Source organism: Neofamilia massiliensis (assembly GCF_001299475.1).
Classification (GTDB): domain Bacteria; phylum Bacillota; class Clostridia; order Tissierellales; family Peptoniphilaceae; genus Neofamilia; species Neofamilia massiliensis.
The window spans coordinates 575,621-690,963 of the sequence record NZ_CYUJ01000002.1; the positions used below are offsets into that span (position 1 = coordinate 575,621).

Here is a 115,343-nt window from a genome sequence, read left to right on the forward strand (position 1 = left end):
TAAGATAATACTTATAAAGAAATTTGTTGGCCAGAGGTTTTTCCTCTGGCTATTTGTTGAATAAAAAGAGGTGACTTACTTTGCAATACAAAGACTATTATAAAATACTTGGAGTAGAAAAAACTGCGACCACCAATGAAATAAAATCCAAATATAGAAAACTTGCAAAAAAGTACCATCCAGATTTAAATCCTAATGACGACCAAGCTCAAGAAAAATTTAAAGAAATTTCTGAAGCCTATGAGGTTTTATCTGATGAGAAAAAGAGGAAGAAATACGACACCTTTGGATCAGGTTATAATTTCCAAGGCGGCCAAGACTTTAATCCAAATGACTTTGGCTACACTTATACAACTTCCTCAATGGGAGACTTTTCTGACTTCTTTGAAACAATTTTTGGCGGAGGCGGAGGTAGAAAGACAACAACTAGGTCAGGCTTTTCTTTTGAAGACCTATTTTCACCAAGGTCTAAGAAAAAATCTAGACCCCAATACAACTCTAGCTTAGATATTAGCCTTAAGGAAGCCTATGAAGGAGTCAATAAAACCGTTAGAGTAAGTTTTAACGGCCAAAGTGTATCTTTGGATGTAAAGGTGCCAAAGGGAATTACTCCAGGGAAAAAACTTAGAGTAAAAGGAGAAAAATGGGGCCTTGATGGAGATGTATTATTTGAAATAAATATTAGGAATTCAGAAAGAGAATATTTAGAAGACAATAATATAATTTATCGAGCAGACATTAATCCTTGGGATGCCTACTTTGGTGGAGAAGTTTTAATATCTCCACTAACAGGTAAGCTAAAAATAAAAATCCCAGAAAAAACAGAATCAGGTCAAAGGCTAAAAATTAAAGGAAGGGGCTTTGAAAATCTAAAAGGATCTAAGGGAGACCTTTTAGTTGAATTTCAAATTAAAAACCCAAAGACCTTGACCAAGGACCAAGAAGACCTTTATAGAAAACTTAAAGACCTAAATAAATAAAAGTAAATAATAAGGAGGAAGACATTATGGACTTTAACAAATTTACACAAAAATCAATTCAAGCAATAAATAATGCAAACTCAGCTGCCATAAGTAATGGAAATCCTCAAATAGAAGACCTTCATCTCCACTACGCCCTAGTAGATGACAGGGAAGGTCTAATAGGAAGAATCGCTTCTTTAATGGGCATCGATATAAATGCCTATAGAAAGAGACTAGCAGATGAAATTTCCAAACTTCCTAAACAATCTGGCGGCCAAAGTTATCCATCAGCTGACTTTAACAAGCTTTTAAACGACGCTGTCAAAGAAGCAAACGACTTTCAAGACGACTATGTAAGTGTTGAGCACTTGTATCTAGCTTTGCTAAAGGTTAAGGGAACAAAGTCAGCAGAAATTTTTAGAGAATTTGCCATAGATAGAAACAAATTTTTACAAAGCCTACAAAAAGTTCGTGGAAATCAAAATGTAACAACAGACAATCCAGAGGGAACTTATGAGGCCCTAGAAAAATATGGCACAGACCTTTGCCAATTAGTTAGAGATGGAAAATTAGACCCAGTAATTGGCAGAGACGAAGAAATTAGAAACTCAATTAGAATTTTGTCTAGGAGAACAAAAAACAACCCAGTACTAATTGGTGAACCAGGTGTTGGTAAAACTGCAATTGTAGAAGGCCTAGCCCAAAGAATAGTGAACAAGGACGTACCTTCATCACTTCAAGATAAGACAATAATTTCTCTAGACATGGGAGCCTTAGTTGCTGGTGCCAAGTATCGTGGAGACTTTGAAGAAAGACTTAAGGCTGTTTTAAATGAAGTAAAAGAATCTGACGGCCAAATAATTTTATTCATAGATGAAATCCACAACATAGTTGGAGCTGGCAAGGCAGAAGGATCAATGGACGCATCTAACTTATTAAAACCAATGCTAGCCAGGGGAGAGCTTCATGTAATTGGAGCCACAACCTTAGATGAATTTAGGGAAAACATTGAAAAGGACAAGGCTCTTGAAAGACGTTTCCAAAAAGTTCTAGTAGAAGAACCGACTGTTGAAGATACAATTTCCATCCTTCGTGGCATTAAAGAAAAATATGAAATCCACCATGGAATAAGAATTTCTGACGGGGCAGTAATAGCTGCAGCAGTTTATTCAGATAGGTATATTACAGACAGGTTCCTACCAGACAAGGCAATTGACCTAATGGACGAAGCTTCATCAATGTTAAGAACTGAAATGGAATCAATGCCAGAATCAATGGACGAAATTCGTAGAAAACTTCTTACCCTAGAAATTGAAAAAGCAGCTTTGAAAAAAGAAGATGACGAAGCTTCTAAAGTAAGACTTGAAAAACTTGAAAAAGAAATCCAAGCTGACCAAGAAGTCTTTGACAAACTTTCAGCCAAATGGGAAGAAGAAAAACAATCCATGCACAAGGTCAAAGAACTTAAGGAAAAAATCGACGGCGTAAAACAAAAAATCGCCGAAGCCGAAAGAGTTTACGACCTTGAAAGTCTATCACAACTTAGGTATGGAGAACTTCCTCAACTTGAAAAAGAATTAGCCCAAGCAACAGTAGCTGAAGAAGAAGCTGGAGCTGACAAGATAATCAAAGAAGAAGTTACTGAAGATGAAATCGCCGAAGTAGTTTCTAGGTGGACAAAGATTCCAATAACAAAACTTCAAGAATCAGAAAGAGAAAGGCTATTAAAACTTGACCAAATTCTTCACCAAAGAGTTATTGGCCAAGATGAGGCAGTTCAAGCAGTAACTGATGCAGTAATTAGATCAAGATCAGGATTAAAAGCTGCCAACAGACCAATTGGGTCTTTTATCTTCCTAGGCCCAACAGGTGTAGGAAAGACAGAATTATCCAAGGCCCTAGCAGAGTCCTTATTTGATGACGAAAAATCTATGATTCGTATAGACATGTCAGAGTATATGGAAAAGCATACAGTGTCAAGACTAGTTGGAGCTCCTCCAGGATATGTTGGCTACGAAGAAGGCGGCCAACTAACTGAAGCAGTAAGGAGAAAACCATATTCAATAGTCCTCTTTGATGAAATTGAAAAGGCCCATCCAGATGTCTTTAATATACTCCTACAAGTTCTAGACGACGGCAGACTTACTGACAACCAAGGCAGAACTGTAGACTTTAAAAACACAGTTATAATTATGACTTCAAACATTGGATCATTAGACCTTCTTGATGGCATTCAAGAAGACGGATCCATATCAGAAGAAGCCAGGGCCTCAGTCCAAGATCAATTGAGACATGCCTTTAAGCCAGAGTTTTTAAATAGGGTAGACGAAATTGTTTTATTTAAACCACTAAGAAAAGAAGAAATCTTCTCAATTATCGACCTACAAATAGACGATTTGAAAAAGAGATTAAAAGAAATGAACATTGGCCTAGAAATTGACGACTCAGGCAAAAATTTAATTCTCGACAAGTCCTACTCACTCCAATACGGAGCCAGACCAGTTAAGAGATATATACAAAAAGAAATTGAAACCAAAATTTCTAGAATGTTAATCAGCCAAGAAATAAAACCAGGCCACAAGATAATCCTAACAAGTGAAAACGACGAGTTAGTAGGAAAAGTTCAGTAAAAACAAAAAGACAAGCTCAGAATCAAAAATGATTTGAAGCTTGTCTTTTTTATATCCAATGGTGCGAGTAGGGGGATTCGAACCCCCACAGGCTTAGCCCACCACCCCCTCAAGATGGCGCGTCTGCCAGTTCCGCCACACTCGCCTAGGATATTATTATATAGCATATAAAAAATCCTGCAAGTTATTTTTTATTTTTATTCATCTTCAAGAATTTTATTCATCTCCTGAACTAAGTCTTCGTATGAATGTCTCTGTTCTCTTATACAATCTTTTGCTGGCCTATTGCAAAGTAGACATTTTCTTGGATTTTCTCCTAGAGACTTTCTGCTAATTTGTTTTTTATTTTGGTCAAAGACGTCAATGTCATAAAGTCTGCCAGAAAGACAGTCTTCTAGGGTCATCATTTGTTTTTTTAAAAATTTGGCATCTTCATTAACAAGGGCCATATAATAAGAGCCAGTTACTTCTTCTTTAAATTCTGCATAGAGAATTTTTTCTCCTAAAAGATTTTCTATTTTTTCTATGCCAAGTTTTTGAAAGGCGACAAGTTTTTCAGAATATTTTTCTCTGCCTGGAGTATTTAGCATAAAAGAAATAAGAGGCTTATTAAATTTATCAATAAGCCTTCTTTGTTTTTCATATCTTTCTTCTCTAGCATCTAAGAGCCTTAAAATAAAGTCGTCCATTAGTTTAGCCTCCAAGTTTCAGAATAAAATAAAACTAAAAGGGGCATTAGCTCAAGTCTTCCCATAATCATAATCAAAGATAAAATTATTTTGTTAAAGTTAGGGAAGAAGGCATAAGAACCAATTGGTCCAACAATTTCGAGTCCTGGGCCGACATTATTAAAGGTAGCTATTACTGCAGTAAATGAAGTCATTAGGTCCTTCACATTAATAGATACAATTAAGACGCAAAGGCCAAAGATTAAAAAGTAAAGGACCAGGTACCTTAGGATATTTCTTTCAGTAGACTTGTCTAGAGACTTGCCGTCGTATCTTATACTTAGTTTTCTAGTTGGGTTAATAGATTTTTTAATTTCATTAAGGCCAGCTTTTCCTGCAACAATTATTCTAGTTACCTTTAGGCCACCGGCAGTTGAGCCTGCACAGCCACCAATAAACATTAAAAGAAGCAAGATCCACTTTGAAAAAGCAGGCCAGGCATTAAAGTCTGCAGTTGCAAAACCTGTTGTGGTGATTATTGATGATACTGCAAAAAATCCATCTCTCAAAGCATTTAAGTAACTGGTGTAATGTTTATAAATATTTAAACTAATTAGCAGGGTTGAAAGAGCAACTATGGAAAGATAAACTCTCAATTCTTCAGACTTAAAGGCATCTTTAGCCCTGCCAATTAAAATCATATAGTAAATATTAAAGTTAACACCAAAGACCAACATGCCTATTGATAAAATCAACTCTATTGTTGGAGACTGATAGTAGGCAACTGATCCGTTTTTCATACCAAAACCACCTGTTCCAGCTGTTGCAAAGGCGTGGTTAATAGATTCAAAAACTGGCATACCTGCAAGGACTAGGGCAATAATTAATATCAAGGTTAAAACAATATAAATTATATAAAGGGTCCTAGCTGAAGACTTTATCTTAGGTAAAATCTTCCCAAATTGGGGACCTGGTACTTCTGCCTTCATAGCTTGGACTGAAGTTGGTGTAATTTCTGGAAGGACTGCCAAGGCCAAAACTAAAACTCCCATACCTCCAATAAAGTGAGAAAAAGACCTCCAAAACAAAACTGAGTTTGAAATCTTGTCTAAGTCTGTAATTATTGAAGCTCCAGTTGTTGTTAGGCCTGATGCCATTTCAAAAAAAGCATCAACTAAAGATGGAATTTGTCTAGAAAAATACATAGGCAAGGATCCGAAAAACGCCATTAAGAGCCAGCTAACTGAAGTAATAATAAATCCTTCTTTAATATAGATAAAAGTTGATTTTACTTTAATTAGGGAAAAAGGTAAAAATACTAAGAAGGTAAGAATCATAGCCTTTAAAAAAGCAAAAAATGTAATAGATCCTTCTCCATAGTAGAGACCAACGCCAATTGGTATTAGCATTAAACTGGCAAAAAATATCATTATCCTTGATACAGTTGCTAAAATCATTTGTCTATTCATTTACAACACCAACACGTCTTCAAATTCATTTAAAAACTTTAGCTTAGAAACTACTACAACATTGTCGCCAGCTATAAAGAAATCATTACCAGTAGGAAATATAATCTCTCCATTTCTTTGGATGCAGGCAAATAGTACTCCAGGTTTAACTTTTAGGTCCTTAAAGGCAATGCCTAGGGCCTGGTTACTTTCACCAATGGAAAATTGAATGGCCTCAACTTCTTTATTTAAAAGTCTGTGTAAGTTTTCAACTTTTGAGCTAGAAATTTTTGCCTTGGACCTGACATACCTAGTAATATTGTCAGCAATTATTGCCTTTGGAGTAATAATTGTATTTATTCCTAAATTTTTTGCTAGAGGTGTTAGCCTGTCTCTAGAAATTTTGACAATGTTTTTTGCATCAGTCATTGACTCAGCATACATAGAAAGCATTATGTTTTCTTCGTCAATTGGTGTAGAAGAAACAATGGCGTCGTAGTTTTCAAATCTCTGTTCAAAAAGAGTGTCGTGGTCAGTTCCATCGCCATGAATTATTAGTGCCTCAGGCAGAGCCTCTGCCAAATACTCGGCTCTCTTTTCGTCAATTTCTATAATCTTTACTTTAAGTTTTCTCCTTATACTTTCTAAGGCCAAGTAGTAGGAAAGTTCGCCTCCGCCTATAATCAAAAGAGACTTAATTAGTTTGTTAGGGTAATTGCACTTTAAAATAAATTCTTTTAAGGCAGCCATGTCTCCAGTAACTTGGATTCTATCATCTTTTTCAAGGACAAAATTCCCATCTGGGATAAAGGCCTCTCCGTCTCTATCAACTGCACAAATTAAAATATGGCCCTTGGTCATTTTTATATCTTTTAAAGCCTTGTTTTCAATTGGCGATTCTTCTTTGACAGAAAATTCTAGTATATTTACTTTGCCATGCATAAAGGAGTCAACTGAAATTGCACCAGGGAATTTTATTGAATCCATAATGGTCTTTGCAGACTGTTTTTCTGGATTTATCATAAAAGAAATCCCCAGTTCCTTTTGGGCAAATTCTACATTTTGGTTATATTCTGGAGACCTAACTCTGGCAACTGTGTCCTTGGCTCCTAATTTTTTTGCAATAATTGAAGCTATAATATTTATTTCGTCTTTTTCTGATACTGCAATAAAAATATCTGCAGTATCAACGCCAGCTTCCATTTGGACATCAATGCTGGCGCCATTGCCTACAAAGCCAGTTACATCTGTTGTGTCAATAATGGCTTCGAGTTTTTCTTTATTTTGTTCTATTAAAATAATATCGTAACCTTCAAGGGATAGGTCCTTACAAAGAACTTCTCCAACTTTTCCGGCACCGACAATAACTATTTTCATAAGTACCTCCTGAAAATAAATTATATAACATTTATCTTAAAAAAAGTAGGCAAAATCCAAGAAAAATCAAATGTTAGGGGAAAATATTTTACAAATAACAAAAATAATTTTAAAATTATACTTGACATTAAAATAAAAGCCATATATAATCATAAAAAATGACATTGCATTGAAGAGGAGAGTACAGAGGATTCGATTCATACAGAGACATTTCGTATGGTGAGAGAAATGGATGAGAACTTTGGAAGATGGCCTTGGAGCATTTGCACCGAGACTTTTAGTTTAGGCTGCAACAGGTGCGCCTGTTATAGCGTTAGAAGTATGATTGTACTTTGTGAGGTCTTTTTAGTGATAAGAAGATAAATTAAGGTGGTAACACGTAAGCTATGCTTTCGTCCTTTTATTAGGATGAAAGCTTTTTTTGTGGGTTTACCACAATAAATACCCCCAGCTATGCTGGGGGAATAATTAGCTTTAGCTTCAAGTAAAAAAACTCCAATCATGTTAAAATAGATTTGTCTATCAATCTAATTAAATGAAAGGAGTTACCCACGTGGATAATAATAGTTTATCACATACAAAATGGAATTGTAAATATCATATAGTATTTGCACCAAAATACAGAAGACAAATAATTTATGGAAGAATAAAAACAGATATAGGAAAAATTTTAAGAGATTTGCTGACTAGAAAAGGAATAAAAATAATAGAAGCAGAGTTATGCATAGACCACGTTCATATGTTACTAGAGATACCACCAAAATATAGCGTGTCAGAAATAATGGGATACTTAAAAGGAAAAAGTAGCTTAATGATATTTGACCGCCATGCCCATTTAAAATATAAGTATGGAAATAGAAACTTTTGGTGTAGAGGTTATTATGTAGATACAGCAGGAAAGAACACGAAGAAAATTCAAGAATATATCCAAAATCAGTTAAAAGAAGATTTTACAAAAGACCAAATAAGTATAAAGGAATATATGGATCCATTTACTGGAGAAAAAACAAAAATGTAAAAAATGGAATGAGGCGCTTTAGCGCTAGTTGAGAAAGTAGTGCGATTGATAGACATTCAGTGTGCACAAGGTGCACAGCAGGTAAAAGCCCCTTATAGGGGCAGAGCAAACCACCGGCTACGCCGGTGGTTATGATTATTTTAAGGAGAACTTATGATTAAGGTAGAGAATTTAACTAAAGAATTTAAAACAAATGGCCACAGCTTCAAGGCCATAGACGATGTTTCCTTTCAAGTAGACAAGGGACAAGTCTTTGGGATAATTGGCCTATCAGGAGCTGGTAAGTCAACACTTGTCAGATGTTTAAACAGACTTGAAGAGCCAACAAGTGGCAAAATTGAAATAGATGGACTGAGAATTGATAGCCTAAATGAAAAAGAGCTTTTAGAAGCTAGAAAAGACATTGGCATGATCTTCCAAAGCTTTAATCTTTTTAACCAAAGAACAGTTTTTGAAAACATTGCCTTTCCATTAAAGTTAGCAGGGGAAACTAAAGAAGACATAGAAAAAAAGGTAAGCGAACTTTTAGACTTTGTCGACTTAAGGGAAAAGAGAAATTCTTATCCTAGCCAGCTATCAGGTGGACAAAAGCAAAGGGTGGCAATAGCCAGGGCCTTAGCAACAAAACCTAAGGTTCTTTTATCAGACGAATCAACTTCAGCCCTAGACCCACAAAACACTGACCAGGTTTTAAAACTTTTAAAAGACGCAGTAGACAAGTATCAAATGACCATTATAATTATCACCCACCAAATGGAAGTGGCCAAAGATATTTGTGACCAAATTGCAGTTATGGAAAATGGAAAGATTATAGAAAGAGGAAGTGTAGAAGAGATATTTTCAAATCCAAAGACTGCTAGGACCAAGTCCTTTATTAAAAATCTACCTGACCAGGCAGAAGAAATTGTCTTAGACAAAAATGAATTTAAAGGCGACCTTTATAGACTTAACTTTGGCAAACAAACAGTTAAGCAGCCAATAATAAACCAACTCCTTAAAAATTCCAAGTGCACAATAAATATTTTATCAGGAAATATTTCTACTATAGGAAGGGATTCTACTTCAGGATATTTAACAGTGGAAATCCAAGGAGAGAAAAATGATATTAGAGCTGCCTTAGATTTTTTAGAAGAGTCTAAGGTAAATGTGGAGGTTATATAATGGAAAGAATAATTAAAATCGTACTGCCAGCTCTACCTGAAACCCTGCTTATGGTTTTAGTAGCAAGTGCTTTTGGTATTCTTTTAGGCCTACCACTTGCAGTTTTACTTTATACCAGCCAAAAAAATGGTCTAAGAGAAAATCAAAAACTTTATAGGTTTTTAGATGGCCTAATAAATATATTTAGGTCATTGCCTTTTATAGTTTTAATTTTCATCTTGACGCCAATAACAATATTAATAGCAAAAAAGAGAATAGGCCTTGGGGCAGCAATGGTTCCCCTAACATTTTCAGCCATTCCATTTTTAGCTAGACTTATAGAAGGCAACTTAAATGATGTTGACCCTGGAATAATTGAGGCAGCCCAAGCAATGGGAGCAGACAATAAGACTATAGAAAAAGTAGTCCTAAGAGAAGCCCTAAGCCCAATAATTGCCTCAGTGACAATGACAATAATAGCCTTAATTGGCCAATCAGCAATAGTAGGAACGATAGGAGGTGGAGGACTTGGCGATGTAGCCCTTAGATATGGCTACCAGAGAAATGAAACAGATATACTTTGGGCAGCTTGTATATTAATTATATTAATAGTGCAAATTGTTCAACTATTAGGAAACTATTTAACAAAAAAACTAGACAAGAAAAACAAATAATAAAAAAGAGGAGAAAATTATGAAAAAGAAATTATTAGTATTAGTTTTAGCATTGGGCTTAGTATTAACAGCCTGTAACAAAGAAGAAAATAAAGCAAGTGAACAAGTAAGCGCAGACGGTTTAGAAAAAGTTGTAATAGGAGCATCACCTAGCCCTCACGAAGAAATTTTAGAAGCCCTAGCAGATGAGTTTAAAAATGAAGGAGTAGAAGTAGAAGTTGTAGCTTTTGACGACTATGTTCAACCAAACCTAGCCCTAGCAGATGGTGATCTTGACCTAAACTACTTCCAACATTTACCATATTTAGAAGAATTTGCTAAAGACCACAATCTAGACCTAGCATCTGTAGGTCCAGTTCACGTAGAAGCAATGGCCCTTTATTCAACTAAGTACAATTCTGTAGATGAAATTCCAGATGGAGCAGAAATTTTAATTCCAAACGACCCATCAAACGGTGCCAGAGCTTTACTCCTACTTGCAGAAGAAGGCTTAATTGAATTAAAAGATCCAACAGATGTAAAGGCAACAGAAGAAGATATAATTTCAAATCCAAAAAATTTAAAATTCACAGCCTTAGATGCTGTTAACATAGCCAGGTCTTACCAAGACGTTGACGGCGGAATTATAAATGCCAACTACGCCATTGATGTAGGCCTGGACCCATCATCTGATTCATTAATTAAAGAAGGCCAAAACTCTCTTTATGCAAACCTATTAGTAGCCAGAGCAGGTGAAGAAAACAAAGAAGCCTACCAAAAAGTCTACAAGGTTTTAACTTCAGAAGCAGCAAGAAAGTTTATTGAAGAAAAATACCAAGGAAATATTAGCCCAGCCTTCTAAGCCGTAAATATATTTGTATATAATAGAAGGAAGATGAAAGATTATTTTAATTGACAGGCTTAAAAAGATGTGATAATCTAAACTAAGCGTTGAAAAGATCAAAGGTAAAAATAGATTTACAGCGAGAGACGATTGGTGAAAGGTCTCAATAACTAATTTACTGGCCAAATCTTTGAGCAAAATGGGTGATTCCTATATCGATCAATAAGAAAAAATTAGAGTGGTACCACGGCATTTCGTCTCTTGTAGATGAAGTGCCTTTTTTTATAAAGAAAACCACAAGAGGAGGAAAACTTTGCGCTTATCAAAACTTTATATGCCAACTTTAAGAGAAGTTCCATCAGATGCTGAAATTGCCAGCCACCAACTTCTTTTAAGGGCGGGAATGATTAGACTAAATGTAAGTGGAATTTATTCTTACTTGCCATTAGGCTATCGAGTAATTAGAAAAATTGAAGAAATAAACAGGGAAGAAATGGACAGGGCAGGGTCCCAAGAATGTCATCTTTCAGCAGTTCAATCAAGAGAAATGTGGGAAGAATCTGGCAGATGGGCAACTTTTGGACCAGAAATGTTTAAACTTAAAGACAGAAACTCTAGAGAATTTTGTCTAGGACCAACCCACGAAGAATATTTCACAACCCTAGTTAGAGACGAAATCAGATCTTACAAACAACTACCTCTATCTCTTTACCAAATTCAAACTAAGTACAGAGACGAAAAGAGACCAAGGTTCGGTGTAATTAGGGCCAGAGAATTTATAATGAAAGATGCCTATTCTTTTGACAAGGACAAAGAAGGAATGGAAGAATCTTATAAAAACATGTGGCAGGCCTATGAAAAAATCTTTGAAAGAATGAATTTAGACTACACAATTGTTCAAGGAGATTCTGGAGCCATGGGTGGCAACAACTCCCATGAATTTATTGCCTTATCTGAATATGGCGAAGGAGTAATAGCCTACTCAAGAGATTCAAACTATGCAGCAACAGATGAAAAGGCCCAAGTTATTTTAGACGTAGATGAATCTGGAGAGGAAGAAGAACTAGAAGAAGTTCACACACCAGGCATAACAACCATTGACGACCTAGCAGACTTTTTAAAAATAGAAAAATCAAAGCTAGCAAAAATGGTCATATATGAAACCTTTGTCGATGGAAAGAAAGAAGCTCTTATAGCTTTAATTCCAGGTCATAGACAACTTAACGAAACAAAGTTCTTTAATGCTTGTAAAGTAAATGACTTTGATGTTCAAGTAGCATCAGATGAAACTATAAAAGAAATAACTGGAGCAGAGCCAGGATTTTCTGGACCTCTAGGCTTAAAAGGCGAATTCAAACTTTTTATAGATGAAAGATTAACTAGAATGAAAAACCTAGTAGTTGGAGCCAACAAGACTGATTATCACATTAAAAACGCCAACTACGGAAGAGACTTTGATGGCGTAGTTGTAGATGACTTATTATTAGTTGAAGAAGGAGACAAGGACCCGCTATCAGATGGAATTCTTCACCTAGACAGGGGAATCGAAGTGGGAAACATTTTCCAACTTGGGACTAAGTACTCAAAGGCCTTAGGTTTCACCTATTTAGATGAAGATGGCAAGGACCAAGATGTCTACATGGGATCCTATGGAGTTGGTGTTTCTAGGTGTCTTGCAGCCATAGTTGAACAACACCACGACGAAGATGGAATAATTTGGCCAATGAGTGTAGCTGCTTATGAGTTAATTATTACTATTGTAAATCCAAAAGATGAGACTCAAAAAAATCTTGGAGAAAAATTATACAAGGAATTTTCTGACCTTGGAGTAGAAACTCTTCTTGACGATAGGAAGGAAAGACCAGGTGTAAAATTTAAAGACAGAGACCTAATAGGAATTCCTTTAAGGATAACTGTTGGAAAAAATGCAGGAGAAAATATAGTAGAATTTTCAACTAGAAGAGAAAAAGCAAACGAAAACGTCAATACAGCTGAAATAATTGAAAAAATATTAAATAAGATAAAAGCTTGCTAAGACTGAAAAAATAGCGAATTACAAAGAAAAAGAAAAATGAAAATTGAAAAAAATTTAAGATATTTGCGTTTTGCTATGGATTTTTTCGCAAAAAACGTTTACAATATCAACAGATGCAATTAATAATGTTTAAAACATCTTTTGGTGTTTTAAAGGATAGGAGGAAAAATAATGAATAAAAAACGCATCGCATTATTGCTAGCTTTAGTGCTACTAACAACAGGAATTTTAGTAGCATGTGGTGGCGACAAAAAACCTGTAGAAGAAGCAGCTCCAACTGAAACTGAAACTTCAACAGAAACAGCCACTGAACCTGCAGAAGAAGCAGCTCCAGCTGAAGAAGGAGTTGACGCAGTAGAAAAGTTTGCTGACGCTGACACTTTAGTAGTAGCAGCTCCAACACTTAACGGATCATATATCAACGGATTTGGAAACTCTGTATATGACGTATGGGGTAAAAAATTAATTGGTAACTATGGCTATGACCTTGGTTACTCAACAGTATTCTCTGACAGAAATGGTGAATTTGTTGTAAACCCAACAGTTGTTGATGGAGATATCACATCAGTTGAAAATGCAGATGGATCAAAAACTTTCACAACTAAAATTAAAGACGGTCTAGTATGGAATGACGGAACTCCAATTACAGCAAAAGATTTTGTATTTGGATGGATGTTCACTACTACTCCAGAATGGATGTTAACAGGTGCTAACAACTCAGCAAGTGCTGAACAAATTGTTGGATTTGAAGAATTCCACGATGGAACTACTAGAGTATTTGAAGGTGTAAAACTTATTGATGACAACACTTTCGAACTTACTGTAAAATCTGAAAAACTTCCATACTTCTTTGAATTATCATATGTAGCTTCATCACCTACACCACTACACAGATACGCTCCAAACCTAGACGTTGTTGGAAACGAACTTGTAGTTAAAGAAGGTTATGAAATTACTGAAGAAGATAAGAATGAACTTATCAAAGCTCAACAATATAAAGTTGATGACCTTCAAAAAGAATATGATACTGAATTAAAATCTTATACAGATGATGAATCATACGAACAATTCAACGAAGCTAACATTGCTAACTACGAAGCTCTACTAGCCGACTATGAAGCAGCTTTAGCAGACGAAAACACTGACCCAGACTATGCTTATATGTTAGGTATTTATAAAGACCTAGAAGAAGCAAAAGCTAGACTAGCTGGTTACGAAGATGGATCAGTTGCTCTTGAACCACTTGAACTTCTTATGACTGCTGCAGCAAATGACATTGCTTACAGCTATAGATTTGCTCCAGACGTAACTTGTGGACCTTACAACTTTGTATCTTTTGGAAACAACATGGCTAAGTTCACTATTAACGACAAATTCGTTGGTGACTTTGAAGGTAAAAAACCTACAATTAAAAATGTTATTATCCAAACAGTTAATGAAAAAATCGACGTTGACCTAGCTTTAGCAGGAACAGTTGACTTTGTACAAGGTACTGCAAATGGTGCAAAAATCGACAAGGCTTTAGCATCTACTGATAAGGTTTCAACAACTTCTTACTCAAGAAATGGTTATGGATTATTCCACATCTTAAACCACATGGGTGCTACTCAATATAAGGGAGTTAGACAAGCTATTGCATACTCACTAGATAGAAATGAATTCGTTCAAACTATTGCTGGTGGATATGGTAGAGTAATTAATGGTGCTTTCGGTATTAACGAATTCGAATACGTTGAAAGAGGAGACGAATTTGAAGAACAAGCTATTAACTACACTTTAAACACTGATATGGCTAATGCATCTCTAGACACAACTCCATATATTTATGAAGCTGATGGAACTACTCCTTGGGATCCAGCAAAAGCTATTGACATGTACAATAGTGACAAAGAAAACTTCGACTATTGGAGATATGATGACAAGGGCAACAAACTAATGGTTGTTCACGAATCAGGTAACCAAGAAATTGGTGAAATCATTGCAGCTCAAATACCAGATAATGGTAAGAAAATTGGTATGCAATATATCTACAAACCAGTTGACTTTGCAACACTTCTAAACCACTTTGATAATCCAAATGAATCAGACCCTAATGCCCCAACAGTATTTAACATGGGTGTTGGATTTGGAGCACCACATGACAACTATTACCAATACCACTCTTCACAAATTGGTGTAGGTGATAACAGTGAACATGTAAACGACCCAGAAGTAGATAAGATCACTGAAGAAGCAAGATTTGTATCTAGTGATAATAAAGAAGCATGGTTAGATGGATGGTTAAAATTCAACCTATGGTACAACGAAAACCTACCAAATATTCCACTATATGCTAACGAATATTATGACATTTACACTAACAGAGTTAAGAATGTTAACACTACTCCAATGTGGGATTGGGCTAACATTATAACTGAAATGGAACTTGCTAACTAAGAACAAGATATTGATTGAAATTTAAAGAAAAACTTTAGAGGGAGAGACGTAAAAAAGCCTAGGAGGTTGGTCTTCCAACTTCCTAGACTTTCCAACAACCTCTCTCTCTTTCTTTGAATTTATAATATCTAAACCATCATTTTGGAAAGGAGAAATATTCTAAGACTTAGATTTTAGAATATAGAAAAAAATGCTTAGATATATAATAAAAAGATTAATTCACTTAATACCTGTTCTAATTGTTATATCTATGGTTTTATTTGCTTTTAATGAGGCCATGCCAGGTAACCCTGTAGACCTTTTAATGCCAAAAAACCTAACTTCTGAATCACAAAAAGCTGAACTTAGAGCTGTATTAGAAGAAAGATATAACTTAAACGGATCTCTACCTGAAAGATATATTGGTTGGATAGGCAGAGTATTAAAAGGTGAGTTAGGTGAATCCACTAAGTACCAAAGACCTGTAAAAGACGTTTTAGGTACTCCACTTAGAAATACATTTATACTAAATTTACCTATAACTATTATTTCACTATTTTTGTCAATAGTAGTAGGTATAAAATCAGCAGTCAGACAGGGAAGTTTTTATGACAAATTCTGGCAAGTATTTTCACTTGCAGGTATTTCTCTACCAACATTCTTCTCTGGTATGATTTTAATTTTCGTTTTTGCGCTAAATTTAGGATGGCTACCTCCTGGAAATATGCCAGTAAATAACACAGTAGGAGAATGGGCCAAACATTTAGTTCTTCCTAGTATAACTTTACTTATTGGTTCACTGGCTACAACATCAAGATACGTTAGAAACTCAATGATTGACGCTCTAAGTCAAGACTATGTTAGAACTGCTAGAGCAAAAGGCTTAAACGAAAGAAAAGTTATTTATTCTCATGCCTTTAGAAACGCACTTATTCCAGTAGTAACTGTAGTAGCTTGGAACATAGTTGGTATGTTCTCTGGTGCTGCTGTAACTGAAACATTATTTGCCTACCAAGGAATTGGAAAGTACTTTATAGACTCAATTATTTCTCAAGACTATAACGTAATCATGGCACTAAATATGATGTATGCAATACTAAATGTACTAGGTAACCTACTAATGGATATTGGTTATTCATTAGCTGACCCTAGAGTTCGTCTAGAATAGGAGGTATATTTACATGTCAAAAGATAATAAAAAAGATATTAAAACTGAACAAGTAAATAAAGACGGCCAACATGTAAACAAAGCTTTACAAGAAGAGGCTGTAACATCTCCTAGTAAGATGGCTTTTAAGAACTTTACGTCTAATAGACTGGGTATGGTTGGATTAATAGGATTTTTAATAATCGTATTAATTGTGTTTATTGGTTCAAGGTTTTTACCATACGACCCTTACTATTCTCAAGGTATTATGAAAAATATTTCTCCAGGCTCTGGATACATGAAAGTTCCTGGCGAATTAACTAGTGAAGGTATAAAAGATATTTCAGTAGGAACTACTTTCTCAGTAGGTCTTTCTGAAGCAGGAAATGTCTACGTTTGGGGCCATGAACCTGCTGACAAAGTTCCAATGCCTCAAGAAGTTAAAGACAAACAAGGTAACTTTAAACTTGTAGCTGCTGGAGACAAACATATTATTGTAGCTACAAATGATAATGAAATCTTAGGTTGGGGACTAAACAACTTTAAACAAACTGAACTACCTCAAAAAATTGCAGACTTAATAAAAGAAGAAGGCGTACAAAAACTAGGCGGATCAGATATGTATTCAGTTGTACTAACTGAAAAGGGAACTATTAGAGCTTGGGGTTCAACTCTACCAAGTGGACTTGATAGGATTCCTTCAAAATACGATCAAAACATCCAAGACTTTGCTACAGGGTCAACTAACATGTTAGCTCTTACAAAAGATGGCAAGGTTGCTGTACTTGGACAAAAGGGTACAGAACTAGACACTGCAATGCCAAAAGAAATTGGCCTAGAAGGCGACAAGACTATTGTTGCTATGGGTAGAATGAGATACGCTGGTTTTGCAGTTGACAAAGATGGCAATACTTATGCTTGGGGTAGTAGATCTGACAACGCCCACAATGTACCAGAAATGGAAGGAACAGTTGTAAAAGTTGTTTCTGCCAAGGAACACATTGCTGCACTAACTGATGCAGGAAAAGTTTATGCATGGGGTAACAACAACTACGGAGCAACTGAATATTCAGAAAAAGATGGTTATACTGATCTATTTGCCGGATACTTTAACAACTATGCAGTTAGAGACGAAGGAAAAGCTTATGATTCATGGGGCTTAGACGGTTTTAGAATTGGATCTGACGACCAAGGTAGAGATATGTTTACTAGAACTGTTCACGGCGGTAAACTTACCTTAATTATCGCCCTAGTATCAGTAGCTATCCAAGTAGTTATTGGTGTAATTGTTGGTATAGTAGCAGGATTCTATGGCGGTTGGGTTGACAATGTTCTAATTAGATTTTCAGAAATTGTTTCTGCCTTCCCATTTTATCCTATGATTATTACCTTATCTGCTTTACTTCCAGTTGACGTTACTCAAAACCAAAGACTTGCCATGATCATGGTTATTCTAGGTTTCTTAAACTGGCCAGGTATTGCAATACTAGTAAGAGGGGAAATTCTTTCTGTAAGAGAAAAAGACTACATTACAGCTGCTAAGGCCCTAGGTCTTAAAGAAGGAAAAATTATGTTCTCACATATGCTTCCAAACATTTTATCTATAATCATAGTTAGAGCAACTATTGGTTATGCTGGTGGTCTACTAACAGAATCAGCTTTATCCTTCCTAGGATTTGGTGTTCAAGAACCATTCCCATCTTGGGGTAATATTTTAAATGCTGCTCAAGACGTAACAGTACTTGAAGAGTACTGGTGGAGATGGATTTTCCCAGGTTTAATGGTATTCTTAACTGCATTAACAGTTAACTTAATTGGGGATGCTATGAGAGATGCCCTTGATCCAAAGTCACAAGAGAGGTAGAGTGAAATGAATTTATTAGAAATTAAAAACTTACACACTTACTTTGAAACTAAAAGAGGCCTTATTAAGGCTGTATATGGGGTAAATCTAGCTATTGAAAAAGGAAAAACTCTTGGTGTAGTAGGAGAATCTGGATCTGGAAAGAGCCAAACTGCTATGTCAATTTTAAAGCTTTTTGAAAAGAACCAAAAAATCTACGAAGGTGAAATTATCTTCGATGGCGAGCACGTAGAAAATATGAACAATAAGCAAATGGAACACATTAGAGGTAATGAAATCTCAATGATTTTCCAAGAGCCTATGACCTCATTAAACCCTGTATTTACTGTTGAAAGACAACTTAACGAAGCCTTTATGCTTCATCAAGATATGACTAAGGCTGAAGCTACAGCTGAGTCACTAAAAATGTTAGAGCTTGTTAAAATTCCTAACCCAGAAGTTGTTATAAAGCAATATCCTTTTGAACTTTCTGGTGGTATGAACCAAAGGGTTATGATTGCTATGGCCCTAGCTTGTAAGCCAAAGCTATTAATAGCTGACGAACCTACAACAGCCCTAGACGTAACTATTCAAGCTCAAATTCTTAAACTAATGAATGACCTTAAGAGAGACTTAGGTACTTCAATTATGTTTATTACTCACGACTTAGGAGTAATTAACCAAATGGCAGACGATGTTGCTGTTATGTATTGTGGCCAAGTAGTAGAGATTGCACCTGTTTCTTATATCTTTAAAGAAGGTACAACTAAATACTCTCACCCATATACTGAAGGACTATTAAAATCTATTCCTTCTGTAACATCAGATAAAAACCAGAGACTGGAAACCATTCCAGGATCAGTTCCACATCCACTTGATATCCCACCTGGATGTAGGTTTGCTGCTCGTTGCCCATATGCAACACAAAAATGTATTGATGAAATGCCAGAGATCAAAAAGGTTTCTGACGTTCAAGAAATTAGATGTCATTATCCAGAAAAGGGGGTAAGATCTAATGGAAGATAGAAAAGTACTATTTAAGATTCAAAACTTAAAAAAATACTTCCCAATTAAGAAAAAATGGTTTACTGATAGACAACAATACGTTCATGCCAACGAAAATATTTCCTTAAACATTTATGAAGGTGAAACTCTTGGCCTAGTAGGAGAGTCTGGATCAGGTAAATCAACATTTGGAAGAACCATTATCCAACTTCACTCCCAAACTGAAGGTAATACCCTTTATTATGGAAACACAGTTGAAAACTTTGCTCCAGAATATATAGGAAAAATGATCGATAAGATTCCAAGTCTTTATCCAGCCTATAAAGATGCTCTTAAAGAACTTGATGACCTATATGCAGCTAGGGACAAAGAAGAAGACGATGACAAGAGATATGAAATTGAAGATAAGTTAATGTACAAGAGAAGAGAAATCCAAAACAAATACCTAGCCATGGTTAGACATGCAGGTGGACTTCTTCTTCACAAAGACTTAAATAAAGTTTCTAAAGTCTTAAAAGAACAATTTTCAGTAAACAAAAAATACGCAGAAACTCTAGAAGACATTAATCTATTAGACTTAAAACTTAATGATTCAGAATATGCAAAGAAAAAAGATAAACTTCAAAGCGAAAGAGATGCCCTTGCTAATAAGTTAGTTGAAATAGAAAAACAATTAGCTGAAGAAAACAAAAAGGTTGCAGCTGTTAAAGCAGAAGTTGAAAAATCTGAAGAATTTGATAGACTAGAAAGCCAACTTGATGATGGTATTGACTTATCAAACCTAACAGAAAAGGAAATGAGAAGACTTAGAAAAGACCTTCAAATTATTTTCCAAGACCCATATTCTTCATTAGACACTAAATTTACTGTAGGTAATATTATCGGTGAAGGAGTTATGGCCCATGATATGTTTAAGTCTCATAACTCAGAAGGCTATGACGAATATATTAAGTCAGTAATGAACCAATGTGGTCTTTCTGACTACTTTATTCACAGGTATCCTCACCAATTCTCAGGTGGACAAAGACAAAGAATCGGTATTGCTAGAGCCTTGGCCCTACAACCTAAATTTATAGTTTGTGACGAGTCAGTTTCTGCTCTAGACGTATCTATTCAATCTCAAGTAATAAACTTGTTACAAGACCTAAGAGTAAAGAACAACTTAACTTACTTGTTTATTACTCACGACTTATCTGTAGTAAAATATATTTCAGATAGAATTGCAGTAATGTATTTAGGAAATGTAGTAGAACTTGCTGATACTGAAAAGATTTTCGATGAACCACTTCATCCATATACTTCAGCCCTACTAAATGCTATTCCTAGAACTGACGTTGATTCTAACCAAACTCTTTCTATCCTAGAAGGTGACGTTCCATCAGCTGTTAATCCACCTGAAGGATGTAGGTTCCACACTAGATGCAAGTACTGCTTCGATAGGTGTGAACAATTTGAACCACCTCTACACGAATGGGAAAAAGATCACTTTGTTGCTTGTCACTTAATGGACATGGAAGAAAGTGAAAGAGAAAAATATATGACAAAGATTGACCAAGAAGAAGAAAAGAGACTAAGAGAACAAGAAGAAGCTCTAAGCCATGTTGCTAAAGACTTTCAAGTATAAGACTTATATTAGTTAGGAGGAAGGCAGATGTTTAAAAAACCCATGGACAATCTTGAAGGTCTTTCAGAAGATGAAATTCAAGAAAAACTAGATAAGATTAGAGAACATGAGTTTACAAAAAAAGAAGAAAGAGAATTAATTCTCGCTGCTCTTAAGACCTTCCTACCTGCAGCTCTAGGAGTAGTCTTAATATTCGTTCTTATATTAAAACTCTTACTCTTATGGTTATCATAAAAATATAACTGGAGGCTAGATGCGGCCTCCAGTTTTTTACATAAAAATCCAAGGAGGAAAAATGAAAAATATAGCAGCATTTTTTGATATAGATGGAACAATTTTTAGAGACTCACTAATGACCAGAAACTTTAAAAAACTTTTACAGTATGAAATTATTTCTAATAAAACCTATTATAGCAAGGTTTATGACATAGAAAAAAATTGGGCCAAGAGATATGGAGAGTATGATGACTATATAACAACTATATCCACTATATATGCAGAAAACTTAAAGGGCATTAACATGGACTTTTTAAATTTTATTGCCGACCAGACAATTGAATCATCTTATGAAGATATTTACAAATATTCAAGAGATAGACTTGCCTACCACAAGGACCAAGGACATTTAATATTTTTTATTTCAGGTTCCCCTGACTTTTTAGTTTCAAGGATGGCGAAAAAATATTATGCAACTGACTACAGGGGCACAGTTTATATTCCAGATGAAAACAATAACTTTTCTGGAGAAATTTCAAAAATGTGGAATTCAGAAAACAAATATCTGGCCATGCAAGAACTATTAGAAAAATATGACATTGATTTAGACAAGTCCTATGCCTATGGAGATACAATTGGCGACCTATCAATGCTAAGTCTAGTTGGAAATCCAATTGCAATAAATCCAACAAAGGAACTGTTAAAGGCAATAAATTCTGAAGATGATTTAAGAAAAAAAGCTCAAATTGCAGTTGAAAGAAAAAATATAGTCTACAGCCTAAGGGCAGATGTAGAAATTTTAGATTTATAAACATTTCATACAAGGAGGATTCTTATGATAAAAATATCTTATGAAGAAAATAATAAAAGATCAGTAGCCTATGATGGGGACTTAGAAGTTGGAGAATGTACCTACAAGGAAGAAGATGGACTTTGGATAGTTGATCACACTTTTGTTAAAGAAAGCCATAGGGGCCAAGGTCTTGCACAAAAGTTATTTAAAGAATTAATTGACCAAGCAAGAAAGAAAAATATTAAAATTATGCCCCTTTGTTCTTTTGCGGTAAAGGAATTTGAGAGAAATGAATCTTACGCAGATGTTTTAAAAAAATAAAAAAGCTTCTTGAAATATTATTTATTCGTGTTATAATAAGTATATCTCATTGAGAGCGATGGAGGGAATGGGCCCTATGAAATCCGGCAACCTATTTAAGGTGCTAAATCCCACAGACGATAGTCTGAAAGATGAGTTATAAAGTTGTTTTGAAACTGCTCTTCTTTCAGGGCAGTTTTTTTAATTTTAAGGAGGAAATTATGACTAAATGGTTATTTTCATCTGAATCAGTTACAGAAGGTCATCCAGACAAGGTCTGTGACCAAATTTCAGATGCAATCTTAGATGCAATTTTAGAACAAGACGAAGACGCAAGAGTTGCCTGCGAAACTATGGTTTCTACAGGCATGGTAGTTATAACTGGCGAAATTTCAACTTCAGCCTATGTAGACTTTCAAGAAATTGTAAGAAATACTGTTAAAGAAATTGGATACACCAGAGCAAAATATGGCTTTGATGGAGAAACTTGTGCAGTTCTTTCTTCAATAAAAGAACAATCTCCAGATATTGCCATGGGAGTTGATAGAGACCATGAAGAAGAATTAGATTCAATTGGAGCTGGAGACCAAGGTATAATGTTTGGCTATGCTTGTAATGAAACAGAAGAGCTTATGCCTCTACCAATTTCATTGGCCCACAAATTATCAAAGAGACTAGCAACAGTTAGAAAAGAAGGAATCTTAGATTATCTAAGACCAGATGGCAAAAGCCAAGTTACAGTTGAATATGAAGATGGAGTAGCTAAGAGACTTGAAAACATTGTTATCTCAACCCAACACGAAGATTCAATTGACCTAGAAACATTAAGAGCAGATATTAAAAAACACGTTATTCTTCCAGTAGTTGGCGAAGACTTAATTGACGAAAACACAAAAATCTACATTAACCCAACAGGAAGATTTGTCGTTGGTGGACCAATGGGAGATGCTGGTCTAACAGGAAGAAAAATTATTGTGGACACCTATGGCGGTTATGCCCGTCACGGCGGTGGAGCCTTCTCAGGCAAGGACCCAACAAAGGTAGACAGGTCTGCTTCTTATGCAGCTAGATATGTAGCAAAGAACATTGTTGCTGCAGGTCTTGCTGACAAGTGTGAAGTTGGCCTATCTTATGCAATTGGAGTTGCCAAACCTCTTTCAATTTATGTAGACACTTTTGGAACTTCTAAGTTTTCAAATGGAGAAATTGAAGACTTTGTAAACAAGGTTTTCGACCTAAGACCAGCTGCAATAATTAGAGATCTTGACCTAAGAAAACCAATTTACAAAAAAACAGCTGCCTATGGTCACTTCGGTAGAGAAGACCTAGGAGTAAGATGGGAAGAAACAGACAAGGTTGATGAATTAAAAAAATTAGCAGGACTATAAAAATTTTGTGCAGGGAGACCTGCACTTTTTTATGTCTGTAACATTTTTGATAAGAATTTTTTATAACTATAGCCTATAATAACTAAAAGAGGTGGCTTATGAAAAAAATTTATTTTGTCCTAGCATTTTTATTAGTTCTAACTTCTTGTAAGACTAACAAGGTAGACCAAGAAGCTAAAATACAAGAAGCTAGTGAAAACACAGAAATAGAAAAGCAAATTGAAACTGGAGGCCAGGAGAATAAAAGTCCAGACCCGGAAACTAAAACTCAAGATCAAAGCAAGATGCAAACAATAAAAATTAAATCTGGGCCAGACTTAGCCTATGAAAAAATTTCTGTAGACCTTGTAAGCAGTGACTTAGACCTTATTCCATTAGACTTAAATGAAAAGGGTCAAGACTTAGTCATAGAGGCCTTAAAGTCCTTAGAAGAAATAGCAAATGAGGAAGCAGACCATTTTGCCGAAGACTTAGAAGAGGGAGCTTTAAAAATTAATCTTTCAGACTCTTCTTATCTATCAATTCTCAATGGCACAAACTACGATGGTTACTATTACTATCTTTATTATGAAGATGACAAGGCCCAAAGGTATTTTCGTAGCGAAAATAATTTAAAGGATGATCTTTTAGAAGCAATTTTTTTAGGTCAGCTTTTAGACCAAGGTCTTATAGACGAAAAAATTCCCTATGAAGACTATGGCCAAATAAAAATCAACGCCCTTAATCCTGTTGCAGAATTTTTTGAAGGAGACACTTATTCTGTAGTTGGCTCTTATGAATGCTATTACTACAGTCTTGACCAAGGGATTTTTGAAAACACTGCAGGATCTGTAGATACCTTTCAAATTTCATACAAGTTAGACCAAGGTTCTTATAAGTTTTCATCTTATAGAGACTCTTCTATGGGATCTTATGAAAACACTTTAAGAGAATTCTCTAGAGGCTTTAATGACTTGGCCATAGAGCTGTCTAATAAAAGAAAGCCAGATGAACAAATCTTCCAAAGGATTTATAAAAAGGCCTCAGACCTTGGCCTAGAAAATTTTGTCCATGAAATAGACAAGATTCCAGGCTATGAAGATGGAGTTATTTTTATAGACGATACAGAAGAAGTTCCAAAGGACTCAGTATTAATTGCCAAGGAAGATGAATATAAGGCAGCCCTTGGTCGTCTAGGCAAGGAAAATTGGACCTATGTTGAGGGATTAATTTATTACAAGCCTTGTGAGATTGCTATAAAAACGATAATTGATGACTTTGAAGGAGCAAAATAATAAGATATGGAAAACTTAAAAAAATTTGGTCATATACTAATTAGACTTCTTGTCTTAGTCTTAATGTTCTTTCTTTCAATATTTATATTTGAAAAAATTAAGGCCTTAGATAGCTTTATAGATTTAACTGGAAATTTATTTCTTTGCCTGCCAGTTTTTCTAACTTATTTTATCTTTAAAGATTACAAACGATATGATTTGAGGCTAAAAGACAAGAAGGCTTTAAAAAACTTTGGCTTTGGATCTCTTATAGGAATACTCTCAATGACCCTAGTCTTTATAGGAGATGTATTATTAAAGAGGATAGAAGTTGTAGGGATTCAAAATGCCTTTGCGTCTCAAGGCTTTTATAAATATTTAATTCTAATGTTAGGCGTAGGTATAGGCGAGGAAATGCTATCAAGAGGCTATATGCAAAATATGGTCAGCCACTTTTCAAATAGGTATTTAGGTATCCTCTTGCCAGGTCTTGTTTTTGCAGCCTTGCATTTTTTCAACCCAGGAGCCTTAAATAATCCACTGCCAGCTATAAATCTCTTTTTAGTTTCTATAGTCTTTGCTCTTTTGACCCTTTACGAGTCCTTGTGGGCGGCAATTGGCTATCACTTTACTTGGAACATTTTCCAAGGGGGAGTTTTTGCCATGAGCGTATCAGGAACAGGCCAAGCTGCTAATACACTTTTTGTCATTAATGTTATTAATCCTGATTTAGTCTATGGAGGAGACTTTGGTCCAGAAGGCGGCCTTTTAGTAACAGGAGTTCTACTTGCGGCTATAATATTTTTATATGCTAAATACGGAAAAGACAAGGAAATAAAATAAGAGAGGGAAATTTTTATTCTCTCTCTTTTTTCGTATTCACGATTTTTAATTTTCTATTGATTTCTCCAATGACAGAAAGCTTATCTGCTGACCAAAGGGGAGCAACTAACTTATTTTTATCTCCGTCGCCAGTTATTCTATGGACGACAATGTCATCATTTAAAAGACCCAGGGCCTGAACGACCAAGTCAGTGTATTGGTCTTTGGTTAAAATAGTAAAGTCATCTTCTAAATATTTTTTATAAAGGACAGAGTCATTTTGAATATAGAGGGAGTGGATTTTTATGCCAAAGGCTCCAGATTCATTTAAATAGTTAATTGATACTAGCATATCTTTTTCGTCTTCGCCAGGCAGGCCAAAAATTACATGGAGGAGGAATTTAATCTTTCTCTTTCGCAAGATCTTTAGTTTTTGGTCCAAATATTTATGGGAGTAGCCACGATTTATATAATCTATGGTTTCTTCCTTAACACTTTGCATGCCAATTTCAATCCAAAGGTCTGTAAGCTTTGAAAGTTCTTCTAGAAGGTCGAGAATTTCATCAGAAAGGCAGTCAGCTCTAGTAGCAATAGCCAGACCGACAATTTCAGGATCATCTAAGACCTGGTAATAAATTTTACGTAAAATATCAACTGGGCCATAGGTGTTAGTAAAGGCTTGAAAGTAGGCGACAAACTTGCTTACTTTCCATTTATTTTTTGCAACTTTCTTTTGCCTTTCAATTTGGTCCCTTATGCTAAGACCAGAATTTGTAAAGTCTCCAGAGCCTTTTTCTGAACAAAATATACAGCCAGCAGTTGAAAGAGTTCCGTCTCTATTTGGACAGGAAAAGCCACCGTCTAGGCTAAGTTTGCCAACTTTTTCTCCATATTTATTTTTAAAGTATTGGTTGAGAGAGTAATATCTTTCCATGGTATTTTTAAACTAATTCCTTTCAAGGTCATTTGAATCAAGCTTTAATATACTATAATAAATATTAAGAAGACAGGCAAGAATAAAATTAAAAAGGAGAGACCTATGAAAAAAATTTCAAAGATATTTAATAACCTTGTATCCAGTATCCTCTTTACTTTTACTTGTTTCTTAGTATTTGATTTTATATTTTTTAAATTCTTTTCCGCAGGAGCTAGTCAAATTGGCAGTCTAACTTATGGACAAGTTTTTATAAGACTTATTTCAGCTGGACTCCTTGGAGGAGCAATTTATTTTGTAGAAAAAAACAGACAAAAAAACTAGTAGGGAAAATCCTACTAGTTATTTTTTTCTAAAAGACAAACTGCAGAGGCTGAGGCTCCTAACTTTTCTCCAACAAAGCCTAGGCCTTCACTTGTAGTTGCCTTTATTGATATTTGATTTTCTTCCACTTCTAAAATCTTTGCAAGTTTTTCCTGCATAAGGGGAATATATTTTCCAATTTTAGGCTCTTCTAAGGCTACAACTGAATCTATATTTCCAATTTTATAGCCCTTGTCTTTAATTAAAGCATAAACTCTTTTTAAAAGTTGGCAAGAGTCTATATCCTTGTAGGCCATATCTGTGTCAGGGAAGTGCTTGCCAATGTCGCCTAGGGCCAAAGCTCCTAACATCGAGTCCATTATTGCATGGACGAGAACGTCAGCATCTGAATGGCCGAGAAGTCCTAATGAGTGAGGGACTTCAATTCCTCCGATTATTAACTTTCTATTTTCAGCAAACTTGTGGACGTCATAACCAAATCCTATTCTCATTTTTCCTCCATTAGCATCTTTGCAAAAAGCAAATCTTCTTTAGTTGTAATTTTTATATTTTTATAGCTGCCAGCGATTAAGTGAACTTCTTCATCTAAAAATTCTAAATAAGACGAGTCATCTGTTGGACTAACTTTTCCAAAAAAGTCTTCGTAGGCCTTGAGGATAAGGTCAGTTTTAAAGGTCTGAGGAGTTTGAACTTGATAAAGCTTGTCCCTATTAGGCGTCATTTGGACTATATTATTTTCTGCAAACTTTATTGTGTCCTTGACCTTGACTGCAGCAATGCCCGACCCAAATTCACTTGCGCTAGCAAGAGACTTTAAAATAATTTCGCGATCTACTAGGGGCCTGGCTCCGTCATGGCAGACTACTAAATCTGATTTTGCATCCAAGGCTTGAAGGCCAAGATAGCTAGTTTCTTCTCTGCTAGATCCGCCTAAAACCACCTTGAGATTTTTAAAATCCTTATAGCGGGCCTTATAAGTTTCTAAAAGTTCTTTACTAGTTAGTAAAATTATCTGGTCAAAGACTTCCATACTTGTAAACACTTCAACTGTATATGAAATAAGTGGCTTATTATTTATTTCTAATTCTAATTTTGGAATCCCAGCTCCCATACGGCTTCCAGATCCTGCAGCAGTTATAATTGCTGACACAAATTTGTCTTTATACACTTTTTCCGTCCTGCTTAAATCTAAGTTTAGTAATAAGTTCATCCACTTCTAAGTCAACCATGTCATAGGTTATTAGCTGGTCTTTTTTTACATCAACTTTTAGTTTTGTTCCTGATGTAATTAAGGCTATAGGAAGTAGGTCTCTTTCCATAGCGTCTTCGTGGGAGGTTAGAGATCCGTAAACATAGTCTGAGCCAATTCCATGAAGAAGATCTCCAGCTTTCATGTCACACTTGGCGTGGGCAACTGTGTCACAAACTTGGCCCTTATAAGGGGCGAGACTTGCTTCTTTTTTTACTACTGCCTTATAAATTGATACAGGAGTTTCTAGTGAACAAAGGTGGAAGGGTCTGTATAAAATATAGTTTGGTCCCTGGCCCATACCTAAATATTTTAAGGTATCTGCTTCTTCCTTGGACCTTGCGCGAATTACTACATAAACTCCAGGGGCAATGCCGTGGACATAGTCAAGGGTGTTAAAGGAAGATAGAAGTCCACCTTCTTCTTTTAATTTTAACTTGTCAGCAAGGTCTTTTATATCAGCAGTAATTCCATGGCAGCCAAAGACATCTGGCTTAAAGCCTAGGGCGTTACCAACTGCATTTAACTCAATCATCGTATTAGTTGCATCTACAAAAGAGGTTAGAGACTTTTCGCAAAGGTCTTTTTCTCTTGCTTTCTCTCTTAGACTTTCGTTAGTTGCGTGGATGTCTTTAGGATTATTTTTTCCCTTACCACAGGCGACTAGGTCAAAGCCTAGGCCTAGGGCATATTCTGCCAGCTCTATAATGGCAGCAGGTTCGTCTCCAGCAGCTCCAGTATAGACAACTCCATTTTCCTGGGCCAACTTATAAAGACTTGGGCCAACAACTGAATCACATTCTACATTTAGCATGATAATGTGTTTTTTATTTTTTATTGTTTGGTAGGCAACTTGGGCCCCGTACTGAGGATTTCCAGTTGCTTCAACTACAGCTTGGATAGAAGGAGAGGAGATGGCAACAGCAAAGTCGTCTGTTATAGCATACTTGTTTTCTGCCAGAGCCCTTTCAAAATCAGAAGCCTCATAGACTTTTACTATGTCTTCTTCTTTAATACCTAAGTAGACTAGGGCCTTGTAGGCCTTTTCAATATGCCTATTAACTATTAAAGAAGGTCTCATTCCCTTCATGGCAAGAAGCCTATCAACAAGACTTCTGCCCATTTTTCCTATCCCAACAACTGCAATCTGGATAGGTTTATTTTTAATTTCTAATTCTTCTAAAGTGTTTCTCATTTCAAACATATAATCACCTTAAATCATTTGGCTTTTAAATACATACTTGTACTTGTCCTTAATCAATTCATAAGCCTGGTCTCTTTTTTCTTCATTTGCAAAGCCAGCAAAAATACTTGGACCAGATCCGCTCATTAAAGAAAAGTCTGCTCCTAAACCCAGAAGAGAAGCTTTTATTTTACTAAGTTCAGGATAAATAGAAAAAGTAACTTCCTCCATTGAATTGTAAAGATTGTCTTTAAAAATTTTATAAGCATTAATATTTTCTACTAAATAGGAAATCCTGCCAGAGCTATAAGAATTAATTCTCTTATAAACTTCAGCTGAGGATACAGGCCTTCCTATATTTACTATAAGTAGGGGAACATTCTTTATTGGATTTAGTTCAGTAATTTTATCTCCAATGCCTTGGGCTCTAACTAGGCCATCAAAAAAGAAAAAACTTGAGTCAGCTCCTAAGGGCTTGGCTAGGTCTTTTAACTGATCATTTGAAAAATTCAAATCCCAAATGTCATTTAAGGCCTTCATAGTCTCCACGCCATCTGAAGTTCCACCTGCCAGACCTGCTGCAAGGGGAATATTTTTTTCTAGCTCAATCTTTATGCCAGGATTTTCCCTTGTAAATTCTTTCATTATAGACCAGGCCTTGTAGATGAGATTAGATTCATCTAGGGGAAGGTCTTTGTTGTCAGAAAAAATAATTATATCATTAGTTGATGTTTTTTCAAAAGAAAGTCTATCAAAAACATCAATCCTAGTCATAAGAGTGTCTATATTATGGTAGGAATCAGGTCTTTTCCCAATAACTTCTAGAGATAAATTAATTTTGCCATAGGCCTTAGCCTCAAACATTTTTGCCTCCTATTTATCGTTTATCGATAAATACTATATCATATAAGCAGGTAAATGTATATTAAAAATTTAAGAAAAAAAGCCAAAATCAAAGAAATTTCACAAAACTTTCTTTAAAAGAAAAATTATTTGAAGAAAATCACAAAAAGAAAAAAACTAGACAAATAAAAAAAGTGAAATAAAAATTTCAGATTTTTAGTTTTTATATTTGCTTAATAAAAATTCTAGGCTAAGAATTTATTTTAAATTAATAATCCCAAGAGGGTCAAAGATTTAACTAAAGATAAAAAAATGAAAGTATAAGGGAATTGTTTTTATTTTTGCTTTGATATTAAGAGACTTTTAGTCTCAAGATTAAAATTAAATTTTAGGCTAAATTTTTTGATTTTAAAAATTTCTGTGTTATAATATAGACATCATGAAGTATTATGAAATAAAAAGTTCAAATTTATTTAGGAGGTTCTCATGGGAAAGACAATCGTATTAGGAGTAATTGGTTCTGATGCTCACGCAGTTGGAAACAAAATCCTAGATCACACTTTAACAAAAGCAGGATATAATGTTGTAAACATTGGTGTATTATCTTCACAAGAAGACTTTATCAATGCAGCAATTGAAACAAAGGCTGAAGCTATTTTAGTTTCTTCACTTTATGGCCAAGGTGAACTTGACTGTAAGGGACTAAGAGAAAAATGCGAAGAAGCTGGTTTAGACGACATTAAATTATTTGTTGGAGGAAACATAGTAGTTGGTAAACAAAACTGGGAAGACGTTGAAAAAAGATTCCTAGACATGGGCTTTGACCACGTTTACAAACCAGGTACAGCTGTAGAGGTTACAATAGAAGACCTTAAAAAAGAACTAGGGGAATAGTATGAATTGCTATATGTTTATTGACTTCGGATCTACATTTACTAAGCTTACCTTAGTAGATATAGATAACGAAGAGATTTTAGCAACAGACAAGTCTTATACAACAGTAGAAACAGATGTTACTATAGGTTATGAAAAGGCTTTAAACAAGCTAAAAGAAAAAGTTGATTTTGACAAAATTAATATTGTAAAAACAACTGCTTGCTCTTCGGCGGCAGGTGGATTAAAGGTAGTTGCCATTGGCTTAGTAACTGAACTTACTGCTGAAGCTGCAAAGAGAACAGCATTAGGGGCAGGAGCAAGAATAATTAAAACCTATAGTTTCAAAATGAATGACTCTGAAACTTTAGAAATTAAAAATTCTAAAATAGATATGATTCTCCTTGCAGGAGGAACTGACGGCGGCAACACAGATGCAATAATTCACAACGCTCAGATGATCAGTAAACATCAAATTCAAGTTCCTGTTGTAGTTGCTGGAAACAAAAGTGCTGTAGATGAAGTATCAAAGATTTTTGACGAAGGAAACATTGAATACCACGTTACAGAAAATGTAATGCCTCATCTTAACCATATTAATGTAGAGCCAGCAAGGGAAACAATAAGAAATATCTTTATGGAAAATATTGTCAAGGCCAAGGGTATGGAAAGAATTTCTGAATTTATTGACGGAATTGCTATGCCAACACCTGCTTCAGTATTAAGAGCTGCCAGAGTTCTATCTGAAGGCTCAGAAAATGAAGATGGCCTAGGAGACCTAGTTGTCTTAGATATTGGTGGAGCTACTACAGACGTTCACTCAATAGCTGACGGTCTACCTACAAAACCAGGAGTTTCTATGAGGGGACTTGAAGAACCATTTGCTAAGAGAACTGTAGAAGGAGACCTTGGAATGAGGTATTCTGCAACTGCAGTTTATGAAGCAGCAGGTTTAAGGCTAGTAAAGAAGTTTATCGACGTTGACAAATACGACAGTGTTGAAGATGAGTTTCAAATGAGATTTGACCACACTGACTTTGTCTCTACAGATGAACTAGAAAAAGAATTCGACCTAGGTATGGCGAAAATCTGTACCTACTTATCTATGGGCAGACATGCTGGAACAGTTGAGATGGTTTACTCTCCAATGGGCCCAGTATACAATCAAGAGGGCAAGGACCTATCTGAGGTAAAATATCTAATAGGTACTGGTGGAGTAATTATTAACAATGAAAAACCAGAAGCGATTCTAAAAGAAGGTTTATTTACAATGGATGAACCAAATTCTCTTAGACCAGCAAACCCAAAACTTTTAGTAGATAAAAGCTATATCCTATCATCAATGGGCTTACTTTCAATGATTGACAAGGACTTAGCTATAAGATTGCTTAAGAAATATTTAGTAGAAATTTAGGAGAAAAAACATGGATTTAAAATTTAAAAAATGGACTGACGAAGAATTCTTCAAAATGAGAGAAGAAGTTCTTCAAACTTGGCCAACAGGAAAAGACGTTGACTTACAAGAAGCTGTAGATTATTTAAAGCAAATTCCAGACGAAAAAAACTTTGCAAAAAAACTTGTTAAGGCTAAAGAAATGGGCGTTACAATGGCTCAACCTAGAGCAGGGGTTGCTTTAATTAACGAGCACATTGAACTATTAAGATATTTACAAGATGAAGGTGGAGCTGACTTTTTACCTTCAACTATTGACGCATATACAAGACAAAATAGATATGAAGAATGTGAAAGAGGAATTAAAGAATCTCAAGCAGCAGGTAGATCCCTATTAAATGGTTTCCCAGCTGTTAACCACGGTGTTAAAGGCTGTAGACAAGTTCTAGAAGCTGTTAACCTTCCTCTACAATTAAGACATGGTACTCCAGACTCAAGACTACTTGCTGAAATTGGTCACGCTGGTGGTTATACTTCTAACGAAGGTGGAGCAATTTCTTATAACATTCCTTATGCAAAAAGCGTTTCTGTAGAAAAATCTATTATTGACTGGCAATACTGTGACAGACTAGTAGGTTTCTACGAAGAAAACGGAGTAGCTATAAACAGAGAGCCATTTGGACCACTAACTGGTACACTTGTTCCTCCATCAACTGCAGTAGCAGTAGCTATACTAGAAGCCCTACTTGCTGCAGAACAAGGAGTTAAAAACATTACAGTTGGTTACGGCCAATGCGGTAACTTATTACAAGACGTTGCTGCAGTAAGAGCTCTTGAAGAACAAACTGAAGAATATTTAAAAGAATATGGCTACAATGACATAGACCTTACTACTGTATTCCACCAATGGATGGGTGGCTTCCCAGAAGACGAATCAAAGGCTTTTGGTGTAATTTCATTAGGATCAGCAGCAGCAGCTTTAGCTGGAGCAACAAAAGTTATTGTTAAAACTCCTCACGAAGCTATTGGTATTCCTACAAAAGAAGCTAACGCAGCAGGTATTAAGGCAACAAAAATGGTTCTTAACCTTCTTGAAGGTCAAAGATATGCAGAAGCTGAAGCTTTAAGAAACGAAATTAACGTTATTAAAGCAGAAGTAAAATGCATGCTGGATGAAACATTAAAACTTGGTAAAGGTGACTGGGCAGTAGGAACTGTTAAGGCTTTTGAAACAGGAGTAATTGACATTCCATTTGGACCATCAGTTTACAATGCAGGTAAGATGTTACCAGCAAGAGATAACAAAGGATTTATCAGATATTTAGAATTTGGAAACATTCCTTTCACTAAGGAACTTAAAGACTTCAACCACGCAGCCCTACAAGAAAGAGCTGACTTTGAAGGAAGAGCTATTGAATTCCAAATGACAATAGATGATATATTTGCAGTAAGTAGAGGAAAATTAGTAGGTAGACCTGAATAATTTTCACTCAAACTAAGGAAATTTTAGGAGGATAAAAGAAAATGAAAATTAAAAAAGTATTATGCTCACCAGGACTAACAGGTTTCTATTTTGATGACCAAAAGGCCATTAAACAAGGTGCTGGCCATGATGGATTATTCTACGTTGGAGACGCTGTAACACCAGGATTTACAAGCATAAGACAAGCTGGAGAAAGTATTTCAGTTCAACTTATACTTGAAGATGGTCAAGTTGCATTTGGCGATTGCGCAGCAGTTCAATATTCAGGAGCAGGCGGACGTGATCCACTATTTTTAGCTGAAGATTTTATTCCAGTAATTGAAAATGAAATCGCTCCAAAATTAGAAGGCAGAGAACTTACTAGCTTTAAAGAACTAGCTGAAGAGTTTGACCACTTCCAACATGATGGAAAGAGACTTCACACTGCTATTAGATATGGTATTACTCAAGCAATACTAGATGCAGTAGCAAAATCAAAACACATTACAATGGCTGAAGTTATCCATGACGAATACAAGGTAAGCACTCCAATTGAAAGAGTAGCTATCTTTACTCAATCTGGTGACGACAGATACGACAATGCTGACAAGATGATTATTAAAGGCGCTGACGTTCTTCCTCACGGATTATTTAACAACGTTGAAGAAAAACTTGGTAAAAACGGTGAAAAACTTAAAGACTATGTAGCTTGGTTAAGAGATAGAATTAACAAGTACAAGACTTATGAAGACTACAAACCAGTTCTACACATTGACGTTTATGGAACTATTGGTGAAGCATTTGATAACGACACTATGAAAATGGCTGACTATCTAGAAGAACTAGAAGAAATTGCTGCTCCATACCATCTAAGAATAGAAGGACCTATGGATGTTGGCGAAAGACAAGCTCAACTAGAAGCTATGGCAGCTTTAACTAAAGAAATAAACAAGAGAAATATTAACGTTGAATTAGTTGCTGACGAATGGTGTAACACTTTCGAAGACGTTAAAGACTTCGTAGATAATGGTGCTGGCCACATGATCCAAGTTAAGACTCCTGACCTAGGTGGAATTAACAATGCTGTAGAAGCTATTCTTTATTGTAAAGACAATAATGTAGGAGCTTATTGCGGTGGAACATGTAACGAAACTAACAGATCTGCAGAAATTCTAACTAACATCGGTATGGCTTGCGGTGCTAAACAAGTACTTGCAAAACCAGGTATGGGTGTTGACGAAGGTCTAATGATTGTTAACAACGAAATGAATAGAGTTTTAGCTAGAATAAAATACAGAGGCTAATATAAATATTTGAATACTAAATAATATAATTCAGAGAGCTCAGCCTTTCTGAATTATATTTTTATAAACTTATAAGGGGTAAATATGAAGACAGTACATGTAAACGATATTACTAAAGAAGTTAAAAGAATGTGTATAGAAGCTGCTTATTTCTTACCAGAAGACGTAAGAAGAGCACTTGAAAACGCTAGAGAAAATGACGATTGGCAACTTTCAAAAGAAATTCTAGATCAAATTCTTTTAAATGGAGAAATTGCTAGAACTGAAGAAGTAGCTTATTGCCAAGACACTGGTATGGTAGTTGCATTTGTAGATATTGGCCAAGACGTTCACATTGAAGGTGGATATATTGAAGATGCTATTAACGAAGGTGTTAGACAAGGATACGAAGAAGGCTTTTTAAGAAAGTCAGTTGTATCTGACCCTATAGAAAGAGTGAACACTAAAGACAACACTCCAGCAGTTATTAACTACAAGGTCGTTCCAGGAGATGAACTTAAAATTACAATTGCTGCTAAAGGTTTTGGTTCAGAAAACATGTCTAGACTTACTATGTTAAGACCAGCTGATGGACTTGAAGGAGTTAAAAAATTCATCCTTGAAACTGTAGAACTAGCAGGACCAAACCCATGTCCTCCAATTATTGTAGGTGTAGGTATTGGTGGAACTTTTGATAGAGCTGCAGCTTTAGCAAAGAGAGTTCTTATGAGATCTCTTGACGACTATAACGAAAATGCTTTCTATGCAGACTTAGAAAAAGAACTTGAAGGAAAAATTGCCGATTTAGGAATTGGACCTCAAGGATTTGGTGGAAAGACAACTGCTTTAAGAGTTATGATAGACACTTATCCAACTCACATAGCTGGACTTCCAGTTGCAGTTAATATCCAATGCCACGCTGCTAGACACAAAGAAGTTATATTTTAAGGAGGAATAAAATAATGGCTATAAAATTACACACTCCACTAACTGACGACCAATTAAAAGATTTAAAACCAGGCGACAACGTAGAAATTACTGGTACTATTTATACAGGAAGAGACGCTGCCCACAAGAGATTTGTCGAACTATTAGAACAAGGAAAAGAACTTCCTATAGACGTTAAAGGTTCAGTAATGTATTATGTTGGACCAGCTCCAGCAAAGGGAGACAGACCAATAGGTTCTGCAGGCCCAACAACTTCATATAGAATGGACCCATTTACACCACAACTTTTAGACCTAGGCCTAAAGGGAATGATTGGAAAAGGAAAGAGAGACCAAGCAGTTAAAGACTCTATTGTAAAAAATGGAGCAGTTTATTTTGCTGCAATAGGCGGAGCTGCTGCAGTAATTGCAAAATCAGTTAAGACTGCTGAAATAGTTTGCTACGAAGACTTAGGAGCAGAAGCTGTAAGAAAACTTTATGTTGAAGACTTCCCATGTACTGTAGTAGTAGACACTAAGGGAAATGACCTTTACCAAACAGGTCGAAAGGAGTATTTAGATTGGAAAAATACCAAATAGTAAAACCAGCCAGAGCTGGTTCTGCTGAATCAAATGATTGTCTAGTAATCGTTTCACCTTATGAAGATTTAGAAATCGAAATTTCTAGTGAAGTATCAAAACAATATGGATCTGAAATTGAAAGAGTTGTAAAAGAAACTCTAAACGACCTAGGCGTAGACAAGGCACAAGTAAAACTTGAAGACAAGGGAGCGCTAGACTTTACAATAAGAGCTAGGGTAGAAGCTGCTGTAAAAAGGGGGGCTAAATAATTATGTATAAATCAATGTTATTTATGCCTGGTAACAACCCTGGCATGCTATTTTCTTCATCAGTTTTAGGTGCTGATGCAATAATTATCGACCTAGAAGACGCAGTATCTCAAGGAGAAAAAGACGCTGCTAGAATTCTAGTTAGAGAATACCTAAACAACTTTGAAAATCCAACTGACGTTTTAGTAAGAGTTAACCCAACAGACACTCCATACTTCTATGACGATATGGAAATGCTAATGGATGTTAAGCACTTAGACGCAATTATGCTACCAAAGGCATCAGTTGAATCAGTTAAAGCCATAGACAAATTTTTAAATGAAAAGAATTCTGACAAAAAAGTTTTCTGTCTAATTGAAACTGCCATGGGAGTTGAAGACTCACTAAATATTTTATCTGCATCAGATAGAATTATTGGAGTACTACTAGGAGCAGAAGACTTGACACTTGACTTAGGCGCAGAAAGAACTAAGGCATCTGAAGAAATTAGATATTCAAGACAAAAAATCGTTGCAGTATCAAAGGCCGTAGAAATCCAAGCAATTGATACACCATTTACAGATACTGACGATATTGAAGGCCTAAAGAAGGACACAGAATTTGCAAAATCTATGGGAATGACAGGTAAGGCTGCAATTTCTCCTAGACACGTCCAATATATAAACGATATATTCTCTCCAACTGACCAAGAAGTTGAACATGCTGTTAGAGTATGCGAAGGTGCCATTGATGCAAAAGTCAAAGGCCTTGGCGCTTGGTCCTTAGATGGAAAGATGGTTGACGCTCCAATTATTAAGAGAGCAGTAAACCTACTAAGATCTACACCATACTTTAAGGAGGAATATAATGACTTACTTTAATACAAGGCTAGAAGACGTAAAGCTTTTAAACAAAGAAGACTATCCTGAAAAGGGCCATAAAGAAACAAAAATGAGACAAGACCTTGATGAGCTAATAAAAGAACTAAAGATCAAAGACGGATCAAGTATATCCTTCCACCATCATCTTAGAAATGGTGACAGAGTTTTAGTTCAAGTTATGAAGGCCATCCAAAAAACTGGAGCCAAAGATCTTACTTTAGTAGCATCATCAATTTTCCCATCAATGGCTGATATAGTTGAATTACTTGAAGATGGAACTATAACTAATGTAGTAACATCATATATATCAGGACCAGTTGGAGAAGCAATTTCTAAGGGCAAACTAAAGGGCTCAATTATAATGCAATCTCACGGCGGAAGAGCTAGAGCAATTCTTGCTGACGAAGTGCCAATTGACTATGCCTTTATAGCAGCTCCATCATCAGACGAAAAGGGAAATATTTCAGGAGTAAACGGAATTAACTCTTGTGGAGCAATGGGCTATGCAATTGCAGACGCTATTAAGGGAAAGACTACAATAGCAGTAACTGACTTTGTAACAGCTTATCCAAACTACCCAGCAGATATAACTGAAGATTATATTGACTACGTTCTACAAGTAGAATCAATAGGAGAAAAAGCTGGAATAGTTTCAGGAACAACAATGATTACAAAAGACCCAGTTGGCCTAAAAATTGCCCAAGACACTCTTAAGGCAATGATAGCTACAGGTCTAGTAAAAGACGGCCTATCCTTCCAAACAGGAGCAGGTGGAATTTCTCTAGCAGTAGCTGACTACCTAAGAGACTATATGATTGAAAATGAAATCAAAGGCTCTTTTGCATCAGGTGGAATAACAGGCTACTTAGTAGACATGTTAGAAGAAGGCTTATTTGAAGCCCTATTTGATGTTCAATGCTTTGACCTAAAGGCAGTTGAATCAATAGGAAAAAATAAAAACCACCTAAGAATGAGCGGATCTCAATATGGTAACCCAGATGTTTCATGTGTAGTTGATAACCTAGACATAGTAATTCTAGGAGCAACAGAAATTGATACAGACTTTAACGTAAACGTAACAACAGGATCTCACGGTATGTTAATGGGAGGCTCAGGTGGCCACCAAGACACAGCCTTTGGAGCTAAAGTTTCAATAATTGTATCAAAACTATTCTCATCTAGAATACCATTTATAAAAGACAGGGTAGATGTAATAACAACTCCAGGAAATACAGTTGATATCTTAGTAACAGAAAGAGGAATTTCAATTAACCCTCTAAGAACTGACCTTATAGAAAAATTCAAAGCAGCAAAAGTTCCAACAATAGATATTAACGATCTTAAAAAATATGCAGAAGAAGTAATGGGAGTTCCTAAAAAAATCGAAAAGACAGATAGAATTATAGGACTTTCTCAATCAAGAACTGGAGATATCTTAGACTATATCTACCAAGTAAAATAAGATAAGAATTAAAGCTAGCGTTAGAAAAATCTGACGCTAGTTTTTTTATAAACTTAAAAGCATAGATAGAAAAAATACTTATAAAAAAGCCATTTACTATATTTTATAAATATAAGACCACAAAAAACAGTTTTTGTTATATAATAAAAGCAGACTTTTAAAGGAAATAATTATTTTAAAAGACTTTAATTATATAGAAGGGATTTAAATGACGATTTTAATTATTTTGGCATATTTGCTGGCCTTAAATTTTTCTATAGGTCAAAGTTTTATTGCCAACAAGCAAGTACTAATATTGCTATCTTTAACAGTAATAGAAACAGCAGTATTTTCTTTGATACTTGCTTATAAAACTAAAAAACAAACAACTAATAAAATACAAAATATAATAGTAAGTCTAGTTTTACTACTAATTACTTTTACTTATAATTCACTATCTCTTTATTATAGTCAATATGGAGAGCTGCCTACAAAGGCCATGCTAAAACAAAGTGGAAACTTAAAAGCAGTTGTGCCAGCAGTTATGGCCTTGGTCCAAAAAAGACATCTTATAATTAGCCTCCTAATGCTTTTGACAATTTTTATGATTTTCATTTTAGCTAAAAAGTCTGAAACAAATAATAAAGTAAATAGAAAGCTAATGCCTATAAGCTTATTTGCAAGTGTTCTAGCCTTGGTCTTTGTCTTTATTAATTTTAATAATCTCCACCAAGCCAAGGCCTCAAGCCATGGACCTGACAACTTAAGCTCAATTGATTTTACAGATACTGAAAATAAAACATTAGCCGATAAAAGACAGAAGAAAATAAAAGAACTTTTAAATAAGACCAAGCACACAAATGCCTATACTGGACTAGGAAAAAATAGGAACTTAATTGTAATCCAAGTAGAAAGTTTACAAAATACTTTCCTAAACAAAACCTATATGGACCAAGAAATTACTCCTTTTTTAAATAGTTTGAGCCATAGCCCTGATAGTTTTTATTTTAATGACTACATGAACCTAACAGGAACAGGAAACACCCTAGATGCTGAATTTGTTAGTCTAAATAGTATGTACGGAAACCTAGAAGGTCCTTCTTTTCAAAAATATAAAAACAACGAACTCTATGGCCTAATTGGCATGGCTAAAAACAAGGGCTATAGAACTTCTTATATGCATGGCTACACTGGAGAATTTTATCACAGGGATCAAATATCTAAGGCTGTAGGCTTTGATGAAATCTACTTAGGCGAAAACTATAAACAGGATGACCTTATAGGAATGGGACTAGCAGATGAAAGTTTCTTTAAACAAAATTTAGAAATAATAAAGAAATTAAATGACAGGGACCAACCATTCTTTAGCTTTATGGTTACCCTATCTAACCACATTCCCTACGACCTTCCTCAAGAAAAACGTCAAATAAAACTTAGTCCAGAAGATAAAAAAAGTGTTTTTGGTGGAACTTTAAATACTCATAGATATACAGATAAGGCACTTAAGGATTTTATTGAAGGCTTAAAAGAAGCAGGTATCTACGAAGACTCAGTAATTGTCATTTATGGCGACCACTATGCTATGAATATAAACACAGAAGACCAAAGAAATGCAATGACAAAGTTTCTTGGTAGAGAATATAACTATGACGACATGTTTAATGTTCCCCTAATTATAAATATTCCAGGATCAAAAAAAGGCTTTGTATGTGAAGATATAGGCAGTCAATTAGACATTCTCCCAACTCTAGTAAATATAATGGGTTGGAATGACGAAACGGCCTTATTATTTGGGAGAGACTTACTAGAAAAATACGAAGATGAAAATATATTATATCCACAGACCCACATGCTAAAGGGAAGTTATATAAAGAAAGACGAACTATTTATTAGGTCAAGAACTGCCGATATAAAAGAATCAACATTAATTGATAGAAAAAGCAGACAGGTTCTAGATAATACCAAGGCCCTTAAAAAAATTCCCCAAGCTGAATTTGAAATTGATTTTTGTAAATACCTTTTAGACAACAACTTATTAGGAAAAATTAGACAAGAACATATCGATAAGGAAATTAAATAAGCTGGCATAATTAATAAAGATATACAGTAAACAGCCAGAAGATTTAATTTACAAAGGAGCCTTTGGAGTTTATACAGATAAGTTATAGGATATAAAAATAAATTAAAAAATAGCGTTAGAAAAATCTGACGCTATTTTTTAATGATCAAATACTTTAAAAGAAAATATAATAAGTTTTCAAACCATAGCAAATGTGAAAAATTTATGATAAACTAAGCTTATAAGAAAAAACTCAATAGCAATAATTAATTTTAAAAATAAGCCAAGGTTAAAATTAAAAATAGGAGGGAAAAGGGGTATTAAAATAACTAGGGCTGAAAATATTTTAAAAACTAAATAAGAGAAGTACAAAAACAAGGGAGGTAAGACAATGAAAAAAACATTATTAATTTTAATGGCACTTATATTATTACTTGGAATAGTAGTTCAACCAGTGTCGGCAGCACAAGAATCTGAAAAGGTTCAATACTTAATAGATAAAGGCTATGTAAAAGGTGACAATCAAGGAAACTTAAAACTAGATAAATCTATTACAAGAGCAGAATTTTCAAAGATGATGGTAGTAATCGATGGAAAAGAAGGTGAAGCGAAAAATTTAAAAGATGAAAAAACTTCTTTTACAGACTTACCAACATCACATTGGGCAAACGGATATGTAAACCAAGCAGTTAAAGATGGTTATATCAAAGGTTATACAGACAATACATTTAGACCTGAAGATAATATACTATATGCTGAAGTTTTAACAATACTAGCTAAAAATAGCGGTTATAAACCAGTAGAAACAAAAACTGGTAGATGGGCAGACCAATATATTGAATTTGGTAAAAATAATAAATTCCTAGCTGACGTAGATTTTAAAGATTACTATGATGTGGGAGGAAGAGAAAAAGTATTTGAAATTCTCTACAACTATTTAATGAACAAAGACTCAGTAAAAGTTTCAGAAGTAAAAGAAGAACCAGTTAAAGAAGTAATAGTGGCAGATGTAGATGAATATAATATTCTTCAAGGACCAGTGATGGGCCCGAAAAAATCATCTAGTAAAAAATATCCAATTATTGGTGGAGAACTTACAACTGCCGAAAAATATAAATTTGGAGTTTGGGATTTATTTAGATACAAGCCACTAGAAAAGAATAATGATGGATTTAAATTCTTTTTAAATGGAGTAGAAAAAGATGCATCTTCATTGTGGGTAAATCCAGAAAACGGAGCATTATATATACCAGCAGAATTTTTGCGTGAAGTGGGACCTACACTATATAATTTGGATGTCACAAATGGAAAGCTTATGGGAAAACAAAATTTCGCAATTGATTTTGGTAAGGTCGTAGCTGAAGATAATGAAAGTTATAGCATGCCACTTTCCGCTAGAGAATTTTCTATAGGGTCTTTAGTTAGGCCTGATGATAATGAACATCCTTACAGAATTCGAGTATCTATATATACAAATAAATTAGCAGCTAAAGCAGGCAAAGATATAGAAGTAAAATTTAAAATGGTAGATAGAAATAACACATTATATATGGAAGCAGAGAGAATATTAAAAACCTTAGGATTTGACTACTCGTGGGATGGAAAAACATTACGATTAGATGGTGAAACTGATATAACTAAAATGAAGCCAAAAATATATAGAGAATGGTTATCAGCTGGAGTATATAATAGAAGTAACCCAAAACACCCTTTATATAAATATGAAGTTGATAATTAATGAAGTAAAGACGACTATTTGGTCGTCTTTTTTATATTTTTAAAAACACTAATAGACATTTAGAATTATAAAAATACATTTCAAAATCCCAGTTATTTCCCATAAAACATTAGACGATAGACATTTAAAATGTTATAATTTTATTGTATGCAAATATTTAGAAAAATATAGAGAAGAAGGTTATAATTTATGAAAGAGGCTATAATTTTAGCTAGCCAAATTACCAAGGACTTTGTTTCTAATAGGTCTCTTTTAGTTCATGAACTTTTAGACAGGCCTATTCTAAATATACTAGTTGACCAGTTAAAGGATGCAGGTGTAGAGAAAATTATTTTTCTTGCCAGTGAAAGTGATGGAGATTTAGAAAAGGCTATGGACTTAGTGGACATAGATTTTATTTATCAAGAAGTTCCAGCGACTAAGGATATTAGTTTTTCTTCTTATGACTTAGAAGATGACGCTGAAGTCTTAGTCTTTGATAGTTTTTGTCCTTTTATAGGTGGAGAGCTATTAAAAGATTTTCTTCAAAAGACTAAGGACATGGAGGCAGGAGCTTTAAGAGATAAAAATTCTAATTCTGACTTAGGGATTTATTATTTTAAAGGAAGTTATTTAAAGGATAAAACTTTAGAATCTTCTAATTTAAATAATTTATTTGACCAAGTTCAGACAATTGACCTTGATCAAAATTTCCTTGTAATAAAAACTAGAAGGGATTTTTATAAGGCTCAAGAGCTTTTAAAAACAAGAATTCTTGAAAGGCTAGTTGACTCTGGAGTTAATATTATTGACTTTAATTCAACTGTAATTGGCCCTCAAGTTCAAATTGGCATAGACACTACAATTTATCCTGGAGCTAGGATTTTAGGTCAGACTAAAATTGGAGCTTTTTGTATAATTGAAGGTGATACTTCTATAATTAATTCCACAATTGGAGATGACTGTCACATTAAGGCTTCTTATATATGTGATTCTGAAGTCCATGATGAGGTTACAATTGGTCCTTTTGCCCAGCTTAGACCAAAATCTATTGTCAGGTCGGGGGCTCATATTGGAAATTTTGTTGAGCTTAAGAAAACTGATTTTGGAGAAGGCTCTAAGGCAGGTCACTTGGCTTATTTAGGTGATTCTATTATTGGCAAAGATGTTAATATTAGCTGTGGTGTTATTACTGCCAACTATGATGGCAAAAACAAACATCAAACAATTGTTGAAGACAAGGCCTTTATAGGGTCTAATGCAAATTTAATTGCCCCTGTTAAGGTGGCTGAAGCTGCTTTTGTAGCTGCTGGCTCAACTATTACTGAGGATGTCGAAAAGGAAGCCTTGGCAATAGAAAGGACTAAGCAGGTTAATATAAAAGATTGGGTAAAAAGAAAGAAATTGAAGTAATTGGAGGATAGTATGAAAAAGAATATTTATGGAGATTTAAGTATTATTTCAGGGAATTCAAACATTCCACTTGCAAAGGACATTTGCAAACATTTAGGAGTAGAGTTAAGTGATACAGCTGTTAACCACTTTAAAGATGGAGAAATCAGCTTAAATATTGCTGACTCAGCAAGAGGGGCTGATGTTTTTATAATTCAACCTACTTCAAAGCCAGTAAATGATAATTTAATGGAGCTTTTAATTTTAATTGACGCCTTAAAGAGGGCATCTGCTGGTAGGATTAACGCAGTTATTCCTTATTATGGCTATGCCAGACAAGACAGAAAGACTAAGGCCAGAGAACCTATCACATCAAAGTTAGTTGCTGATCTACTTGCTACAGCTGGTGCAGACAGGGTTATAACTATGGACCTACATGCTGGACAAATTCAAGGTTTCTTTGATATTCCAGTAGACCATCTTTCAGCACTAGAATACCTATCAGATTATTTTAAAGATAAGGTACAAGAAGAAGGAGACTTTGTTGTAGTTTCTCCAGACCTAGGAGGAGTAACTAGAACTAGAAAGTTTGCCAACTATTTAAATCTTCCAATTGCTATTATAGAAAAAGTTAGACCAAGACCAAATGAAAATGAAGTTATGAATATCATTGGTGATATTGAAGGTAAAAATGTTATTATGGTCGACGATATTATTGATACAGGCGGTACAATCTGCAAGGCTGCTGAAGCCCTAAAGAAAAGAGGAGCTAAGAAAATTTATGGAGCTGCCACACACGGAGTATTATCTGACAGTGCAGTAGACAGAATCCAAAAATCAGCCTTAGAAGAATTTGTTATCACTGATACTATTAACCAACCAGAAGAAAACAAAAAATCTAAGATTAAAATTGTTTCTGTTGGCTGCTTAATTGCCCAAGCTATTGATAGAATCCACAACAACGAATCTATTTCAGTTATTTTTGGTTAAGAGTGAAGGTAATAGCGGGACTAGGAAATCCAGGCAAGGACTACCAAAGAACTAGACACAACGTAGGCTTTATGGTTATAGATAAGCTTATAGAAAAACTTTCAGCCTCTCCTTTTAAGATCAAGCACCAGGCTTTAATTGCTGAAGCTTCAATAAAGGGGGAGAAAGTTCTACTAGTCAAGCCCCAAACCTATATGAACAACAGTGGAGACTCACTAAGGGAGATTTTAAATTTTTATAAGATCCCTCCTGAAGATTTAATTGTCATCTACGACGATATAGATATTGGATTTTCTACAATAAGAATTAGAAAAAAAGGTTCAGCAGGCAGTCACAACGGAATGAAGTCAATTATTTACCAAATCCAAGCTGATACTTTTCCAAGAATTAGAATTGGAGTTGGAGAAAAACATCAAGGCCAAGACCTGGCTAACTTTGTCTTATCAAATTTTTCTAGCGAAGAATTTAAGGAAATAGACAGCGCAGTTGACTATGCAGCCTTGGCAGCCATAGCTATTGTTGAAGATGGCCTGGACCGGGCAATGAACAAATACAATATAAAGAAATAAATTTTAGGCCCATATTATAAGTGGGCCTTTATAAATAATCGTATGAAAAATTTTTTGATAGATCCCTTGCTAGGCCTGGATTCTTATAAGAATCTTCTAGCAGATATAAAAAATGAAAAACAAGTTATTGCAGTTAACGGAGTGTTAGAAGAGGCTCTAGGCCACTTTATTTACTCTGTATTTTCTCATGGAGAAAAACGAAAGATCTTTATAATTTCCTATTCAGACCTAAGGGCCAAGAGAATTTACGAAGACTTAAAAAGCCTAGGTCTAAATAATTCCTATTACTTTCCAAAGCGAGAAGATTTTTTCTACAGGTCAATAGCCAGGTCAGCTGATACATCTAATGACCAAATAAAGGCCATGTGGGCTTTGAGACATGAAGATGAACTTATAGTTGCCACAGGCTATGAAGGTCTTTTAAACAAGCTAATGACCCCTGACAAGTTTTCAAAACTTTTTTTTTCTATAAATATCGACGATAGAATTGACCTAGGAGACTTGGGTAAAAAACTTTTACTTGCAGGCTATGAAAATGTTCCAGCAGTTGAAGGCAAGGGCCAATTTTCTATTCGAGGTGGCATTGTAGATATATTTCCACCTCTAGCAGAAAATCCATATAGGATTGAACTTTTTGATGATGAAATAGATTCTATTAGGGACTTTGATGTTCTTAGCCAAAGGTCAATAAATACCCTAGAAGAAATTTATATTTGTCCAGCTGGCGAAAATATTTTAGATGAAGCTGACAGACATTTAGCAATAAAGCGCTTGAACAAAGAGCTAAAGGCAACAAAAATAAAAGATGCCAAAGTCCTTGCTAACTTAGAAGGAAAATTTTCTGAACTAGGAGACAGGCTGGAAAATAAACTTTTTATAAAAAACCTAGACCTTGTTCTTCCCTATATTGACCAAGAAAAACTTGGATCAATTTTATCCTACACTGACGAAGATACACTTTTTTTCATTGATGAGCCAAGGCGAATTGATGAGTCAGCCTTAGAAAACTATAAGGATTTTAAAAATAGATTTTCAGATCTTTTACTGGCAGGAGAAGTACTGCCAGGCCATGAAAATTCACTTTACAACTATGACGAAATAATTCCTAGGATTGAAAAGAATACCAAAGTAACATTTTCAAATATTTTAAGGGACAATAAACACTTTAAGCCTCAGTCAATTTTAAACTTCCACATGAAGGCCATAACTTCTTATAATGGCAGAATGGATATTTTTAAGGAGGAAATTGACAGGTACTTGTACAGGGGCTATAAAATAGCAATTTTAGCAGGGGATAAAAAGAGATTAAATAGACTAGACCTAAGTCTAACAAGCCTTGGAGTCAAAGCATCTATAGCTGAGTCCTTAGATGAGTCTTTACACTCATCTCAAATTCTTCTGTCAGATTTATCTGTTCGCCATGGTTTTGAATATTCAGACTTAAAATTTTCTCTAATGAACCAAAGGGAAATTTATGGGTCTTCCCAAAAACAAAAAAAAGCTCCTAGAAAAAAGACAAAAAAAGAAGGGGCCATAACAGACTTTGCAGATATAGAAATTGGTGACTATGTTGTCCACGAAAATAACGGTGTTGGAATTTATCAGGGATCTTATAAGCTCCAAGTCCAAGGAGTAACAAGAGACTATATTTTAATCCAGTACAAGGGAGCAGATAGGCTCTACATTCCTACAGACCAGCTAGGAATGATCCACAAGTATATAGGAACTGGGGAGAAAAAACCTAAGGTCAACAAACTAAACTCAGTTGAATGGACTAAGACCAAGATGAAGGCTCAAAAGTCCATTGACGACATGGCAGATGAGCTAATAAAACTCTATGCTGCCAGACAGGCCAAGGAAGGCCATCAGTTTTCTAAGGACACCCTTTGGCAGGGAGAGTTTGAAGATGCCTTTCCTTATGAAGAAACACAAGGCCAGCTTCAAGCAACTGCAGAAATAAAAGAAGACATGGAAAAGAAAGCGCCAATGGATAGGCTTCTTTGTGCAGATGTTGGCTATGGCAAAACAGAAGTTGCCCTTAGGGCAGCCTTTAAGGCAGTAATGGATGGCAAACAAGTTGCGATTTTAGTTCCAACAACTATCCTTGCCCAACAACATTACAACACAATGGTAGAAAGATTTAGAGACTTTCCAGTGACCATTGGACTTCTATCTCGTTTTAGGTCAAAAAGTCAAATTGATAAGGATATTAAAGGACTTAGAAATGGATCCTTAGACATTGTAGTAGGAACTCACAGACTTTTATCAAAGGATGTAGTATTTAAGGACCTGGGCCTTTTAGTTATTGATGAGGAACAAAGATTTGGAGTTAGGCACAAGGAAACACTAAAAATGTTAAAAGAAAATGTAGACACTCTTACCCTAACTGCAACGCCAATTCCAAGGACCTTACAAATGTCTATGATTGGCATAAGAAATATGTCACTAATAGAAGAGCCGCCAGAAGAGAGATTTCCAGTTCAAACTTATTTGGCCGAATACAATCCTTCTATGATTAGAGAGGCAATCCTTAGAGAAATTGACAGAGAGGGTCAAGTTTATTTCCTTCACAATAAGGTTTCAGACATAGACAAGGTCGCCCTTGAACTTCAGGCCCTAGTGCCAGAGGCCAGATTCTTAGTTGCCCACGGCCAAATGTCAGAAAGGTCCTTAGAAAATGCCATGATGAGCTTTTTAGAAAGACAGGCAGATGTTTTAGTTTGTACTACAATTATAGAAACAGGCCTAGACATTCCAAATGTAAACACAATAATTATAAACGACGCAGACCGCTTTGGACTTTCTCAACTTTACCAACTTAGAGGAAGAGTTGGCAGGTCCAATAAAATTGCCTATGCCTATATAACCTATCCTAGAGACAAACAGCTAAGTGAAGTTTCAGAAAAGAGACTTACTGCAATAAAAGAATACACAGAGTTTGGATCAGGATATAAAATTGCCATGAGAGACTTAGAAATTCGTGGGGCAGGAAATATTTTATCCTCTAAGCAACATGGCCACATAGATAATATTGGCTACGACCTTTACCTAAGTTTATTAGAAGACGCAATGAAAAAACTCAAAGGCGAAGAAGTAAAAGACATTAACGAAACTACAATTGATCTAAATATCGAAGCCTTTGTGCCAGAATCTTATATAGGAGACCAAAGACAAAGACTTGAATTTTATAAAAAGATTTCTCTAATAGAAAATGACGAAGACTACTCAGACCTAATTGCAGAAGCCATAGACAGATATGGCGATCTGCCAGAGGCAACATCAAATTTAATAGACATATCCCAAATTAAATTTATTGCCAACCAAAAGGGAGTAGAAATAATAAGCGGAGACGCAAATAAAATTCGCATAAAATTTAAGGAAGACAAGGTCTTAGACCTAAAATCACTAAACAACCTAATAGCAATTTTTACAAACAAGGTTAGCTTTACTACTAAGGGTCAAGCCTCTATTGACCTTAGTCCAGGCAAGTACCCATTAGAAGAATTAAAAGACCTTTTAGGAAATATTGTCTGATTATTATGTGAAAATTGCACAAATACAAAAAAACATGTTATAATAGTTAGGATTTAAAAAGGAGAGTTAAATGAAAAGAAAAAGTTTATTATTGATTTTAGCCCTTATGCTAGTTTTAACAGCTTGTGGCAACAAGGGTGCAAAAGACGGAGTAGCAGCAACTGTAGATGGAGTAGAAATTCCACAAAAGACATTTGACCTATACTATGGTATAGAAAGACAAAGAATAGTTGCACAAATTGGTGAAGAAGGATTAAACCAACCAATGGACAAGCTTGAAAGATCTGCTGGAGAAATTCTAAGAGAAAACATTTTAAATTCTCTAATCTCTAACCAAGTAATATTAAATGCAGCCAAAGACGAAGACCTTGGCGACATTGATGCTACAGTAGAAGAACAAGTGAAAATGGAAAAGGAAATGTCTGGAGAAGATATTTTCAAAGAAAATCTTGTAGCAATAGGCCTTACAGAAGAAGAATACAAAAATGTATTAAAAGATAATGCAATTGTAAACGAGTTTAGAAATAAAAAAATGGAAGGCTATGAAGTAAGCCAAGAAGACAAAGAAAAATTCTTTGAAGAAAACAAAGAAGCATTTTATGAAAGATCAGCTAGACATATTCTTGTTGAAACAGAAGACGAAGCCAACAAGGTTTTACAAAGACTAAAAGATGGCGAAGACTTTGCTGAACTTGCAAAAGAACTTTCTCAAGACCCAGGCTCAGCTGCCCAAGGTGGAGACCTAGGTTTCTTCCCACAAGGTAGAATGGTTGCTGAATTTAATGACTTTGTATTTGGAAATAATGTTGGAGACCTATCTGATCCAATTAAGTCAGATTTTGGCTACCATATAATTGAAATTACTGGAGAAAAATCAACTCTTGAAGATTTCACTGAAGAAGTTGAACAAGGAGCTAAGAGTCAAAAATTCGTAGACGAAATGAAAGACTTAGAGAAAAAAGCTAAGATTAAGAAAATCTACGACGTTTCTAACGAACCAGAATCTATATTAGAAAAATTAGAAGTTGAAAAAGATATGGAAGAAAATATAGAAGGTAATGTAGAAGAAAATCTTGAAAACCAAGAAGAAAATTCAGAAGAAACTCCAGAAGCTGAAAAAGAAAATAAAGGAAATTAATTTTATAAAGACCACTGAGATGACCTCGGTGGTTTTTTGTTTGAAAAAAATTTGCAAACAAGAGGAAAAACAAGGGAAAGGATGATAAAATCAATAAATTTAAAGAGTTAGTGTAAAATATTTGTTGGTAAAAAAGAAAATAAAAACACAAAGAAAGAAGAATAATAAAACTAGACGAAAAAGTAGCAAGGTCAAAAAAATAATAATTATGGCGGAATAAACATAGAAATATTAAACAAAAGTTCAGGTAAATGGTTGAAACAGTGGTTAAACACAGATTTTATAAAAAGTATATAAATTAAAGGAATTCCCTTACCAACAAAACTTGACACTATCTATTAACTCGATATTGTTGACTTTTGTAGAAAAAAATGGTAAACTAAACTTAACCAAAAAGGAAAAGGTAAGATGATGAGAAATAGAATTGCAGAACACAGAAAACCGTTAGGTTTATCACAACATAGATTAGGTAAAAAAATTGGAATATCAAGAATAAGCATAAATCAAATAGAAACGGGAAAGACTGTACCGAGTTTAAAAACGGCAAATGATATAGCAAATGCTTTAGGAGTTTGTATGTATCAGATTTTCGATTTAGATGGAGAAGAGACATATAAATGTCATAGCAGTAATTGTTGCTAAGAATTATATGACTTATTTTGTAAAAGTGAGGTGATGTTAATAAACTATAAAAATCCTCAGAGGTATAAGAACGGCGAATGAGTTATTTTACTACAAATCTTTTTAATGATAGTAATAGTAAAATAGAAGGAGGAAGAAAATGTTAAGAAAAAGATTATTTGCTATAGGGATAGCTATTATAATGATGGCAGCATTGATGATTACACCAACCACCAGTGCATTTGCACAGGAAAATAAAAATATTGATTTGACTAATAGGGAAAATATTTATTACGATGAATCATTGGGAGCAAATGTTATAGCATTTACTCTAAATGAAGATGGTAGCGTTAATTACCTTACTAAAACAGAAGCAGACAGTATTACGAAGAATGCTGGAAGTGAAGATATAAAACTTGAAAAAACAAATAGCGATAAGGTCATGCGAAGTGATTATAGTAACTGGTATGTATTTAAACAAACGAGTGGACCTACTCGGTATACTGGTTCACTAAAGAAGGTTTCCGCTGATTTAGTTGCTCCTAGAGGCGGGGGATCAATTACTAAAATTGTAGGATATGAATCAAAACATTTTTTCTCAGCATCAATTGGTACTCCAGATAAAAAATCTGCAATACAAGCAGGAGCTACTATAGGTTGGGAATCTTCTGCAAGCACATCTACATCGTATACTGTGAACTTAAGGGCAGGAGAAAAGGGATATATAGGATTTTACCCATACTATAATAAAGTGGTAGGAAATTTAGAACTTTATGGTAATTGGGGTGATGGCTTGATTAGTACTGAAAGAGGAGTAGCAGGTTATTCAGTAAAATTAACTAGTGATGGAGAAGCTGATGGTATGTATAAATTCATATATAAATAATCGGAAGTAAAATCAAAATGAAAAAAATATTTATTGGAATTCTTTTGATTAGCTCATTATTTTCTTTAATAGCTTGTCAAAAAAAGGAAGAAAAAAAAGAACAAAAGTTAGTATATTTAGGTATTGATGCTGAAATACTGTCAGTAAATTATGATGATAAGATACTGACAATAGTTGAGACTGAAAATGATAGAAAAGTAATACAAACAGAAGTAAAACTAAACTGTAAAGATTTAGAAATTAACGACAAAATATTTAAAAGCAAGAATTCAGAAGAGATAGAATTTATAAAATTTAATGATTTAAAAGTAGCTGATATAATTAAAATTAATGTCAGTGAAAAGGAATTAAATAAAGAAGATGAAGAATTTATAAATGTTGAGCAAATAGAGCTGATAGAAAAGAATTAGTTTAAAATGGCTCTTTGTCAAATGGTGTTGATGAAGAGAAAAATAACTATCAAATGGCTCAGACAGAAATGTCTGGGCCATTTTCAATATACCGAAACTTTTCAAAGACCAAAATTATTCTTTTCTTGTAGTTATAGAAATTTCTATGACCAAAAGCATTTCTCTTAATAAGCTTAATCTTGTTGATTTTTCCTTCTAATGGGCCATTAGAAAGCTTGTATCTACAAGCATTTAAAATAAACTCCTCATACCTCCTACAAGTTTCAATTGCAACATTAACATAATGAGAAACCCTAGAATCAAGATTTCTATCAAACAAAGAAGAAAGCATATCAGTATTAGAAAGCCTAATAGCAGCTAAAATATCCTGAACACATCTGTAATACTTCTCTATAATATGATTAATATCTCTAATAAAAGAAACAATAGAAGCCTGACTCATAAAATTTTTAAAATAAGTATACCTTCTAAAATAACTAGTATTTAACTCAAACTCATTTAATAAAAACAACTTCCAATATCTCTTTAAAACCTTGTATTCCTGAGAATCACGAGCAAAACCATTCATAACAGAAATCCTAGTCCTATCCAAAGCCCGAGTAAGATTTTGAACAATATGAAACCTATCAAAAATAATCACGGCATTAGGAAAAACAGACTGAATAAGAGTAATATAAGGCTCATACATATCAATAACAACTCCCTTAACCCTTCTTCTAACCTCGATAGGATACCTTTGAAAATAAGAAATAAGCCTATGAATTCTTCTATCAGGCAAAATATCAATAACCCTTCTAGAAACAGCATCCATAAAAATAAAACTCATATTAAAATCAACACTCTTAACCGACTTAAACTCATCCATACAAATAAACTCAGGAAGAGAAGAAAAATTATTCTTAAAAAAAGAGAAAAAACCAAGGAAAAGCTGATAAAATCAATAAAATTAAAGATTTTCCCTAGACAAATAAGAAAAAATTATGTAAAATTAAATTGAGGTGAAAAATGGGACAGATACTAGTAATTGGTTTAGGTTCAACAGATATATCTGCCATATCCAAAGAGATAAGAGAAAAGTTACAAGGCGATAAGAAAATTTTTGTTAGAACTAAATTTCACCAGGCTCTTAAAGACTTAGAAAAAGATTTTGACCTAAACTATCTGGACTTCTTTTACGAAGAAGAAGAGGATATAGAAGAAGTTGATAAAAAAATTGCCAGCTATTTAAAAGATCAGGCTGATCAAAGAGACATAATTTATTTAGTTCCAGGTTCACCCTTTGTATTAGAAAAGGCAGTGGACTTGATGCTTAAGGAAAATTTAGACCTAGGCTTTATTAACAACCAAGCTGCTTGCGACTTAGTCCTAGAAAAACTTAAACACATAACTAGTGGATACAAGACAATTTCTGCCAGGGACTATAGCATTTTTAAAGCAGATTATAGCTTGGATCTATTAATCCAAGAAATTGACGATGAGTATGTCTTAGATGAACTTATAATAAAGTTATTAGACTCTTATCCAGGGTCTACAAGATTTGCTTTAATTAAAGATGCTGGACTTTCTAGCCAAGAAATTTATACAGATAGGCTGGAAAATTATTCTAGAAAAATTTATCCCAACCACCAGACATCTCTTCTCATTTATAAGCCAGAAGAAAAAGTTTATTCCTTTGCTGACTTGTTAGAGACAACAGATACCCTAAGAGGACCTGAAGGCTGTCCTTGGGACATTGAACAAGACCATAAAAGTCTGAGACAAGATCTTTTAGAAGAGGCCTATGAACTAGTTTTTGCTATTAATAATGATGATGTTGATAATATTTGCGAAGAGCTAGGCGATTTGCTTTTTCAAATTACTATTCATTCGCAAATTGCCTATGAAAATGGTGATTTTTCCATATACGATGTCATTAATAGGGTCAATAATAAATTAATTTTCAGACATCCCCATGTTTTTGGTGATTTAACACTTGACAAATCGTCTAAAGTATTGCAAAATTGGGATAGTATTAAATATTCTTCAAGAGAAGTTAATAAATTTTGGCAAAGATTAGAAGGATCTAAGGGAAATCCATCGACCCTATGGGCCTATGATATTATAGACAAGGTAACTAGGATAGGTTTTGATTGGACTAAGAGAGAAGAAATCTTAGCCAAGGTAAAAGAAGAATATGAAGAAGTTGTAGAAGCCCTCGACTCGCCTGTAGATTTAGAAGAAGAACTAGGTGATTTATTATTTACTGTAGTTAATCTCTGTCACTACTTAGGCTATGAAGCTGAGCTTTTACTAACAGCTGCTTGTGAAAAATTCATAGGCAGGTTTAAGCTAATGGAAGATTTTGCTGAAGAGGAAGACCTAGATATAAAAGAAGTCGGTAGAGACAAGCTAGAAGACCTTTGGCAACTTTCTAAGCGCAAAGAGGAAGTTATATAAATTTATATATAAACTTATAATTTTAGGAGGTTATTATGAACAAACAAGAATTAGTAGCACAAATTGCTGAAAAAAGTCAAATGACTAAAAAAGACTCTGAAATGGCACTTAATGCCTTCATTGAAACTGTCCAAGAAGCTCTTGCTGATGGTGACAAGGTTCAATTAGTAGGATTCGGAACTTTTGAAGTTAGACACAGAAAAGCTAGAGAAGGTAGAAACCCAAGAAACCCAGAAGAAAAGATTTCTATCCCAGCATCTAAGGCACCTGTTTTTAGAGCTGGAAAAGGCTTTAAAGAATTAGTTAACAAATAAGAGTGATTTTTTAAGGTACATCTTTTTAGGTGTACCTTAATTAAAATTTTAGGACAATGAGATTAGACAAATTTTTAAAAATTTCTAGACTGATAAAGAGAAGAACTCTTGCCAAAGAAGCCTGCGATAATGGAAAAGTTACCATTAACGAAAAGCTAGGAAAAGCTTCAGACAAGGTTGAGGTAGGAGACATATTAAGTATTAACTTTGCAAATAGAGAAATTAAAGTAAAAGTTATATCTTCTGGCTTAGACTTAGTTAACCCAAAGCCAGAGGACCTTTACGAGAGGTTAAATTGATTTAGGAGCATTATCTATGAAGAAGACTGCAAATGGATTAAAATTAATATTTCCACTAATGATTCTTTGCTTATGTTTTATTTCTTTTAAAATTTATAGCCAAAACAAAGAAATATCCCAATTAAAAGAAAAAATTTCTTTAAAAGACCAAGCTTATAATGAAATTTCTCAGTCAATTTCTGATTTAGAAGAGGAAATAGAATCTAGCGACTCTCTATCCTTTGTTGAAAAAATTGCTAGGGATGAATATAAGATGGTAAAGCCTAAGGAAATTATTTTTATAGACAAAGACAAAGATCTATAAAACTCTATAAAAAACTAGGAGGATTTATGGCCGTTAACGTTGGTGAAATAGGTCAAGGCAAAGTTGTAAAACTTACAAATTTTGGTGCTTTTGTAAAATTAGAAGAAGGTACAGAAGGTTTAGTACATATATCAGAACTGTCAAATAGCTTTGTAAAAAAAGTTGAAGATGTACTTAAGCTAGATGATGAAGTTACAGTAAAAATTATTTCAGAAGAAAATGGCAAGTATGCTTTTTCTATAAAACAAGCCCTTGCAAAAGAAGAAAAATCAGCCTACGAAAGTGACTCATTTCTTGGGGCAGACAATAAAGGCCTAGACCCAAGTTTTGAAGAGAAGCTTTCCATTTTTATGAAGCAAAGTAACGAAAAGTTACAAGAGGCAAGGACTAGAGAAAACAAGAGAAGTAATAAAAAAAGAAGACAATAATAAGCTTACAAATGTGATAGATTTTTCTATCACTTTTTATATTAATATGGAACAAATTTTTTTAGATACTATAGAAAATTATAAGTTAATAGAAAAAAATGACACAATTCTCATCGGTTTTTCAGGTGGCATGGATTCTGCCTGCCTTTTAGATTTACTTGTAAAGATTAAAGATGATTATAATCTAAAATTAATAGGCTGCCACTTTAACCATCAAGTTAGAGCTGAGGCTAAGAGAGACGAAGATTTTTGCAAAAAGAGATGCGAGGACCTAAATATAGAATTTTATTCTGCTTCAGGTTCAATGGTGGGCTTTGCTAGGGAAAATAAAATTTCCGAAGAAGCAGCAGGAAGGATTTTAAGAAAAAACTTTTTTAATGATATTCTTAAAAAAACAGGAGCAAATAAAATTGCCTTGGCCCACAACTACAACGACCAGGTAGAAACTCTTTTAATGCGAATATTTAGAGGCACAGGTTTAGATGGCTTAAGAGGCATGGACTATAAAGACGGAAATATAATTAGGCCTATTTTAAATGTAAAGAGAGCTGACATTGAGACCTATATAAAAGAAAATAAAATTCCCTATGTTGAAGATCACACAAACTTTGAAAATGCCTATGATAGAAATAAAATTAGAAATTTAATTATTCCCTATATAGAAGAAAGCTTAGACAAGGAAATTTCTGATCAAGTTTTTAATCTTTCAACTTTGGCTAAAAATGACGTAGCTTTTTTAGAAGAATTAACTGAAGAAAACTTTTTGAATCTTTGCAAAAAAGATGGCTTAGGAAATATTATTGTTAATGCAGAAGAATATTTAAAGCTAGACAAGGCCTTGAGATATAGGTTAGTTAGAAGAATCTATAAAGACCTTTCTACTTATATCAAAGATATTTCCTATAAAAATATTATAAGTATTGATGAACTTTTTTTAAAGACAAGTGGCAAGTTTATAGACAACCTTGGAGACATTAAAATTAGAAAATCCTATAATCGGGTAATTTTTGAAAAAAATCCAAGACAAGAGATTTTAAATAATTATATTATCCTAAAAGAGGGTATTAATAATGTTAATGAAAAGATAAAAATAAAAATAGAAAAGACCAATAAAAAGTCTGCAGGGAAAAATTATTTTACCTTAGCTGTAGAAAGTATTTCTGGTCCCTTAGTTATAAGGACTAGGGAAAACGGAGATAGAATTAGGCCCAAGGGTCTAAATGGATCTAAAAAATTAAAGGACATCTTTATAGATAAGAAAATCGACAGGGCCAAAAGAGAATCTTATTTGTTACTAGCAGATAATGAAAAGATTTTTGCCATTATAGATTTAGTAAAGAGTAAATATTTATATGATGATTCTAAAAGTGGTACTTATGTACTGGTAAGCATAGAAAAAGAGGAGGACAAACATGCATAAGGATATAGAAAAAATACTTTTTGATAGAGAGACAATTTCTAATAGAGTAAAGGAATTAGCCAAAGAAATCACTGAAGACTACAAGGGCAAGGACCTTGTTTGTATTTGTTTACTTAAGGGTGGAGTCTTATTTTTAACTGACCTAATTAAAGAAATTGACTTAGACCTAGAAATAGACTTTATGGATGTTTCATCTTACGGAGCTTCAACTACTTCATCTGGGGAAGTTAGAATTTTAAAAGACCTAGATGCATCAGTTAATGACAGGGACCTTTTAATAGTTGAAGACATTATTGACACTGGAGTTACACTATCTAAGGTTGTTGAGCTTTTAAAGTCAAGGCAGGCCAAGTCTATTGAAATAGTTTCATTTTTAAACAAACCTGACAGAAGAAAAATTGACATGGACGTCAAGTATATAGGTTATGAAATTCCTGACTACTTTGTAGTTGGTTACGGTTTAGACTTTGATGAAAAATATAGAAATCTACCTTATATTGGCTATTTAAAAGAAGAGCTATATAAGTAGAAGAGGAGGTAAAATTTGGGCAAGAGGAGATTTGGAATAGGATTTTACTTACTAATCCTAATTCTAATTTATTACGGATTTACATCTTTAAACAATAGTGCCTTGGACAAGGTTTCTACTGTTGACCATACAGAATTTATACAACTTATTGAAAAAAATCAAGTCAAAGAAATTGACCAACAAGGGTCTGTGGTCTATTTTTTAACTGCAGATGGAGAAGCTCACAAGACAATTGTTGAGCCAGATATTATGGCTAGCTTCTATGATAAGTATTTTGATAAATTTGAAAGCGGAGATATAAAAATTTCCTTTAAAGAAATAAAGGACAACACCTGGCAAAGAGATATTTTTACAACAGTTCTAATGATTGGTGGCTTTGCCCTTATTTGGTTTTTCTTTATGCAATCAATGCAAGGTGGCGGCAATAAGACCATGAACTTTGGCAAGTCTACAGCCAAGGTCTACACTGAAAAGAAGGACGAAAATGTAACTTTTAAAGATGTTGCTGGCCTCCATGAAGAAAAAGAAGAGCTAGAAGAAATAGTAGACTTTTTAAAAAATCCTAAGAAATATAATGATGTAGGCGCTAGGATCCCAACAGGAGTTTTAATGGTTGGACCTCCAGGAACTGGAAAGACTTATCTTTCTAGGGCAGTTGCAGGTGAGGCTAGGGTGCCATTTTTTACAATTTCTGGTTCAGACTTTGTAGAAATGTTTGTCGGTGTAGGGGCTTCACGTGTTAGAGACCTTTTTGAAAACGCCAAGAAACACGCCCCTGCAATAATTTTTATAGACGAAATTGATGCTGTTGGTAGAAGAAGAGGGGCAGGTCTAGGCGGAGGCCATGACGAAAGAGAACAAACCCTTAACCAACTTTTAGTTGAAATGGATGGCTTTTCAAAAAACGAAGGAATTATAATTATGGCTGCTACAAACAGGGCAGATATTTTAGACCCAGCCCTTTTAAGACCAGGTCGTTTTGATAGAACAGTTTATGTTGGAGTTCCAGATGTTAGAGGCAGAGAGGCTATTTTAAAAGTCCACACTAGAAATAAACCCCTAGCAGATGATGTAGATCTTAAAAAAATTGCCAAGAGAACTCCAGGTTTTACACCAGCAGATTTAGAAAATATGATAAATGAAGCAGCCCTTTTAACTGCTAGAGAAAATAGAAATCTAATAACAGACAAGGACATTCACGAGGCTTCAATAAAAGTCCAAGCAGGACCTGCCAAGAAGTCAAAAATTGTCTCAGACAAGGACAAAAAAATTACTGCAGTTCACGAAGCAGGCCACGCCCTTGTATCAAGACTTTTACCAAACTACGACCCTGTTGACCTAATAACCATTATTCCAAGAGGCAGGGCTGGAGGCTTTACAGCTTATATTCCAAAAGATGATGATGAGTTTATAACGAAAACTTATTTGGAAAACGAACTTGTCACACTTTTAGGTGGTAGAGTTGCAGAAAGTTTAGTCCTTAATGAAATTTCAACTGGTGCTTCAAATGATATAGAAAGAGCAACTAACATAGCAAAATCTATGGTCCAAACCTTTGGAATGAGTGACAGTCTAGGAACAATTAAGTACGGAACTGATGATGACAATGTCTTTGTTGGTAGGGACATGGGAAAACCAAGAGATCACTCTGAAGAAGTCCAAGCAAAAATTGATTCTGAAGTCCACAGACTTATTGATGAGGCTTATAAAAAGTGCGAAAACATTATTTCTAAAAACTTAAACTTGCTAAACAATATAGCAGATGTTCTAATAGAAAGAGAGACAATAACTGGAGCAGAATTTGAAAATATTTTTGCAGGCAAGAACTTTGATGGAAGCGAAAAAACTTCTGAAGTAGAAGAAACTTTAGAAGCAAATGAAAACCAAGACCAAGAGAATATTTAAATACAGAGACTATTTAGAGCTGTCAGATTTGGCGGCTCTAAACTTATGAAAGGGGACCTATGAAAAAAATAGAAGTAAAAAATAAAGTCATCCTTGCCCCTATGGCTGGCTTTACAGATGGAGCCTTTAGGACCATAGCCTTTGAATCTGGTGCAGACATTGCCATTTCAGAAATGGTTTCTGCCAAGGCTATGAAATATGGCGACAAAAAAACCTTTGACCTATTAAAGACATATAGAGAAGAAAAGGAAGTTGGAATTCAGATTTTTGGATCAGACCCAGAAATTTTAGCTTTCGCTTGTAGCTATTTAGACAAGGATCCGAAAGTAAATTTAATAGACTTAAACCTAGGATGTCCTGCGCCAAAGATTTTTAAAAACGGCGAGGGCTCAGCCCTTTTAGATAATCCAAAAAAAATTTACGAGCTTTTATCAGCAATGAGAAAGAAAACATCAAAAACTCTAAGTGGAAAAATCCGCCTGGGAATTTCTGATAAAAATAATTATCTTGATCTTGCTAGGGCAGTTGAAGAAGCGGGAGCAGATTTTATAACAGTTCACGGAAGAACTAGAGATGAGTATTATTCTGGCCAGGCTGACTGGGAGGCTATAGGAAATATTAAAGCAAATCTTTCAATTCCAGTTGTCGGAAATGGAGATATAGGTTTTGATACTGACATAAAAAAACTGCTTGCAGATTATAAGGTCGATGGTCTAATGATAGGTAGGCATGCAGTTGGCAGCCCTTGGATTTTTTCTAAGGTCAAGGCTGATCTATTAGGAGAAGAGTATTCTTATCCTAGCATTGAAGAAAAATTTTCTATAATGATAGAACATATTAACCTAGCCTGTGACTTAAAAAATGAAAGAGTTGCCATTCCTGAACTGAGAAAGCACTTACATTCATATTTAAAGGGCTTTCCAAAGGCGGCACAAATTAAAAATCAAATAAATTCAGTTAAGGCTAAGAAAGAATTAATTGAACTTTTGACTTCATATAGAGACTGGTTGTTGACATATGACAAATAATCATCTACAATAACTTGAATGATGAAATAAAGGATATAAAAAATTAACTTATTATATAAAAGAGATGAGGTAGAATTATGGTAGATAAAGAATTTTTCTTTACCGAAGAAGGTTTGAAAAAAACAGAAGATGAATTAGAACACTTAAAATCAGTAGTGAGAAGAGAGGTAGCTGAAAAAATTAAAATTGCCCTAGGCTATGGAGATCTTTCTGAAAATGCTGAATACGATCATGCAAAAAATGAACAAGCTAAGGTAGAAGAAAAAATAGCAAAACTAGAAAACATGCTTAGAAATGCAGTTTTAATAGAAGAAGAAAAAGTTGACAAAACATTAGTAAACATTGGATCAGTTGTAAAAGTTAAAGAGGTTGGAACTGATGATGAAGAAGAGTACACCATAGTTGGATCAGCAGAAACAGACCCACTTGAAGGAAAGATTTCTAACGAATCACCTATGGGATCAGCTCTATTAGGGAAAAAAGTTGGAGATATAGCAGAAGTAGAAGTGCCAGATGGTACAGTAAGTTTTGAAATAGTATCAATAACTATGTAAGGGAGGAATTATGGTTAACCAAGATCAAAATCTCAATGAAATCTTATTATTGAGAAGACAAAGACTAAAGGAACTAATAGAAAGTGGCCACAACCCTTTCGTCCACGAAAGTTATGATGTCAGCCACAAAAGTGATGAGATAGTAGCAAAGTTTACAGACCTAGAAGAAAAAGAAGTTTCTGTTGCTGGTAGAGTAATGTCTAAAAGAGGCCACGGAAAACTTTTATTCTTAGACCTACAAGACTCAAAGGGAAGCATCCAAATTTTAGCGAAAAAAGATATGCTAGAAGAAGTTTGGGACCATGTAAAAAAATTAGACCTTGGAGATATTATAGGGGTAAAGGGTGACGTTATTAAAACCAATGCAGGTGAAATAACAATTAGGGCAAATGACCTAGTCCTACTTTCAAAGTCCTTACAAATCCTACCAGAAAAGTTCCACGGACTTACAGACGTTGACCTAAGATACCGCCAAAGATATTTAGACTTAATTGTAAACCCTGAAGTCAAGGATGTATTCATTAAGAGAAATAAAATCATCAAAAAGATTAGAGAATTCTTAGACAATAAGGACTTTCTAGAAGTTGAAACACCAATCCTTGGTACAGTAGCAGGTGGTGCAAACGCAAGACCTTTCTACACTCACCACAACACTCTCGATATTGATATGCAACTGAGAATTGCCAATGAACTTTTCCTAAAGAGACTAATCGTTGGTGGCTTTGATAAGGTATATGAGATGGGCAAGATGTTTAGAAATGAAGGTATGGACACTAAGCACAATCCTGAGTTTACTAACATTGAACTTTACCAAGCCTATGCTGACTACGAAGAAATGATGAGAATTACTGAAGACCTCTTCGAATATGTAGCTCTTGAAGTTCTGGGAACAGATACAATTAACTACCAAGGTACAGAAATTTGCCTAAAGGCACCTTGGAAGAGAATAACAATGATAGATGCAGTTAAGAAATATGCTGATGTTGACTTCAATGAAATTGATACAGATGAAAAGGCAAGAGAAGTTGCAAGAGAAAAGGGACTTGATGTAAATGACAATGATACTTGGGGCAAGCTTCTTTCAGAAATGTTTGAAGAATTCTGTGAAGAACACCTTGTTGAGCCAACATTTGTAATTGGTCACCCGGTCGATGTATCCCCACTTGCAAAGAGAAACCCTGAGGACCCAAGACTTACACAAAGGTTTGAAGCCTTTATCAACACTTGGGAATTTGCCAATGCCTTCTCAGAGCTTAATGACCCAATAGACCAAAGAGAAAGATTTGAAGCTCAAGTTGCAGAAAAGGCAGCTGGGGACGACGAAGCTCACCCAATGGATTCAGACTTCATTAACGCAATTGAAGTTGGTCTTCCACCAACAGGTGGACTTGGAATTGGTGTAGACAGGATGATTGTCCTTCTAACAGACCAACCAAGCATTAGGGACGTACTTCTATTCCCAACAATGAAGCCACTTGGAAAAGAAGTTGCAGAAATAAAAGCAAATAAGGCAGCAGATGACAATGCAAGTGCAAGGATTGACATGTCAAAGGTACAGGTTGAGCCTCTATTTGAGGACATGGTAGACTTTGAAGAATTTTCTAAGTGTGACTTTAGGGCAGTTAAAGTTAAAAACTGCGAAGAAGTTCCTAAGTCAAAAAAACTTTTGAAATTTACATTAGATGATGGTTCTGAAAAAGAAAGAGTTATATTATCTGGTATAAAGGAATATTACAGCGCAGAGAGCTTAATTGGAAAGACACTGCTTGCAATTTGTAATCTTCCTCCTCGTAAGATGATGGGAATCGACTCAGAAGGTATGATTATATCTGCAATTTGCGAGTACGATGGAGAAGAAAAACTTAACTTAATAATGTTGGATGATAATATTCCAGCAGGATCAAAATTATATTAAAAGAACACGCTAATTATGAAACTGGGGTTTGTTATGAATCCCAGTTTAAATTTTATAATTAGATTAATAGAAATATTAAACTATACAATAAAACCAATTTAAAAAAAATAAATATTAGATAATCTCAGACGATAGAAATTAAATACTATATCGTCTTTTTTTATACTCAAAAGTTGGAGGATATGATGATGAGGATAAAATTCTATATTAAGGCAAATAAAAGGCTTTAAGATAGAAGATAAAGCTAAATTAAACAAGAAAGACCGTAGCAAAGGTGCAGAGAGATAAATATCGGTAGTCTTCGTCTTGCCTTTTATTTGAATGCTTAGTTTAACGCGGTAAATCATATAATTGAAAGGAATCTGTGTTATATGCTATAATTAGGTAGTTAATCTATGCATTAGGAAAAAATGCTTATTCCCCAAAATTATACTATAAATTGGCTCCAGGCATTGGAGAATGGGAGATTATTCGAAAAGCGATATTTAGAAAATACTTTTTCGGGATACATTGAAAATGATTTACTCAACACATGAAAATATTAAATAAGGAGAAAATATATTTGAATTTATTAAAGAATAAATCTTTTATGGCATTTTGGGGTTCAACTACCCTATTACGTTTAGCTTCAAATATTTTACAATTCGCATTAGCGATTTATGTATTAGACTTGACAGGATCTGCATTGGTTTTTTCAACTGTTCTTTCGGTAATTATTTTTCCGAGATTGATTTTCACGCCAATTTCCGGGTATTTAGCAGATTGTAGGAATTGTATACATGTTCTACGCTGGTGTGCATTAAGTCTTGTAGTTTTGATGGCGAGTTTTTTTATAATACACACGGTTATTAAACCATTATCAATACCTCTGATATATATTTTGGTTATTTTTTTGGAAATTTGTGAAACGCTTATTTCTGCATCAGATGCTAAAGCAATTGTTCTAATAATTGAAAAAGATAAAATTGCTTCGGCAAGTAAATTGTCCTCTCTGGACGATGGAATTGTTGAGATATCATCTCCTGTTATTGGCGGATTTGCTTACGGAGTATTTGGTTTAAGTACAGTTTTGTTTGTAGCTTTATTTATAGAGGCAGTTGCATTTTTACTAATGATGATTGTGCGTACTAATGGAGTTTCTCATTGTGATAAACTCATTGAAAAATCTAAAACTAACATTGTGAGAGACAGTATCACTTCTTATAAAAGTGCAGTTATTTCCATGAAAGAGTACCCTTTTGTAGTTGGGATAGTGATGTTCGCTCCTCTTTTTAACTTCTTTATTGCACCATTATTTTCCATTGTTGTCCCACATTTTATTCGCATTACACTTAATTCTAATGTTGATGTTTACACAGCCTATAATTTCATTCTTGGTGTAGCGGGACTAATTGCTCCATTTATTGCGATGATGGTAATCAAAAACGATGATGAGAAAAAAGCGAATATGAATGGGACATTGTTTTTGGCTGGGATGTTAGTCTTTCTTTCGTTTGCATTAAATTATCTGTTTAATATTCAATCAGAAGCGTTACTATATATCGTTGTTGGAATTATGGCTATAGCCGTAATAATAATTACTGTAATGAATATTGCAACAACTATTACAATAAAAAGTAAAATTCCAGAAGATATTCTTGGAAGAATAGTATCTATAATTCAATTATGTGCTGTTGTTGCGATGCCATTGGGACAATTGCTATATGGATATTTTGCAGACAATTTTCCGGCAACTATTTCTTTCATATTCCCAGCTTTCGGACTTTGTATAACCTATTTAGTAATGCGAAAAACATATGAGCGTTTGGATGAGGATAAAAATGTTAGGGCTTAATTTATCTTATAAAATTTTCAGTGGTATTGATGTTGTACCTGAAAATATTGGTAGAGTTTTATCTGTAAGCAGAAACTCAATATTATTGGCAACTGCAAGTGGAGAATTAACGATAAGCAATTCTAAAAAAATGATAAATGGTATGCAAAGAATGTAACAGAAGAAAATCTTCAAAACAGAAAAAGGATGATTAGAAAAATAAAAATTTAGTCGTCTTTTTTGTTTTAAAGAAAGGAGTTATATATGAAAAAATTAGAGCAAATAAGAAAAGAATCAAAAGAAATAAAAGATAAAATTGACTTTTATAGAGATTTAGACAATTATCCAAGGTAGAGGGGATTTTCCCAACAATGAAGCCACTTGGAAAAGAAGTTGCAGAAATAAAAGCAAATAAGGCAGCAGATGACAATGCAAGTGCAAAGATTGATATGTCAAAGGTAAAGGTTGAGCCATTATTTGAAGATATGGTAGACTTTGAAGAATTTTCTAAGTGTGACTTTAGGGCAGTTAAAGTTAAAAACTGCGAAGAAGTTCCAAAATCAAAAAAACTATTGAAGTTCACCTTAGATGATGGTTCAGGAACAGATAGAATTATTTTATCTGGAATAAAATCCTACTACTCAGCTGAAGAGCTAATTGGAAAAACCTTACTTGCTATAGTAAACCTTCCACCAAGAAAGATGATGGGAATAGATTCTTGTGGTATGTTATTATCAGCAATAAACGAAAGAGAAGGCGAAGAAGAATTAAACCTTCTAGTTCTAGCAGATAAAATTCCTGCAGGAGCTAAGATATATTAAAAATAAAAGCCGATAGATTAAGTTAAGCTTTAATCACGGCTTTTTTTTTCTTTATCTAAAATAAATCTTAGCAAACAACTATAAATTTAGAATATTTTTAAATTATCTGATAAAATATCAAAGAGAAATATTTTTAATTTGAAAATATGGAGAAAAAATGATTAGAAAAAAAGGCGCAAACACTTTTAGAATAATAATAACTTTGCTATTACTAGGATTAATATTACTTGTAACTGATGCATTTATAAATAAAAAAACTTCTTCAAATGGAACAATATCAGACTTAGATAAAAAAGCTTTAGAAGAATTAAAACTAGTTTATGAAGTAGATAGCCAAAATGGCGATGGAAAGTTTTGGAAGAACTTTAAACTATCAGACCATTGTGTATTACTTATTAGCAAAGATAGCCACTATTCTTATTTAATTAACCCAGAAAAAGAACCTAGATCTATATTTGCAAGCAGGCTAAAAATTAATAAAGATAATAAGCTATATAAGGAGAAATTTAATGTATATAGAATTTCACGTCTCTATCCAAAACTTTGGCCTACAAAAATTTTTGTTGGAAACTTTAATACCATAGGAAAGACAACTAATGTTATGAAAAGTAAGGTCTATTATATAAAATTCGACTCTGATAATTTGAATAAAAAATATTCATCTAATCACTTAGTGACTTTTCTATATCATGAGGCCTTCCATTATTTTATGCAAAACAACTGGCCAGGTGGAGAAAGATTTACTGGCAATTTAGATAAAGATGATTTAGACCTACTAGAAGAAAAATTAAACTTATTAGATCAGGCAAAAGTTTTAATTAAAAATAAATCCAGGGACCAAAGTGAGCTAATAAAAGTTGGGGAAAAGATTCTTTCCATAGAAGAAAAGAGAAAAAAATTAAATTCAGATTATGTTGAAAAAGAAAATATGATGGAAACTGTTGAAGGTACTGCAACCTATATGGGCATTATGGCGTCTAAAGCAGTAGGCTATGACTTTGGGCCTATGTATTTTGATAATATTAAGGACGTCCCTTTCTCTGATGTACTGCCGACTTATAAAGAAGGAAAACTAGACCAAGATTTTTTAAGAGACAGACTTCCCTATGAAACAGGAGCCCAGATAACACTACTTTTAGATGAATTAGATCCAGAAAAAAATTGGCAGACTTATTTAAATAAACAAGATAAGGAAAATCCTAAAACACTTTTAGATGCCCTAAAAGAAATTTTGAAATAAATTTTCTAAATTGTATAATTAATATACTAAGAAAAATAGAAGGTGACCTATGATAGAAAAATTAAAAGTCCTATACGACAACAATAGAAATATTATAAGAATTATAAGGTATACATTTTTATCCTTTGTTCTTTTAATACTTACTTGGTTTTTTGACTATAAAAACACAGTTTTAAAATTGAATCTACCTAATATAATGTTACTGTCTCCAGAAGTTACATCATCTTTTTTATCCAACTTAACTGGAACATTTTTAACTGTATCAACTTTTACTTTTACTACAATTTTAACAGTTTTAAATAAATATTCTGATTCATTTACTCCAAGAATAGTCCAAGACTTTATAGACAAGCCAAATGTTCTAAGCCTTTTTGGAGTATTTATTGGTGGATTTTTTTATACAGTTCTTTCGCTATTTATGATCCAAAATATAGATAGCGACCTTCCACTAATATCTGGAACAATTGGAATATTTTATGCAGTTGCTGCAATGATATCCTTTATCCTCTTTGTAAAAAGGGTTTTAAAGGATATAAAAGTTGGCAATGTAATAGAAAACCTATATACAAATGCGGCTAATCTTATAGAAAAAGAATCTGAAAGAAGAAGACTAGCAGAAAGATTTTCTGTTGATAAGTGGGAAGCCTCATATAAAATTTATGCCAACAAGTCTGGATATCTATATACTATAAATGCAGGCCAGATGCTAAAAATTGTTGATGACTCCAAATACGAAATAATAATTAATAAAAGGATAGGCGACTATGTTCTAGACAATATGTACATTGGAGATTTAAATATTTCAGAAGAATTAGACAAAGACCAAGAAGAAAAAATACTAAAAAAAATATCAAACAATATTATTATCAATGTAAGAAAAAATGATACAAGAGACTATCATCATGAAATTACAAATATTGTAGAAATTGCTCTAAGAGCTCTTAGTCCAGGAATAAATGATCCAAATACAGCCTCAGAAGCTATTAATAAAATAGGGATCTTGCTTGGAAAATTATTTTCATCTAAAAACTTTTACCAAGTCTTAGAAGAAGATGAGTCTAGTAAAATAATATATAACAACTACTCAGCAAAAGAAGAACTAAGTTTGTCTTACAATCAAATTCTCCACTATGGAAAAGATGATCCTGAAGTAGCCAAGGCAATTTTATCAAGTATATTTATGATATACTATGTTTCAGACCAGTCAGTCCATGAAGAGATAGAAAAGTTTTTCATTTATTGCTACGAAGAATGTAAGAACGCTATGACAAGTGATGCCTATATAGACCAACTTGATCAAATCTACAAGAACTTTGACGAAAAACGTGACGACTCAATGGACAAAGATGCGGAAGAAAAGAAGGATGATAAGGAGATTTTAGATTTAAAAAGTATAGCTATAAAAACAATAAAAAGACAAGACTAATTAAAAATTTAACTTTAATGAAAGTTTGTTTTCACTAAATACAAATTAACTTTGTTTTATTTAAGAATATTAAAAATACCTAATAGCTATCAAGAAAGTTCAATGAAAAGAAACAATCATAGCTTTTAAAAGTTTGACATAAGCTATAAATTTTGCTAAAATATAATTTGATAAAAAAATGGAGGTAAAGTATTAAATGAAAAATTTATCAAAGAGAATATCTTTATTATTAGTTTTAGTTTTAGTTCTAACTGTATTCACAGCTTGTAACAAAAATAATGAAGAAGCTAATAAAGAAACTACACCAGTAGAAAATGCTACTGAAGAAAAAACAGAAGAAAAAACAGAAGAACCAGCTGAAGAAACAACTGAACCAGCAGAAACTGCTGAAACAGAACCTGTAGAAGTTGGCCCGATTGCAAAAATTGGTTTAGGTAACATTACTTCAACTACTTCATCAAATGATGCTGGCGAAAAACCAGCTAAGGCTCAAGCTGACGTAACAATTGCAGCTGTAGCTTTTGATGCAGATGGTAAAATTGTTGATGTAAAAATTGACGTTGCCCAAACAAGTGCAAACTTCTCAGAAGACAACATGACAGTTGACATGGATGCTGCTGACTTTAGAACAAAAATGGAAAAAGGTCCAGATTATGATATGCTAAAGGCTTCTCCAATAGAAAAAGAATTTGATGAACAAATTCTAGGCCTACAAGAATATTTAATTGGAAAAACTGCTGAAGAAGTTGTAGGAATTCCTACAAAAGAAAAAGATGAAGGTCATCCAGCAGTTCCAGATGTAGCTGAACTTGAAACAGTATGTACAATAAACATTTCTGATTTCCAATATGCAGTTAAAGAAGCTTGGGACAATGCTGTTGATGCTAACGGCGCAACAAAACTTGGCCTAGGTATTTTCACTGACGGCAAGGGAACTGACGGAAAAGATGACAAGGGTGCTAAGGCTCAATTTAACACTTATATGTGTGCTCTAGGTCTTGATGACGAAGGTAAAATCGTTGCTAACTATGTAGACACAGTTCAAGCAAAAGTTCAAGTTGCTCTAGATGGAACTGTAGAAACATCTGAAGACGTTCTATCTAAGAAAGAACTTAAAGATGACTACAACATGAGAGATCATTCTGAAATTGGTAGAGAATGGTTTGAACAAATGGAAGACTTCCAAGCCTTTACTATTGGAAAGACTGTAGAAGAAGTTCAAAACATCCCAGTTAAAGAAAGAGATGAAAACCACAAAAACGTTCCAGACCTTCCAGAACTAGAATCTACTGTAACTATTACTGTAGAAGGTTACCAAAAGGTAATGGGTCTTGCTAACGACAATGCTAACAAATAAGATTTAGCAAAATAAAATTTATTCAAATAGCCTTTTAGATTTTCTAAGAGGCTATTTTTTATTAGAAATATTTTTCACAAATTAAAAGATGGGTATAGGTCAAATAATAAGATAAGTTAAAGAACAACTAAGGAGGTTTATATGGATACAAAAGAAATATATGAAAAAACGAAAAGTGTCTCTAAGATAAATCTGTGGAATATGTTTATGACCGCCCTTATCTTTTTCTTAGGTATAGAATTTATTAATTTTATTTTAGATAAAATTTTACCTACAGAAAGTTATGCAAACTCTATTGAAGTATATCTGCAAGTTCCAAAATCTATTTTTAATGATGTTAGCTATGTAGAATTTGCCTTTGGCAAACCTCTTACTTATGGTTTAACTAAAAATATCATTATTGGTATTTTGACTACAATGAGTTTTATGGCTTTAATAATGGCGATTTTAGACTTTGTTAAAGATTTTAATTCTAATGGAGACAGTGACTTTACCATAACTTTATTTACAGATAACTTAAAGGCCTACAAAGTAGAAATATTTCTTACTGCCTTAGTTTTTACAGGAATTTCTTCCCTAGTATCGTTAGTTCCTTATGTAGGATTTATAATAGAAATTATTTTAAAGATAATATTATTCTTCGTAGCTTTTATAATTAAGGAAAATAATATTAGAAATCCCTTTAAATTAATTGTGGAGTCTTTTAAAAGGACGAGAGGTTATAAGTTTGATTTATTTAAACTAATGTTAAAATTTATTGTCCCAATCTTGCTAGTAGTTCTTTTGTTGGTCTTAGCTGGTTTTTTAAATGTTCATTACTCCTCAATCTTTACAGGAATATTTTTAATTATCTTAACCCTTGTATCTATTAGAGCATATTTACTTACAAATATAGCCTTTGCCTTAGCCTATGAAGATCTAAGAAGCTATGAGGATTTTAAAAATAATTTTGGCAGAGGGGAAGATCCTTATTTAGATGAGGTTGATACAAGAAAAAATCTTGAAGCAGATAATGAAAACTATTAATAAATAATAAAGGAGAATCAAATGTCATATTCAGAAAATATTAGAAAAACTCTAAGGCTATTTATGAGAAATCTTGGAACAATTTTATTGGTCTATTTAATTTTAACTCTAATAGGCTTTATCACAGCTAGCACATTAAATATTTCTTTTGGCTTTAATATTTTAGACAAAAGTAATATTCAATCAATGGCTAAAGATCTTGCAAATGATAGCTCAACTAAATCTTTTTTCTATACTCTTCTTCAAGGGACTCTGTCTCTTAGTATTTTAGGAACCAATCAAATTGGTCTTTTAAATTTACTTAGAGGTGGAGGATATTCTATAAATGGCCTAGTAGAAATTTTTAAAAACAATTACAAAGACATTTTGCTAGTGGCCTTTTTAATAACTTTTATTTCAAAACTTGTAGGTCTTATTCCTATACTTGGTGGAATTGTAGCGATTATTGCCTCTTTAGCTTTTTGTTTTTCCTTTTTCTTAATTTATGACTTTAAGGCCAAGGGACCAGACAGTTACCTTAAAGGATCAGCTAATATTACTAATGGCCACAAGCTTAGACTTTTTATTTTAAATATAATTTATGGCTTTGTTCCTATAGTTCTTGGAGCAGTTTTAGTAATAACAAGTATTATTTCAAAAAGCTTGTCTTTAGGTATTGGTGGAGTTATTGTTTCAATCTTACTTCTAACTTTAACATCACTACTATCAACTATAGGCCAAAGTGTTTATTATGATGAACTAATAAAAGAAAAAGATCCAACAGCCCTATAAAGAAAAAAGCCCTGGGAAGAAAACCTAGGGCTTATTTTTTTCTTAAGTTTTTAAAAAAGTCGCTGAGAATTTTTGAACACTGGTCTTCTAAAAGCCCAAAGACAACAGGAAAGGAGTGGTTAAAGCTAGGAAGATTTGAAAGATTAAGGGCAGATCCACAAGATCCCATGCGAGGATCCCTTGTTCCAACATAAAGTTTTCTAATTCTAGAATTTAACATGTAGCCTGCACACATGGGACAGGGCTCTAGGGTTACATAGACATCGCAGTCTTCTAACCACCAAGATCCTAAAGTCTCACAAGCTTGACTTAGGGCTATGACTTCGGCGTGGTAGAGGGAATTATTTTTTTCTATTTTTTTATTGTAGCCTGATCCAATAACTTTGCCATCTTTAACGACAACACAGCCTATGGGAACTTCATTATTTTTATAGGCCTTTTCTGCTTCCTTTAAAGCCAAAGCCATAAATTTTTCTTCCATTTATATCCACCTCAAATTTTATTATTAATGACAAAATTTTCTTTCAAAAGACTTTTTTTATAAGTATAATTATGGTATCATATTTTTAGCTAAAAAAGAGAGAATTTTCAAGAAAATAAGATAAAATTTCTTGCAAGTTTTATCTTTCTATGCTATACTAAATTAGATAGAAATAAAGCCATAGGGTTTAGAGGCCCTTTTTTTATTGAGTGAATTAAAGACTAAATAAAAGATTTTATTTCTCAAAACTTTCAATTAAAATCTATTTATAGGAGGTGCCAAATGGCTGATAGAGTAACTCTAGCTTGCCAAGAGTGCAAGAACAGAAACTATGTAACTTATAAGAATAAGAAGAACACTACTGAAAGACTTGAGTTGAAAAAATATTGCAAGTTCTGCAAGACTCACACAAGTCACAAAGAAACTAAATAGGACAGGAGGGAATTAAGTGACTGAAAAAGTTAACAAAGAAGGCCGCATGAAAAGATACTTTAAGGGAGTAAGAACTGAACTTAAAAAAGTAATCTGGCCAAGTAAATCAGAACTATTAAAATATTCCGCTCTTGTTTTAGTTTTAAGTATTATATCTGCTCTATTTATATACTTATTCGACTTTATTATTCACAAGCTTTTAGGCTTAATAATAGGATAATACGAGGGGATAGTTTTGACAGAAATTATTAATGAAAGAAAAGACAGAGACCCAAGAGCAAGATGGTATGTAGTCCACACCTATTCTGGTCATGAGAACAAGGTTAAGACAACTATGGAGCTTATGGTTAAAAACCAAGGCATGGAAGACCTTGTACAAGAAATAGAAGTTCCAACTGAAGAACTAGTAGAAACTAAAGATGGAGTTGAAAAGGTAAAGGAAACAAAACTTTATCCTAGCTATGTTCTTGTTAAAATGATTATGACTGACGAGTCTTGGTACCTAGTTAGAAATACTAGGGGAGTTACAGGATTTTTAGGACCTGCATCAAACCCTATACCCCTAACTAAGGAAGAAGAAAAGGCCCTAGGTGTTAAAGAAGTTAGAAGAATTGACTACGACTACCATGTTGGCGATTCTGTTAAGATTATTGACGGACCTTTTGAAAATTTCTTGGGAGAAATTGAAAGTATTAATAAGGACAAGGAAGAAGTTACGGTTTTCATATCTATGTTTAATAGGGAAACCAAATTAGATCTTGGTTTTGACCAAGTAGAAAAAGTTCAGTAATATCGCGATTTAGCGTTATTATATAGAAAGTGGGAGGGAAAGACCCGCTAAATACCACAAAGGAGGAATTTTTATGGCAAAGAAAGTCATAGCTATAGTAAAATTACAAATACCTGCAGGAAAAGCTACACCAGCACCTCCAGTAGGAACTGCACTAGGACCTCACGGGGTTAACATTATGGAGTTCACCAAGTCTTTTAACTCAAAGACTGCTGACCAAGCTGGAATGATTATTCCAGTTGAAATGACAATATATGCTGACAGAACTTTTGATTACATTACAAAAGTATCTCCAATGGCAATGCTTATTAAAAAGGAATTAAACCTACAAGCAGCATCAGGTGAACCAAACAAGAAAAAGGTTGGTAAATTAACCTTAGACCAAGTGAGAAAAATTGCAGAAACTAAAATGCCTGATTTAAATGCTGGATCAGTTGAAGCCGCTATGGAAATGGTTAAGGGCACAGCTAGAAGCATGGGCGTTACAGTAGAGGAATAGTGGGAGGATTTATCCGCTAAAACCACAAGGAGGTTATTTATATGGCAAAAAGAGGAAAAAAATATTTAGAAAGCGCAAAGCTTTTTGATAAAACAACTAATTACCAGCCAGCAGAAGCTTTTGATTTAGTTACAAAAACTGCAAAAGCAAACTTTGATGAATCAGTTGAGCTAGCAGTTCGTCTAGGAGTAGACCCAAGACATGCTGACCAACAAGTTAGAGGTACAGTAGTACTTCCAAATGGTACTGGTAAAGACGTTAGAGTGTTAGTTATCACTAAGGGCGACAAGATCAAAGAAGCTGAAGAAGCTGGAGCAGATTTTGTTGGTAGTGAAGAAATGGTTGAAAAAATTCAAACTCAAAACTGGTTTGACTTTGATGTAATCATTACTACACCAGATATGATGGGTCAAGTTGGTAGAATCGGTAGGATCTTAGGACCTAAGGGATTAATGCCTAACCCAAAAAGTGGAACAGTAACTTTTGACGTTGCAGACGCTGTTAAAGAAATTAAAGCTGGTAAAGTAGAATACAGGGTAGACAAACAAGCTATCATCAATGTTGCTATTGGTAAGGCATCATTTGGACCAGAAAAATTAAAAGAAAACTTTGATGTAATTATGGATGCTATAGTAAAGGCGAAACCAGCTGCATCTAAGGGTAGATACCTAAAGAGCGTAACTGTTTCAACTACTATGGGACCTGGTATCAAAGTTAATACTTCAGATTTTTAATTGAAAGTTGTTGACAGAAATAAATTTAAGTAGTAAAATAGTCTAGAAATTGAATAAATTTTGCCGTAGACAGTAGGTGGGCCCAGCCCTTAATTTCCTACCGAGGTCAGATGATTATATATTATTAGTCTCTCCTTACGTTTACGGTGAGACTATTTTTTATGGAGGTGAAAGAGTGAAAGACAGTGTTTTAAAACAAAAACAAGCTGTTGTAGCTGAGATTGAAGATAAAATTAAAAACTCTAAGTCTTTAGTAGTTGTTGACTATAGAGGCCTATCAGTTGCTGATGTAACTGAACTAAGAAGCCAATTTAGAGAAAACAACGTTGACTATAAGGTATACAAAAATACTTTATCTAGAAGAGCATTTGAAAATCTTGGATATACAGACATTTTAGAACACTTAACAGGACCAAATGCAATTGCATTTTCTATGGATGATGCAACTACTTCTGCAAAGGTAACATCAAAGTTTGCAGAAACTAACAACAAGTTAGAAATTAAAGTTGGTATGTTAGGTGATGATGTTTTAGACGTGGCTGAAATCTCTAAACTAGCGAAGATACCTTCAAGAGAAGTTCTCATCGGAAAATTAGTAGGAAGCTTAAATGCTCCAATTTCTAATTTTGTAAATGTAACTCAACAATTAATAAATACACCAATGAGAAATCTTATTCATGTAGCAGAAACGCTAGCTGAGAGAAAGAGCGCAGAATCTGCAGAATAATTGCAGAAAAATAAAAATTAATTTAAGAAAAATTTATGGAGGATTAAATAATGAATATTGAACAAATTATTGAGACTATTGATGGTCTAACAGTTGTAGAATTAAACGAATTAGTAGAAGCACTTCAAGAAAAATACGGAGTATCAGCAGCACCAGTTATGATGGCTGGAGCAGCAGCAGCTGGTGGAGAAGCAGCACCTGCAGCAGAAGCTGAAAAAGATTCTTATGATGTAGTATTAGCTGAAGTTGGCGGAGAAAAAATTGCTGTAATTAAAGTAGTAAGAGAAGTTACTGGCCTAGGACTAAAAGACGCTAAGTCTCTAGTAGACGAAGCTCCAAAACCAGTTAAAGAAGGCGCTAGCAAAGACGAAGCTAACGAAATCAAAGAAAAACTTGAAGCAGCAGGAGCTAAAGTTGAATTAAAGTAAAAAATAATTTTTAAAAGTGCCAGTGATGGCACTTTTTTTATGTCTATATTTTTGTTTCAAAAATATTTAAATAGTAAGAAGTACAAATAAAAACACTATTTTAAAAATAAATGAAATGCTTTTAGAAAAACACAAAAACTTGGATAAAATTTCTATTAAAGTATTTAAAATTTCTATTTTTACTAGTATAATGAAATTGGTAAATCTTACAGTTAATAACTGTACATAAACATTCATTATTTTACTAAAAAGAGGAGCGAAAATGTTAGGCAAAAAAATTAGACTTTTAAGAAAAAATCAAAATTTAAAACTAAATGACATAGCTGAAAAGTCAGGTTTGTCAGTATCTTATATTTCTCAATTAGAAAGAGACCTAGTTGAACCTAGTTTATCATCATTAAAAAAAATAGCCGTTGCATTAAATACGCCGATTTATTTATTAATTGACGATACAGAAAATGAAAATATCATCATGAGAAAAGAAGAAAGACCTAAGATGAGTTTTGAAAATTCTGATACTAGCTATGAAATAGTTTCTACAACTGTTAACAACATAAACTTTTCCCCAAAGATGATGATGGTTGAATTTATTATTCCAGGAAATGGAGAAGACTCTGGAGACTATGTCAGCCACAGGGCAGAAGAAATTATTATGTTAGAAGTAGGGGAGTTAGAAGTAACCTATGGAGATACTGTCTATGATCTAAAGGCAGGAGACTCAATTTATATTCAAGAAAATATTCCCCATAGAATTGTAAACAAAGGCGACCAAGTTGCCAAGGGTTACTATGTAGTAAGTCCACCTCATATTCCAAAAACTGAATAGACTTATCTTTTAATTTTCTTAGGATTTACTATTGATGGAGGAAATTTTACTTTGAACGTCAAGTTAAAAAAAGTATTTAACCTGATAGTTTTCTTTTTTGGATTATCAATTATTTTATTAAACTTTTTTCCTAGGCTAGAGACAATTGCCTTTAGGGCCTACTTTGCCATGGGAATGATCTTTTTAAGATTTTTATTAAAGCTTGCAAAGGATGAAGAGAAAAATATTTTCGACTACATCCTTTCTTTAGGCAGCCTAATAGTTTTTTCGTATATTATTTATTTTTTTCCAAGTATTGTAAAATCAGGTGGAATCTTATCTAAAATAGACTTTTTCTTTGGATTTTTAGCTGTGGCTTTAATTATTCTAGCTGGCTTCAAGTCGTCGAAAAACTTACTTATTTTAGTTTTTATTTTTATTTTATACGCATTTTTTGGAAAATATATGCCTATGGCCTTGAGTCATTCTGGCTTTAGTCTAGAAAGACTTATTAACCATACTGTTTGGGGTAGCCAGGGAATTTTTGGAATCACTATTGGTGTTTGTGCTTCCTATATTTTTTTGTTTATAATTTTTGGAGAATTTTTAAATAAGTCTGGCCTGTCTGCCTTTATTAACGATCTTTCCTTGGCTTTAATTGGCCACAAACCAGGAGGACCTGCTAAGGTTTCTATTATTGCCAGTGCCTTACTTGGAATGATAAATGGATCTGCAGTAGCAAATGTTGCAACAACTGGCATGATTACCATTCCCCTTATGAAAAAAACTGGTTATAAGGGAGAATTTGCCGCTGCTGTTGAGGCATCAGCTTCTACTGGAGGCCAATTTTGTCCACCAATTATGGGAGCAGTTGGCTTTGTAATGGCTGAATACTTGGCGATTTCTTATTCAAGGGTTATGCTTGCGGCTATTATTCCAGCTCTATTCTTTTATTTTGGACTTTTAGTTGCAGTTCACCAAAGAGCAAAACTTAGAAATCTTAAGGGCCTAGATAGAGAAGACCTGCCTAAAGTAAATGAAGTTTTAAGAGAAAGAGGATATTTGTCTCTACCAATAATTTTAGTTGTAGTTTTAATTATCCTAGGCTATTCGCCAATTTATGCAGCAATGTTTGCAATTTTAGCTACAATTTTAGTTTCCCAATTTAATAAAGATGATAAAATTGGACCTAAAGAGTTTTTTGAAGTTATTGTTAAGGCGACAAAGGGAACAGTAAATATTTCTATTTCTTGCTTACTTATTGGAATAATTATTGGCATTGTTTCACTAACAGCCTTGGGCCTAAATTTTGGAAACTTAATTATGTCTATTTCAGCCTTTAATAATCTCTTACTAGCAGGAATTTTGACTATGATTATGTCTACGATTTTAGGTATGGGAATTCCTGGAGTTGCTGCTTATGTAATTGTCTCATCTGTTGCAGCGCCGATTTTAATAAATATGGGGGCCTTGCCAATAGTTGCTCACATGTTTTGCTTAATTTATGCCTGCCTGTCTAATATTACTCCGCCAGTTGCCATTTCGTCTTATGTTGCAGCTGGAATTTCTGGATCAGATGAATTTAAAACTTCTATTGAAGCTGTAAAAATTTCTCTGACAGGTTTTATTTTTCCATTTTTCTTTTTGTTAAATCCTGAGCTTCTCTTAGGGGCAGTAGAATTTTCTCCCCTTAGTTTTTTAAGGATATTTATAAGTGGAATTTTTGGAGTTTTTAATATTGCCTGTGCCTCACAAAGGTATTTAGTAAATAGACTTAGCAGGATTGAATCTATAATACTATTTGTCTTAGGACTTTTATTAGTTGACCCAGGGACCTATACAGACCTTGTAGCCCTTGGAGTTTTTATAATTATTTTATTAAAAAATAGGAGAGAAGAAAGAGTTTATGAAAAAATCTAAAAAAATTTTATTTTTGTGTTTAGCCATGAGTTTTATGATTTTAACTGCTTGTTTATCTAGTGCTGACACAACCTTTATTAACATACCGACAGCATCTACAACAGGCGCCCTTTATCCCTTTGGAAATTCCCTAGCTAAACTTTGGACAGACAAACTTCCAAACATTAAGGCCAATGTCCAAGCCTCAAATGGAGGCATAGACAATCTAAACTTACTTGAAAAAAAGGAAGCCAATGTTTCTATGGCAGTTGTTTCAAATGTCTACCAGGCTTATAATGGACTAGAAAAATTTGAAGACAGGGCCAATAAAAAGATCAGAATCATTGCTGGCCTTTACTATAATCCCAACCAAGTTGTGGTGACAAAAAAATCTAATATCAATAATCTAGCCGATATAAAAGGCAAGACCTTTGCTCCAGGAATAGCAGGATCTACAACAGAAGAAGAGTCTTCAGTTCATTTAAAAAGTGCAGGCCTTACTTATCCTGATGACATTAAAGTCCAATACGTAGGTTTTACTGAAGCCATTGACCTAATGAGAAACAAACAAACTGACGGAGCTTGGATTATGGCAGGGGCACCAACTTCTGCAGTAACTGAAATGCTAAAGACAACTGATAGTAAGATACTAGAAATTCCAAATGACTTTATAGAAGAGCTAAAAAAAGATTATCCTTGGTATTCATCTTATACTCTAAAGGCTGGAGTCTATGATGAACTAGAAGAAGACATAAATACTTCAGCTATAAAAATGGTTATGTTTACAGATGAAGATATGGACGAAGAAACTATTTATCAGCTAACAAAAACTTTTTGGGAAAACTTAGATAGCTTAAAAGAAAATCACAGTTTTTTAAAGGACTTGACTCTTGAAAATAGTCTTGAAGATATAGCAGACCTTCCACTCCACGATGGAGCTTTTAGATACTATAAAGAACAAGGACTTATAAAATAGGAGGAATCATGGACCAAGAAAAGAAACCACTAAATGTTCTAAGTGAAAAATCCATTAAAGACCTGAGACAAATTGCCCAGTTTCTTGGTTTAGATGTAAAAGAAAAAATGACCAAGTCAGACTTAATAGATTTAATTTCTACAAAAAATTTAAATGCAGACATTAAGGGAACTGAAGAAGGAGTCTTTGAAGGAGTAAACCTAGATTCTTTAAAATTAGTCGACCTAAGAGAAGTAGCTGAGAAATTAGGCATTGAGGCCCCTTATAAGTATAGGAAAAAAGAACTAAGAGAAGAAATTGATAAAGTCCTTAAAGAGCAAATTAAACTTGAAAATCTATCTCTAGTAGAACTAAGAGACTTAGCTAAAGAAAAAAATATTGAAGACTATTACAAGTACAAAAAGCCAGACCTTCTACGCCTTATAAAAAGCAAGCAAGGCCAAGATGATGACCCAGTTGAAAGTACTGATGACCTTGACTATGAAGATGAAAATGACCAAGTAGAAATCCTAGGACCAAGGCCAACTATAAATGCAGACATAGACACTGAAGACCTTTCAGACAATGCTACAGACTTGTTGGAATCAATGGACGACTTTAATTACGTTTCAGGAATTTTAGAAGTCTTAGTTGATGGCTATGGATTTTTAAGAAGAGACAACTACCTAAGCTCTGACGGAGATGTCTATGTATCTCCATCTCAAATTAGAAAGTTTAGACTAAAAACTGGCGACAAGGTAGTAGGTGTAACTAAACCACCATCAAATTCAGAAAAGTTTAATGCAATAATTTATATAAAGTCAGTAAACGACAGGGACCCAAAATACATTTCTAGAAGGCCATCCTTTGACGATCTTACTCCAATTTATCCAAAGGAAAGATTGACCTTAGAAGCAGGGAAAAATCCACTGGCACTGAGAATGCTAGACCTGCTTTCTCCAATAGGCAAGGGCCAAAGGGGACTAATTGTTTCCCAGCCTAAGTCAGGAAAGACAACTCTTTTAAAAATGATTGCAAAATCTATAGAAGAAAAATATCCAGATAGTCATTTAATTGTCTTACTTATAGACGAAAGACCAGAAGAAGTTACAGACATGCAAAGGTCAGTAGCAGGTGAAGTTGTCTATTCAACCTTTGACGAACAGGCTAAGAACCACATAAAGGTTGCAGAAATGGTAATTGAAAGGGCAAAAAGATTGGTAGAATCTAAGGAAGATGTTATAATCTTATTAGACTCTATAACTCGTCTGGCTAGAGCCTACAACCTAGTGACTCCACCATCTGGCAAAACCCTATCTGGAGGACTAGATCCACTTTCTCTCTATAAGCCAAAGAAATTCTTTGGGGCAGCTAGAAATATTGAAGAAGGCGGATCACTTACAATTTTAGCTACTGCCTTAGTAGAGACAGGATCTAGGATGGATGATATAATATACGAGGAGTTTAAGGGAACAGGCAACATGGAAGTTCACTTGGACAGAAAGCTTTCTGAAAAGAGAATTTTCCCAGCAATTGATATTTATAAGTCTGGAACTAGAAAAGAAGAGTTATTATTAAATGAAGACGAATACAAACTGGCAACATCTATAAGAAGGATCATGGGAGAACTTTCAACAGCAGATGTTACAGAAAGTATTTTAAAACTTATGGACGAAACTGCCAGCAATAGTGAGTTTATGACAATGGCAGAAAAGACTAATATTTTTATTTAAGTAGATGAAAGAAAATAGGAGGAAATAAAATGGAAAATGTAAGAGTTAGATTTGCACCAAGTCCAACAGGCTATTTGCACATTGGAGGACTTAGGACAGCCCTATATAATTATTTGTTTGCAAAAAAACATGGCGGTCAATTTATCCTTAGAATTGAAGACACAGACCAAACTAGGTTTGTAGAAGGAGCCATAGAAAATTTAATTAATTCTCTTCACTGGGCAGGCATTGACTATGATGAAGGAGTTATAGTTGACGATAAGGGCCATGTCAGCCAAAAAGGAGACCGCGGTCCCTACATCCAATCTCAAAGACTTGATATCTATAAAAAATATGTAGATGAACTTATAGAAAACGGCTATGCCTACTACTGTTTCTGTAACAAGGAAAGACTAGACGACCTTAGAGAAATGCAAAGGGCAGAGGGAAAAATTCCAAAATACGACGGCCTATGCAGGGGAGTTAGCCTTGAAGATGCTAAAAAGAGAATAGCAGCTGGCGAAGAATATGTAGTAAGACTAAAAATGCCAAAGAACAAAAACCTAGAATTTGATGACCTAGTAAGGGGCCACATTTCTATAAATTCAGATGACGTTGATGACCAAGTTTTACTAAAATCAGATGGCTATCCAACCTATCATCTTGCAGTAGTTGTAGACGACCACCTAATGGGAATTACCCACATTGTTCGTGGAGAAGAATGGATTTCATCAACTCCAAAACACGTCTACCTATACGAAGCCTTTGGTTGGGAAAAACCAACTTTTGTTCATCTTCCAACAGTTTTAAATGACCAAAGAAAGAAACTTTCAAAAAGAGAAGGAGACGTTTCAGTAGAAGACTTTAAAAAATCAGGCTATTTGCCACAAGGGCTAGTAAACTATTTGGCCTTAGTTGGTTGGTCACCAGCAGACAACAGAGAAATCTTTAGCCTCAAAGAAATGGAAGAAGTCTTTGACTTTGACAGAGTTTCAAATGCTGGCGGAATTTTTGATAGGAACAAATTAGATTGGGTTAACGCCCACTATATGAAAGAATTATCTGGAGATGAAATTTACGACCTAGCAAAACCATATATTTTAGAAGCAGGCCTAATGGACGAAGACTATTACAAAAACCACAAGGACTGGATAATTTTCTTATTTCAAATTATCCAAGACTCTGTTTCTAACCTAAAAGAAATTCCAGCAGCCATTAGCTTTGCCTTTGAAGATGCACCAGACCTTGGCGAGGAAGAAAAAGAAATTCTAAAAGGAGAAACAGTTCCTAAACTTCTTCAAGCCTTAGAAGACAAGGTATCATCAATTGAAGATTTCACTTTTGAAGAAGCCAAGGGCCTAATGAAAGCCATTCAAAAAGAAACTGGCATTAAAGGCAAAAACTTATACATGCCAACGAGAATAGTTTTAACAGGAGTCCAACACGGACCAGAACTTGCAAATATTTTATATCTCTTTGGCAAGGACAAAATTTTACAAAGAATTGCCAGGTTTAAATAACTGGTAGGCTAAAATTTAGCTAAAATGGTACTTTATTAAAGACCAAAATATGATATCCTCTTTATAGATATAAGGAGGATATTTTTTTTATGAGAGAAAGTACAAGTAAACTAACAACACAAAAAATTGCCATCTACGGAATGATGATGGCTTTAACTACAGTTGCAACTATGGTAATTTCTATTCCATCAATAGCAACCAAGGGATATATTAATTTAGGAGACGCTCTTGTTATTTTATCAGGCCTAGTCTTAGGACCAGCTGGTGGTTTTATAATAGGAGGTCTTGGATCAGCTCTTGCAGATATACTTTTAGGCTATGCTTATTATGCGCCATTTACCTTTGTTATTAAAGGCTGTGAAGGACTAATAGTTGCTTTATTATTTAGACAAGCCTTTAAAAGAAAAATGTCAATCGCTCCAGCAGCAGTAGGTGGAATTTTTATGGCCCTAGGATATTTTGTCGTTGAAATATTTATGTACGATTTTCCAGCGGCAGTAGCTTCACTTCCTGGAAATATTTTTCAAGGCTTAGTTGGAGCAGGACTTGCTACAATTTTGTACAATGCCCTAGGAGAAAAAATATTTAACAAATAATTTTTTTAACAATATAGGACTTATAAGGGTTACGCGAATACAAAAAAACTTTCGCGTAACTTTTTTTATTTTTGCTGTTGTACTTTTAAGCTTACTATGATATAGTAGGTATTGCGAAAATAACTGTGACTAAAACACAATATATAGTGGAGGTATGAAAAGTGCAAGTTAGAAAAAGAAACGGCAATTTAGTAGAATTTGAAGGGGAAAAAATTGTAATAGCCATAGAAAAGGCCATGGCAGAAACAGAAGCAGGCGTAGACTCAGCAGTTTCTAAAGAGATTGCAGAAAAAATTCAAGAAGATTATAAAAACGAAGCAGAACTTGGCATAGAAAAAATTCAAGACGCAGTCGAACTTGAGCTAATGAAGTTTCGCCCAGACGTTGCCAAGAAATATATTATCTACAGGCAAGAAAGGGAAAAACTAAGAAGAGAAGGCTGGGAAATGACTGACCTTCAAAGGGACATCTATGAAAAGAAATATAGATACAACAACGAATCCTTTGAAGAATTTTTAGACAGGGTGTCAGGCGGCGACGAAGCCATAAAAAAAGCAATTAAAGACAAGAAATTTATGCCAGCAGGAAGAATCCTAGCAGGTAGAGGCCTTGCCCTTAGAGGAAAAAAAGTTACTCTTTCTAATTGTTATGTAATGCCAAAGGTAGGCGACTCAATAGAAGAAATTTACGACACTGCAAAATACCTAGCTAGAACTTATTCATACGGCGGAGGAGTTGGCCTAAACATTTCTAAACTTAGACCAAGAGGAGCTAAGGTTAACAACGCAGCTTCAACAACAACTGGAGCAGTTTCCTTTATGGACCTGTTTTCTATGACAACTTCTCTAATAGGAATGAAGGGCAGACGTGGGGCCCTAATGTTAAACATGGACTGCTCCCATCCAGACCTAGAAGAATTTATAGCAGTAAAGTCAGACCTATCAAAGGTAACATCAGCAAACATTTCAGTTAATGTTGACGATGAGTTTATGCAAGCAGTTGTAAATGATGAAGTTTACACTCAAAAATTTACTGTAGAAGCAACTGGAGAAAAAATAGAAAAAAGAGTTAATGCCAGAAATCTTTTTAGAGATCTAGCTTTAAACAATTGGAGAATGGCAGAGCCAGGCATCCTTTATTGGGACAACATAAAAGCTTGGCACCTAATGAGCGAAGACCCAGGTTTTGAATACGCAGGAGTAAACCCTTGTGCAGAAGAACCACTTCCAGCCTTTGGATCATGTAACCTATCTTCAATAAACCTAGGGGAATTTGTAATCCATCCATTTACAAAATACGCCAGATTTGAATTTGAAAAATTTGCAGAAATGGTAAGAAGTGGAGTAATTTATCTAAACGGAGTTTTAGATGAAAATATGAACCTCCATCCACTAAAACAACAAAGAGAAGTTTGTAATGATCTTAGACAAATTGGTCTTGGAATAATGGGACTAGCAGACACCTTTATAAAAATGGGCATAGAATATGGATCAGACGAATCAATATCCCTAATAAACCAAATAGGCAGACTTTTAATAAACGAAGCCTTGAGACAATCAGCCCTACTTGCAAAAGAAGACGGACCATTCCCAGCCTATAAAGAAGAATATGTTCTAAAGAGTCCATTTATCCTTCACAATGCAGACGAAGACGTTCTAGAACTAATAAAAGAACACGGACTTAGAAACTCACAACTTCTAACAATAGCACCAACAGGATCAATATCAACTCTAATAGGTTGTTCAAATGGAGTAGAGCCACTTTTCCAAATTGCCTACACTAGAAAGACAGAATCAATCCACGGAGTAGACACCTATTACAAGGTATATTCAGATATAGTAAGAAGATATATGAACGCCAACGACATAGGAAACGAAGAAGACTTGCCAGACTTTATAATAACAGCAGACAAACTTGACTATAAGAGAAGAATAAAAGTCCAAGCAGCCTTCCAACAATTTATAGACGCTTCCATTTCATCAACAGTAAATGTTCCAAACGAATTTACAGTTGACCAAGTAGAAGATTTATATATCCACGCTTGGGAAAATAATTTAAAGGGAATAACAATTTATAGAGACGGCTGTGAAAGATCAGGAATTCTAACAACAGACTCAACAAAGAGAAATAGAATCGAAGAACTTCAAGAAGAATTAAATAGAGAAATAGCCAAAGAACTAGAAGAAAACCCAGATGTATGTCCAATGTGCGGCGGCCCAATGAACCACTCAGGTGGCTGTTCAGAATGCCAAGACTGTGGCTACAGCCCTTGTGCAGTATAAAAATATAAAATTAGACCTTAGAGCATATAATTGCTTAAGGTCTTTTTTGTCAATATTATAGACAAATTAAATGCATTTAAAATTTTCTTTTAAAAAGTTGGTGAAATTTTTTATATGAATTTACTTGCCATTGAAAAATAGATTTTTTACTTATATAATATACTTAGAAAACAATCGAAATAGATTTAAAAAGGAGTATTTAATGACTATAAAATTTGAAAATCTTTATAAGTCTTATGATGACGTGGAAATTCTTCATGGCATTTCTTTTGTAGTTGAACCTGGAAAACCAATGGCCTTTTTAGGTAGAAATGGAGCAGGAAAGACTACAACTATTAGAGGCTTTATGGATGTATTTAAATTTGATTCAGGTGAGGTTCTCATAGACGGTAAGCCCTTTAAGGTTTCTGATTATAAAATTGGATATCTACCAGAAGAACGTGGCCTTTATCAAAAGCATAAGATCTTAGACCAGCTAATTTATTTTTCTAAGCTTAGAGGCATTGATGAAAAATCTGCAAAGAAAAATATCTTAGACCTTTTAGAAAAAGTCGGCCTAGAAAAGTACGCCAACAAAAAATTAGAAACCCTGTCTAAGGGCAACCAACAAAAAGTTCAAATTGTCCAAGCCCTTATGAACGAGCCTGATTTAATTATTTTAGATGAGCCGTTTTCTGGCCTAGACCCAGTTAATTCTAAAATTTTAAGAGACTTAGTCAATGATTTTTCTAAGGCTGGCAAGTATTTAATTTTCTCTTCCCACCAAATGGGTTATGTAGAGGAAATGTGCGACGACCTAACTATTATAAAAGATGGGTCTATTGTCATCTCTGATAAAATAAAAAGTATTAAAAAAGAAATGGGCAAGGGCAGGATTTTCTTAGAAGCAGAAAATATGCCAGGTCATGAATTAGAACTTTATTTAAAGTCTCAAATGCCTGACTTTGAATATTTGAAAAAAGATAGCGGCCTAATAATAGACTTACAGGGATCAAAGAAAGAAGACTTTTTACAAAATCTTTTAGACATCCAAGTTCATATAAAGACCTTTGGAGCCTACGAGCCTTCAGTTTATGATATTTTTATTGCCCTAGCAGGAGGTGGCCAAGATGAATAAAAGTCTAACTGTATTTTTATACGAGCTAAAGGCAGGATTAAGGACCAAGTCTTTTATAATAACCCTTATCTTTATTATTGTAGGCTTGATAATCGGGTCTCTAGTTTTAAACTTTTTTATAACTAAGGAAGGTGGACCAAACTTGGGAGCTTTTGGGTCAGAAGAAGGAGACCAAAAAGATATTGGTGTTTTATTAATTGACTCTAGCTTGACTCATGCGGACTTAGAAAAAATTTTTCCAGCTTATAAGATTAACAAGGTAAAAGATGCAAGTGACTTAGAAACAAGTTTGCAAAATGAAGACCTAGATTTAGGCCTAATAATAAAAAACGACAGAGACTTAGAGCTGGTTTATAATATTGCTCCAGCCTTTCCAACTGATTCTTATGCCATTGAAGAAGGCCTAAAGACTTATTTTGTAGACAAGGACTTGGAAGCCTATGGAATAAATCTAAAAAAAGTTCAAGAGTTAAAGGACTCTTATAAAATATCAACTAGTTTAAGATCCTTAAAGGGCAACAACACCGCCACAGTTCCTATTACAATTATTATTTCTGTAATTTTGTATATGCTAATTATTATAAACGGCCAAATGGCTGCTATGAATGTTGCTAGAGAGAAAAATGACAGGACCATGGAGCTTTTAATTACATCGACAAAGCCTAGCCACCTAATTAATGGCAAGGTCTTTGCATCCTTTGTCTTGTCTCTAATTATTCTTCTGGCTGTTGGCCTTGGAACTTTTGCTGGATATTTAATTAATAAGGAAGTCATAGGAGATTTTCTTTCTAATATGTCCTTTACTATTGATCCTATGATTATTGTAATAGCCCTCTTGTATTTTGTTTTAGGCTATATAATGTATCTATATATTTACGCGGCCTTAGGAGCTACAGTTTCATCTACAGAAGAACTTAGTACAGCTGTTGCACCAATTGCAATGATAGTTGTCTTTGTATATTTTGGAACAATTTTTGCCTTGTCAAATTCTGATCCTAACAATGTGCTATTAAAGGTTTTAAGCTTTGTCCCATTTTCTTCAATGTTTACCATGCATGCAAGATACGCCCTTACTCAAGTTCCTATGGTTGAAGTGGCCATATCCTTTGGCATCTTACTTGTGACAACTATAATTTTATCTTTGCTTTCTGTAAGACTTTATAGGTCAGCTTCACTAAATTATGGAAACAGAAGTAAACTTACAAGGGCTTTAAGAAGGGCCTTTAAGAAAAAATAAACAAAAAAAATCCTGTTAGAAATTATATCTAACAGGATTTTTTTTAATCATCATCACCATTTCTTCTATTATCAAATATACTACCCTCATAGGAGAAGCCTGGCCCAAATGGACTGTAGTACCAGTCATAGTAGGCGTCTTCTGTATGAACATCGCAGTATGATGATGGTAAATAATTTACATCACTTGGAGTGTAGCCTCCATGGTCCTTTGATTTATATGGTTCTTCTCTAACAAAGGCATAAACTGATCTTGTATCAGGGCAGTATTTAGTTGCTAGCTTGCCAGTTACATTACATACAGTTGCACTTTTATAAGAGTCGTCATATTCTGTTGGTTGGGTTCCATCGACAAATATTTCGTTAGTACCGTGACCTGCAGAAGTAACTGATTTAGTTCCAAGTTTTCCTGACTTAAAGGAGATGTATTCTTCTACAATACCTTCAGGTCTTTCAAACTCAGCTATAGGTTCTTTGTCTTCGTGGATTTTTTGAGCTACCTTGTTCCAGAAACTTGATGCTGCATCTGATCCTTCTTCTAGATAGATTGAAGGTGCGTCATTGCCAATCCAAGTTCCAATTAGATAATAAGGAGTAAAGCCAATAAACCAAATATCTTCTCTGTTTTGAGTAGTACCTGTTTTACCAGCTGTTGCCATGCCTTCAAGTTTTGCGTTTTTTGCAGTATATCCGTTTTGCACAACAGTTGTAAGCATGTCCTTCATTATATAAGCCGTTTTGTCATCTGTTATAGTGGTTTTTTCAGTTGAGTCGTCAATTATAATATTGCCGTTGACGTCTAGAATTTTTGTTACAATTTTTGGACTTATATAAGTTCCATCATTTGCTATAGCTCCATAGGCTGCTGTTAATTCTAGGGGTGTTAGACCTCTAGTCATTCCACCTAGGGCTAGGGCTGATAGGTTTTCGTCATTTACACTAGGGTTTTCTGCAGCACTTACAAAGGAATCTTTTTCAGGATTATCTTTGTTAATGATTCCCATTTTTTCTAAATATTTTATTGACTTGTCAATTCCTAATTTTGAAAGGGCATTTACTGTTCCTGCATTTGAAGAAATATCTAAGGACATTCTATAGGTAAATAGACCTCTGTAACCCTTATAGGCATTCCTTGGCCAAGGGGCATCATTTACTGTAATTGGAACGTCATCTGTAATTGATCCTGCTGTAAAGCCTTCTGCTAGGGAAGGATAGTAAACAGCAATAGGTTTTATAGATGATCCAGGTTGACGTCTAGAGTCTGTTGCTCTGTTTAAAATTGATGTTCCTTTAACATCTCTACCACCAACTAAGGCTATAACGTGGCCAGTTTTGTAGTCCATTATAACTGTAGCAGATTGAGGTTGTACTATTCCTTCTCTTTGGAAGCTGTAGTAATCTGAAGAAATTTTTAAGGCTTCATTTTCACCTACAACTGAAAAGAGATTTGGATTTTCGTCTAAGAATCCTTTGGAAATTCTTATGCCACCCTCGTCAGTTTTTACATATTCTTGTCTTGGTATTAAAATCGCACCGAGAGAGTGGGTAACTAAGTTATTTTCTGCGTTAATAGAATAAACATCGCTAATATCTATATAGTCATCTTTGGCGTGTAAGGTTTTTGAATTAATAATAAGATCGCCATCTACATATTCGTATGAAGACTTAGGTAACAAGACGTTATATTCACCGTCTACTAAATTTGCTCTCTTATAATAAACTACCTTACCCTTAGAATCTATAATATTTCCAGATTTGTCCCTAGACCAATCTACTAAGAAAGGTGTTTTAACCTTGCTTGGGTCGCCTACCATAACTTCTGTAAAGTTGTCGTACATATATTCAAGCTCTTCTTGGATATTTTGATCAACTGTTGAGTAGATTTTTAAACCGTCATTAAATAACTTCTTTTGTGCATCTTGGTAAGAAATGTTATAGTGTTTGGCTAACATTTCTGTCGCCTGACTTTGTATATAAGATACTGGATAAGAAGTCATATTGTGGAAGGTTTTTTCTCCAGGATTTAAGGCAGTTTCAATATTTTCAGCTAGAGCTTCTTGGTACTGGTCTTCTGTAATTTTCTCTAGTTTTCTCATCTGACTAAGGACAGTTTTTTGCCTTTCTACAGATTTTGGATTATAAACTAGATACATTAACTGGCCGTTAACATCAATTTGACCTAATTGTTCCATTGTATCCTTATCAAAGTTCTTTGCCTCTATTCTCATAAAAGGTTGGTAGTTGGCAGTAGATTTTACAATACCTGCAAAGACAGCAGATTCTGCAATTGTAAGATCTTGAACATTTTTGCTAAAGTAAGTTTGGGCAGCCTCTTGAACTCCGTAGGCTCCTTGGCCCAAATAAATTTTATTTAAATAGGCTTCTAGAATTTGGTCCTTGCTAAGAGTTTTTTCAACTTGCAAGGCCAAATAAGCTTCATTTAACTTTCTTTCGAGAGAAACATCTGAGCTAAGATACATATTCCTAACAAGCTGTTGGGTTATTGTAGATGCTCCTCTAATTGCTCCACCTTTTAAGTATTCAAAAATCGAAGCTCCAATACCAACAACGTCAACGCCAGGGTGAGAAATAAATCTTTCGTCCTCAATAGAAACGAAGGCGTCAATTAGGTGTTTTGGTATTTTATCTATTGTTACAACGGTCCTATACTCATAATCAGGATTTTGTACTTTCTCTAAAAGCTTGCCTTCAGAATCGTATATTGTCGATGTCTGAGTAAGAGAGGAAATCATTGTAGTTGGGTCGATTTCTGGTGCGTTTTTTAAAATCGAACTAACTGATGAGCCTACTATCATAGCAGCTAGAGTTAGCAAAATAATAGCTAGTAATAGGACAACTTTTATAAATTTTCCTAAAACACTTAAGATGCTAAAAGAATTTTTGTTTTTATATTTATTGTCAGACACTCTTATCCTCCTAAAATTTTTCAATTATGGTCCTATTATACCATATTTTCCATATATAAGTATAGAAAAATCCTCTTCAATAAATGTAAATAGCTGGTATGTATGATATAATTAATAAATTAGAGGTGACATGTGTTAGAAAATTTTACAAGCAAAGAAAGAGTTTTGTTGGTAGGTTTAGACAAGGGGCTTAGAGATTTTGATATAGATGCGTCTATGAATGAACTAGAAGATTTAGCAAAGGCATCAGGTGCTGAAGTTGTTGCCAGCCTTAGTCAAAGAAGATTTTCTGAAGATTCTTCAACTTTCATTGGTTCAGGCAAGGCAGAAGAAATATACAACTACTGTGAAGACCTAGACATTGATACAGTAATTTTTAATGACGAGCTTTCAGGGTCCCAAGTTAGAAATCTAGAAAAAATTATAGACAGGAAGGTCCTTGACCGAACTAATTTGATTTTAGATATATTTGCTCAAAGGGCAACTAGCAACGAAGGAAAACTTCAAGTAAAGCTAGCCCAATTAAAGTATAGGCTGCCAAGACTAACAGGGTCAGGGAAGTACCTATCTAGAACTGGTGGCGGAATTGGGACTAGAGGACCTGGTGAACAAAAGTTAGAAACAGATAGAAGACATATACTAAAAGAAATTGACAATATAGAAAAGAAACTGGCAAAAGTAGAAAAAAATAGGGAGACTCTAAGGTCAAGAAGACAAAGATCAGCTCTTCCTATTGTTGCCTTAGCAGGTTACACTAATGCAGGCAAGTCTACTTTAATGAATGCACTTATAAAAGACGAGGGTACAAGTAAATCTAAGGAAGTTTTTGTCAAGGACATGCTTTTTGCATCTCTTTCAACTTCTATGCGCAAGGCAGAATTTAATAATGGAAGGGAATTTTTATTAATTGACACAGTTGGCTTTGTTTCAAAACTGCCAACAAATTTAGTTGCAGCCTTTAAATCCACTTTGGAAGAAATAAAATATGCATCAGTTATTGTTCAAGTTGTAGATGTTTTAAACGAAAATGTTTCCATGCAAATTGAGACAACTAATAAGATTTTACAAGAATTAGAAATTGATGATGTAAGTATAATTTACGCCTTTAATAAAATTGATGGCTTAGAAGACCCAGTTAACAAAAGTCTTTTAAACAACTACCAGCCAAGTGTTTTCATTTCAGCCAAGGACAAGGTAAACCTAGATGAGCTTTTAGATTTAATTTATGAAAACCTGCCTTATTCTTTTATTTATGCAAAAATGTTTTTCGACTTTGACAACCAAGACAAGGTCAACTACTTTATAAATAAGTATGGCATAAAAGATGTTGTCTACAAGGAAAATGGGGCATATATAGAAGGCGAAATATCTCAAGAAGACTACAATAAATACAAGGAATACGTGATAGAATAAATGCTTTATAAATCGATTTTAAAAGAAGGTGTAGACCAGTTTGAAGAGAAGAAGTCTATTTTTATAGGCTATTCTTTGCCAGTTGAAAATGAAGACCAAGCCCTAGCCTTTATTAAGAAAATAAAGGATGTGCACAAGGACGCCACCCACAATTGTTGGGCTTATGTCCTAGGAGAAAATAAACTTATCCAAAGATTTAATGACGACGGCGAGCCTTCAGGAACAGCAGGACTTCCAATGTTAGAAGTCATTAAAAGAGAAGACCTTACAAATATTGTCTTGGTAGTAACAAGATACTTTGGAGGAACTCTCTTAGGATCTGGCGGACTTATTAGGGCCTACTCAAAGGGTGCAAAAATCGCCATTGACGCAGGCCAAATTGTGGATATGGCTCCCTATAAACTTGTTTCTTATAAGTACGACTACACCTACCATGGAAAGATAATGAATTTAATTGAAAGAGAAAATATTAAACTAGTAGACTCAATTTATACTGATAAAATCGAAATTCACCTTTTACTTGCTGAAAAAACAGTTGACAAGCTATCAAAAAATCTATTAAATATTACTAGTGGAGAAGTAGAAGAAAAAATTTTAGCAGACAGAATTGAAGCAGAAATAAATGGAGACTTAGTATATGGATAAAACAGTAGAAAGTTTAGTTACTTGGCTGAGGGAAAAAGTAGCAGAAGCTAAGTGTAAGGGAGTTGTATTTGGCTTATCTGGTGGAGTTGATTCTGCTGTAGTGGCAGGCCTTTCAAAACTTGCCTTTCCAGATTCTTCCCTAGGTCTAATTATGCCTTGTCATTCCAAAGTAGAAGATGAAATAGACGCAAGACTCCTAGCTTCTTCAATGGATCTTAAAGTTGAGAAAGTAGACTTAACTAGGGTTTATGACACTTTATTAGATGAAGCATCAGCTTCTGAAAATGCTTTGGCCAAGTCAAATATAAAACCTAGACTTAGGATGACAACTTTATACTACTATGCCCAAAGGAACAAATACTTGGTTCTCGGTCCGTCTAACAAGTCTGAAATGTATGTAGGCTACTTTACCAAACATGGAGATAGTGGCTGCGACTTATTTGTCCTAGCAGACTTTACTAAGGACGAAGTTTATAATTTAGCTAGAGAACTGAAGATTCCTAAAAAGATTATAGACAAAAAACCATCAGCTGGCCTAGTATCTGGCCAAAGTGATGAAGAGGACCTAGGTTTTTCCTACCAAGTTTTAGATTCTTATATTAAGGGAGGACAAATAAATCCTGAAGATAAAGTTAAAATAGACAAGATGCACAGACAAAGTGAACACAAGAGAAAAATGCCTGAAAGTTTTAAGAAAGATAAGGAGTGATATAAATGTCAGGACATTCAAAATGGAGCAATATTAAACATAAAAAAGGTAAGGAAGACGCAAAGAAGGCAAAGGTATTTGCTAAAATGTCAAGGTACATTACTGTAGCAGCAAGAACAGGAGGTCTGGATCCTGAATTTAATCCAGAATTAAAAGTGGCTATTGACAAGGCAAAATCTGAAAATATGCCTAATGACAATATTGAAAGAGCCTTAAAGAAAGCTGCTGGCGACCAAGCTGCAGCAGACTTTGAAGAAATTTTATACGAAGGCTATGGCCCCTCAGGAGTTGCTGTTATGGTAACAGCCCTAACTGACAATAGAAACAGGACAGCTCCAGATGTTAGACACGCCTTTGATAAAAATGGAGGTAACCTAGGAACTACTGGCTGCGTTTCCTTTATGTTTGACAAGCTAGGAACAATAATTATTGAAAAATCTGATAAGGTTGACGAAGATGACTTAACTCTCCAAGCCATAGACCTAGGAGCAGACGACATAGAAGTATTAGATGATGCCTATGAAATTACAACTAGCCCAGAAAACTTTTTAGCTGTTAAAAATGGCTTAGAAGAAGCTGGCTTTGAAATTGCAGCTGGAGAAATTGGCTACCTACCACAAAACTATGTTGACTTAGAAGACGAAGAAGACATAAAGAAGATGACCAAGTTAATAGATATGTTAGAAGATCACGATGACGTTCAAGAAGTATTCCACAACTGGAATATGCCAGAAGAAGATTGGGAGTGATCTTATTAACCCAGTAGCATTTATAAGTATTAATCCAGTAGCATTTACGATTTTTGGCCTACCAGTAATGTGGTATGGAATTTTAATAACAACAGGTATGATTTTAGGTTTTTTAGTTATAGAATCTCTTATAGATGAAAAACACAATCTAACTAAGGACCAATTTTTAGACTTTTTTCTAATTTTAATTCCCATATCTGTTTTAACAACTAGACTTTATTATGTAATCTTCTATGATTTAGAATATTACTTGGCTAATCCCATTCAAATTCTAAACTTTAGACAAGGTGGAATGGCCATTCATGGAGGAATAATTGGCGGTATAGTAACGACCCTAGTTTATTGTAAGAAGAAAAATATAAATGTATTTTATCTCTTGGACCTACTTGTACCTGGACTTTCATTAGGTCAGGCCATAGGTAGATGGGGGAATTTCATTAACCAAGAAGCTCATGGAGGACCAACAGACCTTCCTTGGGGCATAATGGTTGATGGAGTAAAGGTTCATCCAACATTTTTATATGAATCTATAGTTACTTTTTCTCTTTTTATATTCTTATATTTTTTCATTAAGAATAAAAAGATAAAATTTAACGGTCAGGCCTTTGGAATTTATTCCATAGTCTATTCAACAGCTAGGTTTTTTATTGAAGGACTAAGAACTGATAGCCTATATTTAGGCTCAATTCGAGTTGCCCAATTGGTTTCTATACTAGGGATAGTATTAGGCCTAGCAATTTTAAAAATTCAATCTAGAAATAAAGCCCTCTAAGGCTTTAAAACTCACTAAGACAAGGTGAGGGACTTTGGTCCCTTTGCCTTGTCTTTTTTATATATTTACTAGTAAAAAATAGGCAAATAATGTAATATATAAGCAAGAAGTGGTGAAAAGTGGTAGAAAGTAGTTATAAAGTGGGTGAATAATCCACAAAAAGGGGAAAAAATGTTTTTAGGTGAATTTAGACATACCCTTGACGCCAAGGGAAGAATTATAATTCCATCAAAGTTTAGAGAAAGCCTAGGGGACGAGTATGTAATTAGTCGTGGCCTTGATGGCTGCCTTTTTCTATTTCCAATGGAGGAATGGAAAAGCTTTGAAGAAAAACTAAGAACCCTTCCTATCACTGAATCAAGAGCCTTTGTAAGATACTTTACAGCCTCAGCATCTGACGGATCTGTAGACAAACAAGGCAGAGCTCTAATACCACAAAATCTTAGAGACGTTGCAAATATCGAAAAAAATGCAGTAATAATTGGAACTCCAAATAAATTAGAAATTTGGTCAGAAGAGCTTTGGGATCAATATATGTCTTCGGATATTATGTCCGACGACAATATTGCCAAACAAATGGAGGAGCTTGGCTTTTAAATGGAATTTAATCACATACCAGTTCTTTTAAATGAGACAATTGAAAATTTAAATATAAAAGAAGATGGAATTTATGTAGATGGAACTATGGGAGGAGCCAGCCACTCTAGAGAAATAGCTAAAAGACTTACTAGAGGAAGGCTAATTGCCATTGACCAAGACATTGATGCAATAAAAAAGGGAACTGAGGTCTTAAAGGACTTTGAAGACAAGGTTACAATTGTAAAATCTAATTTTTCAAACTTAGACCAAGTTTTAGACGACTTAGGCATAGAAAAAATTGATGGTCTGCTTTTAGACCTAGGAGTTTCTTCTTATCAACTTGACCAAGGTGAGAGAGGATTTTCCTACCACCAGGACTTTCCCTTGGACATGAGAATGGACCAAAGTCAAGACCTTAGCGCAAGAGATGTAGTCAATGAATACTCTAAGAAAGACTTAGAAAGAATAATATTAACTTATGGCGAAGAAAGATGGGCTAAAAGAATTGCTGAATTTATAGTTGCTGAAAGAAAAGTAAAACCTATTGAAAGCACCTTTGACTTGTTGGAAGTAATAAAAAAAGCCATACCCAAGGCTCAAAGAATGGACAAGCATCCAGGGATGAAAACCTTCCAAGCCATAAGAATTGAAGTTAACAACGAACTAAACATTATAGATAAGACAATTGATATGGGAATTAAAAGGATGAATCCAAAGGGGAGGATGTGTATTATAACCTTCCACTCTTTAGAAGATAGGATTGTAAAAAATGCCTTTAGATACCAAGAACTAGATTGTATATGCGACCCAAGAGCACCAATTTGTACCTGTGACAAGGTATCTACAATTAAAGTTCTAAGTAGAAAACCAATTTTACCAACTAAGGAAGAAATTGAGAGAAATCCTAGATCAAGGTCGGCAAAACTAAGGGTCGCCATGAAAAAGTAGGAGTGATACTATGGCTGAAGCTGCAAGGAAACTAGAATATCTAGAAGATTATGAAAACTACACAGAGCCAGAAATTAAGGTTCATAATAACTCACAAAACAATATTAATAGCAAGTATATAAGGCGAAGAAAAGTTTTTTTAAAAATTGTTTATTCTAGCTTTTTATTTGTATTGCTTGCCTCAGCCATTTTTATCCTTTCTAATTATACTAAAATCACTGCCTTAAATGTTGAAATAAGAAAATTAGATGCTAAAATAGAACAAGTAGAGAAAGAGCAAATGAATCTTAGGGCGGAAATTGAAAAAATAAAAAGCGAAAGAGACATTGTCCACGAAGCTAGAACAAAACTTGGTATGGTTTATCCAGACAAGTCTCAAATTGTTTATTTTACCCTAGAAGAATCTGATGAAGTTAATACAGACAAGGAGAAAAACTTTATAGCAAGTATATTCTCTACACTTACAGGTAGTTCAAAATAGATATGGAGGAAGTATGAAGAAAAATAGTAAGATTAACAATAATAGGATTATTTTTCTTCTTATTTTATTTTTTATAGTTACACTTGCAATTGTTGTTAGATTATTTTACTTGCAGGTAATTGACAGAAAAAATCTAACAAAGAGAGCAATAGAACAGATAAATAGAAGTGAAGAAATTGTTTCAGACAGAGGTTATATATTAGATAAAAATGGAAAAAGGCTGGCTATAAACACAGCATCTTCTACAGTTTATTTTAACGGTGGCCAAGATATTGATTCAGCAAATAGAAGTCTTATAGCCAAAGAACTTTCTAAGTCCTTAAACTTAGATGAATTAGAGCTTTATAAAAAAATTTCTGCTAAGAAGAGAGTAAAAATAGTTCAATGGGTAGACTCAAATGTGGCCATGGAGCTTAGAGAAAAGAACCTAGCAGGAATAGAAATCGTAGATGGCTTTAGAAGAGTTTATCCCTACCAAACTTTAGCCTCCCATGTGCTAGGCTTTACAAACATTGATGGAGTAGGCCAGTATGGAGTAGAGGCTTCATATAACTCAAATTTAACAGGCAGTCCAGGTAGGATTTTTAAATCATCTGATAGAAATAATAGACAACTTCCTACAGGAAAGTCTCAAGTCTTTGAAGCCAACGACGGCCTTTCTGCAGTCCTTACAATTGACCAAGGAATCCAAAAATTTGTTGAAGATGAAACTAAGAAAATAATTTCTGAGTTTCAAGCTGACAAGGTTCATATTATAGTAGAAGAAGTTGAGACAGGTCATATATTAGCCATGTCATCTTATCCTTCTTTTGATCCTAATGGACCAACTAAAGCAGTAAGTGACATGCAAGCAGCATCTTGGCTTACAAAAACTGATGAAGAAATCCAAAAAGACTGGTATGATAATTGGAGAAATCCTGTTGTATCAAATATTTATGAACCAGGATCAACTTTTAAATTGATTACAGCTGCAGCTGCCATGGAAGAAAATACTAGCTCACCTGAAAAGCAATATTATTGTACAGGGTATATTAGAGACATTAAAAACGCCCCTGTTTTAAAATGCGTCTCCTATAAGGATCCTCATGGAAATATAACCTTGAGGCAGGCTTTAGCAAAGTCTTGTAATCCAAGCTTTGTTTATGTTAATAGAGATCTAGGAAGAGAAAGTTTTTTAAAATATGTTAAGGCCTTTGGTTTTGGCGAAAAAACTGGAATAGACTTACCAGGAGAAGCCTTGGGAATTATTCCAACAAGTGCTGATAAGATAACAGAACTAAGTCTAGCTACAATGGCCTATGGCCACGGTATAGCAACAACGCCAATTCAACTTATTAATGCAGTTGCCGCAATTGGTAATAACGGACTTTTAATGGAGCCAAGACTAGTAAAAGAACTTGTAAATTCAAATGGCCAAGTTATTAGACCAATTGAAATATCAGAAAAAAGACAGGTCATTTCTAAAGAAACAGCAGATAATATGCTTTCAATGATGGCAGAAGTTGTAGAAAATGGAACAGCCTCAAGGGCTAAGTCAACATCTTATTCAATTGGTGGTAAAACAGGAACTGCCAACAAGGTCTTAGAAGATGGAACAGGTTACTATGAAGACCAATACGTTGCATCTTTCGTAGGTCTAGCACCTATTGAAGACCCAGTTATTGCAGTTTTAGTTATAGTTGACAATCCAAAAGACCAATATTACGGATCAATTGTTGCTACGCCAGCAGGAAAAAATATAATAGAGTACACCTTGGAAAATTTAGGTTTACCTAAAAATACTAAGATAAAATCTAGTGAATACACAGATTTAATTAAAGTTCCAGACCTAACAAATAGGTTAATAGGTGACGGAGGCTCAATTCTTTCTCAAATGGGCTTAAACTACTCTGTTGGTTATGGAACTGTAACAGAAGAAAGTATAATTACAGCTCAAAAACCTAAGGCTGGAGAATTTATAGAAAAAGATGAAGTTGTAGAACTAGATTTAGATATAAATAATGGAGAAAGAAAAATAACTCCAAACCTTGAAGGTAAAGATGAACAAGAACTTGCAAGACTTTTAGAAGAAATTTCAATTGACTTTAAAGTTGAAGGCCTTGAAGGAGGAGTTGTTGTAGACCAAAATCCTAAGGCTGGAGAGAAAATTGCACAAGGGGAAACTTTGACTTTGATTTTAGGAGAAAAAGTTGAAGATTCAGTAAACCCTGCATCTAATGGTCTTAAGGACGGTCTTTTAGAAATTGAAAATGATGAAAATAAAAAGACAATTAAGTCTGTAGAAATTAATGACCTTTCTAACAAAGAGAAAGACAAAGAAGATGAAGATTCTAATTTAGATAAAGAAACAGAAGGTCAAAAAGACTAGAATCTATCAAGCAATTAAAGAATGAAATGAAAAAGTAGGTAAGATAATGACTAAATACTATATAGAAAATTTTGTGATAGCCGCCATTATTTCTTTGGTTTTAGGACCTATCATAATTCCAGAATTAAAAAAATTAAAAATAGGCCAGGCAATTAGAGAAGATGGCCCACAAAGCCATCTTATAAAAACTGGAACACCTACAATGGGAGGAATTATTTTTATAGTATCTACCCTTATAACCATTTTAGTATTTGGTGTAAATGATAAAGAAGCAATTCTTTGTACTTTTTCTATGCTTTCCTTTGGTTTAATAGGACTAATAGATGATTATTTAATTGTAGTGAAAAAAACCAACGATGGCTTAAGTGCTTCGCAGAAGTTTTCTGCCCAAGTTCTAGTAGCTCTTGTTTTAATGTTTCTTAGCACTAAAATAAATGAACTTGGAAACTTATATATACCATTTCTTGGAAGGGAAACAGTTAACCTAGGAATTTTTTATTATCCTATAACCTTATTTGTGATTTTAGGAACTGTTAATAGTGTAAATCTAACTGATGGTCTAGACGGACTAGCAGCTTCTGTATCTATGGTTGGCCTAGTTGGCTTTGCAGTAATAAATGTAATACTATCAAAAAATTACCTATCAATGTTTGCTATGGCCTTGGCAGGATCCTTATTAGGCTATCTAAGATATAATAAATTCCCAGCCCAAGTTTTTATGGGAGATGTTGGATCTTTAGCTCTTGGAGGTGCCTTTGCAGCTATAGCTGTAGTTTCAGGAACAACACTTTATCTTCCAATAATCGGGCTAATTTTTGTTGTTGAGACTCTATCAGTAATAATCCAAGTAGCTTCATTTAAACTTAGAGGCAAGAGAGTCTTTTTAATGAGTCCAATCCACCATCATTACGAAGCCAAAGGTTGGTCTGAAGTTAAAATTGTAAAGGTATTTTTTGCTATAACTTTAATTACAACTGTAATTTCTATTTTGGCAATTAGATAGGAGAAAGTCCTATGGAAGATAAAAAAATTCTCGTTATTGGCTATGGAAAAGCAGGCAAAACAGTAGCTATGTCAATGTTAAAAAAATCATGGCAGGTCTTTGTCTACGATGACTTTCTAAAAAATATTTCAGAAAAAGACTTAGACAAAAGAATAAACTTTATTTATAACTCTTCAGATGTAATATCTCAAGAGTTTGATTTGCTTGTAAAAAGTCCAGGTATAAAACCAACAAATCCATTAATCCTAGCCTTAAAAAAACAAGGAAGAAAAATAATTTCTGACATAGAATTAGGATATTTATTCAAAGGTCCAGAAAAACTAATAGGCATTACTGGAACCAATGGTAAGACAACAACTACTAGCTTTATAGAGTTTTTTCTAAATAAAAATAATATTAAGGCAAAGGCAGTAGGAAATATTGGCCTTGGGGCAGTAGAAGAGATGATTTTTACTAAAATGGACATCCTAGCTATAGAGTGTTCATCCTTCCAATTAAATGACATTGAAACTTTTAGGCCAGATATAGCCTTAATAACAAATATAGACAAAGACCATTTAGACTATCACGGATCTGAAGAAAATTACATAAGGGCCAAACTAAACTTATTAAAAAACCTAGGCCCAGAAAATTATGCAGTTTTAAATTATGACGATCCTATTTTAAAAAATCAAGAAGGCCCCTATAAGAAAATTTATTTTTCTTCAAAAAATAAGCTAACTCATGGTTTTTATTATAAGGATGGCTATATAATTTTTGCGAAAAATCAAGTAGAAGAGAAGCTAATCGACTGTAAACAACTAAAGCTTAAAGGCATTCACAACTATGAAAATATTATGGCAGGACTTGGTGTTTTTTATAGTTTAGGCTTAAACTTAAAAGACGTTTCAAAAACAGCCTATGAATTTTCTGGAGTAAGGCATAGACTTGAATTTGTAAGAAACTTTAAGGGAGTAGATTATTACAACGACTCAAAGGGAACTAATACAGACTCTACAAGAAAGGCCTTGGCTTCTTTTTCTCAACCTATAATTATACTTATGGGCGGCTATGACAAGGGAGAAGACTTTAGCGGGCTTTTAAAAGAAGCTAAAGATAAAATTAAAGCTCTGCTTGCCTTTGGTCAAACAGGAGAAAAAATTTATGAGACTGCAAGGGATCAAGGCTATCAAAATATCTTTTTAGCTCATGACCTTAAAGGTGCTTTTACTAGGGCCCAAACTCTAGCTTGTTCAAATGATTTAGTATTGCTATCTCCAGCCTGTGCTTCTTGGGACCAGTATAAGTCCTTTGAAGACCGTGGAGATGAATTTGTAAACTTAGTAAACAGTTTAAAATAGAAGGGATAGGACTTGGCAAAAAGAAAACAGTCAAAATTTTTGTTAGACAAAAGACTTTTAATTACAACTTTAATATTATCAATAACAGGCCTGATTTTAGTCTTTTCTGCATCATCTCCAGAAGCAGTTTTAAAATATGGAGATGGATACTATTTTGTAAAGAAACATATAAGATTTTTAATTTTAGGCTTTTTTGTCATGTTTGTAGCTTCTAATATAAATTATAGAATTTATAAGAAGCTGGCTATTCCAATAATCTTATTTTCTATTTTCTTAAATGTACTCTTGTACACAAAATTTGGTAAGGCAGAGTTAGGCCAGGCAAGGTGGTTAGAACTTGGAAGTCTACCAAGATTTATGCCATCTGACACCTTAAAACCTGCGTCGGTTATTTTTATGTCTTATTATTTAGAAAAGTTAGGACCGAGAATAAAAAATTACAAGGGTGTAATATACTCAACCTTCTTTATAATATTATTTTTTGGTCTTGTCTTTATGAATGATATGGGTTCATCTTTAGTTATTTTAATATCTTTAGGTTCAATGTTAATTGTTGCTGGAATAAAGTTTTCTTCAGCTGTTACTTTAATAGCTGTAGGAGTTCTCGTTACACTTAAGAGCCTATCTCTAGAAATGTTCCAATACAGAATGAAAAGACTTGCAAGTTTTTTAAGGCCTTTTGAAAATATGCAAGGGGATGGGATGCAACAGGGAAATTCTATATACTCTGTTGCCCTAGGTGGCATTAAAGGTGTTGGACTAGGTAGAGGATTTCAAAAGTTTTCCTACATTCCCCATGTTTATAACGACTTTATATTTTCAGTAATGGCTGAAGAATTTGGCCTAATTGGAAGTCTATTTTTAATTGGACTCTTTTTAAACTACACCTTTGCATCCTTTAAAATAGCAATGAAAATCAGGTCTGAATTTGGAAAATTTTTGGCAGTAGGTTTGAGTTTATTAATTTTAAGTCAGGCACTAATTCATATTTGTGTTAATATAGGTTTAGCACCAGTTACTGGAATAACTCTTCCATTTATAAGTTATGGAGGAACGTCCCTAATAATGACTATGTTTATGACTGGAATAATTTTAAATATATCTAAAGAAAACAATAGGAGTAAATAATGAAATACCTAATTACAGGTGGAGGAACTGGAGGACATATTTATCCAGCCCTAGCAATTTTTGATCAAATAAAAAAACAAGATCCTGAGGGAGAATTTTTATACGTAGGAAGAAGATCAGGACTAGAAAAAGAACTAGCTGAAAAGGCGGGCTATGATTACAAGGCTGTTAGGATAAAAGGCCTTCCAAGAAGAATAAATTTTGATTCTTTAAAAACAGCTCTAGCCTTAGTCCAAGGAATTCACGATGCAAAAAAAATAATAAAGGACTTTCAACCAGATATTGTAATAGGAACAGGAGGCTATGTTTCTTTTCCAGCAGTTTATGTTGCCCAGAGAAAAAATATTCCAACTATTTTACAAGAAGCCAATGCCTTTCCAGGAAAAGTAAATAGAATTTTATCAAAGAATGCTAAAGCAGTAGCCTTGGCCTTTAAAGAAGCAGAGGCGAGACTTGCTACTGACAAGACTTTTATATCTGGAAATCCTATAAGACCAGTTTTTTTAGATGTAGATAAAAGTGCTGCTAGAAAAAAATATTCTATAAAAGATGAAGAAAAGCTTATTTTATCCTTTGGTGGCTCTGGAGGTCAAGAATCTATAAACGACGCCCTTGTTGAAATTTTTCAAAAGCCTATTAGGGAAAATTATAAATACATCCACATTACTGGCAGAGATTACTATGATGAATTTTTAGACCAGTTAAAAGAAAAAAATATTGAACTGACAGATGCAATTAAAATTTTAGATTACAGCCATGAAATACCAGACCTTCTTGCAGCTGCCGATGTGGCGATTTTATCTTCTAGCGCCATATCTCTAGCAGAAGTTTCTTGTGTTGGACTTCCTAGCATATTAGTTCCAAAAACTTATACAGCTGACAACCACCAAGAATTTAATGCCAGGGCTTTTGAAAATGCTGGAGCCTCTTTTGTAATTTTAGAAAAAGATTTAAATGGCTCAAGTCTTGATCAGGCAATTTCTACGATAGTAGACGACCAAGAAAAGATGCAAAAAATGGGAAAATGTGCTAAAATTCTCTCAAAGCCAAATTCAACTAAGGATATAGTTGAAAATATTTTTAGGCTCTTAAGAGAGAATAATGAAAGATAATAAATATAAAAGACCAAAGAGAAAAATCAGATATTTTAGAATATTTCTAAGTCTAGTTTTTTTATGCCTTTTAGTTTTTGCCTTTTTAAGGCTGCCAATTTTTCGAGTTAGAAAAATTTCTGTTACAGGTAATGAAAGACTAGATGAAAGTACTCTTATATCACATTCTAAAGTTTCTACTAGGGACAATTTAATATTCTTAAAAAAAGATAAAGTAAGAGAAAATGTATTAACCAATCCCTTTGTTGAAGATGTTGAAGTCAAGAAAAGTTTATTTAAGGGCTTAACATTAGCAGTTAAAGAAAGACAAGCTGCAGCAACTTTACAAATCGGGGACAAGTATCTGCTTATAGATAGCTTTGGAATTATAATAGACGAATATAATAGTTTAATGTTAAATTTAAGTCTAATTACTGGCATAAAAATAAATGGCCAAATTAACCTAGGCCAAGATATATTTTCCTTTGTAAGTGAGGAAAAAAACAACTTGCTAAGAGAACTTCTAAATGGAGAAAATATTTATAAATTTAAAAGTGTTAACCTAGAGGAAGACCAGGCAGAACTAGTTTTAAAAGACGGAGTAATTGTCGCCTTTGGATCTTATAACAAGGTAGACTATAAGCTTAAGGTCCTTGACCTAATGGTTAAAAAAATCGAAGAAGATGGCAGCAAAAATCCATCTATGATTCTAATGGAAGATGGACCTGTGCCAATATTAGTAGTAGATTAGTTAAAAAACGCAAAAAAACACAGTAAAAGCTAAGAAAATTGTGTATTTTTGTTGACTAATTTATTATAAAACATTACAATATAAAGAGGACTATCATATATAAAAATATATTTGATTTATATAAAGGAGGAGACAATGTTGGAATTCGAAGTTGACAACGATGGATTTGCAAAAATTAAAGTTATAGGAGTTGGCGGCGGTGGTAATAATGCTGTTAACAGAATGATTGAAAGTGGAGTTAAAGGTGTAGATTTCATCGCTGCTAACACTGATAGACAAGCATTGAAAGCTTCTTTAGCTAACACAAAACTTCAAATTGGAGAAAAAATTACTAGAGGGCTCGGAGCTGGTGGAAATCCATCAGTAGGAGAAACTTCTGCAGAAGAAAGCCGTGACGACATTAGAAACTCATTAGAAGGTTCAGATATGGTATTTATTGCAGCCGGTATGGGTGGCGGAACAGGTACAGGAGCAGCTCCAGTTGTAGCAGATATTGCTAAAGAGCTAGGTATACTTACTGTTGGTGTTGTTACAAAACCATTTTCTTTTGAAGGATCAAGAAGACAAAGACAAGCTGACAAGGGTGTAGAAGCCCTACTAGAAAAAGTTGATACCCTAGTAACTATACCTAACGATAGACTACTTCAAATAGCTGATAAGAAGACTTCTGTAAAAGAATCTTTTGAAATGGCTGACGAAGTATTACTTCAAGGTATAACTGGTATTTCAGATTTAATTTCTATCCCATCACTAATTAACCTAGACTTTGCTGACGTTAAGTCTATTATGGAAAACAAGGGAATTGCTCACATGGGTATAGGTTTTGCTGAAGGAGACGATAGGGCCCAAGAAGCAGCAAGGGCAGCTGTAAAATCTCCTCTACTAGAAACTTCTATAGAAGGAGCAAGATCTGTTTTAATTAATATTACAGGTGGCGACGACCTTGGAATCTTTGAAATTAACGAAGCAGCTGAATTAATTAGATCTGCTGTATCAGATGATGCAAATATTATCTTTGGTGCAGGCATTGACAAGTCAATGGGAGAACAAATTAAGATTACAGTAATTGCTACAGGATTTTCAGAAACTGATAGTCAAGAAGGTCTAGCTAGCATTAAAGATTTAAAGGGAAATACAAAAGATGGAGAATCAAAATCTAAAGAAGAAATAGATGATCCTACAGTATTACACATACCAGATTGGTTAAAATAGTATAGTTTTAAAAATTAATGCGCATTATTTCATACTTTAGTTGGAATAATGCGTTTTTTTATCAAAATAAAGGAGGATAAAGATGAAATGTCCTTTTTGTGGATATATTGACTCCAAGGTTATAGACTCTCGTCCAACAGATGAAAATTCAACTATTAGACGCAGACGTGAGTGTTTAAAATGTAAAAAGAGATTTACAACCTATGAAAAAATTGAAAAGGTTCCAATTATAATTGTAAAAAAAGATGGAACTAGACAAAGCTACGACAGAGATAAGATTTTAAATGGCTTGATAAGGGCTTGTGAAAAAAGACCAGTATCATTAGATACTTTGGAAAAATCAGTTGACAACATAGAAAAAACTATTTATAACTCTATGGACAAAGAAATTAGCTCTATGGATATAGGAAACTTGGTTATGGAAGAACTTAAAAAAATTGACCAAGTAGCTTATGTACGCTTTGCTTCTGTTTATAGAGAGTTTAAAGATATAGACACCTTTATGAAAGAGTTACAGTCAATTAAGGAAGAGGCTTAATCAATGAATGATTTATTTGATTTATCTTATCAAATGAATAGAAAAAATCTAGAGCCTCTTGCAGAAAAATTTAGACCAAAAACCCTAGATGAATTTGTAGGTCAAGGGCACATTGTTGGTCAGGGTAAGTTATTAAATAGACTTATTTCAGCTGACAGAATTACTTCAATGATTTTTTATGGTCCACCAGGAACAGGAAAGACAACTCTTGCTTCTATTATAGCCAACACAACCTCAGATAATTTTGTGAAGCTGTCTGCAGTTTCAGCAGGAGTTAAAGACATAAAATCTATAATATCTGTAGCTGAATCAGACTTAAAACTTTATCAGAAGAAGACAATTTTATTTGTAGATGAAATTCACAGGTTTAATAAGGCCCAACAAGATGTGCTCTTACCCTTTGTAGAAAAGGGAATAATAATTTTAATTGGAGCCACAACAGAAAATCCAATTTTTGAAGTAAACAAGGCCTTGCTTTCTAGGTCTAGGATAATAGAATTTAAAGCCCTTGAAAAAGAAGACTTAGACAAACTAATAGATAGGGTTTTAGGAGACAAGGACAAGGGATATGGAAATAAAAAAATTATTTTTGAGCCAGGAGCTAGAAACTATCTCCTTAGCCATGTAGAGGGAGATGGAAGAAATCTTTTGAATACCTTAGAACTTGCTGTAATTACAACGCCTGCAGATGAAGAGGGAAATATTCACATAGACATTGATGTAATTTCTAACTGCATCCAAAATGTAAATCTTCGCTACGACAAAGATGGAGATCAGCACTACAATATAATTTCAGCCTTTATAAAATCTATAAGAGGTTCAGATCCAGATGCTGCAATCTATTACTTAGCTCTAATGTTATCTTCAGGTGAAGACCCAAAATTTATTGCAAGGAGACTTATTATTTCTGCGGCAGAGGACATTGGACTTGCAGACCCTAAGGCATTGACAATTGCAACAGCCTGTTTTGATGCAGTTAATTTTATTGGCATGCCTGAAGGGAGAATTCCCCTAGCTGAAGCTACAGTTTATTTAGCAACTGCTCCTAAGTCTAACTCTGCTTATGAGGCGATAAACAGGGCCATGGCCTATGTTGAGTCTAATAAGTCCTTAGAAGTTCCAGAGCATTTAAAAAACATTCATGTTAACAAGGACAAGGCCCAAGAAAAATATAAATATCCTCATGCCTATGAAGGCGCCTATGTTTCGCAAAAATATTTAGAAAAAGATTTGAAATTCTATGAGGCCAAAGACCTAGGCTTTGAAAAAGATATTGTAAATAGACTTAGAAACCTAAAAAAATTAAAATAATCCTAGACAGTACACCGCTAACGTTGTATAATGTAGTAGTTACGTTTATGACTTTAAAAATATTTGAAGATTTTTAGAGTTTATGATAAAATTATTAAATGAGTTATTAAGTGAATCAGAGGTGATAATAATGAAAAAAGATATACATCCAAAGTACCAAGAAGCAACAGTTATTTGTGCTTGTGGAAATACTTTTAAGACAGGATCTACAAAACCAGAACTTAGAGTAGAAGTTTGCTCAGAATGTCATCCTTTCTTTACTGGCAAACAAAAAACTAGTGAAGCTGGCGGTAGAGTAGAGAAATTTAACAAAAAGTACAAAAGAAACTAAGAAAATAAGGGTTGGTATTTTATACTAACCTTATTTTTATGAAAATTTTTAATTTACAGGTGGAAAATGAAAAAAACAAGTATAGGCGGTCAAGCTTTAATTGAAGGCATTATGATGAGAGGACCATCTCAAGTTGCTATTGCAGTTAGAAAACCTGACAATGAAATAGTAACCAAGGTTGACCAGACTAAGAGCATAATTAAAAAAAGTAAAATTTTAGGCCTTCCTTTTATAAGGGGAGTTGTTGCCTTAGGAGAAGCTATGGTAACAGGAGTTTCTGCCCTAATGTATTCAGCATCATTTTGGGAAGATGAAGAAGAGGACGGAAAGTCTAGTGAGCTTACAGGCCTTCAAACCTTTGGAATTATAGCTTCATCATTTTTAATGGCCATGGCTTTATTTATGCTTTTACCAAATTTAATAACTAGCTTTTTTATGAGATATACAGATAGTCCCTTAGCTTTAAATATTATAGAAGGGATTCTTAGGCTTACAATATTTTTTATTTATCTAATTTATGTCTCAAAACTTGAAGACATAAAGAGAGTTTTTGAATACCATGGAGCCGAGCACAAGTCTATTCACTGCTATGAAAATGGCCTTGATTTAACTGTGGAAAATATAAGAAAGTTTCCTATTATGCACAAGAGATGTGGAACGTCTTTTTTGTTTATGGTTATGTTTATTTCTATAATAGTCTTGTCATTTTTTGGTTGGCCAAATTTAGTTATGAGAATAGTTTCTAGAATTATTGCCTTGCCAATAGTTGCAGGAATATCCTATGAAGTCAACAAACTAATAGGAAAATATGACAACAAACTGTGCTCAGCCTTGGCCTATCCAGGTTTAATGATCCAAAAACTTGCGACAGTAAAGGAGCCAGACGATAGCCAAATTGAAGTTGCCATTGCAGCCCTTAAACTTGTTCTGCCAAAAGATGGAGAAGATGACTCATGGTAATAAGAGAAGCTATTGAATTTGGAAAAGACAAACTAAAAGATTCTTTATACACAGACCCAATAAAGGAAAGTAGATTTATACTTTCTTTTTTGCTAAATAAGGACCTAAGTTTTATATTAATTAATCCAGATTATGAACTGGAAGAAAAAATATCTGAGGACTTTACAAATATTATTATAAAAAGACAAGCAGGCCAGCCTCTAGCTTATTTACTTAAGACTGCAAATTTTTATGGCAGAGACTTTTATGTAGACCAAAGGGTTTTAATTCCAAGATGGGACACAGAAAACTTAGTTGAACAAGTTTTAGACCTTGCTAAGACAATTGAAAGTCCTGAAATTTTAGAAATTGGAGCAGGATCTGGAGCTATATCTATAACAATGGGCCTAGAAATACCAGAAGCTAAGATTAATGGAGTTGACATTTCAGATGAGGCCTTAGAAGTTTGTAATATTAATTTAGAAAGATACAAAAACTCCAAAGTCAAATTTTTTAAATCAAATTTGTATGAAAATATTTCTGGCCATTATGATATAATAATTTCAAACCCACCTTATATAAAAAGATCAGATTTAGAGGACTTACAAAGAGAGGTAAAAAATGAACCCCTTAATGCCCTAGATGGTGGGGAAGATGGTTTAGACTTTTATAGGGATATTATAAAGTTTGCAAAAGACTATTTAAAAGAATCTGCTTACTTAGTTTTTGAACTAGGAGCAGGTCAATATAAAGACGTGAAAAATATTTTACTAGCCAATAATTTTTCAACCATTGGATATAAAAAAGATTTACAGGGAATTATTAGAGTTATTTGGGCTAGTTAAGGAGGATATAAATGTACGAAAATTTACAAGTATTTGAAGATAGGTTTGTTGAGTTAGAAAAATCTATGATTGATCCAGAAGTACTTGCTGACTCAAGAAAGCTTCAAGAAACAGCCAAGGAACACGCTGACCTAAAAGATATTGTAGAAAAATATAGAGAGTACAAGAACCTAACTGAAAACCTAGAAGAGACCAAGCTAATGTTTGATGATAAATTAGATCCAGAAATGCGTGAAATGGTCAACGAAGAAGTTAGAAACCTAGAAAAATCCATTGAAGAAGTAGAAGAAGAGATAAAAATTCTCCTAGTACCTAAGGATGAAAATGACGATAAAAACGTTATAATTGAAATTCGAGCTGGAGCAGGTGGAGATGAAGCTGCTCTTTTTGCTGGAGTATTATTTAGGATGTATACCATGTATGCTGAAAGTCACAGGTGGAAGGTAGATCTTATGAACACCAATGAAATTGGCATAGGTGGCTACAAGGAAGTAATCTTTATGGTAAATGGCCATGGAGCCTATTCAAAACTAAAATACGAGTCTGGAGTTCACAGGGTCCAAAGGGTTCCTGAAACAGAATCATCAGGAAGAATTCATACCTCAACTGTTACAGTAGCAGTTCTTCCTGAAGCAGAAGAAGTTGAAATAGAAATTAACCCACAAGACGTTAGGGTAGATGTATTTAGATCATCTGGAAATGGTGGCCAATCAGTTAATACAACAGACTCAGCTGTAAGACTAACTCATATTCCAACAGGTATAGTTATATCCTGCCAAGATGAAAAGTCTCAGCTTAAAAACAAAGACAAGGCCATGAAGATTTTAAAGGCAAAACTTTACGAACAAATGCAAGCTGAACAAGCAAAAGAGCTTTCAGACGAAAAGAGATCTCAAGTTGGAACAGGTGATAGGTCAGAAAGAATTAGAACTTACAACTATCCTCAAGGCAGAATTACAGACCACAGAATTAATAAGACCATCCACCAAATTGACAACTTCTTAGATGGTGACCTTGACGAAATGATAGACGAACTAACAGCCTTTGATCAAACTCAAAAAATGGAAATGATGGCTTAAGATAAAGCTCACTAAGATCTTAAAACAAGGTGGAAAAGTTAAAAATAGAATGATTCTAATATTTGACTTTTTAAAATACATCTTGTATAATATAGAAGAATTAATATAATAGGAGGATTTATTACAATGGTAAGAGCAATGACACAAGATAACTTAAGATCAGCCTTTGGTGGAGAATCTCAAGCTCATATGAGATACAGAATCTGGGCAACAACAGCAAAAAAAGAAGGTTTTGAAAATGTTGCAAGACTTTTCAACGCAACTTCTGATGCTGAACAAGTACATGCAACTCTTCACTTTAAAGTTTTAAAAGACTGTGCTGGAGACTTTGCTGTAACATCAGGAGCAGGCTTTGGACTTTCTTCTACATCAGACAACCTACAAGGTGCTATTAACGGAGAATTACACGAAGCTGAAGAAATGTATCCTGCCTTTATAGCTGTTGCAGAACTTCAAGAAGAAAAAGAAGCAATTAAGGCTTTTAGATTTGCAATCGAAGCAGAAAAAGTTCACGCTGAAAGATTCCAAACAGCAAAAGATGCAGTAGATGCTGGAAAAGACCTTGATGTTGAAAAAATTTACTTATGCCCAGTATGCGGCTATATTGGATTTGATCCTGCAGAAGAAACATGTCCAATATGCGGAGCAAAAAAGGCAGTTTTTATTGAATATTAATCATAAGAAAAGAAGTTGGACTTGGATCCAACTTTTTTTATGCCATAAAATACTTATAAATATATTTTTATGGTATAATAAGGGCAATAATATTGTTATTGGAGGTAATAAACTTAATGAAGACACCTGTAATGGATGCATTAAAAAAACTAGTTGAAGAAGATAGCATATCTTTTCACTTTCCAGGCCACAAGGGCAGGACTACTAATATAGATTGGAAAAAGCTAATGCCAATGATGGATACAACAGAAACAAGAGGTATGGACAATCTCCTTGACCCAAATGGAATAATAAAAGAATCTCAAGACGAAGCTGCAAAAGTTTTTGGAGCAAAGAAGACCTTTTATGTACCTAATGGTTCAACTGGATCCAACTATATAGCCTTATCTGTTGTTTGCCAAAGAGGAGACAAGATTTTAGTTCAAAGAAATTGTCACAAATCAATTTATAATAGTATGATTCTAAATGACCTAAGACCTGTTTATGTTTATCCCAACTTTAACAACTTATATGAATCCACAACTGGTGTCAGACCTGAAGATATAAAGGACGCCTTAGATAAAGACCCTGATATAAAGGCTGTATGTTTAACTAGCCCAAACTATTATGGAATTTGTTCAGACATAGAAGCTATAGCAAAAATTGTTCACGACAGGGAAAAAATTTTAATAGTTGATGAAGCCCACGGACCTCATATAAAGTTTTCTGAAAGATATCCTAAGTCAGCTATAGACTCTGGAGCTGACCTTGTAATTCACTCAACCCACAAAACTCTACCAAGTATAACTCAAACATCAATGCTACACATTTGTTCAGATAGAATTGACATAAACACAGTTAGAGACAGGTTTCAACTTTATACAACAACAAGTCCATCCTATCTCTTCACTGTTTCCAATGAAATGGCTACAGCCTATATGGAAGTAGAAGGAAGAAATAGACTAGACGACATGTATGACTATATAGTCGACCTAAGAAAGAGACTAGAAGCAATTGATGGGGTAAGTGTTTTACAAAAAGACCCAGATGATGAGACAATATTTGATTTAGATATATCTAGAATTTTAATTGGCCTTAGAGGTTACAAGGGAACTGAGCTTATGGATATTCTTTACAGGGACTACAACATTAGAATGGAAATGAATGACTACTATTCAACTCTAGCTATGTCAACTGTAATGAACACCAAAGAAGACTTTGAAAAATTATATGAGGCAGTAAAAGATATTGCCAAAAGAGAGAAGAGAAAAGCCTTAGAAAAACTTTCAATAGATATGCCAAGGCCAACTATAGCCATGAGTCCAGCTCAAGCATATTTTTCTAAGAAAAAACTAGTAGACTTAAAGGATTCTATTGGTAAAGTAGTAGCTACATCAGTTATTCCTTATCCACCAGGAGTTCCACTACTTGCAACTGGAGAGCTAATAACAAAGGAACTTTACGATTATTTAATGTTCTTATTAGAAAATAACATTAATATAGTAAACTTATCTGAAGATAAAAAACAAATATTGGTGGTAGAAGATTGAAAGGTTATTTTTTAGCATTAGAAGGACCTGACGGGTCTGGAAAGTCGACAATAGCAAAGCTTTTACAAAGAGAATTAGAAGAAAAATATAAATTTCAAATTGTTTTAACTAGAGAACCTGGTGGAACAAAAATAGGAGAAGATATAAGGGAAATTTTACTTTCAACAGCCAATATGGAAATGGGAAATAGGACAGAAGCATTATTATATGCTGCCTCAAGAGCCCAACACGTCGAGGAAAAAATTCTTCCCTTAGTTGAATCTGGTCAGTTTGTAATTTCCGACAGATATATTTTTTCTTCCCTGGCCTACCAAGGATTTTCTAGAAAGCTAGGCATTGATGAGGTTATGGATATAAATATCTTTGCTACAAACGGCTTTTATCCAGATAGGATTATATTTTTTGACCTAGATTATAACCTAGGCTTAGAAAGAAAATTTGCCCAAAAAGAAGGGGACAGGCTAGAAATAGCAGGAGATGACTTTCATAAAAATGTTTATGAAGGCTACAAGGAAGCAATAAAAAAATATCCAAATAAGGTTAAAAAAGTAGATGCATCTAAGCCAGTAGAAGAAGTTTTTAAAAGTTGCTTAGAAATTATTAAGGAGGATTTAAATTTATGAAACTAATTGTTGCAATAGTCCAAGACGAAGACTCAGCTATACTTTTAGATGACTTAATGGAAGCTGATTATAGGGTTACAAAACTTGCATCAACAGGTGGATTTTTAAAAAGTGGAAATACCACCTTGCTTATAGGTATTGATGAAGAAGAACGAATTAATAAGTGTATAGAAATTATTAATAGAAATTGTAAGAGAAGAGAAGTTACATCAACACTAATGAACCTTTCTATTCAAGGTGACGGCTATATGCCATACCCATTAGAAGTTACTGTTGGTGGAGCTAATATATTTATTTTAGACGTAGATGAACACGTTGTTTATTAGAGGTGAAAGATGAAATTAATAATAGCAATTATTCAAGATAAATTTGTAAACACACTAATTAGAAACTTTTTAGATGAAAATATAAAAATAACCAAACTATCTTCAACAGGTGGATTTTTAAAAAGTGGCAACTCTACATTCTTAATAGGAGTAGAAGAGAGCGAACTAGAAAAAGCAAAAATGATTATAAAAAATTCAGTAAAATCAGAAGTCATCAAAGAAAATGACGAAGAACTAAAGGTATCTGGAGCCCACTTATTTATAGTTGATGTAGAAAAAAATATAGTTTTATAATGAGATTTGAAAAAATTATAGGAAACGAAAGTATATTAAAGAGCTTAGAGGACATGGTTTTAGCTGATAGGATCAACCATGCCCTTTTATTTGAAGGCCCAGCTGGCATAGGGAAAAAATATACAGCAAAAGTTTTTTCTAAGTCAATTTTGTGTGAGGATGAAGTCGACAAGCCTTGTGGCATCTGTCCGCAATGTAAGCAATTTGACTCTGATTCAAACCCAGACTTTTTATTTGTAGAGCCTATAGGAGATGTAATAAAAAAAGAACAAATTCAAGACCTTATTGAATTTTTGTCTATAAGACCCTTTGATAGCAAGTACAAAATTGCCCTAATAGAAAGCTTTGATAAGGCTACAACTGAAGCTCAAAATGCCTTTTTAAAAACCCTTGAAGAAGGTCCTGACTATGGAATAATT

The 115,343-nt window shown here is 34.2% G+C and carries 110 protein-coding genes, 1 tRNA gene, 1 pseudogene, 1 riboswitch and 2 other annotated features (1 of these 115 cut by a window edge); of the genes and pseudogenes, 100 read left to right on the forward strand and 12 right to left on the reverse strand.

Annotated features, from left to right (window positions below; all coding sequences use genetic code 11):
* Positions 1–80 precede the first annotated feature (80 nt).
* Together BN2667_RS02785 and clpB are read left to right on the forward strand one after the other, a co-directional pair.
* Positions 81–980, forward strand: coding sequence for a DnaJ C-terminal domain-containing protein (locus BN2667_RS02785; protein ID WP_054251800.1), 900 nt, complete (start codon positions 81–83; stop codon positions 978–980).
* A 26-nt stretch (positions 981–1,006) separates the two neighbouring features.
* Positions 1,007–3,592, forward strand: coding sequence for an ATP-dependent chaperone ClpB (clpB, locus tag BN2667_RS02790; protein WP_054251801.1), 2,586 nt, complete (start codon positions 1,007–1,009; stop codon positions 3,590–3,592).
* Between the two features lie 59 nt (positions 3,593–3,651).
* Here clpB and BN2667_RS02795 read toward each other — a convergent pair.
* The 4 genes from BN2667_RS02795 to trkA all read right to left on the reverse strand — a co-directional run bounded on the left by BN2667_RS02795 (position 3,652) and on the right by trkA (position 7,085).
* Positions 3,652–3,737: transfer RNA gene (locus BN2667_RS02795), tRNA-Leu, on the reverse strand.
* Positions 3,738–3,789: 52 nt separating this feature from the next.
* On the reverse strand, positions 3,790–4,281 hold the full coding sequence (gene citX, locus BN2667_RS02800; RefSeq protein ID WP_054251802.1) for a citrate lyase holo-[acyl-carrier protein] synthase: 492 nt from the start codon (positions 4,279–4,281) through the stop codon (positions 3,790–3,792).
* Positions 4,281–5,729 (reverse strand): TrkH family potassium uptake protein, encoded by a 1,449-nt coding sequence (locus tag BN2667_RS02805; protein WP_054251803.1) that lies wholly within the window; start codon positions 5,727–5,729, stop codon positions 4,281–4,283. Before BN2667_RS02805 ends, citX begins: the two co-directional genes overlap by 1 nt.
* Entirely contained in the window at positions 5,730–7,085 is a 1,356-nt protein-coding gene (gene trkA, locus BN2667_RS02810) for a Trk system potassium transporter TrkA (RefSeq protein ID WP_054251804.1), read from the reverse strand. It lies immediately after the preceding gene.
* 160 nt (positions 7,086–7,245) lie between these two features.
* Positions 7,246–7,488 (forward strand) — a binding site (T-box leader).
* Between the two features lie 132 nt (positions 7,489–7,620).
* On the opposite strand from trkA, the gene tnpA reads away from it, so the two are divergent.
* The 16 genes from tnpA to BN2667_RS02890 all read left to right on the forward strand — a co-directional run bounded on the left by tnpA (position 7,621) and on the right by BN2667_RS02890 (position 25,602).
* Entirely contained in the window at positions 7,621–8,103 is a 483-nt protein-coding gene (tnpA, locus tag BN2667_RS02815) for an IS200/IS605 family transposase (RefSeq protein WP_075967859.1), read from the forward strand.
* A 153-nt stretch (positions 8,104–8,256) separates the two neighbouring features.
* Positions 8,257–9,264, forward strand: coding sequence for a methionine ABC transporter ATP-binding protein (locus BN2667_RS02820; protein WP_054251806.1), 1,008 nt, complete (start codon positions 8,257–8,259; stop codon positions 9,262–9,264).
* Positions 9,264–9,917: a methionine ABC transporter permease gene (locus tag BN2667_RS02825; RefSeq protein WP_075967860.1), complete on the forward strand. Its 654-nt coding sequence runs from the start codon at positions 9,264–9,266 to the stop codon at positions 9,915–9,917. The genes BN2667_RS02820 and BN2667_RS02825 overlap by 1 nt, the downstream gene beginning before the upstream one ends.
* Positions 9,918–9,936: 19 nt before the next feature.
* Positions 9,937–10,758 (forward strand): MetQ/NlpA family ABC transporter substrate-binding protein, encoded by an 822-nt coding sequence (locus BN2667_RS02830; RefSeq protein WP_054251807.1) that lies wholly within the window; start codon positions 9,937–9,939, stop codon positions 10,756–10,758.
* 295 nt (positions 10,759–11,053) lie between these two features.
* On the forward strand, positions 11,054–12,775 hold the full coding sequence (locus BN2667_RS02835) for a proline--tRNA ligase (protein ID WP_054251808.1): 1,722 nt from the start codon (positions 11,054–11,056) through the stop codon (positions 12,773–12,775).
* A gap of 171 nt (positions 12,776–12,946) precedes the next feature.
* Positions 12,947–15,211 (forward strand): ABC transporter substrate-binding protein, encoded by a 2,265-nt coding sequence (locus BN2667_RS02840; protein WP_054251809.1) that lies wholly within the window; start codon positions 12,947–12,949, stop codon positions 15,209–15,211.
* 190 nt (positions 15,212–15,401) lie between these two features.
* The gene (locus tag BN2667_RS02845; protein WP_054251810.1) at positions 15,402–16,358 is read left to right on the forward strand and encodes an ABC transporter permease; all 957 of its coding nucleotides are present in this window, start codon (positions 15,402–15,404) and stop codon (positions 16,356–16,358) included.
* A 13-nt stretch (positions 16,359–16,371) separates the two neighbouring features.
* Positions 16,372–18,201: an ABC transporter permease subunit gene (locus tag BN2667_RS02850; RefSeq protein WP_054251811.1), complete on the forward strand. Its 1,830-nt coding sequence runs from the start codon at positions 16,372–16,374 to the stop codon at positions 18,199–18,201.
* 6 nt (positions 18,202–18,207) lie between these two features.
* Complete coding sequence (locus BN2667_RS02855; RefSeq protein WP_054251812.1) at positions 18,208–19,206, forward strand: ABC transporter ATP-binding protein; 999 nt, start codon at positions 18,208–18,210, stop codon at positions 19,204–19,206.
* A complete protein-coding gene (locus tag BN2667_RS02860) occupies positions 19,196–20,809 on the forward strand; it encodes an oligopeptide/dipeptide ABC transporter ATP-binding protein (RefSeq protein WP_054251813.1) in 1,614 nt (537 codons plus the stop codon). Before BN2667_RS02855 ends, BN2667_RS02860 begins: the two co-directional genes overlap by 11 nt.
* Positions 20,810–20,836: 27 nt before the next feature.
* Positions 20,837–21,043 carry a hypothetical protein gene (locus tag BN2667_RS02865; RefSeq protein WP_054251814.1) on the forward strand — a complete coding sequence of 69 codons (207 nt, stop codon included), beginning with the start codon at positions 20,837–20,839 and terminating at the stop codon, positions 21,041–21,043.
* A 61-nt stretch (positions 21,044–21,104) separates the two neighbouring features.
* Positions 21,105–21,836, forward strand: coding sequence for an HAD family hydrolase (locus tag BN2667_RS02870; protein ID WP_054252153.1), 732 nt, complete (start codon positions 21,105–21,107; stop codon positions 21,834–21,836).
* A gap of 24 nt (positions 21,837–21,860) precedes the next feature.
* Positions 21,861–22,139 (forward strand): GNAT family N-acetyltransferase, encoded by a 279-nt coding sequence (locus BN2667_RS02875; protein ID WP_054251815.1) that lies wholly within the window; start codon positions 21,861–21,863, stop codon positions 22,137–22,139.
* 43 nt (positions 22,140–22,182) lie between these two features.
* Positions 22,183–22,277, forward strand: a riboswitch (SAM riboswitch).
* A gap of 62 nt (positions 22,278–22,339) precedes the next feature.
* Entirely contained in the window at positions 22,340–23,506 is a 1,167-nt protein-coding gene (metK, locus tag BN2667_RS02880) for a methionine adenosyltransferase (RefSeq protein WP_054251816.1), read from the forward strand.
* 98 nt (positions 23,507–23,604) lie between these two features.
* Positions 23,605–24,780, forward strand: coding sequence for a hypothetical protein (locus BN2667_RS02885; protein WP_054251817.1), 1,176 nt, complete (start codon positions 23,605–23,607; stop codon positions 24,778–24,780).
* A gap of 6 nt (positions 24,781–24,786) precedes the next feature.
* Positions 24,787–25,602, forward strand: a complete 816-nt coding sequence (locus BN2667_RS02890; protein WP_054251818.1) for a CPBP family intramembrane glutamic endopeptidase — start codon at positions 24,787–24,789, stop codon at positions 25,600–25,602.
* Between the two features lie 13 nt (positions 25,603–25,615).
* Here BN2667_RS02890 and mnmL read toward each other — a convergent pair whose 3' ends face one another.
* A complete protein-coding gene (gene mnmL / locus BN2667_RS02895) occupies positions 25,616–26,515 on the reverse strand; it encodes a tRNA modification radical SAM protein MnmL/YtqA (RefSeq protein WP_054251819.1) in 900 nt (299 codons plus the stop codon).
* Between the two features lie 105 nt (positions 26,516–26,620).
* Between mnmL and BN2667_RS02900 the strand changes: the two genes are divergently transcribed.
* A complete protein-coding gene (locus BN2667_RS02900; protein WP_054251820.1) occupies positions 26,621–26,839 on the forward strand; it encodes a hypothetical protein in 219 nt (72 codons plus the stop codon).
* 14 nt (positions 26,840–26,853) lie between these two features.
* Here BN2667_RS02900 and ispF read toward each other — a convergent pair whose 3' ends face one another.
* The 4 genes from ispF to ispE are packed head-to-tail and all read right to left on the reverse strand — an operon-like array spanning position 26,854 to position 30,135.
* A complete protein-coding gene (ispF, locus tag BN2667_RS02905; protein WP_054251821.1) occupies positions 26,854–27,330 on the reverse strand; it encodes a 2-C-methyl-D-erythritol 2,4-cyclodiphosphate synthase in 477 nt (158 codons plus the stop codon).
* Positions 27,327–28,007, reverse strand: coding sequence for a 2-C-methyl-D-erythritol 4-phosphate cytidylyltransferase (gene ispD / locus BN2667_RS02910; protein WP_162200274.1), 681 nt, complete (start codon positions 28,005–28,007; stop codon positions 27,327–27,329). The genes ispF and ispD overlap by 4 nt, the downstream gene beginning before the upstream one ends.
* Positions 28,000–29,292 carry an NAD(P)H-dependent oxidoreductase gene (locus tag BN2667_RS02915; protein WP_054251823.1) on the reverse strand — a complete coding sequence of 431 codons (1,293 nt, stop codon included), beginning with the start codon at positions 29,290–29,292 and terminating at the stop codon, positions 28,000–28,002. Before BN2667_RS02915 ends, ispD begins: the two co-directional genes overlap by 8 nt.
* Before the next feature lie 9 nt (positions 29,293–29,301).
* Positions 29,302–30,135 carry a 4-(cytidine 5'-diphospho)-2-C-methyl-D-erythritol kinase gene (ispE, locus tag BN2667_RS02920; protein ID WP_054251824.1) on the reverse strand — a complete coding sequence of 278 codons (834 nt, stop codon included), beginning with the start codon at positions 30,133–30,135 and terminating at the stop codon, positions 29,302–29,304.
* 465 nt (positions 30,136–30,600) lie between these two features.
* Between ispE and glmS the strand changes: the two genes are divergently transcribed.
* From glmS to BN2667_RS03015, 19 genes are all read left to right on the forward strand, one after another.
* Complete coding sequence (gene glmS / locus BN2667_RS02925; RefSeq protein ID WP_054251825.1) at positions 30,601–31,008, forward strand: methylaspartate mutase subunit S; 408 nt, start codon at positions 30,601–30,603, stop codon at positions 31,006–31,008.
* Between the two features lies 1 nt (position 31,009).
* On the forward strand, positions 31,010–32,401 hold the full coding sequence (gene glmL / locus BN2667_RS02930) for a methylaspartate mutase accessory protein GlmL (RefSeq protein WP_054251826.1): 1,392 nt from the start codon (positions 31,010–31,012) through the stop codon (positions 32,399–32,401).
* 10 nt (positions 32,402–32,411) lie between these two features.
* Positions 32,412–33,863, forward strand: coding sequence for a methylaspartate mutase subunit E (locus BN2667_RS02935; protein WP_054251827.1), 1,452 nt, complete (start codon positions 32,412–32,414; stop codon positions 33,861–33,863).
* 41 nt (positions 33,864–33,904) lie between these two features.
* Complete coding sequence (locus BN2667_RS02940; RefSeq protein WP_054251828.1) at positions 33,905–35,146, forward strand: methylaspartate ammonia-lyase; 1,242 nt, start codon at positions 33,905–33,907, stop codon at positions 35,144–35,146.
* Positions 35,147–35,230: 84 nt separating this feature from the next.
* On the forward strand, positions 35,231–36,073 hold the full coding sequence (locus BN2667_RS02945) for a fumarate hydratase (protein WP_054251829.1): 843 nt from the start codon (positions 35,231–35,233) through the stop codon (positions 36,071–36,073).
* Between the two features lie 14 nt (positions 36,074–36,087).
* The gene (locus BN2667_RS02950; protein WP_054251830.1) at positions 36,088–36,651 is read left to right on the forward strand and encodes a Fe-S-containing hydro-lyase; all 564 of its coding nucleotides are present in this window, start codon (positions 36,088–36,090) and stop codon (positions 36,649–36,651) included.
* Positions 36,633–36,902, forward strand: a complete 270-nt coding sequence (gene citD, locus BN2667_RS02955; RefSeq protein ID WP_054251831.1) for a citrate lyase acyl carrier protein — start codon at positions 36,633–36,635, stop codon at positions 36,900–36,902. The genes BN2667_RS02950 and citD overlap by 19 nt, the downstream gene beginning before the upstream one ends.
* Positions 36,903–36,904: 2 nt before the next feature.
* On the forward strand, positions 36,905–37,762 hold the full coding sequence (locus tag BN2667_RS02960; RefSeq protein WP_054251832.1) for an HpcH/HpaI aldolase/citrate lyase family protein: 858 nt from the start codon (positions 36,905–36,907) through the stop codon (positions 37,760–37,762).
* Complete coding sequence (gene citF, locus BN2667_RS02965) at positions 37,749–39,224, forward strand: citrate lyase subunit alpha (RefSeq protein WP_054251833.1); 1,476 nt, start codon at positions 37,749–37,751, stop codon at positions 39,222–39,224. Before BN2667_RS02960 ends, citF begins: the two co-directional genes overlap by 14 nt.
* Before the next feature lie 208 nt (positions 39,225–39,432).
* The gene (locus BN2667_RS02970) at positions 39,433–41,283 is read left to right on the forward strand and encodes an LTA synthase family protein (RefSeq protein ID WP_054251834.1); all 1,851 of its coding nucleotides are present in this window, start codon (positions 39,433–39,435) and stop codon (positions 41,281–41,283) included.
* A 370-nt stretch (positions 41,284–41,653) separates the two neighbouring features.
* Positions 41,654–43,000, forward strand: a complete 1,347-nt coding sequence (locus BN2667_RS02975; protein WP_054251835.1) for an S-layer homology domain-containing protein — start codon at positions 41,654–41,656, stop codon at positions 42,998–43,000.
* A 189-nt stretch (positions 43,001–43,189) separates the two neighbouring features.
* A complete protein-coding gene (locus BN2667_RS02980) occupies positions 43,190–44,392 on the forward strand; it encodes a hypothetical protein (RefSeq protein ID WP_054251836.1) in 1,203 nt (400 codons plus the stop codon).
* A 12-nt stretch (positions 44,393–44,404) separates the two neighbouring features.
* Complete coding sequence (locus tag BN2667_RS02985; RefSeq protein WP_054251837.1) at positions 44,405–45,361, forward strand: ribose-phosphate diphosphokinase; 957 nt, start codon at positions 44,405–44,407, stop codon at positions 45,359–45,361.
* Between the two features lie 2 nt (positions 45,362–45,363).
* Positions 45,364–45,930 (forward strand): aminoacyl-tRNA hydrolase, encoded by a 567-nt coding sequence (gene pth / locus BN2667_RS02990; protein WP_054251838.1) that lies wholly within the window; start codon positions 45,364–45,366, stop codon positions 45,928–45,930.
* A gap of 42 nt (positions 45,931–45,972) precedes the next feature.
* On the forward strand, positions 45,973–49,464 hold the full coding sequence (gene mfd, locus BN2667_RS02995; RefSeq protein ID WP_054251839.1) for a transcription-repair coupling factor: 3,492 nt from the start codon (positions 45,973–45,975) through the stop codon (positions 49,462–49,464).
* 70 nt (positions 49,465–49,534) lie between these two features.
* A complete protein-coding gene (locus BN2667_RS03000; protein WP_054251840.1) occupies positions 49,535–50,602 on the forward strand; it encodes a peptidylprolyl isomerase in 1,068 nt (355 codons plus the stop codon).
* Between the two features lie 408 nt (positions 50,603–51,010).
* Positions 51,011–51,244, forward strand: coding sequence for a helix-turn-helix transcriptional regulator (locus BN2667_RS03005; protein ID WP_242848705.1), 234 nt, complete (start codon positions 51,011–51,013; stop codon positions 51,242–51,244).
* Between the two features lie 139 nt (positions 51,245–51,383).
* Positions 51,384–52,109: a hypothetical protein gene (locus tag BN2667_RS03010; RefSeq protein WP_054251841.1), complete on the forward strand. Its 726-nt coding sequence runs from the start codon at positions 51,384–51,386 to the stop codon at positions 52,107–52,109.
* Positions 52,110–52,126: 17 nt separating this feature from the next.
* Positions 52,127–52,519 (forward strand): hypothetical protein, encoded by a 393-nt coding sequence (locus tag BN2667_RS03015; protein ID WP_054251842.1) that lies wholly within the window; start codon positions 52,127–52,129, stop codon positions 52,517–52,519.
* A 58-nt stretch (positions 52,520–52,577) separates the two neighbouring features.
* On the opposite strand, the pseudogene BN2667_RS03020 reads toward BN2667_RS03015, so the two are convergent.
* A pseudogene (locus BN2667_RS03020) lies at positions 52,578–53,396 on the reverse strand (ISL3 family transposase); the annotation flags it as partial.
* 128 nt (positions 53,397–53,524) lie between these two features.
* Here BN2667_RS03020 and mazG point away from each other — a divergent pair.
* The 19 genes from mazG to BN2667_RS03110 all read left to right on the forward strand — a co-directional run bounded on the left by mazG (position 53,525) and on the right by BN2667_RS03110 (position 72,105).
* Positions 53,525–54,955, forward strand: a complete 1,431-nt coding sequence (gene mazG / locus BN2667_RS03025) for a nucleoside triphosphate pyrophosphohydrolase (RefSeq protein WP_054251844.1) — start codon at positions 53,525–53,527, stop codon at positions 54,953–54,955.
* 35 nt (positions 54,956–54,990) lie between these two features.
* Entirely contained in the window at positions 54,991–55,269 is a 279-nt protein-coding gene (locus tag BN2667_RS03030; RefSeq protein ID WP_054251845.1) for an HU family DNA-binding protein, read from the forward strand.
* A gap of 56 nt (positions 55,270–55,325) precedes the next feature.
* Positions 55,326–55,568: an RNA-binding S4 domain-containing protein gene (locus BN2667_RS03035; protein WP_054251846.1), complete on the forward strand. Its 243-nt coding sequence runs from the start codon at positions 55,326–55,328 to the stop codon at positions 55,566–55,568.
* A 16-nt stretch (positions 55,569–55,584) separates the two neighbouring features.
* Positions 55,585–55,872: an FtsB family cell division protein gene (locus BN2667_RS03040; RefSeq protein WP_054251847.1), complete on the forward strand. Its 288-nt coding sequence runs from the start codon at positions 55,585–55,587 to the stop codon at positions 55,870–55,872.
* A gap of 26 nt (positions 55,873–55,898) precedes the next feature.
* Positions 55,899–56,300, forward strand: coding sequence for a S1 RNA-binding domain-containing protein (locus tag BN2667_RS03045; RefSeq protein ID WP_054251848.1), 402 nt, complete (start codon positions 55,899–55,901; stop codon positions 56,298–56,300).
* A 46-nt stretch (positions 56,301–56,346) separates the two neighbouring features.
* Positions 56,347–57,720: a tRNA lysidine(34) synthetase TilS gene (gene tilS, locus BN2667_RS03050; RefSeq protein ID WP_075967882.1), complete on the forward strand. Its 1,374-nt coding sequence runs from the start codon at positions 56,347–56,349 to the stop codon at positions 57,718–57,720.
* Positions 57,713–58,249, forward strand: coding sequence for a hypoxanthine phosphoribosyltransferase (gene hpt, locus BN2667_RS03055; RefSeq protein ID WP_054251850.1), 537 nt, complete (start codon positions 57,713–57,715; stop codon positions 58,247–58,249). The genes tilS and hpt overlap by 8 nt, the downstream gene beginning before the upstream one ends.
* A gap of 15 nt (positions 58,250–58,264) precedes the next feature.
* Positions 58,265–60,154, forward strand: coding sequence for an ATP-dependent zinc metalloprotease FtsH (gene ftsH, locus BN2667_RS03060; protein ID WP_054251851.1), 1,890 nt, complete (start codon positions 58,265–58,267; stop codon positions 60,152–60,154).
* Between the two features lie 59 nt (positions 60,155–60,213).
* Positions 60,214–61,182, forward strand: coding sequence for a tRNA dihydrouridine synthase DusB (gene dusB, locus BN2667_RS03065; RefSeq protein WP_054251852.1), 969 nt, complete (start codon positions 60,214–60,216; stop codon positions 61,180–61,182).
* Positions 61,183–61,259: 77 nt separating this feature from the next.
* Positions 61,260–61,736 carry a transcription elongation factor GreA gene (gene greA, locus BN2667_RS03070; RefSeq protein WP_054251853.1) on the forward strand — a complete coding sequence of 159 codons (477 nt, stop codon included), beginning with the start codon at positions 61,260–61,262 and terminating at the stop codon, positions 61,734–61,736.
* Positions 61,737–61,746: 10 nt separating this feature from the next.
* Entirely contained in the window at positions 61,747–63,651 is a 1,905-nt protein-coding gene (lysS, locus tag BN2667_RS03075; protein ID WP_054251854.1) for a lysine--tRNA ligase, read from the forward strand.
* A 562-nt stretch (positions 63,652–64,213) separates the two neighbouring features.
* On the forward strand, positions 64,214–65,485 hold the full coding sequence (locus BN2667_RS03080; protein WP_054251855.1) for an MFS transporter: 1,272 nt from the start codon (positions 64,214–64,216) through the stop codon (positions 65,483–65,485).
* On the forward strand, positions 65,472–65,642 hold the full coding sequence (locus BN2667_RS09315; RefSeq protein ID WP_156191363.1) for a hypothetical protein: 171 nt from the start codon (positions 65,472–65,474) through the stop codon (positions 65,640–65,642). The genes BN2667_RS03080 and BN2667_RS09315 overlap by 14 nt, the downstream gene beginning before the upstream one ends.
* 193 nt (positions 65,643–65,835) lie before the next feature.
* Positions 65,836–66,285 carry a methionine--tRNA ligase gene (locus BN2667_RS03085; RefSeq protein WP_054251856.1) on the forward strand — a complete coding sequence of 150 codons (450 nt, stop codon included), beginning with the start codon at positions 65,836–65,838 and terminating at the stop codon, positions 66,283–66,285.
* Between the two features lie 157 nt (positions 66,286–66,442).
* The gene (locus BN2667_RS03090) at positions 66,443–67,525 is read left to right on the forward strand and encodes a hypothetical protein (RefSeq protein WP_054251857.1); all 1,083 of its coding nucleotides are present in this window, start codon (positions 66,443–66,445) and stop codon (positions 67,523–67,525) included.
* 49 nt (positions 67,526–67,574) lie between these two features.
* Positions 67,575–68,951: a DUF2254 domain-containing protein gene (locus tag BN2667_RS03095; protein WP_054251858.1), complete on the forward strand. Its 1,377-nt coding sequence runs from the start codon at positions 67,575–67,577 to the stop codon at positions 68,949–68,951.
* 196 nt (positions 68,952–69,147) lie between these two features.
* A complete protein-coding gene (locus tag BN2667_RS03100; RefSeq protein ID WP_054251859.1) occupies positions 69,148–70,308 on the forward strand; it encodes a hypothetical protein in 1,161 nt (386 codons plus the stop codon).
* 141 nt (positions 70,309–70,449) lie between these two features.
* Complete coding sequence (locus BN2667_RS03105) at positions 70,450–71,334, forward strand: hypothetical protein (RefSeq protein ID WP_054251860.1); 885 nt, start codon at positions 70,450–70,452, stop codon at positions 71,332–71,334.
* 21 nt (positions 71,335–71,355) lie between these two features.
* Positions 71,356–72,105, forward strand: a complete 750-nt coding sequence (locus BN2667_RS03110; protein ID WP_054251861.1) for a hypothetical protein — start codon at positions 71,356–71,358, stop codon at positions 72,103–72,105.
* A gap of 31 nt (positions 72,106–72,136) precedes the next feature.
* Here the strand turns inward: BN2667_RS03110 and BN2667_RS03115 are convergent, their stop codons facing one another.
* Positions 72,137–72,586 carry a nucleoside deaminase gene (locus BN2667_RS03115; protein ID WP_054251862.1) on the reverse strand — a complete coding sequence of 150 codons (450 nt, stop codon included), beginning with the start codon at positions 72,584–72,586 and terminating at the stop codon, positions 72,137–72,139.
* A gap of 282 nt (positions 72,587–72,868) precedes the next feature.
* On the opposite strand from BN2667_RS03115, the gene rpmG reads away from it, so the two are divergent.
* The 16 genes from rpmG (at position 72,869) to BN2667_RS03195 (ending at position 88,319) form a co-directional block, all read left to right on the forward strand.
* Positions 72,869–73,018: a 50S ribosomal protein L33 gene (gene rpmG / locus BN2667_RS03120; protein ID WP_054251863.1), complete on the forward strand. Its 150-nt coding sequence runs from the start codon at positions 72,869–72,871 to the stop codon at positions 73,016–73,018.
* A 16-nt stretch (positions 73,019–73,034) separates the two neighbouring features.
* The gene (gene secE, locus BN2667_RS03125; RefSeq protein ID WP_054251864.1) at positions 73,035–73,238 is read left to right on the forward strand and encodes a preprotein translocase subunit SecE; all 204 of its coding nucleotides are present in this window, start codon (positions 73,035–73,037) and stop codon (positions 73,236–73,238) included.
* A gap of 15 nt (positions 73,239–73,253) precedes the next feature.
* Positions 73,254–73,808: a transcription termination/antitermination protein NusG gene (nusG, locus tag BN2667_RS03130; RefSeq protein ID WP_075967862.1), complete on the forward strand. Its 555-nt coding sequence runs from the start codon at positions 73,254–73,256 to the stop codon at positions 73,806–73,808.
* Positions 73,809–73,881: 73 nt separating this feature from the next.
* On the forward strand, positions 73,882–74,307 hold the full coding sequence (gene rplK, locus BN2667_RS03135; protein ID WP_054251865.1) for a 50S ribosomal protein L11: 426 nt from the start codon (positions 73,882–73,884) through the stop codon (positions 74,305–74,307).
* 41 nt (positions 74,308–74,348) lie between these two features.
* Positions 74,349–75,041 carry a 50S ribosomal protein L1 gene (gene rplA, locus BN2667_RS03140; RefSeq protein WP_054251866.1) on the forward strand — a complete coding sequence of 231 codons (693 nt, stop codon included), beginning with the start codon at positions 74,349–74,351 and terminating at the stop codon, positions 75,039–75,041.
* A gap of 45 nt (positions 75,042–75,086) precedes the next feature.
* Positions 75,087–75,210: a sequence feature (ribosomal protein L10 leader region), on the forward strand.
* 6 nt (positions 75,211–75,216) lie between these two features.
* Positions 75,217–75,768, forward strand: a complete 552-nt coding sequence (gene rplJ, locus BN2667_RS03145; protein ID WP_054251867.1) for a 50S ribosomal protein L10 — start codon at positions 75,217–75,219, stop codon at positions 75,766–75,768.
* A gap of 50 nt (positions 75,769–75,818) precedes the next feature.
* Positions 75,819–76,196: a 50S ribosomal protein L7/L12 gene (rplL, locus tag BN2667_RS03150; RefSeq protein ID WP_054251868.1), complete on the forward strand. Its 378-nt coding sequence runs from the start codon at positions 75,819–75,821 to the stop codon at positions 76,194–76,196.
* 262 nt (positions 76,197–76,458) lie between these two features.
* Positions 76,459–77,022 carry a helix-turn-helix domain-containing protein gene (locus BN2667_RS03155; RefSeq protein ID WP_054251869.1) on the forward strand — a complete coding sequence of 188 codons (564 nt, stop codon included), beginning with the start codon at positions 76,459–76,461 and terminating at the stop codon, positions 77,020–77,022.
* A 51-nt stretch (positions 77,023–77,073) separates the two neighbouring features.
* Positions 77,074–78,921 (forward strand): TRAP transporter permease, encoded by a 1,848-nt coding sequence (locus tag BN2667_RS03160; RefSeq protein WP_054251870.1) that lies wholly within the window; start codon positions 77,074–77,076, stop codon positions 78,919–78,921.
* Positions 78,908–79,876 carry a TAXI family TRAP transporter solute-binding subunit gene (locus tag BN2667_RS03165; RefSeq protein ID WP_054251871.1) on the forward strand — a complete coding sequence of 323 codons (969 nt, stop codon included), beginning with the start codon at positions 78,908–78,910 and terminating at the stop codon, positions 79,874–79,876. The genes BN2667_RS03160 and BN2667_RS03165 overlap by 14 nt, the downstream gene beginning before the upstream one ends.
* Before the next feature lie 8 nt (positions 79,877–79,884).
* The gene (gene rho / locus BN2667_RS03170; protein WP_054251872.1) at positions 79,885–81,588 is read left to right on the forward strand and encodes a transcription termination factor Rho; all 1,704 of its coding nucleotides are present in this window, start codon (positions 79,885–79,887) and stop codon (positions 81,586–81,588) included.
* 29 nt (positions 81,589–81,617) lie between these two features.
* Complete coding sequence (gltX, locus tag BN2667_RS03175) at positions 81,618–83,087, forward strand: glutamate--tRNA ligase (RefSeq protein WP_054251873.1); 1,470 nt, start codon at positions 81,618–81,620, stop codon at positions 83,085–83,087.
* Positions 83,088–83,176: 89 nt separating this feature from the next.
* Positions 83,177–83,683, forward strand: coding sequence for an ECF transporter S component (locus tag BN2667_RS03180; RefSeq protein ID WP_054251874.1), 507 nt, complete (start codon positions 83,177–83,179; stop codon positions 83,681–83,683).
* Between the two features lie 161 nt (positions 83,684–83,844).
* Positions 83,845–85,965, forward strand: coding sequence for an adenosylcobalamin-dependent ribonucleoside-diphosphate reductase (locus BN2667_RS03185; protein WP_054251875.1), 2,121 nt, complete (start codon positions 83,845–83,847; stop codon positions 85,963–85,965).
* Positions 85,966–86,167: 202 nt separating this feature from the next.
* The gene (locus tag BN2667_RS03190) at positions 86,168–87,082 is read left to right on the forward strand and encodes an ABC transporter ATP-binding protein (RefSeq protein ID WP_054251876.1); all 915 of its coding nucleotides are present in this window, start codon (positions 86,168–86,170) and stop codon (positions 87,080–87,082) included.
* Positions 87,075–88,319, forward strand: a complete 1,245-nt coding sequence (locus BN2667_RS03195; protein WP_054251877.1) for an ABC transporter permease — start codon at positions 87,075–87,077, stop codon at positions 88,317–88,319. Before BN2667_RS03190 ends, BN2667_RS03195 begins: the two co-directional genes overlap by 8 nt.
* Positions 88,320–88,362: 43 nt before the next feature.
* Here BN2667_RS03195 and BN2667_RS03200 read toward each other — a convergent pair whose 3' ends face one another.
* Positions 88,363–91,245 (reverse strand): PBP1A family penicillin-binding protein, encoded by a 2,883-nt coding sequence (locus BN2667_RS03200; protein WP_054251878.1) that lies wholly within the window; start codon positions 91,243–91,245, stop codon positions 88,363–88,365.
* Positions 91,246–91,377: 132 nt separating this feature from the next.
* Here BN2667_RS03200 and hflX point away from each other — a divergent pair, with 132 nt between their 5' ends.
* From hflX to BN2667_RS03335, 27 genes are all read left to right on the forward strand, one after another.
* Positions 91,378–92,658, forward strand: coding sequence for a GTPase HflX (hflX, locus tag BN2667_RS03205; protein WP_054251879.1), 1,281 nt, complete (start codon positions 91,378–91,380; stop codon positions 92,656–92,658).
* The gene (locus BN2667_RS03210) at positions 92,659–93,303 is read left to right on the forward strand and encodes a YigZ family protein (protein WP_054251880.1); all 645 of its coding nucleotides are present in this window, start codon (positions 92,659–92,661) and stop codon (positions 93,301–93,303) included. It abuts the gene before it with no gap.
* On the forward strand, positions 93,296–94,012 hold the full coding sequence (nadE, locus tag BN2667_RS03215; RefSeq protein WP_054251881.1) for an NAD(+) synthase: 717 nt from the start codon (positions 93,296–93,298) through the stop codon (positions 94,010–94,012). Before BN2667_RS03210 ends, nadE begins: the two co-directional genes overlap by 8 nt.
* A 5-nt stretch (positions 94,013–94,017) precedes the next feature.
* On the forward strand, positions 94,018–94,761 hold the full coding sequence (locus BN2667_RS03220; RefSeq protein WP_054251882.1) for a YebC/PmpR family DNA-binding transcriptional regulator: 744 nt from the start codon (positions 94,018–94,020) through the stop codon (positions 94,759–94,761).
* Complete coding sequence (lgt, locus tag BN2667_RS03225) at positions 94,706–95,533, forward strand: prolipoprotein diacylglyceryl transferase (RefSeq protein WP_154865142.1); 828 nt, start codon at positions 94,706–94,708, stop codon at positions 95,531–95,533. The genes BN2667_RS03220 and lgt overlap by 56 nt, the downstream gene beginning before the upstream one ends.
* Positions 95,534–95,704: 171 nt before the next feature.
* Positions 95,705–96,130 carry a division/cell wall cluster transcriptional repressor MraZ gene (mraZ, locus tag BN2667_RS03230; RefSeq protein WP_054251883.1) on the forward strand — a complete coding sequence of 142 codons (426 nt, stop codon included), beginning with the start codon at positions 95,705–95,707 and terminating at the stop codon, positions 96,128–96,130.
* The gene (rsmH, locus tag BN2667_RS03235) at positions 96,131–97,060 is read left to right on the forward strand and encodes a 16S rRNA (cytosine(1402)-N(4))-methyltransferase RsmH (protein WP_054251884.1); all 930 of its coding nucleotides are present in this window, start codon (positions 96,131–96,133) and stop codon (positions 97,058–97,060) included. It begins immediately after the preceding gene.
* 10 nt (positions 97,061–97,070) lie between these two features.
* Entirely contained in the window at positions 97,071–97,541 is a 471-nt protein-coding gene (ftsL, locus tag BN2667_RS03240) for a cell division protein FtsL (protein ID WP_054251885.1), read from the forward strand.
* A gap of 13 nt (positions 97,542–97,554) precedes the next feature.
* On the forward strand, positions 97,555–99,909 hold the full coding sequence (locus BN2667_RS03245) for a penicillin-binding transpeptidase domain-containing protein (protein WP_054251886.1): 2,355 nt from the start codon (positions 97,555–97,557) through the stop codon (positions 99,907–99,909).
* A gap of 46 nt (positions 99,910–99,955) precedes the next feature.
* Positions 99,956–100,912: a phospho-N-acetylmuramoyl-pentapeptide-transferase gene (gene mraY, locus BN2667_RS03250; RefSeq protein WP_054251887.1), complete on the forward strand. Its 957-nt coding sequence runs from the start codon at positions 99,956–99,958 to the stop codon at positions 100,910–100,912.
* Positions 100,913–100,923: 11 nt separating this feature from the next.
* Positions 100,924–102,252, forward strand: a complete 1,329-nt coding sequence (murD, locus tag BN2667_RS03255; protein ID WP_054251888.1) for a UDP-N-acetylmuramoyl-L-alanine--D-glutamate ligase — start codon at positions 100,924–100,926, stop codon at positions 102,250–102,252.
* A 12-nt stretch (positions 102,253–102,264) separates the two neighbouring features.
* Positions 102,265–103,380 carry an FtsW/RodA/SpoVE family cell cycle protein gene (locus BN2667_RS03260; protein WP_054251889.1) on the forward strand — a complete coding sequence of 372 codons (1,116 nt, stop codon included), beginning with the start codon at positions 102,265–102,267 and terminating at the stop codon, positions 103,378–103,380.
* Entirely contained in the window at positions 103,380–104,492 is a 1,113-nt protein-coding gene (gene murG, locus BN2667_RS03265; RefSeq protein ID WP_054251890.1) for an undecaprenyldiphospho-muramoylpentapeptide beta-N-acetylglucosaminyltransferase, read from the forward strand. Before BN2667_RS03260 ends, murG begins: the two co-directional genes overlap by 1 nt.
* Positions 104,482–105,222: a cell division protein FtsQ/DivIB gene (locus tag BN2667_RS03270; RefSeq protein WP_054251891.1), complete on the forward strand. Its 741-nt coding sequence runs from the start codon at positions 104,482–104,484 to the stop codon at positions 105,220–105,222. The genes murG and BN2667_RS03270 overlap by 11 nt, the downstream gene beginning before the upstream one ends.
* A 135-nt stretch (positions 105,223–105,357) precedes the next feature.
* On the forward strand, positions 105,358–106,434 hold the full coding sequence (ftsZ, locus tag BN2667_RS03275) for a cell division protein FtsZ (protein WP_054251892.1): 1,077 nt from the start codon (positions 105,358–105,360) through the stop codon (positions 106,432–106,434).
* A gap of 82 nt (positions 106,435–106,516) precedes the next feature.
* Complete coding sequence (gene nrdR / locus BN2667_RS03280; protein WP_054251893.1) at positions 106,517–106,972, forward strand: transcriptional regulator NrdR; 456 nt, start codon at positions 106,517–106,519, stop codon at positions 106,970–106,972.
* Positions 106,973–106,975: 3 nt separating this feature from the next.
* The gene (locus tag BN2667_RS03285) at positions 106,976–108,283 is read left to right on the forward strand and encodes a replication-associated recombination protein A (protein ID WP_054251894.1); all 1,308 of its coding nucleotides are present in this window, start codon (positions 106,976–106,978) and stop codon (positions 108,281–108,283) included.
* Between the two features lie 130 nt (positions 108,284–108,413).
* The gene (gene rpmE, locus BN2667_RS03290; protein WP_054251895.1) at positions 108,414–108,614 is read left to right on the forward strand and encodes a 50S ribosomal protein L31; all 201 of its coding nucleotides are present in this window, start codon (positions 108,414–108,416) and stop codon (positions 108,612–108,614) included.
* A 66-nt stretch (positions 108,615–108,680) separates the two neighbouring features.
* Positions 108,681–109,574, forward strand: a complete 894-nt coding sequence (locus BN2667_RS03295) for a DUF1385 domain-containing protein (protein ID WP_054251896.1) — start codon at positions 108,681–108,683, stop codon at positions 109,572–109,574.
* Complete coding sequence (gene prmC / locus BN2667_RS03300; RefSeq protein WP_054251897.1) at positions 109,568–110,398, forward strand: peptide chain release factor N(5)-glutamine methyltransferase; 831 nt, start codon at positions 109,568–109,570, stop codon at positions 110,396–110,398. Before BN2667_RS03295 ends, prmC begins: the two co-directional genes overlap by 7 nt.
* 11 nt (positions 110,399–110,409) lie before the next feature.
* A complete protein-coding gene (gene prfA, locus BN2667_RS03305; protein ID WP_054251898.1) occupies positions 110,410–111,477 on the forward strand; it encodes a peptide chain release factor 1 in 1,068 nt (355 codons plus the stop codon).
* Positions 111,478–111,603: 126 nt separating this feature from the next.
* Entirely contained in the window at positions 111,604–112,152 is a 549-nt protein-coding gene (locus BN2667_RS03310) for a rubrerythrin family protein (RefSeq protein ID WP_054251899.1), read from the forward strand.
* Between the two features lie 116 nt (positions 112,153–112,268).
* Positions 112,269–113,681, forward strand: a complete 1,413-nt coding sequence (locus tag BN2667_RS03315; protein WP_054251900.1) for an aminotransferase class I/II-fold pyridoxal phosphate-dependent enzyme — start codon at positions 112,269–112,271, stop codon at positions 113,679–113,681.
* Positions 113,678–114,304, forward strand: a complete 627-nt coding sequence (gene tmk, locus BN2667_RS03320) for a dTMP kinase (RefSeq protein ID WP_054251901.1) — start codon at positions 113,678–113,680, stop codon at positions 114,302–114,304. Before BN2667_RS03315 ends, tmk begins: the two co-directional genes overlap by 4 nt.
* Positions 114,301–114,630: a cyclic-di-AMP receptor gene (locus BN2667_RS03325; protein WP_054251902.1), complete on the forward strand. Its 330-nt coding sequence runs from the start codon at positions 114,301–114,303 to the stop codon at positions 114,628–114,630. The genes tmk and BN2667_RS03325 overlap by 4 nt, the downstream gene beginning before the upstream one ends.
* 9 nt (positions 114,631–114,639) lie before the next feature.
* Positions 114,640–114,924 carry a cyclic-di-AMP receptor gene (locus BN2667_RS03330; RefSeq protein ID WP_054251903.1) on the forward strand — a complete coding sequence of 95 codons (285 nt, stop codon included), beginning with the start codon at positions 114,640–114,642 and terminating at the stop codon, positions 114,922–114,924.
* Positions 114,924–115,343 carry the 5' end (the start) of a DNA polymerase III subunit gene (locus tag BN2667_RS03335; protein ID WP_054251904.1) on the forward strand. The gene runs 561 nt beyond the window's last position, so only the first 420 of its 981 coding nucleotides appear in the window; its start codon is at positions 114,924–114,926; its stop codon lies beyond the right edge, outside the window. Before BN2667_RS03330 ends, BN2667_RS03335 begins: the two co-directional genes overlap by 1 nt.

Bases quoted from the DNA above. Each gene is read 5' to 3' on its own strand.
- lgt (WP_154865142.1), top strand. From the start codon at position 94,706: ATGACGTTCAAGAAGTATTCCACAACTGGAATATGCCAGAAGAAGATT.
- rpmG (WP_054251863.1), top strand. From the start codon at position 72,869: ATGGCTGATAGAGTAACTCTAGCTTGCCAAGAGTGCAAGAACAGAAAC.
- rsmH (WP_054251884.1), top strand. From the start codon at position 96,131: ATGGAATTTAATCACATACCAGTTCTTTTAAATGAGACAATTGAAAAT.
- BN2667_RS03210 (WP_054251880.1), top strand. From the start codon at position 92,659: ATGCTTTATAAATCGATTTTAAAAGAAGGTGTAGACCAGTTTGAAGAG.
- prfA (WP_054251898.1), top strand. From the start codon at position 110,410: ATGTACGAAAATTTACAAGTATTTGAAGATAGGTTTGTTGAGTTAGAA.
- BN2667_RS03245 (WP_054251886.1), top strand. From the start codon at position 97,555: ATGAAGAAAAATAGTAAGATTAACAATAATAGGATTATTTTTCTTCTT.
- rpmE (WP_054251895.1), top strand. From the start codon at position 108,414: ATGAAAAAAGATATACATCCAAAGTACCAAGAAGCAACAGTTATTTGT.
- BN2667_RS03330 (WP_054251903.1), top strand. From the start codon at position 114,640: ATGAAATTAATAATAGCAATTATTCAAGATAAATTTGTAAACACACTA.
- BN2667_RS03220 (WP_054251882.1), top strand. From the start codon at position 94,018: ATGTCAGGACATTCAAAATGGAGCAATATTAAACATAAAAAAGGTAAG.
- ispF (WP_054251821.1), bottom strand. From the start codon at position 27,330: ATGAGAATAGGATTTGGTTATGACGTCCACAAGTTTGCTGAAAATAGA.
- BN2667_RS02830 (WP_054251807.1), top strand. From the start codon at position 9,937: ATGAAAAAGAAATTATTAGTATTAGTTTTAGCATTGGGCTTAGTATTA.
- tnpA (WP_075967859.1), top strand. From the start codon at position 7,621: ATGAAAGGAGTTACCCACGTGGATAATAATAGTTTATCACATACAAAA.
- BN2667_RS03270 (WP_054251891.1), top strand. From the start codon at position 104,482: ATGAAAGATAATAAATATAAAAGACCAAAGAGAAAAATCAGATATTTT.
- BN2667_RS03110 (WP_054251861.1), top strand. From the start codon at position 71,356: ATGTCATATTCAGAAAATATTAGAAAAACTCTAAGGCTATTTATGAGA.
- BN2667_RS03000 (WP_054251840.1), top strand. From the start codon at position 49,535: ATGAAAAGAAAAAGTTTATTATTGATTTTAGCCCTTATGCTAGTTTTA.
- citF (WP_054251833.1), top strand. From the start codon at position 37,749: ATGACTTACTTTAATACAAGGCTAGAAGACGTAAAGCTTTTAAACAAA.
- BN2667_RS03040 (WP_054251847.1), top strand. From the start codon at position 55,585: ATGAAGAAGACTGCAAATGGATTAAAATTAATATTTCCACTAATGATT.
- BN2667_RS03100 (WP_054251859.1), top strand. From the start codon at position 69,148: ATGAAAAATTTATCAAAGAGAATATCTTTATTATTAGTTTTAGTTTTA.
- ispE (WP_054251824.1), bottom strand. From the start codon at position 30,135: ATGTTTGAGGCTAAGGCCTATGGCAAAATTAATTTATCTCTAGAAGTT.
- metK (WP_054251816.1), top strand. From the start codon at position 22,340: ATGACTAAATGGTTATTTTCATCTGAATCAGTTACAGAAGGTCATCCA.
- rplA (WP_054251866.1), top strand. From the start codon at position 74,349: ATGGCAAAAAGAGGAAAAAAATATTTAGAAAGCGCAAAGCTTTTTGAT.
- greA (WP_054251853.1), top strand. From the start codon at position 61,260: ATGGTAGATAAAGAATTTTTCTTTACCGAAGAAGGTTTGAAAAAAACA.
- BN2667_RS03105 (WP_054251860.1), top strand. From the start codon at position 70,450: ATGGATACAAAAGAAATATATGAAAAAACGAAAAGTGTCTCTAAGATA.
- BN2667_RS02960 (WP_054251832.1), top strand. From the start codon at position 36,905: ATGTATAAATCAATGTTATTTATGCCTGGTAACAACCCTGGCATGCTA.
- BN2667_RS02870 (WP_054252153.1), top strand. From the start codon at position 21,105: ATGAAAAATATAGCAGCATTTTTTGATATAGATGGAACAATTTTTAGA.
- BN2667_RS02900 (WP_054251820.1), top strand. From the start codon at position 26,621: ATGAAAAAAATTTCAAAGATATTTAATAACCTTGTATCCAGTATCCTC.
- BN2667_RS02805 (WP_054251803.1), bottom strand. From the start codon at position 5,729: ATGAATAGACAAATGATTTTAGCAACTGTATCAAGGATAATGATATTT.
- citX (WP_054251802.1), bottom strand. From the start codon at position 4,281: ATGGACGACTTTATTTTAAGGCTCTTAGATGCTAGAGAAGAAAGATAT.
- trkA (WP_054251804.1), bottom strand. From the start codon at position 7,085: ATGAAAATAGTTATTGTCGGTGCCGGAAAAGTTGGAGAAGTTCTTTGT.
- BN2667_RS02860 (WP_054251813.1), top strand. From the start codon at position 19,196: ATGGAAGATAGAAAAGTACTATTTAAGATTCAAAACTTAAAAAAATAC.
- nadE (WP_054251881.1), top strand. From the start codon at position 93,296: ATGGATAAAACAGTAGAAAGTTTAGTTACTTGGCTGAGGGAAAAAGTA.
- murG (WP_054251890.1), top strand. From the start codon at position 103,380: ATGAAATACCTAATTACAGGTGGAGGAACTGGAGGACATATTTATCCA.
- BN2667_RS02855 (WP_054251812.1), top strand. From the start codon at position 18,208: ATGAATTTATTAGAAATTAAAAACTTACACACTTACTTTGAAACTAAA.
- BN2667_RS03195 (WP_054251877.1), top strand. From the start codon at position 87,075: ATGAATAAAAGTCTAACTGTATTTTTATACGAGCTAAAGGCAGGATTA.
- murD (WP_054251888.1), top strand. From the start codon at position 100,924: ATGGAAGATAAAAAAATTCTCGTTATTGGCTATGGAAAAGCAGGCAAA.
- BN2667_RS03190 (WP_054251876.1), top strand. From the start codon at position 86,168: ATGACTATAAAATTTGAAAATCTTTATAAGTCTTATGATGACGTGGAA.
- BN2667_RS03310 (WP_054251899.1), top strand. From the start codon at position 111,604: ATGGTAAGAGCAATGACACAAGATAACTTAAGATCAGCCTTTGGTGGA.
- BN2667_RS02980 (WP_054251836.1), top strand. From the start codon at position 43,190: ATGAAAGAGGCTATAATTTTAGCTAGCCAAATTACCAAGGACTTTGTT.
- BN2667_RS02975 (WP_054251835.1), top strand. From the start codon at position 41,654: ATGAAAAAAACATTATTAATTTTAATGGCACTTATATTATTACTTGGA.
- ftsL (WP_054251885.1), top strand. From the start codon at position 97,071: ATGGCTGAAGCTGCAAGGAAACTAGAATATCTAGAAGATTATGAAAAC.
- BN2667_RS02875 (WP_054251815.1), top strand. From the start codon at position 21,861: ATGATAAAAATATCTTATGAAGAAAATAATAAAAGATCAGTAGCCTAT.
- BN2667_RS02985 (WP_054251837.1), top strand. From the start codon at position 44,405: ATGAAAAAGAATATTTATGGAGATTTAAGTATTATTTCAGGGAATTCA.
- BN2667_RS03155 (WP_054251869.1), top strand. From the start codon at position 76,459: ATGTTAGGCAAAAAAATTAGACTTTTAAGAAAAAATCAAAATTTAAAA.
- BN2667_RS03285 (WP_054251894.1), top strand. From the start codon at position 106,976: ATGAATGATTTATTTGATTTATCTTATCAAATGAATAGAAAAAATCTA.
- BN2667_RS03180 (WP_054251874.1), top strand. From the start codon at position 83,177: ATGAGAGAAAGTACAAGTAAACTAACAACACAAAAAATTGCCATCTAC.
- BN2667_RS03295 (WP_054251896.1), top strand. From the start codon at position 108,681: ATGAAAAAAACAAGTATAGGCGGTCAAGCTTTAATTGAAGGCATTATG.
- glmS (WP_054251825.1), top strand. From the start codon at position 30,601: ATGGGAAAGACAATCGTATTAGGAGTAATTGGTTCTGATGCTCACGCA.
- dusB (WP_054251852.1), top strand. From the start codon at position 60,214: ATGAAAAAAATAGAAGTAAAAAATAAAGTCATCCTTGCCCCTATGGCT.
- hpt (WP_054251850.1), top strand. From the start codon at position 57,713: ATGCATAAGGATATAGAAAAAATACTTTTTGATAGAGAGACAATTTCT.
- BN2667_RS03090 (WP_054251857.1), top strand. From the start codon at position 66,443: ATGATTAGAAAAAAAGGCGCAAACACTTTTAGAATAATAATAACTTTG.
- BN2667_RS02935 (WP_054251827.1), top strand. From the start codon at position 32,412: ATGGATTTAAAATTTAAAAAATGGACTGACGAAGAATTCTTCAAAATG.
- BN2667_RS03315 (WP_054251900.1), top strand. From the start codon at position 112,269: ATGAAGACACCTGTAATGGATGCATTAAAAAAACTAGTTGAAGAAGAT.
- mnmL (WP_054251819.1), bottom strand. From the start codon at position 26,515: ATGGAAAGATATTACTCTCTCAACCAATACTTTAAAAATAAATATGGA.
- clpB (WP_054251801.1), top strand. From the start codon at position 1,007: ATGGACTTTAACAAATTTACACAAAAATCAATTCAAGCAATAAATAAT.
- BN2667_RS02840 (WP_054251809.1), top strand. From the start codon at position 12,947: ATGAATAAAAAACGCATCGCATTATTGCTAGCTTTAGTGCTACTAACA.
- mraY (WP_054251887.1), top strand. From the start codon at position 99,956: ATGACTAAATACTATATAGAAAATTTTGTGATAGCCGCCATTATTTCT.
- BN2667_RS03095 (WP_054251858.1), top strand. From the start codon at position 67,575: ATGATAGAAAAATTAAAAGTCCTATACGACAACAATAGAAATATTATA.
- prmC (WP_054251897.1), top strand. From the start codon at position 109,568: ATGGTAATAAGAGAAGCTATTGAATTTGGAAAAGACAAACTAAAAGAT.
- glmL (WP_054251826.1), top strand. From the start codon at position 31,010: ATGAATTGCTATATGTTTATTGACTTCGGATCTACATTTACTAAGCTT.
- gltX (WP_054251873.1), top strand. From the start codon at position 81,618: ATGGAAAATGTAAGAGTTAGATTTGCACCAAGTCCAACAGGCTATTTG.
- rplL (WP_054251868.1), top strand. From the start codon at position 75,819: ATGAATATTGAACAAATTATTGAGACTATTGATGGTCTAACAGTTGTA.
- BN2667_RS02885 (WP_054251817.1), top strand. From the start codon at position 23,605: ATGAAAAAAATTTATTTTGTCCTAGCATTTTTATTAGTTCTAACTTCT.
- BN2667_RS03045 (WP_054251848.1), top strand. From the start codon at position 55,899: ATGGCCGTTAACGTTGGTGAAATAGGTCAAGGCAAAGTTGTAAAACTT.
- BN2667_RS03015 (WP_054251842.1), top strand. From the start codon at position 52,127: ATGAAAAAAATATTTATTGGAATTCTTTTGATTAGCTCATTATTTTCT.
- BN2667_RS03010 (WP_054251841.1), top strand. From the start codon at position 51,384: ATGTTAAGAAAAAGATTATTTGCTATAGGGATAGCTATTATAATGATG.
- tilS (WP_075967882.1), top strand. From the start codon at position 56,347: ATGGAACAAATTTTTTTAGATACTATAGAAAATTATAAGTTAATAGAA.
- BN2667_RS02820 (WP_054251806.1), top strand. From the start codon at position 8,257: ATGATTAAGGTAGAGAATTTAACTAAAGAATTTAAAACAAATGGCCAC.
- BN2667_RS03085 (WP_054251856.1), top strand. From the start codon at position 65,836: ATGAAGCCACTTGGAAAAGAAGTTGCAGAAATAAAAGCAAATAAGGCA.
- BN2667_RS02970 (WP_054251834.1), top strand. From the start codon at position 39,433: ATGACGATTTTAATTATTTTGGCATATTTGCTGGCCTTAAATTTTTCT.
- rho (WP_054251872.1), top strand. From the start codon at position 79,885: ATGGACCAAGAAAAGAAACCACTAAATGTTCTAAGTGAAAAATCCATT.
- rplK (WP_054251865.1), top strand. From the start codon at position 73,882: ATGGCAAAGAAAGTCATAGCTATAGTAAAATTACAAATACCTGCAGGA.
- BN2667_RS03005 (WP_242848705.1), top strand. From the start codon at position 51,011: ATGATGAGAAATAGAATTGCAGAACACAGAAAACCGTTAGGTTTATCA.
- BN2667_RS03030 (WP_054251845.1), top strand. From the start codon at position 54,991: ATGAACAAACAAGAATTAGTAGCACAAATTGCTGAAAAAAGTCAAATG.
- BN2667_RS09315 (WP_156191363.1), top strand. From the start codon at position 65,472: ATGTTAGGGCTTAATTTATCTTATAAAATTTTCAGTGGTATTGATGTT.
- BN2667_RS02890 (WP_054251818.1), top strand. From the start codon at position 24,787: ATGGAAAACTTAAAAAAATTTGGTCATATACTAATTAGACTTCTTGTC.
- BN2667_RS02915 (WP_054251823.1), bottom strand. From the start codon at position 29,292: ATGTTTGAAATGAGAAACACTTTAGAAGAATTAGAAATTAAAAATAAA.
- BN2667_RS03165 (WP_054251871.1), top strand. From the start codon at position 78,908: ATGAAAAAATCTAAAAAAATTTTATTTTTGTGTTTAGCCATGAGTTTT.
- BN2667_RS03325 (WP_054251902.1), top strand. From the start codon at position 114,301: ATGAAACTAATTGTTGCAATAGTCCAAGACGAAGACTCAGCTATACTT.
- BN2667_RS02865 (WP_054251814.1), top strand. From the start codon at position 20,837: ATGTTTAAAAAACCCATGGACAATCTTGAAGGTCTTTCAGAAGATGAA.
- BN2667_RS02940 (WP_054251828.1), top strand. From the start codon at position 33,905: ATGAAAATTAAAAAAGTATTATGCTCACCAGGACTAACAGGTTTCTAT.
- mraZ (WP_054251883.1), top strand. From the start codon at position 95,705: ATGTTTTTAGGTGAATTTAGACATACCCTTGACGCCAAGGGAAGAATT.
- BN2667_RS03115 (WP_054251862.1), bottom strand. From the start codon at position 72,586: ATGGAAGAAAAATTTATGGCTTTGGCTTTAAAGGAAGCAGAAAAGGCC.
- lysS (WP_054251854.1), top strand. From the start codon at position 61,747: ATGGTTAACCAAGATCAAAATCTCAATGAAATCTTATTATTGAGAAGA.
- BN2667_RS02845 (WP_054251810.1), top strand. From the start codon at position 15,402: ATGCTTAGATATATAATAAAAAGATTAATTCACTTAATACCTGTTCTA.
- BN2667_RS03035 (WP_054251846.1), top strand. From the start codon at position 55,326: ATGAGATTAGACAAATTTTTAAAAATTTCTAGACTGATAAAGAGAAGA.
- BN2667_RS02825 (WP_075967860.1), top strand. From the start codon at position 9,264: ATGGAAAGAATAATTAAAATCGTACTGCCAGCTCTACCTGAAACCCTG.
- ftsZ (WP_054251892.1), top strand. From the start codon at position 105,358: ATGTTGGAATTCGAAGTTGACAACGATGGATTTGCAAAAATTAAAGTT.
- mazG (WP_054251844.1), top strand. From the start codon at position 53,525: ATGGGACAGATACTAGTAATTGGTTTAGGTTCAACAGATATATCTGCC.
- BN2667_RS02945 (WP_054251829.1), top strand. From the start codon at position 35,231: ATGAAGACAGTACATGTAAACGATATTACTAAAGAAGTTAAAAGAATG.
- nrdR (WP_054251893.1), top strand. From the start codon at position 106,517: ATGAAATGTCCTTTTTGTGGATATATTGACTCCAAGGTTATAGACTCT.
- mfd (WP_054251839.1), top strand. From the start codon at position 45,973: ATGAAAAATTTTTTGATAGATCCCTTGCTAGGCCTGGATTCTTATAAG.
- BN2667_RS02950 (WP_054251830.1), top strand. From the start codon at position 36,088: ATGGCTATAAAATTACACACTCCACTAACTGACGACCAATTAAAAGAT.
- BN2667_RS02850 (WP_054251811.1), top strand. From the start codon at position 16,372: ATGTCAAAAGATAATAAAAAAGATATTAAAACTGAACAAGTAAATAAA.